The organism is Roseovarius tolerans (genome assembly GCF_028885395.1).
GTDB lineage: Bacteria > Pseudomonadota > Alphaproteobacteria > Rhodobacterales > Rhodobacteraceae > Roseovarius > Roseovarius tolerans.
In genome coordinates this window covers 2,248,476-2,361,624 of record NZ_CP118494.1, presented here as the reverse complement: position 1 = coordinate 2,361,624, position 113,149 = coordinate 2,248,476, and the positions used below count along the sequence as shown (strand labels likewise).

General features: G+C 65.0%; 107 protein-coding genes (2 of these 107 only partly in view). 57 read left to right on the top strand and 50 right to left on the bottom strand.

From position 1 onward, the window contains the following. From PVU19_RS11635 to PVU19_RS11580, 12 genes are all read left to right on the top strand, one after another. Positions 1-665, top strand: the 3' portion of a protein-coding gene (locus PVU19_RS11635) for a phage major capsid protein (RefSeq protein ID WP_050661256.1). Its footprint begins 514 nt before the window's first position; 665 of the gene's 1,179 nt are visible here — the last part of the coding sequence; the start codon falls outside the window, past its left edge; it ends in the stop codon at positions 663-665. Positions 666-818: 153 nt separating this feature from the next. Beyond that, on the top strand, positions 819-1,418 hold the full coding sequence (locus PVU19_RS11630) for a head-tail connector protein (RefSeq protein WP_050661255.1): 600 nt from the start codon (positions 819-821) through the stop codon (positions 1,416-1,418). Beyond that, the gene (locus tag PVU19_RS11625) at positions 1,418-1,753 is read left to right on the top strand and encodes a head-tail adaptor protein (RefSeq protein WP_050661254.1); all 336 of its coding nucleotides are present in this window, start codon (positions 1,418-1,420) and stop codon (positions 1,751-1,753) included. The genes PVU19_RS11630 and PVU19_RS11625 overlap by 1 nt, the downstream gene beginning before the upstream one ends. Further along, positions 1,750-2,163, top strand: coding sequence for a DUF3168 domain-containing protein (locus PVU19_RS11620; protein ID WP_050661253.1), 414 nt, complete (start codon positions 1,750-1,752; stop codon positions 2,161-2,163). The genes PVU19_RS11625 and PVU19_RS11620 overlap by 4 nt, the downstream gene beginning before the upstream one ends. 23 nt (positions 2,164-2,186) lie before the next feature. After that, positions 2,187-2,600 (top strand): phage major tail protein, TP901-1 family, encoded by a 414-nt coding sequence (locus tag PVU19_RS11615; protein ID WP_050661252.1) that lies wholly within the window; start codon positions 2,187-2,189, stop codon positions 2,598-2,600. A 2-nt stretch (positions 2,601-2,602) separates the two neighbouring features. Continuing rightward, positions 2,603-2,926, top strand: coding sequence for a gene transfer agent family protein (locus PVU19_RS11610; RefSeq protein WP_050661251.1), 324 nt, complete (start codon positions 2,603-2,605; stop codon positions 2,924-2,926). Next, positions 2,923-3,129, top strand: coding sequence for a rcc01693 family protein (locus PVU19_RS11605; protein ID WP_050661250.1), 207 nt, complete (start codon positions 2,923-2,925; stop codon positions 3,127-3,129). Before PVU19_RS11610 ends, PVU19_RS11605 begins: the two co-directional genes overlap by 4 nt. After that, the gene (locus tag PVU19_RS11600) at positions 3,122-3,781 is read left to right on the top strand and encodes a phage tail tape measure protein (protein WP_050661249.1); all 660 of its coding nucleotides are present in this window, start codon (positions 3,122-3,124) and stop codon (positions 3,779-3,781) included. The genes PVU19_RS11605 and PVU19_RS11600 overlap by 8 nt, the downstream gene beginning before the upstream one ends. Positions 3,782-3,794: 13 nt before the next feature. Next, the gene (locus tag PVU19_RS11595) at positions 3,795-4,427 is read left to right on the top strand and encodes a DUF2460 domain-containing protein (RefSeq protein WP_050661248.1); all 633 of its coding nucleotides are present in this window, start codon (positions 3,795-3,797) and stop codon (positions 4,425-4,427) included. Continuing rightward, positions 4,424-5,299 carry a DUF2163 domain-containing protein gene (locus PVU19_RS11590; protein WP_050661247.1) on the top strand — a complete coding sequence of 292 codons (876 nt, stop codon included), beginning with the start codon at positions 4,424-4,426 and terminating at the stop codon, positions 5,297-5,299. Before PVU19_RS11595 ends, PVU19_RS11590 begins: the two co-directional genes overlap by 4 nt. Next, a complete protein-coding gene (locus PVU19_RS11585; RefSeq protein ID WP_050661246.1) occupies positions 5,296-5,739 on the top strand; it encodes an NlpC/P60 family protein in 444 nt (147 codons plus the stop codon). The genes PVU19_RS11590 and PVU19_RS11585 overlap by 4 nt, the downstream gene beginning before the upstream one ends. Before the next feature lie 3 nt (positions 5,740-5,742). Beyond that, positions 5,743-9,744, top strand: coding sequence for a baseplate multidomain protein megatron (locus PVU19_RS11580; protein WP_050661245.1), 4,002 nt, complete (start codon positions 5,743-5,745; stop codon positions 9,742-9,744). Positions 9,745-10,040: 296 nt separating this feature from the next. On the opposite strand, the gene PVU19_RS11575 is transcribed toward PVU19_RS11580, so the two are convergent. The 3 genes from PVU19_RS11575 to PVU19_RS11565 form a co-directional block, all read right to left on the bottom strand. Further along, complete coding sequence (locus PVU19_RS11575; RefSeq protein WP_050661244.1) at positions 10,041-10,973, bottom strand: ABC transporter permease; 933 nt, start codon at positions 10,971-10,973, stop codon at positions 10,041-10,043. Beyond that, positions 10,966-11,973 carry an ABC transporter permease gene (locus PVU19_RS11570; RefSeq protein WP_050661243.1) on the bottom strand — a complete coding sequence of 336 codons (1,008 nt, stop codon included), beginning with the start codon at positions 11,971-11,973 and terminating at the stop codon, positions 10,966-10,968. The genes PVU19_RS11575 and PVU19_RS11570 overlap by 8 nt, the downstream gene beginning before the upstream one ends. Positions 11,974-12,049: 76 nt before the next feature. After that, positions 12,050-13,756 (bottom strand): peptide ABC transporter substrate-binding protein, encoded by a 1,707-nt coding sequence (locus PVU19_RS11565; RefSeq protein WP_050661242.1) that lies wholly within the window; start codon positions 13,754-13,756, stop codon positions 12,050-12,052. A gap of 292 nt (positions 13,757-14,048) precedes the next feature. Between PVU19_RS11565 and PVU19_RS11560 the strand changes: the two genes are divergently transcribed. Next, the gene (locus PVU19_RS11560; RefSeq protein ID WP_050661291.1) at positions 14,049-15,869 is read left to right on the top strand and encodes an ABC transporter ATP-binding protein; all 1,821 of its coding nucleotides are present in this window, start codon (positions 14,049-14,051) and stop codon (positions 15,867-15,869) included. Positions 15,870-15,871: 2 nt separating this feature from the next. Further along, positions 15,872-17,035: an acetylornithine deacetylase gene (argE, locus tag PVU19_RS11555; protein ID WP_050661241.1), complete on the top strand. Its 1,164-nt coding sequence runs from the start codon at positions 15,872-15,874 to the stop codon at positions 17,033-17,035. Positions 17,036-17,100: 65 nt separating this feature from the next. Here argE and PVU19_RS11550 read toward each other — a convergent pair whose 3' ends face one another. Beyond that, complete coding sequence (locus tag PVU19_RS11550) at positions 17,101-18,003, bottom strand: pirin family protein (RefSeq protein WP_050661240.1); 903 nt, start codon at positions 18,001-18,003, stop codon at positions 17,101-17,103. A 155-nt stretch (positions 18,004-18,158) separates the two neighbouring features. Here PVU19_RS11550 and PVU19_RS11545 point away from each other — a divergent pair, with 155 nt between their 5' ends. Then, positions 18,159-18,641 carry a hypothetical protein gene (locus PVU19_RS11545; protein WP_050661239.1) on the top strand — a complete coding sequence of 161 codons (483 nt, stop codon included), beginning with the start codon at positions 18,159-18,161 and terminating at the stop codon, positions 18,639-18,641. A 12-nt stretch (positions 18,642-18,653) separates the two neighbouring features. Here PVU19_RS11545 and PVU19_RS11540 read toward each other — a convergent pair whose 3' ends face one another. From PVU19_RS11540 to PVU19_RS11530, 3 genes are read right to left on the bottom strand one after another with little or no spacing between them, the layout of a single operon-like run. Continuing rightward, positions 18,654-19,262, bottom strand: coding sequence for a TadE/TadG family type IV pilus assembly protein (locus PVU19_RS11540; RefSeq protein ID WP_050661238.1), 609 nt, complete (start codon positions 19,260-19,262; stop codon positions 18,654-18,656). A gap of 1 nt (position 19,263) precedes the next feature. Further along, complete coding sequence (locus PVU19_RS11535; RefSeq protein WP_050661237.1) at positions 19,264-19,800, bottom strand: TadE/TadG family type IV pilus assembly protein; 537 nt, start codon at positions 19,798-19,800, stop codon at positions 19,264-19,266. Beyond that, entirely contained in the window at positions 19,797-21,599 is a 1,803-nt protein-coding gene (locus PVU19_RS11530) for a Tad domain-containing protein (protein WP_082237317.1), read from the bottom strand. Before PVU19_RS11530 ends, PVU19_RS11535 begins: the two co-directional genes overlap by 4 nt. 367 nt (positions 21,600-21,966) lie before the next feature. On the opposite strand from PVU19_RS11530, the gene PVU19_RS11525 reads away from it, so the two are divergent. From PVU19_RS11525 to PVU19_RS11490, 8 genes are all read left to right on the top strand, one after another. Then, positions 21,967-23,397 (top strand): Glu/Leu/Phe/Val family dehydrogenase, encoded by a 1,431-nt coding sequence (locus PVU19_RS11525; RefSeq protein WP_050661235.1) that lies wholly within the window; start codon positions 21,967-21,969, stop codon positions 23,395-23,397. Between the two features lie 132 nt (positions 23,398-23,529). Continuing rightward, positions 23,530-24,783: a sarcosine oxidase subunit beta family protein gene (locus tag PVU19_RS11520; protein ID WP_050661234.1), complete on the top strand. Its 1,254-nt coding sequence runs from the start codon at positions 23,530-23,532 to the stop codon at positions 24,781-24,783. 57 nt (positions 24,784-24,840) lie between these two features. After that, entirely contained in the window at positions 24,841-25,098 is a 258-nt protein-coding gene (locus PVU19_RS11515; protein WP_050661233.1) for a sarcosine oxidase subunit delta, read from the top strand. Further along, entirely contained in the window at positions 25,095-28,025 is a 2,931-nt protein-coding gene (locus PVU19_RS11510; RefSeq protein ID WP_050661232.1) for a sarcosine oxidase subunit alpha family protein, read from the top strand. Before PVU19_RS11515 ends, PVU19_RS11510 begins: the two co-directional genes overlap by 4 nt. Next, entirely contained in the window at positions 28,018-28,923 is a 906-nt protein-coding gene (locus PVU19_RS19345) for a sarcosine oxidase subunit gamma (protein ID WP_321164579.1), read from the top strand. Before PVU19_RS11510 ends, PVU19_RS19345 begins: the two co-directional genes overlap by 8 nt. Before the next feature lie 39 nt (positions 28,924-28,962). After that, positions 28,963-30,915, top strand: a complete 1,953-nt coding sequence (gene dnaG, locus PVU19_RS11500; protein WP_050661231.1) for a DNA primase — start codon at positions 28,963-28,965, stop codon at positions 30,913-30,915. Positions 30,916-31,035: 120 nt separating this feature from the next. After that, the gene (gene rpoD, locus PVU19_RS11495; protein ID WP_050661230.1) at positions 31,036-33,021 is read left to right on the top strand and encodes an RNA polymerase sigma factor RpoD; all 1,986 of its coding nucleotides are present in this window, start codon (positions 31,036-31,038) and stop codon (positions 33,019-33,021) included. A 9-nt stretch (positions 33,022-33,030) separates the two neighbouring features. Next, positions 33,031-33,309 carry an HlyU family transcriptional regulator gene (locus PVU19_RS11490; RefSeq protein ID WP_050661229.1) on the top strand — a complete coding sequence of 93 codons (279 nt, stop codon included), beginning with the start codon at positions 33,031-33,033 and terminating at the stop codon, positions 33,307-33,309. A 51-nt stretch (positions 33,310-33,360) separates the two neighbouring features. Here PVU19_RS11490 and PVU19_RS11485 read toward each other — a convergent pair whose 3' ends face one another. The 4 genes from PVU19_RS11485 to PVU19_RS11470 all read right to left on the bottom strand — a co-directional run bounded on the left by PVU19_RS11485 (position 33,361) and on the right by PVU19_RS11470 (position 37,748). Further along, positions 33,361-34,695, bottom strand: a complete 1,335-nt coding sequence (locus PVU19_RS11485) for a pyruvate dehydrogenase complex dihydrolipoamide acetyltransferase (protein WP_050661228.1) — start codon at positions 34,693-34,695, stop codon at positions 33,361-33,363. Positions 34,696-34,708: 13 nt separating this feature from the next. Then, the gene (locus tag PVU19_RS11480; RefSeq protein WP_050661227.1) at positions 34,709-36,085 is read right to left on the bottom strand and encodes a pyruvate dehydrogenase complex E1 component subunit beta; all 1,377 of its coding nucleotides are present in this window, start codon (positions 36,083-36,085) and stop codon (positions 34,709-34,711) included. 15 nt (positions 36,086-36,100) lie between these two features. Next, positions 36,101-37,111, bottom strand: a complete 1,011-nt coding sequence (pdhA, locus tag PVU19_RS11475) for a pyruvate dehydrogenase (acetyl-transferring) E1 component subunit alpha (RefSeq protein ID WP_050661226.1) — start codon at positions 37,109-37,111, stop codon at positions 36,101-36,103. Positions 37,112-37,451: 340 nt separating this feature from the next. Next, positions 37,452-37,748, bottom strand: coding sequence for an FtsB family cell division protein (locus PVU19_RS11470; protein WP_050661225.1), 297 nt, complete (start codon positions 37,746-37,748; stop codon positions 37,452-37,454). 129 nt (positions 37,749-37,877) lie between these two features. Between PVU19_RS11470 and PVU19_RS11465 the strand changes: the two genes are divergently transcribed. Next, a complete protein-coding gene (locus tag PVU19_RS11465) occupies positions 37,878-39,509 on the top strand; it encodes an acyl-CoA dehydrogenase family protein (protein WP_050661224.1) in 1,632 nt (543 codons plus the stop codon). Between the two features lie 115 nt (positions 39,510-39,624). Continuing rightward, on the top strand, positions 39,625-40,062 hold the full coding sequence (locus tag PVU19_RS11460; protein ID WP_050661223.1) for a DsrE family protein: 438 nt from the start codon (positions 39,625-39,627) through the stop codon (positions 40,060-40,062). A 211-nt stretch (positions 40,063-40,273) separates the two neighbouring features. Here PVU19_RS11460 and PVU19_RS11455 read toward each other — a convergent pair whose 3' ends face one another. After that, complete coding sequence (locus tag PVU19_RS11455) at positions 40,274-41,962, bottom strand: chloride channel protein (protein WP_050661222.1); 1,689 nt, start codon at positions 41,960-41,962, stop codon at positions 40,274-40,276. A gap of 87 nt (positions 41,963-42,049) precedes the next feature. Between PVU19_RS11455 and PVU19_RS11450 the strand changes: the two genes are divergently transcribed. After that, complete coding sequence (locus tag PVU19_RS11450) at positions 42,050-43,426, top strand: FAD-binding oxidoreductase (RefSeq protein ID WP_050661221.1); 1,377 nt, start codon at positions 42,050-42,052, stop codon at positions 43,424-43,426. A 241-nt stretch (positions 43,427-43,667) separates the two neighbouring features. Here PVU19_RS11450 and PVU19_RS11445 read toward each other — a convergent pair whose 3' ends face one another. Both PVU19_RS11445 and PVU19_RS11440 read right to left on the bottom strand, forming a co-directional pair. Continuing rightward, complete coding sequence (locus PVU19_RS11445; RefSeq protein WP_050661220.1) at positions 43,668-44,012, bottom strand: DUF427 domain-containing protein; 345 nt, start codon at positions 44,010-44,012, stop codon at positions 43,668-43,670. Positions 44,013-44,069: 57 nt separating this feature from the next. Then, on the bottom strand, positions 44,070-45,872 hold the full coding sequence (locus PVU19_RS11440; RefSeq protein ID WP_050661290.1) for a M24 family metallopeptidase: 1,803 nt from the start codon (positions 45,870-45,872) through the stop codon (positions 44,070-44,072). A 185-nt stretch (positions 45,873-46,057) separates the two neighbouring features. Here PVU19_RS11440 and PVU19_RS11435 point away from each other — a divergent pair, with 185 nt between their 5' ends. Next, positions 46,058-47,023: an NAD(P)H-binding protein gene (locus PVU19_RS11435; protein WP_050661289.1), complete on the top strand. Its 966-nt coding sequence runs from the start codon at positions 46,058-46,060 to the stop codon at positions 47,021-47,023. An 11-nt stretch (positions 47,024-47,034) separates the two neighbouring features. Here PVU19_RS11435 and PVU19_RS11430 read toward each other — a convergent pair whose 3' ends face one another. Together PVU19_RS11430 and PVU19_RS11425 are read right to left on the bottom strand one after the other, a co-directional pair. Continuing rightward, positions 47,035-47,643: a cytochrome b/b6 domain-containing protein gene (locus tag PVU19_RS11430; RefSeq protein ID WP_050661219.1), complete on the bottom strand. Its 609-nt coding sequence runs from the start codon at positions 47,641-47,643 to the stop codon at positions 47,035-47,037. Beyond that, the gene (locus PVU19_RS11425; protein WP_050661218.1) at positions 47,643-47,936 is read right to left on the bottom strand and encodes a PepSY domain-containing protein; all 294 of its coding nucleotides are present in this window, start codon (positions 47,934-47,936) and stop codon (positions 47,643-47,645) included. The genes PVU19_RS11430 and PVU19_RS11425 overlap by 1 nt, the downstream gene beginning before the upstream one ends. A 133-nt stretch (positions 47,937-48,069) precedes the next feature. Here PVU19_RS11425 and PVU19_RS11420 point away from each other — a divergent pair, with 133 nt between their 5' ends. The 10 genes from PVU19_RS11420 to PVU19_RS11375 all read left to right on the top strand — a co-directional run bounded on the left by PVU19_RS11420 (position 48,070) and on the right by PVU19_RS11375 (position 58,480). After that, the gene (locus PVU19_RS11420; RefSeq protein WP_050661217.1) at positions 48,070-48,363 is read left to right on the top strand and encodes a PepSY domain-containing protein; all 294 of its coding nucleotides are present in this window, start codon (positions 48,070-48,072) and stop codon (positions 48,361-48,363) included. Next, positions 48,363-49,028 (top strand): response regulator transcription factor, encoded by a 666-nt coding sequence (locus PVU19_RS11415; RefSeq protein WP_050661216.1) that lies wholly within the window; start codon positions 48,363-48,365, stop codon positions 49,026-49,028. Before PVU19_RS11420 ends, PVU19_RS11415 begins: the two co-directional genes overlap by 1 nt. Continuing rightward, the gene (locus tag PVU19_RS11410) at positions 49,025-50,368 is read left to right on the top strand and encodes a sensor histidine kinase (RefSeq protein ID WP_050661215.1); all 1,344 of its coding nucleotides are present in this window, start codon (positions 49,025-49,027) and stop codon (positions 50,366-50,368) included. Before PVU19_RS11415 ends, PVU19_RS11410 begins: the two co-directional genes overlap by 4 nt. Before the next feature lie 197 nt (positions 50,369-50,565). After that, entirely contained in the window at positions 50,566-51,639 is a 1,074-nt protein-coding gene (locus PVU19_RS11405; RefSeq protein ID WP_050661288.1) for an MHYT domain-containing protein, read from the top strand. A 135-nt stretch (positions 51,640-51,774) separates the two neighbouring features. Next, a complete protein-coding gene (locus tag PVU19_RS11400) occupies positions 51,775-52,608 on the top strand; it encodes an FAD binding domain-containing protein (protein WP_050661214.1) in 834 nt (277 codons plus the stop codon). 8 nt (positions 52,609-52,616) lie between these two features. After that, positions 52,617-53,147, top strand: coding sequence for a (2Fe-2S)-binding protein (locus PVU19_RS11395; protein ID WP_050661213.1), 531 nt, complete (start codon positions 52,617-52,619; stop codon positions 53,145-53,147). Further along, the gene (locus PVU19_RS11390; RefSeq protein ID WP_050661212.1) at positions 53,144-55,564 is read left to right on the top strand and encodes an aerobic carbon-monoxide dehydrogenase large subunit; all 2,421 of its coding nucleotides are present in this window, start codon (positions 53,144-53,146) and stop codon (positions 55,562-55,564) included. Before PVU19_RS11395 ends, PVU19_RS11390 begins: the two co-directional genes overlap by 4 nt. A gap of 45 nt (positions 55,565-55,609) precedes the next feature. Next, positions 55,610-56,479: an AAA family ATPase gene (locus PVU19_RS11385; protein WP_050661211.1), complete on the top strand. Its 870-nt coding sequence runs from the start codon at positions 55,610-55,612 to the stop codon at positions 56,477-56,479. After that, complete coding sequence (locus PVU19_RS11380; RefSeq protein WP_050661210.1) at positions 56,479-57,666, top strand: vWA domain-containing protein; 1,188 nt, start codon at positions 56,479-56,481, stop codon at positions 57,664-57,666. The genes PVU19_RS11385 and PVU19_RS11380 overlap by 1 nt, the downstream gene beginning before the upstream one ends. 10 nt (positions 57,667-57,676) lie before the next feature. Further along, a complete protein-coding gene (locus PVU19_RS11375; protein ID WP_050661209.1) occupies positions 57,677-58,480 on the top strand; it encodes an XdhC family protein in 804 nt (267 codons plus the stop codon). A 12-nt stretch (positions 58,481-58,492) separates the two neighbouring features. Here PVU19_RS11375 and PVU19_RS11370 read toward each other — a convergent pair whose 3' ends face one another. Further along, positions 58,493-59,428, bottom strand: a complete 936-nt coding sequence (locus tag PVU19_RS11370) for a LysR family transcriptional regulator (protein ID WP_050661208.1) — start codon at positions 59,426-59,428, stop codon at positions 58,493-58,495. A gap of 116 nt (positions 59,429-59,544) precedes the next feature. Here PVU19_RS11370 and PVU19_RS11365 point away from each other — a divergent pair, with 116 nt between their 5' ends. The 6 genes from PVU19_RS11365 to PVU19_RS11340 are packed head-to-tail and all read left to right on the top strand — an operon-like array spanning position 59,545 to position 65,191. Beyond that, positions 59,545-60,015 (top strand): TRAP transporter small permease, encoded by a 471-nt coding sequence (locus PVU19_RS11365; RefSeq protein WP_050661207.1) that lies wholly within the window; start codon positions 59,545-59,547, stop codon positions 60,013-60,015. Then, positions 60,012-61,322: a TRAP transporter large permease gene (locus PVU19_RS11360; RefSeq protein WP_050661206.1), complete on the top strand. Its 1,311-nt coding sequence runs from the start codon at positions 60,012-60,014 to the stop codon at positions 61,320-61,322. The genes PVU19_RS11365 and PVU19_RS11360 overlap by 4 nt, the downstream gene beginning before the upstream one ends. 41 nt (positions 61,323-61,363) lie before the next feature. Beyond that, positions 61,364-62,362, top strand: a complete 999-nt coding sequence (gene dctP, locus PVU19_RS11355; RefSeq protein ID WP_050661205.1) for a TRAP transporter substrate-binding protein DctP — start codon at positions 61,364-61,366, stop codon at positions 62,360-62,362. Positions 62,363-62,420: 58 nt separating this feature from the next. Then, entirely contained in the window at positions 62,421-63,515 is a 1,095-nt protein-coding gene (locus tag PVU19_RS11350) for an NAD(P)/FAD-dependent oxidoreductase (protein WP_050661204.1), read from the top strand. Continuing rightward, on the top strand, positions 63,496-63,798 hold the full coding sequence (locus PVU19_RS11345; protein ID WP_235575655.1) for a 2Fe-2S iron-sulfur cluster-binding protein: 303 nt from the start codon (positions 63,496-63,498) through the stop codon (positions 63,796-63,798). Before PVU19_RS11350 ends, PVU19_RS11345 begins: the two co-directional genes overlap by 20 nt. Then, positions 63,785-65,191, top strand: coding sequence for an FAD/NAD(P)-dependent oxidoreductase (locus tag PVU19_RS11340; protein WP_050661202.1), 1,407 nt, complete (start codon positions 63,785-63,787; stop codon positions 65,189-65,191). Before PVU19_RS11345 ends, PVU19_RS11340 begins: the two co-directional genes overlap by 14 nt. A 10-nt stretch (positions 65,192-65,201) precedes the next feature. On the opposite strand, the gene PVU19_RS11335 is transcribed toward PVU19_RS11340, so the two are convergent. Together PVU19_RS11335 and PVU19_RS11330 are read right to left on the bottom strand one after the other, a co-directional pair. Continuing rightward, positions 65,202-66,680: an ABC transporter substrate-binding protein gene (locus PVU19_RS11335; RefSeq protein ID WP_050661201.1), complete on the bottom strand. Its 1,479-nt coding sequence runs from the start codon at positions 66,678-66,680 to the stop codon at positions 65,202-65,204. 80 nt (positions 66,681-66,760) lie between these two features. After that, positions 66,761-67,546, bottom strand: coding sequence for an IclR family transcriptional regulator (locus tag PVU19_RS11330; protein ID WP_050661200.1), 786 nt, complete (start codon positions 67,544-67,546; stop codon positions 66,761-66,763). Positions 67,547-67,644: 98 nt separating this feature from the next. On the opposite strand from PVU19_RS11330, the gene PVU19_RS11325 reads away from it, so the two are divergent. After that, complete coding sequence (locus tag PVU19_RS11325) at positions 67,645-69,777, top strand: malate synthase G (protein ID WP_050661199.1); 2,133 nt, start codon at positions 67,645-67,647, stop codon at positions 69,775-69,777. A gap of 14 nt (positions 69,778-69,791) precedes the next feature. Beyond that, complete coding sequence (locus PVU19_RS11320; protein WP_050661198.1) at positions 69,792-70,217, top strand: GlcG/HbpS family heme-binding protein; 426 nt, start codon at positions 69,792-69,794, stop codon at positions 70,215-70,217. Positions 70,218-70,364: 147 nt separating this feature from the next. Here PVU19_RS11320 and PVU19_RS11315 read toward each other — a convergent pair whose 3' ends face one another. The 15 genes from PVU19_RS11315 to bchF form a co-directional block, all read right to left on the bottom strand. Beyond that, complete coding sequence (locus PVU19_RS11315; protein ID WP_050661197.1) at positions 70,365-70,745, bottom strand: carboxymuconolactone decarboxylase family protein; 381 nt, start codon at positions 70,743-70,745, stop codon at positions 70,365-70,367. A 374-nt stretch (positions 70,746-71,119) separates the two neighbouring features. Further along, the gene (hemA, locus tag PVU19_RS11310; RefSeq protein WP_050661196.1) at positions 71,120-72,334 is read right to left on the bottom strand and encodes a 5-aminolevulinate synthase; all 1,215 of its coding nucleotides are present in this window, start codon (positions 72,332-72,334) and stop codon (positions 71,120-71,122) included. Next, positions 72,324-73,136: a putative photosynthetic complex assembly protein PuhE gene (gene puhE / locus PVU19_RS11305; protein WP_082237311.1), complete on the bottom strand. Its 813-nt coding sequence runs from the start codon at positions 73,134-73,136 to the stop codon at positions 72,324-72,326. Before puhE ends, hemA begins: the two co-directional genes overlap by 11 nt. Positions 73,137-73,198: 62 nt before the next feature. Then, complete coding sequence (gene acsF / locus PVU19_RS11300; RefSeq protein WP_050661195.1) at positions 73,199-74,323, bottom strand: magnesium-protoporphyrin IX monomethyl ester (oxidative) cyclase; 1,125 nt, start codon at positions 74,321-74,323, stop codon at positions 73,199-73,201. Next, positions 74,320-74,616, bottom strand: a complete 297-nt coding sequence (locus PVU19_RS11295) for a hypothetical protein (protein WP_050661194.1) — start codon at positions 74,614-74,616, stop codon at positions 74,320-74,322. The genes acsF and PVU19_RS11295 overlap by 4 nt, the downstream gene beginning before the upstream one ends. 15 nt (positions 74,617-74,631) lie before the next feature. After that, the gene (puhC, locus tag PVU19_RS11290; RefSeq protein ID WP_050661193.1) at positions 74,632-75,099 is read right to left on the bottom strand and encodes a photosynthetic complex assembly protein PuhC; all 468 of its coding nucleotides are present in this window, start codon (positions 75,097-75,099) and stop codon (positions 74,632-74,634) included. Between the two features lie 17 nt (positions 75,100-75,116). Continuing rightward, entirely contained in the window at positions 75,117-75,749 is a 633-nt protein-coding gene (puhB, locus tag PVU19_RS11285) for a photosynthetic complex putative assembly protein PuhB (RefSeq protein WP_050661192.1), read from the bottom strand. Between the two features lie 11 nt (positions 75,750-75,760). After that, positions 75,761-76,534 (bottom strand): photosynthetic reaction center subunit H, encoded by a 774-nt coding sequence (puhA, locus tag PVU19_RS11280; RefSeq protein ID WP_050661191.1) that lies wholly within the window; start codon positions 76,532-76,534, stop codon positions 75,761-75,763. Positions 76,535-76,561: 27 nt separating this feature from the next. Continuing rightward, on the bottom strand, positions 76,562-78,016 hold the full coding sequence (locus PVU19_RS11275) for a PucC family protein (protein ID WP_050661190.1): 1,455 nt from the start codon (positions 78,014-78,016) through the stop codon (positions 76,562-76,564). Beyond that, entirely contained in the window at positions 78,013-78,693 is a 681-nt protein-coding gene (gene bchM, locus PVU19_RS11270) for a magnesium protoporphyrin IX methyltransferase (RefSeq protein WP_050661189.1), read from the bottom strand. Before bchM ends, PVU19_RS11275 begins: the two co-directional genes overlap by 4 nt. Continuing rightward, complete coding sequence (gene bchL / locus PVU19_RS11265; protein ID WP_050661188.1) at positions 78,693-79,589, bottom strand: ferredoxin:protochlorophyllide reductase (ATP-dependent) iron-sulfur ATP-binding protein; 897 nt, start codon at positions 79,587-79,589, stop codon at positions 78,693-78,695. The genes bchM and bchL overlap by 1 nt, the downstream gene beginning before the upstream one ends. Positions 79,590-79,698: 109 nt before the next feature. Then, positions 79,699-83,268 carry a magnesium chelatase subunit H gene (locus PVU19_RS11260; protein WP_050661187.1) on the bottom strand — a complete coding sequence of 1,190 codons (3,570 nt, stop codon included), beginning with the start codon at positions 83,266-83,268 and terminating at the stop codon, positions 79,699-79,701. After that, positions 83,258-84,787: a ferredoxin:protochlorophyllide reductase (ATP-dependent) subunit B gene (bchB, locus tag PVU19_RS11255; protein WP_050661186.1), complete on the bottom strand. Its 1,530-nt coding sequence runs from the start codon at positions 84,785-84,787 to the stop codon at positions 83,258-83,260. The genes PVU19_RS11260 and bchB overlap by 11 nt, the downstream gene beginning before the upstream one ends. Next, entirely contained in the window at positions 84,784-86,070 is a 1,287-nt protein-coding gene (locus PVU19_RS11250; protein ID WP_050661185.1) for a ferredoxin:protochlorophyllide reductase (ATP-dependent) subunit N, read from the bottom strand. The genes bchB and PVU19_RS11250 overlap by 4 nt, the downstream gene beginning before the upstream one ends. Next, complete coding sequence (bchF, locus tag PVU19_RS11245; RefSeq protein ID WP_050661184.1) at positions 86,067-86,555, bottom strand: 2-vinyl bacteriochlorophyllide hydratase; 489 nt, start codon at positions 86,553-86,555, stop codon at positions 86,067-86,069. Before bchF ends, PVU19_RS11250 begins: the two co-directional genes overlap by 4 nt. Before the next feature lie 337 nt (positions 86,556-86,892). Here bchF and PVU19_RS11240 point away from each other — a divergent pair, with 337 nt between their 5' ends. From PVU19_RS11240 to idi, 7 genes are all read left to right on the top strand, one after another. Beyond that, on the top strand, positions 86,893-87,171 hold the full coding sequence (locus tag PVU19_RS11240) for a hypothetical protein (RefSeq protein WP_235575653.1): 279 nt from the start codon (positions 86,893-86,895) through the stop codon (positions 87,169-87,171). Next, positions 87,161-87,697, top strand: a complete 537-nt coding sequence (locus tag PVU19_RS11235; protein WP_235575652.1) for a cobalamin B12-binding domain-containing protein — start codon at positions 87,161-87,163, stop codon at positions 87,695-87,697. Before PVU19_RS11240 ends, PVU19_RS11235 begins: the two co-directional genes overlap by 11 nt. Positions 87,698-87,730: 33 nt before the next feature. After that, entirely contained in the window at positions 87,731-89,155 is a 1,425-nt protein-coding gene (gene ppsR / locus PVU19_RS11230; RefSeq protein WP_050661183.1) for a transcriptional regulator PpsR, read from the top strand. Between the two features lie 333 nt (positions 89,156-89,488). Further along, positions 89,489-90,400, top strand: a complete 912-nt coding sequence (chlG, locus tag PVU19_RS11225) for a chlorophyll synthase ChlG (RefSeq protein WP_050661182.1) — start codon at positions 89,489-89,491, stop codon at positions 90,398-90,400. Further along, the gene (locus PVU19_RS11220) at positions 90,397-91,692 is read left to right on the top strand and encodes a BCD family MFS transporter (protein WP_050661181.1); all 1,296 of its coding nucleotides are present in this window, start codon (positions 90,397-90,399) and stop codon (positions 91,690-91,692) included. Before chlG ends, PVU19_RS11220 begins: the two co-directional genes overlap by 4 nt. 2 nt (positions 91,693-91,694) lie before the next feature. Next, entirely contained in the window at positions 91,695-92,873 is a 1,179-nt protein-coding gene (locus tag PVU19_RS11215) for a geranylgeranyl diphosphate reductase (protein WP_050661180.1), read from the top strand. After that, positions 92,870-93,385, top strand: a complete 516-nt coding sequence (idi, locus tag PVU19_RS11210; protein ID WP_050661179.1) for an isopentenyl-diphosphate Delta-isomerase — start codon at positions 92,870-92,872, stop codon at positions 93,383-93,385. Before PVU19_RS11215 ends, idi begins: the two co-directional genes overlap by 4 nt. Before the next feature lie 12 nt (positions 93,386-93,397). Here idi and PVU19_RS11205 read toward each other — a convergent pair whose 3' ends face one another. From PVU19_RS11205 to yajC, 9 genes are read right to left on the bottom strand one after another with little or no spacing between them, the layout of a single operon-like run. After that, on the bottom strand, positions 93,398-93,934 hold the full coding sequence (locus tag PVU19_RS11205; RefSeq protein ID WP_050661178.1) for a DsbE family thiol:disulfide interchange protein: 537 nt from the start codon (positions 93,932-93,934) through the stop codon (positions 93,398-93,400). After that, positions 93,927-94,085, bottom strand: coding sequence for a heme exporter protein CcmD (gene ccmD, locus PVU19_RS11200; protein ID WP_050661177.1), 159 nt, complete (start codon positions 94,083-94,085; stop codon positions 93,927-93,929). Before ccmD ends, PVU19_RS11205 begins: the two co-directional genes overlap by 8 nt. Then, positions 94,082-94,822: a heme ABC transporter permease gene (locus PVU19_RS11195; RefSeq protein WP_050661286.1), complete on the bottom strand. Its 741-nt coding sequence runs from the start codon at positions 94,820-94,822 to the stop codon at positions 94,082-94,084. Before PVU19_RS11195 ends, ccmD begins: the two co-directional genes overlap by 4 nt. Before the next feature lie 14 nt (positions 94,823-94,836). Beyond that, positions 94,837-95,493 (bottom strand): heme exporter protein CcmB, encoded by a 657-nt coding sequence (gene ccmB / locus PVU19_RS11190; protein ID WP_050661176.1) that lies wholly within the window; start codon positions 95,491-95,493, stop codon positions 94,837-94,839. Beyond that, positions 95,490-96,107, bottom strand: coding sequence for a heme ABC exporter ATP-binding protein CcmA (gene ccmA, locus PVU19_RS11185; RefSeq protein ID WP_050661175.1), 618 nt, complete (start codon positions 96,105-96,107; stop codon positions 95,490-95,492). The genes ccmB and ccmA overlap by 4 nt, the downstream gene beginning before the upstream one ends. 56 nt (positions 96,108-96,163) lie before the next feature. Continuing rightward, positions 96,164-96,517: an Mth938-like domain-containing protein gene (locus tag PVU19_RS11180; protein WP_050661174.1), complete on the bottom strand. Its 354-nt coding sequence runs from the start codon at positions 96,515-96,517 to the stop codon at positions 96,164-96,166. Between the two features lie 13 nt (positions 96,518-96,530). Then, the gene (locus tag PVU19_RS11175; protein WP_050661173.1) at positions 96,531-97,283 is read right to left on the bottom strand and encodes a sulfite exporter TauE/SafE family protein; all 753 of its coding nucleotides are present in this window, start codon (positions 97,281-97,283) and stop codon (positions 96,531-96,533) included. Further along, positions 97,276-99,909 carry a protein translocase subunit SecD gene (gene secD / locus PVU19_RS11170; RefSeq protein ID WP_050661172.1) on the bottom strand — a complete coding sequence of 878 codons (2,634 nt, stop codon included), beginning with the start codon at positions 99,907-99,909 and terminating at the stop codon, positions 97,276-97,278. The genes PVU19_RS11175 and secD overlap by 8 nt, the downstream gene beginning before the upstream one ends. Positions 99,910-99,954: 45 nt before the next feature. Then, positions 99,955-100,236, bottom strand: a complete 282-nt coding sequence (yajC, locus tag PVU19_RS11165) for a preprotein translocase subunit YajC (RefSeq protein WP_050661171.1) — start codon at positions 100,234-100,236, stop codon at positions 99,955-99,957. A 231-nt stretch (positions 100,237-100,467) separates the two neighbouring features. Here yajC and PVU19_RS11160 point away from each other — a divergent pair, with 231 nt between their 5' ends. After that, a complete protein-coding gene (locus PVU19_RS11160; protein WP_160316341.1) occupies positions 100,468-102,057 on the top strand; it encodes a pentapeptide repeat-containing protein in 1,590 nt (529 codons plus the stop codon). An 18-nt stretch (positions 102,058-102,075) separates the two neighbouring features. Here the strand turns inward: PVU19_RS11160 and PVU19_RS11155 are convergent, their stop codons facing one another. Together PVU19_RS11155 and acnA are read right to left on the bottom strand one after the other, a co-directional pair. Further along, on the bottom strand, positions 102,076-102,219 hold the full coding sequence (locus tag PVU19_RS11155; protein WP_160316340.1) for a hypothetical protein: 144 nt from the start codon (positions 102,217-102,219) through the stop codon (positions 102,076-102,078). A 555-nt stretch (positions 102,220-102,774) separates the two neighbouring features. Continuing rightward, positions 102,775-105,525, bottom strand: coding sequence for an aconitate hydratase AcnA (gene acnA / locus PVU19_RS11150; RefSeq protein ID WP_050664404.1), 2,751 nt, complete (start codon positions 105,523-105,525; stop codon positions 102,775-102,777). A gap of 229 nt (positions 105,526-105,754) precedes the next feature. Between acnA and PVU19_RS11145 the strand changes: the two genes are divergently transcribed. Then, positions 105,755-106,462: a DUF1223 domain-containing protein gene (locus tag PVU19_RS11145; protein ID WP_050664403.1), complete on the top strand. Its 708-nt coding sequence runs from the start codon at positions 105,755-105,757 to the stop codon at positions 106,460-106,462. Positions 106,463-106,494: 32 nt separating this feature from the next. Here PVU19_RS11145 and PVU19_RS11140 read toward each other — a convergent pair whose 3' ends face one another. Next, a complete protein-coding gene (locus tag PVU19_RS11140; RefSeq protein ID WP_200901898.1) occupies positions 106,495-107,133 on the bottom strand; it encodes a DUF1638 domain-containing protein in 639 nt (212 codons plus the stop codon). Positions 107,134-107,263: 130 nt separating this feature from the next. Here PVU19_RS11140 and PVU19_RS11135 point away from each other — a divergent pair, with 130 nt between their 5' ends. Next, positions 107,264-107,761, top strand: a complete 498-nt coding sequence (locus tag PVU19_RS11135) for a hypothetical protein (RefSeq protein WP_050664401.1) — start codon at positions 107,264-107,266, stop codon at positions 107,759-107,761. Positions 107,762-107,849: 88 nt separating this feature from the next. On the opposite strand, the gene PVU19_RS11130 is transcribed toward PVU19_RS11135, so the two are convergent. Beyond that, a complete protein-coding gene (locus PVU19_RS11130) occupies positions 107,850-108,554 on the bottom strand; it encodes a corrinoid protein (protein ID WP_050664400.1) in 705 nt (234 codons plus the stop codon). Between the two features lie 211 nt (positions 108,555-108,765). Between PVU19_RS11130 and PVU19_RS11125 the strand changes: the two genes are divergently transcribed. Continuing rightward, complete coding sequence (locus PVU19_RS11125) at positions 108,766-109,851, top strand: PA0069 family radical SAM protein (protein ID WP_050664399.1); 1,086 nt, start codon at positions 108,766-108,768, stop codon at positions 109,849-109,851. A 245-nt stretch (positions 109,852-110,096) separates the two neighbouring features. On the opposite strand, the gene bmt is transcribed toward PVU19_RS11125, so the two are convergent. From bmt to PVU19_RS11110, 3 genes are all read right to left on the bottom strand, one after another. Beyond that, the gene (gene bmt / locus PVU19_RS11120) at positions 110,097-111,107 is read right to left on the bottom strand and encodes a betaine--homocysteine S-methyltransferase (RefSeq protein WP_050663270.1); all 1,011 of its coding nucleotides are present in this window, start codon (positions 111,105-111,107) and stop codon (positions 110,097-110,099) included. Positions 111,108-111,268: 161 nt separating this feature from the next. Beyond that, positions 111,269-111,583 carry a DUF1476 domain-containing protein gene (locus tag PVU19_RS11115; RefSeq protein ID WP_050663233.1) on the bottom strand — a complete coding sequence of 105 codons (315 nt, stop codon included), beginning with the start codon at positions 111,581-111,583 and terminating at the stop codon, positions 111,269-111,271. Positions 111,584-111,709: 126 nt separating this feature from the next. Then, positions 111,710-112,534: a quinoprotein dehydrogenase-associated SoxYZ-like carrier gene (locus PVU19_RS11110; RefSeq protein WP_050663232.1), complete on the bottom strand. Its 825-nt coding sequence runs from the start codon at positions 112,532-112,534 to the stop codon at positions 111,710-111,712. A 135-nt stretch (positions 112,535-112,669) separates the two neighbouring features. Between PVU19_RS11110 and PVU19_RS11105 the strand changes: the two genes are divergently transcribed. After that, on the top strand, positions 112,670-113,149 hold the beginning of the coding sequence (locus PVU19_RS11105; RefSeq protein ID WP_050663231.1) for a quinoprotein relay system zinc metallohydrolase 2. Its footprint extends 564 nt past the window's final position; only the first 480 of its 1,044 coding nucleotides appear in the window; it begins with the start codon at positions 112,670-112,672; its stop codon lies beyond the right edge, outside the window.

Genomic DNA, 113,149 nt, shown 5'->3' with positions numbered 1-113,149 from the left:
ACCGCATCAGTATCCCGCTGCACGAGTTGAGCGCGCTGCCCAAGGCGTCGCAGCGGCTGCTCGATGACAGTGCCTTTGATGTCGAGGGCTGGCTGGCGGGGCGCATCGCCGACAAGTTCGCGCGCGCCGAGGCGGCGGCGTTCATCGCGGGCGACGGGGTGGACAAGCCGCGCGGGTTCCTGACGCATCCGGCGGTCGATAACGAGGTCTGGGCCTGGGGCAATCTGGGCTATGTGCCCACGGGCGCGGACGGTGATATCGGCGGGCCCGATCCGATCATCGACCTGGTTTATGCGCTGGGGGCGCAATACCGCGCGTATGCCACTTTTGTGATGAATTCGCGCACCGCCGGGGCCGTGCGCAAGATGAAGGATGCCGATGGGCGGTTCCTGTGGTCGGACGGTCTGGCGGCCGGAGAGCCTGCGCGGCTCTTGGGCTATCCGGTGCTGATCGCCGAGGACATGCCGGATATTGCGAGCGGGGCGGATGCCATTGCCTTCGGTGATTTCGGCGCGGGCTATACGGTGGCCGAGCGCCCCGATCTGCGGGTGTTGCGCGATCCCTACAGCGCCAAGCCGCATGTGCTGTTTTACGCGACCAAGCGCGTGGGCGGCGATGTCAGCGATTTCAAGGCGATCAAGCTGTTGCGGTTCGCCGTCTCGTAAGGGGCGGTGATCGGGGCGGGGGCGGCTTGGCCCCCGTCCGGGGCGCGCGTGGCCTTTGATACGGCGTTGTTCAGTCACCCCCCTCCGTCCGTGCAACGCCGGGCGGCGCGCGCCTCACTCACCGGAGGGGTCCGGGATATATGGAGTAGGTCCATGATGTTGATGGAAGAGACCGCGGTGCCCCTGGCCGCGCTGCCGCTGGCGGAATTCAAGGCGCATCTGCGGCTGGGGACGGGGTTTTCGGATGGCGATATCCAGGACCCCGTATTGGAGAGTTTCCTGCGGGCCGCGCTGGCGGCGATCGAGGCGCGCACCGGCAAGGTGTTGCTGGAGCGCGACTTTTCCTGGGTGCTGAGCGGCTGGCGCGATGCCGAGGGGCAGGCGCTGCCGGTGGCCCCGGTGAGTGCGATCCTGCGGCTGGCGTTGCGCAATCGCGACGACGAGGAAGAGGTGATCGCGCCTGCGCTCTACCGGTTGGAGCGGGATGCGCATCGCCCGGTGTTGCGCCCGGCGGGCCGGTTTCTGCCGTCGATCGCGCCGGGGGGCGTGGCCGAGATCGTGTTCCGCGCGGGCTATGGCGCGGGCTGGGCCGATATGCCGTCGGATCTGGCGCAGGCGGTGCTGATGCTGGCGGCGCATTACTACGAGTATCGCCACGAGACCGGGCTGAGCGGCGGCTGCATGCCGTTCGGTGTGTCGAGCCTGATCGAGCGCTATCGCACGGTGCGTTTGCTTGGTGGGGGCGCGCGGTGATGGCGGTGCGGCTCAACCGGCCCCTCGTGCTGGAGGCGGCGGTGCGCAGCCCCGACGGGGCTGGCGGGTTCAATGAGACCTGGCAGCCGCGCGGCACGCTTTGGGCGGAAGTGCGTGCGCGCACGGGCCGTGAGACCGAGGGCGAGGGGGTGAGCGTCGCGCGGGCGGCGTTTCGGATCACCGTGCGCGCCACGCCGCAAGGCAGCCCGCAGCGCCCCGAACCGGGGCAGCGGCTGCGCGATGGCGCGCGGATTTTCACCATCCTGTCGGTGACCGAGCAGGACGCAGGGGGGCGGTTTCTCACGCTCTGGGCCGAAGAGGAGGTGGTGACATGAGTTACGGCGTGGCGGCGGCGTTGCAACAGGCGGTGTTCGAGCGGTTGCGCGGGGATGCGGCTTTGGCCGCTTTGCTGGGTGACGCGATTTATGACGCGGTGCCCAATGGCGCTGTGCCGCCGCTTTACGTGACGCTTGGCCCCGAGGATGCGCGGGCGCGCGGCGATGGCACTGCGGCGGGCGCGTGGCACCGGCTGACGGTGACGGTGGTCAGCGAGGCGGCGGGGTTTCTCGAGGCAAAACAGGTGGCGGGTGCCGTGAGCGACGCGCTGGAGGGGGCGGAGATGACGCTCAACCGAGGGCGCGCCGTGGCGGTGCAGTTCTGGCGTGCGCGGGCCCGACGCGAGACCCGTGGGAGCCGTCGCCGGATCGACCTGACTTTTCGTGCGCGTGTCGATGACGGCGCCTAACCCAAGATGATGGAGTAAGACCAATGGCAGTGCAGAACGGCAAGGACCTGCTGATCAAGATCGACCTCAACGGCAGCGGTAATTTCCAGACGGTGGCGGGGCTGCGGGCCACGCGGGTGAGTTTCAACGCCGAGAGCGTCGATGTGACAAGCCTCGAGTCGGCCGGGGGCTGGCGCGAATTGCTGGCCGGGGCCGGTGTGAAATCGGCCAGCATCAGTGGCTCCGGTGTTTTTCGGGATGCGGCGAGCGATGAGCGCGCGCGGCAGCTCTTCTTTGACGGGGAGATGCCGGATTTTCAGGTGGTGATCCCGGATTTCGGCACCATCGAGGGGCCGTTTCAGGTGACGGCGATCGAATATGGCGGCACCCATGACGGCGAGGCGACCTATGAGCTGGGCCTCGCCTCGGCGGGGCGGCTGAGCTTTACGGTGCTCTGAGCATGGCGAACCCCTGGGCAGGCGAGGTGGCGCTGGTGATCGGCGGCGAGCGGCATGTGATGCGGCTCACGCTGGGGGCGCTGGCCGAGTTGGAGGCGGCGCTGGACCAAGGCTCGCTCGTCGATCTGGTGGCGCGGTTCGAGGAGGGGGCGTTTTCCAGCCGCGATGTGCTGGCGCTGATCGTCGCGGGGCTGCGCGGCGGCGGTTGGCACGGTGCTGCGGCGGATTTGCTGAGTGCCGAGATCGAGGGCGGGCCGCTGGCGGCGGCGCGGGCTGCGGCGGAGTTGCTGGCGCGGGCCTTTGCCCTGCCCGGGGCGGACGGGTGAGGGACCGGTTCGACTGGCCTGCGCTGATGCGGGCGGGGATGCAGGGGCTTGGCCTGAAGCCCGCCGAATTCTGGGCGCTTACGCCGGTGGAGTTGCGGCTGATGCTGGGCGAGCGCGAGGGCGTGCGCCCGATGGCGCGGGACGGGCTGGAGGCGCTGCTCAGCGCCTTTCCCGATGAGCAAGGAGAGATGAGCGATGGATGAGCTGGAGCGCGCCGACGATCTGGAGGCGCAGATCACCGCACTCGACGATGCACTGGGGCAGGCCACCGGCATGGCGGCGGCGTTCAATGCGGAACTGGGCCGGGTGCGGGGCGGTTTCGCGAGCGCGGGCCAGGATGTGCAGACGCTCGACCGGGGGCTGAGCCGGGGCCTGCGCTCGGCCCTGCGGGGTGCGGTGGTGGAGGGGGACAGCCTGTCGGACAGCCTGCGCAGGCTGGCGACGATCATGGTCAATACCGCCTTCAATGACGCGACGCGCCCCGTCACGGACCAATTGGGCGGGCTGATCGCGCAAGGGGTTGGGGGCCTCGTGCAGGGGCTGTTTCCGTTCGCCAAGGGGGCGAGTTTCTCGCAGGGGCGGGTGCAGCCCTTTGCCACTGGCGGGATTGTGAGCGGGCCGGTGACGTTTCCGATGCGCGGTGGCACCGGGCTGATGGGTGAGGCAGGGCCGGAGGCGATCATGCCGCTGAGCCGTGGTCCTGACGGGCGTTTGGGCGTGCGCGCGCAGGGCGGCGGGGGTGTCAGCGTGGTGATGAATATCCAGACGCCGGATGTGGACGGGTTTCGCCGCAGCCAGGGGCAGATCGCGGCGCAGCTGGGCCGCGTGATCGGGCGCGGCGGGCGTAATCGCTGAAAGGGAGCGGGACATGGGATTTCACGAGGTCAGATTTCCGGCGAGCCTGAGTTTCGGCTCGCTTGGCGGGCCGGAGCGGTTGACGGATATCGTCACGCTCGCCAACGGGTTCGAGGAGCGCAACACGCCCTGGGCACAGGCGCGCAGGCGCTATGATGCGGGGGTGGCGCTGCGCTCGCTCGACGATGTCGAGGCGCTGATCGCGTTCTTTGAGGCGCGGCGCGGGCAGCTTTTTGGCTTTCGCTGGAAAGACTGGACCGATTTCAAATCGGGGAAGGCCAAGGCCACGCCGGATTACCGCGATCAGGAGATCGGGTTTGGCGATGATGCGACGGTGGCGTTTCAACTGGTCAAGACCTACCGCTCGGGCGAGCAGGTGGCGGTGCGGCCCATCGTCAAGCCGGTGCAGGGCAGCGTGCGCATGGGGCTCTCGAATGTCGAGATGCGCGAGGGGGTGCATTACGAGGTGGATACGGCCACCGGCATTGTCACGTTTTCCGAGCCGCCCAATCGTGATGTGGCGATCACCGCGGGCTATGAGTTCGACGTGCCGGTGCGGTTCGATACCGACCGCATCCAGACCAGCCTTGCCAGTTTTCAGGCAGGAGAAGTGCCCAATGTGCCGGTGGTGGAGATCCGGGTATGAGCGGGCTGTTGGCGCATATGGGAACGGGCGTGACGACCACCTGCCGCTGTTGGGCGCTGACACGGCGCGACGGGGTGGTGATGGGGTTCACCGATCACGACCGGGCGTTGGCGTTCGAGGGGGTCGCGTTTCGCCCCGATACCGGGCTGAGCGCGCTGGCGGTGCAGCAGTCGACCGGGCTGTCGGTGGACAATACCGAGGCGCTGGGCGCGCTGAGCGACGCGGCCATTCGCGAGGCCGATATCGAGGCCGGGCGCTATGACGGGGCGGAGTTGCGCGCCTGGCTGGTGAATTGGCAGGACGTGGCGGCGCGGGCGCTGATCTTTGCCGGCACGATTGGCGAGTTGCGACGCGCAGGCGGGGCCTTTGAGGCGGAATTGCGCGGGTTGACGGATGCGCTCAACGTGTCTTTGGGGCGGGTCTATCAGAAGAGTTGCAGTGCTGTTCTGGGGGATCGCGATTGCACGTTTGATCTGGATACGCCGGGGTATGTTTCTGAGCGTCCTGCCGAGGTGGTGGAGGAGACCCGCGTGTTTCGCTTTGGCGAGGTGGGTGGGTTCGAGGAGGATTGGTTTCGGCACGGGGTGATCCGGGTGTTGAGCGGTGCCGCCACGGGGCTGATTGGGTTGATCAAGCGCGACCGTGTGGAGGGCATGGGCCGGGTGATCGAGCTATGGCAGCCTTTGGGCGCGCAGGTGGTGGCGGGCGATGCGCTGCGGATCGAGGCGGGGTGTGACAAGCGGATGTCCACCTGTCAGTTCAAGTTCGACAACCTGCTGAATTTTCAGGGGTTCCCGGATATTCCCGGTGATGACTGGACGATCACCGATCCAACAAAGAGCCCGGCACTGGATGGCGGGAGTCGCAGGTGAGCGGGCAGGGGGCGCGGATCGTGGCGGCGGCGCGGGGCTGGATCGGCACGCCTTACCGGCATCAGGCGGCCTGTCGTGGGGCGGGTTGCGATTGCCTCGGCTTGGTGCGGGGGATCTGGCGTGAGGTCAGGGGCGATGAGCCCGAGCGCCCGCCGGCCTATTCGATGGACTGGGCGGAACCGGCCCGGCAGGAGGCGCTGTGGCAGGCCGCCGCGCGGCATCTGCGGGCCAAGGCATTGCGCGAAGAGGGACCGGGTGACGTGATCCTCTTTCGTATGCGCGAAGGGTCGGTTGCCAAGCATCTGGGCATCGTGGCCGAGACCGGCGCGCGGGCCACGTTCATCCACGCCTATTCGGGGCATGGCGTGGTCGAGACCGCGCTGAGCGCGCCCTGGCGGCGGCGCATCGTGGCGCGATTTCAATTTCCCGAGGAGGGCTGAGCCATGGCAACCATTCTGTTATCCGCTGCCGGGGCGGCGATTGGTGGGGCCGTGGGTGGCTCTGTCTTGGGGCTGTCGTCGGTGGCGATCGGGCGGTTTGCGGGGGCCGTCATCGGGCGGTCGATCGATCAGCGGCTGCTGGGGCAGGGGTCGGAGGTGGTCGAGACCGGCCGCGTCAGCCGGTTGCGCCTGACCGGCGCGGGCGAGGGCGACGCGATCAGCCAAGTTTACGGGCGCATGCGCGTGGGTGGTCAGGTGATCTGGGCCACCGAGTTTCGCCAGAATGTCACCGTGACGCAAGGCAACCGGGGCGGCGGCAAGGGCAGCCCGCGCCCCGCCACGCCCGACACGCGACAGGTTGGCTATTCGGTGAGCCTCGCACTCGCGCTCTGCGAGGGAGAGATTTCCCGCGTGGCGCGGGTCTGGGCGGATGGCACCGAGGTGTCCTTTTCGGGGCTGAACATGCGCGCCTATCCCGGCTCGCGCGACCAACTGCCCGACCCCAAGATCGAGGCGGTGGAGGGGGCGGGCAACGTGCCTGCCTATCGCGGCACCGCCTATGTGGTGATCGAGGATCTGGATATCTCGCAATTTGGCAACCGCGTGCCGCAGTTCAGTTTCGAGGTCTGCCGCCCGTCGCAGGCCGAGACGCCGGGCGCGGATCTTGACCCGGTGCGCGCGGTGCGCGGCGTGGCGCTGTTGCCGGGCAGCGGGGAATATGTGCTGGCGACGACCCCGGTCACGATGGATTTCGGGTTCGGGTCGTCGGGCGTCGCCAACGTGAACACGCCCTCGGAGCAGTCCGATTTCGTGACCGCCCTCGAAGGGCTGACCGGGGAGTTGCCCGCCTGTCATGCGGCGTCGCTGGTGGTGAGTTGGTTCGGGGATGATCTGCGCTGTGGCGCGTGCCGGATTCGCCCGCGTGTGGAGCAAAAGCAGTTCGATGCCTCCAACATGCCGTGGGAGGTGTCGGGGCTGCGCCGTGCGCAGGCGGGGGAGGTGCCGAAGGATGGCGACGGTCGCGAGGTTTATGGCGGCACACCCACCGATCAGGCGGTGATCGAGGCCATTCTCGCCCTGCAACAGGCGGGGCAGGAGGTGCTTTATTACCCGTTCATCCTGATGGAGCAGATGCCGGGCAATGGGCTGCCCGATCCGTGGAGCGATGCAGGCGATCAGCCGGTGCTGCCTTGGCGCGGGCGGATCACCACCTCGAAGGCACCGGGACAGGACGGCAGCCCGGATCAGACGGCAGCGGCGGAGGCCGAGGTGGCGGCGTTTTTCGGCACCGCGCGGGCGGCGGATTTTACCGTGACGCCAATTGCGGCGCAGCCGGTGGAGCAGGCGGGGGCAGGGGTGCTCGACCTGCTGAGTTTCGGCGGCGCGGTAAAGCGCAGCCCGGTGGCCTATCATGGACCGGATGAGTGGTCTTACCGGCGGTTCATCCTGCATCAGGCGGCGCTCTGTGCCGCCGTGGGCGGTGTCGAAAGCTTTTGCATCGGCTCGGAAATGCGCAGTCTCACGCAGATCCGGGGTGAGGGGAACAGCTTTCCGGCGGTGGCGCAGTTGATTGATCTGGCGGCGGAGGTGCGCAGCCTGCTGGGACCAGAGGTCAAGATCAGCTATGCCGCCGACTGGTCGGAATATTTCGGCTATCAGCCGGGGGACGGCGACCGGTTCTTTCATCTTGATCCGCTCTGGTCGAATGAGAATATCGACTTTCTCGGGATCGACAATTACATGCCGCTCAGCGATTGGCGTGAGGGGGATGCGCATCTGGATGCGGATGCCTGGCCGTCGATCTACGATCTGGATTATCTGCACGCCAATATCGAGGGCGGCGAGGGCTATGACTGGTTCTATCCCAGCCCCGAGGCGCGTGCGGCACAGCGCCGGGTGCCGATCACCGATGAGGCCTATGGCGAGCCGTGGATCTGGCGGTTCAAGGATCTGCGAAGCTGGTGGGAGAACCGGCATTTCGAGCGGGTTGGGGCGGCGCGGCGCGCCACGCCCACCGCATGGGAGCCGCAGTCCAAGCCGATCCGCTTTACCGAATATGGCTGCGCGGCGGTGGACAAGGGCACGAATGAGCCCAACAAGTTTCTCGATCCGAAATCGTCGGAGTCGCGCCTGCCGCGTCATTCCACCGGGCAACGGGATGAGTTGATCCAACTGCAATATCTGCGGGCGATGGCGGGGTATTGGGCCGATCCCGTGCGCAACCCTGCGTCAGAGGACTTCGAGGGGCGGATGATCGACATGGATCACGCCTATGTCTGGGCCTGGGACGCGCGGCCCTATCCCTATTTTCCCGCCAATCTCGAGTTGTGGTCGGATGGCGGGAACTATGCGCGGGGGCATTGGATTTCGGGGCGGGTGAGCGGGCGCAGGCTGGCCGATGTGATCGCGGAACTCAGTGGGCGTGCGGGTGTCACGGCGCTTGAGGCACCGGCAAATCTGGGTTTCGTGCGGGGCTATCTGGTCGATCAGGTGAGCGAGGCGCGCGCGGCGCTGCAACCGCTGATGCTGGCGCATGGGGTGGATGCGATCGAGCGCGGCGGCGTTTTGCAATTCCGCCGCCGCGACGGGCGGGCCGATCACATGGTCGATCTGGCGCGCGTGGTGCGCGACCCGGAACTGGGCGGTGTGATCGAGCAGACGCGCGGCAGTGATCTGGAACTGGCGGGCCGGGTGCGGCTGCGCTTTTTGGAGGCGGATGGCGATTTCGAGGCGATCTCGGAAGAGGCGATCTTGCCGGATGAGGTGACCCATGCGGTGGCGATGTCGGAAATGCCGCTGGCGCTGACGCGGGCCGAGGGGCGGCAGGTGGTGGAACGGTGGCTCTCGGAGGCGCGGGTGTCGGTGGACACGTTGCGCCTGACGCTGCCGCCCTCGCAATTAGCCACTGGGGCGGGGGATGTGATCGAGTTGCCCGAGGGCGAGGGCGGCGCGCGGTTCCGCATCGACCGGGTGGAGCAAATGGGCAACGCGCAGCGCGTCGATGCGGTGCGGATCGAGCCTGAGAGTTTCCGCCCCATATTGATCGGGGATGCTCCGGCCCGCTTGCGCCCGTTCAGCGCGCCGGGGCCGGTGACGCCGCTTTTTCTGGATTTGCCGCTGCTCACGGGGGAGGAGGTGCCGCATGCGCCGCATCTCGCGGTCACCGCCAATCCCTGGCCGGGCACGGCGGCGGTCTATGCCTCGGACGAGGATGCCAATTACCGGCTCAATACGCTGATCGCGGCGCGCAGCACGGTGGGGCTGACCGAGACGCCGCTTTTCCCGGCGCGCAGCGGGCTGGTGGACCGGGGCGAGGGGCTGTTCGTGCGGATGCGCTTTGGGACGCTGGAGAGCGTGAGCGAGGCGGCGCTGCTGAACGGGGCCAATCTGTGCGCCATCGGGGATGGCACGCCGGGGGGATGGGAGTTGTTCCAGTTCCGCGATGCCGAACTGGTGGCACCTGAGACCTATATCCTGCGGCACCGGTTGCGCGGGCAGTTGGGGACCGAAGGGGCCGGGGTGTGGCCGGTGGGCGCGATCCTCGTGCGGTTGGATGGCGTGCCGCAGCAGATCGAGCTTGCCGAGGCGCAGCGCGGGCAGGCGCGGCATTACCGGATCGGGCCGGGGGGGCGGCCGGTGGATGATCCGAGTTTCGGCCATGCGGTGATCGCCTTTGACGGGGTGGGTCTGCGGCCCTATGCGCCGGTGCATCTGCGGGCGGTGGAGGCGGGCGGTGATCTGCGGGTGACGTGGATCAGGCGGACGCGGGTTGGCGGCGATCGGTGGGACACGCCCGAGGTGCCGCTTGGCGAGGAGAGTGAGGGCTATCTGCTGCGGGTGCGGCGCGGGGTTGAGGTGTTGCGCGAGGTAGTGGTGGAGGCCCCGGTGTGGACCTACCCGGCGGCTGCGAGGGTAGCCGATGGACCGGATGCGGGTAAGCGGATCGAAGTGGCGCAGGTTTCGGCCAGTTTCGGGCCGGGGCGGTTCGCGGGGTTGGAGCTGTGATTTAGGGGGCCGGATTGGAGGCAAGTTTGGGCTGTTGCTACCATTGCCGTTTCAGGGACAAGCCGCGCGGTGCCCGACCGCGGGTGGGCGTTGCAACCTCAGTGGGGCGCGCTTTATGGCAGCAAAATACTGCAACGATTACGCGGGTTTGCGACGTTGAAAAAGCGCCCGCCCGGGGGGGCGGTCGGGCGCTGCGCGGCGGCGCGTTCCGCGCCTTGGGTTGAACTTCAACGGCAGCACCAGGCCATAACCGGCCCGCGCCGGCCACCTTTTACCCTGTGCCTGGCAGCAAGGCCCTAGCGCCCCCGGATGCGCGGATCGAGCGCGTCGCGCAGGCCGTCGCCCATGTAGTTGATCGAAAGCACCGTGAGCGAGATCGCGAGGCCGGGCCAGAACACCCGTTCGGGGTAGTCCTGCAGGTATTGCGTGGCGTCGTTCAGCAGCCGCCCCCAGGTCGGGAAATCGGGTGGAAAGCCGAGGCCGAGAAACGACAGTGCGCTTTCGGTGATGATCGCATTGGCGATGCCAAGCGTGGCCGAGACCATGATCGGCGACATCACGTTGGGCAAGATATGACGGGTGATGAGGTTGAAATTCGTGGTCCCGATGGAGCGGGCGGCGAGGATGAATTCGCGCTCTTTCAGGGCCAGCACGTCGCCGCGCACGATCCGCGCCGTGGGCATCCAGCTGGTCACGCCGATGGCCACCACGATCAGGATGAAGATGCCCATTTCAGGGCCGAACATGCCGTTCAGCGCCTCGCGGAACAGAAGCACCATCACCAAGAGCAGCGGCAGCAGCGGCAGCGACAAGAAGAGGTCGGTAAAGCGCATGAGCGGTCCGTCGAGGCGACGGAAGAACCCGGCCAGAACCCCGATCAGCGAGCCCAGCACCAGCGCCAGCAGCATCGCCGTCAGTCCCACGGCAATCGAGGTGCGCCCGCCTTCCAGCATCCGCGCCAGCGTATCGCGGCCCAACTGATCGGTGCCGAACGGATGCGCGAGAGTGGGCCCCTGATTGCGCGAGCGGATGTCGATATAGGTGGCGTCATAGGGCCAGATATAGGGTCCGAGGAACACCGCGAGGATGATGAACAACAAAACCAGCCCACCGGCGAGCGCGCCGCGGTGGCTTTTGAACTGGTCCCAGACATCGCGCCAATGGCTGCGCGGCGGGGCGGTCGGGCCCTCATCCGCGAGGGCGGTGATCGGTTTGGGGGTGTCAGTCATAGCGGATCCTCGGGTCGAGCACGCCATAGAGCACGTCTGCGACGATATTGAAGAACACGATGAGCACCGCGATCATGAAGGTCACGGTCTGCACCATCGGCAGGTCATTGGCCTGAATGGCGGTGATCAGCAGTTGGCCAAGGCCGTTCACCTTGAAGATCTGCTCGGTGATGATCGCGCCGCCGAAGATGTAAGGAACCCCGAGGGCGATCACGGTCACCACCGGGATCATCGAGTTGCGGAGCACATGCACCATGACGACCGCCCATTCCGACAGCCCCTTGGCGCGGGCGGTGCGCACATAATCCTGGTTGAGATTGTCGAGCATCGAGGCGCGCATGAAACGGCTGATCTGCGCCGTGGTCTGCAGGGCCAGCACCATCACCGGCATGACCATTTGCAGGATCTGTTTCTTGAATGTCTCCCAATCCACCACCTCGAGCGTGGTGTCGTAGATCGAGGGCAGCCAACCAAGCTGCACCGAGAAGATCACGATCACCAGCACGCCCGAGAAGAACGGCGGCACCGAGTAGCCCACCATGGTGATGAACGTGCCCGCCTGATCGAAGAGCGAATATTGCCGGTAGGCGGAGTAGATGCCGATGGGGAGCGCAATGAGGATGCCCACCACATAGGACATCGCCACAACCCACAAGGTCTGCGGCATGCGCTGCACGATCACGTCCATGACCGGCGAGCGGAACTGCCAGCTGAGCACGCGCTGCTGGCCTTCGGCGAAGGCGGTGCCGAAGATGTGGTCGAAGAGCAGCATCGGCTCGACCACGAAGAACTGATACATCCATTTGAAAAAGCGCACATGGGTCGGCTCGCCCAGGCCCAGTGCCTCGCGCATGCGTTCCTTGACCTCGGGCGGCACGGTCAGCGGCACCTGCGCCATCGGGTCGCCGGGGGCGAGTTCGAGCAGCAGGAAGATCACGAGGCTGATGAATAGCAGCGTGGGGATCGAGAGCACGAGCCGTCGGATCGTAAAAGTCAGCATGTGCGGCGCCTCTGCGGGGTATTCAATGAAAAGAGGGGCCGGGCATGCGCCCGGCCCTTATCCGGCACGGGCCGGATCACTCCTTGATGCGGTACCAGTCAGCCGCGTTCCACAGCTCGGTATCCCACACGTTTAGCACCACGCCGCCCAGGGTGTTGGACTTGGCCGAGACTCGGCCACGGTGAACGAGGGGAATGATCACGTTGGCGTCTCTGGTGATCATGTTGTTGAGCTTGATGGCGATCTCGGCCCGCTCGTTCAGGTCCGCCGTGCGGCCCAGCTCCTTGACCAGTTCGTCATATTCCGGGTCGCAGAAGCGGTTGATGTTCTCGCCCTGCCACTGGCTCTCGGGGCGCGGGGCCTTGCCGCAGGTGCGCGAGGCGAGATAGTTCTGCGGGTCGGTGCCATCGAAGAGGTTGGCGTACATCTCCACATCGGCATAGAACTTCTGGAAGGTGTCCGGGCTACCCGGATCGCCGCCGAAGAACACCGAGGCCGAGATGTTGCGCAGTTCCGTCTCGACGCCGATCTCCGACCACCACTGCTTGATCAGCGCCTGAAAATCCTGGCGCACGGCATTGGTCGAGGTCTGGAACAGCAGCGAGAGTTCCACGCCGTCCTTGTCGCGCACGCCGTTGCCGTTGCTGTCGGTCCAGCCGGCCTCGTCGAGCAGCGCCTTGGCCCCTTCGATATCATGCGTCAGGCATTCGGTATTGTCGGAGGCGTAGATATCCGGGCCGGGGACCCAGTTGCAGGTCGGCTTGCCCGCCTGACCATATCCGATCTCCGTGAGCAATTCTCGGTCGATCGCCATCGAGAGCGCCTGACGCACTGCCGGGTCGGTGAGGAACGGGTGCGGATGCGCCGCCGTGGCGCGTTCGCCCTCGGGCAGGTCGGGCGAGGGATCGGTCAGGTTGACCTCGATCCGCTCCACGAGCGTGCCGAAAGCGGCAAGCGCCTCGCCCTGGCCTGCCTCTTCCATGTTGGCGATCACGTCGGGCGCAAGCTGCAGATTCCAGGCATAGTCGAATTCGCCGGTTTCCAGCACCGCGCGGCCCGCCGCCGTGGCATCGCCGCCGCCCTTGAAGGTCATGGTGGCAAAGGCGGGCTTCTCGGGGTCGCGATACTCGGGATTGGCCGAGAGCGAGATCACGTCATTGGGGCGGAATTCGTCCACCTTGAACGGTCCGGTGCCGATGGGGGCAAAGTTTTCCTCGGCGCATTCCGAGGCGCGTGCGCCGGTGCATTCGGCATATTGCGCGGCCTGGATAATCGGGGATTGGCCGCCCATGAAGGGGCCGTAGGGGTTGGGTTGGGCGTCGGCGAAATTGACCTTCACGGTCAGGTCGTCGATCACCTCGACCGACTCCACGCCCTCGAACTTGGCAAGCTGCGCGCAGCCGCCTTCGGGGTTCATGCAGTAATCGGCGGTGAATTTCACGTCCGTGGCGGTGAAGGCCGTGCCGTCGGACCATGTCAGCCCCGGCTTGATCTTCCAGGTGATCGACTTGAGGTCCTCGGCGACGCCGCCGTTCTCGACGGTGGGGATTTCCTCGACGAGATACGGAACCATCTCGCCTTTCTCGTTGTAGCGCCCGAGCGGTTCGATCACGAGGCTCGCCGCCTCGATCTCCTTGGTGCCGCCGGACAGGTAGGGGTTCATGATCGACGGCGCCTGCCAGTAGATCACGTTGACATGGCCGTCGGCACCGCGTTCGGCATGGGCCGCAAGGCCAAGGCACGACGCAGCGGTTGCCCCGAGAAGCAGGGATTTCAGGGTCATGGGGTTTACTTCCTCCGGTGTTGGACAGCTCTGGTTCGGCCATCTCGTTTTCGGTTTTGCCGACTGTTTGCCGGGCTTGGCGTGGCGGAAAAGAGGACCGGGGCACACGCTTGTACCCGCACCGCATCCCCGCCGGTTCGTGCATCACAGACCGGATTCCGGCAAAAAGCAAGGGGCGCGTTCTGCGATTCAGGCAATCTGACGTGATCGGATGCACATGGTTTGACACTGAACCCAGAAAGTGAGTAGCGTTTCGGCATTGCCCTTCATGGATGAGAAAAGGCCGCGCCGCATGCTGGATACCCCGATTGCCCGGATCGAGAATCTTCGGGTCACCTTCGAGACCAAGGATGGCCCGGTGGTGGGGGTCGAGGATGTGTCCTTTGAGGTCAATCCCGGCGAGACCGTCTGCATCGTGGGCGAATCGGGATCGGGCAAGTCGGTGTCGTCGCTGTCGCTGATGCGGCTTATCGAATATGGCGGCGGCACCATCGCGGGCGGGCGGATGCTATTTGATCGCCGCGAGGGGGGCGAGGTCGATCTTGTGCAGACCGAACAGGGGCTGATGCGCACGATCCGGGGCAATGAGATCGGGATGATCTTTCAGGAGCCTATGACCGCGCTCAACCCTGTGTTCACCGTGGGGCGGCAGCTGTCCGAGGGGCTGCGCGTGCATCGCGGTATGGACAAGCGGCAGGCCCGTGCGCGGGCGCTGGAGCTTTTGAAGGAGGTGCGCATCCCCGAGCCGGAGCGCCGTCTCGATCAGTATCCGCATGAGCTGTCGGGGGGGATGCGGCAGCGGGTGGTGATCGCCATGGCGCTCGCCTGCAAGCCGCGCCTTCTGATCGCGGACGAGCCGACGACGGCGCTTGATGTGACCATTCAGGCCGAGATCCTGGCGCTGATGGACCGCTTGAAGCGCGACACCGGGACGGCGGTGATCTTTATCACGCATGATATGGCGGTGGTTGCGCAGATGGCCGACCGGGTTGTCGTGATGTTCCGCGGCAACAAGGTCGAGGAGGGCACCGTCGAGCAGATCTTTGAGGCGCCTCAGCATGATTATACCAAGGCGCTGCTGGCCGCCGTGCCGAAGCTGGGCGAGATGCGCGGCAAAGCCTATCCCGAACCGATGAAGCTGGTGGGCGCGGATGCGCAGGATATCAAGCCGATCGAGGGCAGTGACGAGGAGCTGTTGCACGTCAAGGGGCTGACCACGCGGTTCGCCGTGAAGGGCGGGTTTTTTCGCCGGACGGTGGCGAATGTGCATGCGGTCGAGGATCTGTCCTTTTCGCTCGCCAAGGGCCGCACGCTGAGCCTTGTGGGCGAGAGCGGGTGCGGGAAATCCACCGCCGGGCGGTCGATCCTGCGGCTGGTGGAGCCGATGGCGGGCGAGGTGGTGCTGGATGGCACCGATATCATCGCGCTCGACCCCGGGGATTTGCGAAAAGCCCGGGTCGATATGCAAATGGTCTTTCAGGACCCGTTCGCGAGCCTCAACCCGCAGATGAAGCTGGCCGATCAGGTAGCCGAGCCGATGCGCAATTACGGCCTTGTGAGCCGGTCGGAAATGGATGACCGGGTGGCGATGCTGTTTGATCGGGTGGAGTTGCCGCGCTCGTTTTTGCGGCGCTTTCCGCATGAGTTGTCGGGCGGGCAGCGGCAGCGCGTGGCGATTGCCCGCGCGCTGGCGCTGAACCCCAAGCTGATCGTGGCCGATGAGGCGGTGAGCGCGCTTGACGTGAGCGTGCAGGCGCAGGTGCTGAACCTGATGATGGAATTGCAGGCCGAACTGGGGCTGAGTTATCTCTTCATCAGCCATGACATGGCGGTGGTCGAGCGGGTGAGCCACGATGTCGGCGTGATGTATCTGGGCCGGATCGTCGAGCGGGGGCCACGCGCCGCCGTCTTCGAAAACCCGCAGCACCCCTATACGCAGGCGTTGATGAAGGCCGTGCCGGTCGCCGATCCGCGCCGCCGCAAATCCGAGAAGGATTTGAATTTCAAGCCAATCCCTTCGCCGATCCATCCGGTGGGATACGAGCCGGGGCCGTCGGAGTATAAAGAGGTGGACCCGGGCCATTTCGTGCTGACCTCGGAAAGCGGCTATTGATCATGACCCAAAGACTGACGCCGGTCGAGCTGATGAGCAAGCTCGTGAGCTTTCCCACCGTGAGCCGTGACAGCAATCTGCCGCTGGTGGATTGGGTCGAGGACTATCTGCGCGAGCATGGCATCACCGCGCATCGCCATTATGACGAGACCGGGGAGAAGGCCGCGCTGTTCGCCCATGTCGGACCGGAGGTCGAGGGCGGTGTGGTTCTGTCGGGGCATACCGACGTGGTGCCGGTGGATGGCCAGCCGTGGACCTCTGACCCGTTTACCGTGGAGGAGCGGGACGGCAAGTATTTCGGGCGCGGTTGTGTCGATATGAAGGGCTTTGACGCGCTCGCCATCTGGGCGCTGGTCGAGGCGCATCTGCTGGGTGTGGCGCGGCCCCTTCAACTGGCGCTGAGCTATGACGAGGAGGTGGGCTGCGTCGGTGCGCCGCCGATGATCGAGCGGATGCTGGAGGTCTTGCCACGCGCGGAGCTTGCGATCATCGGAGAGCCGTCGACCCTGCAGGCGGTGACCGGCCACAAGGGTGGTCTGGGCTACGACGTGCATGTGGTGGGCTTCGAGGTCCACAGCTCGATCATGCACCGGGGCGTCAACGCGATCATGGCTGCCGCGCCGCTGATCGACTGGGCCAATCAGCAAAACGCCGAAGACCGGGCGCGCACGCCGTCGGAACTGGGGTCAATGTTCGAGCCGCCCTGGACGACGCTGCATGTCGGCCAGATCTCGGGCGGGACGGCGCATAACATCACCGCAAAGGACTGCCGCTTCGGCATGGATTTCCGCGTCGTGCCGGGTGAGGACCCCGAGGAGTGGGGCGCGCGGTTCGAGGCGCGGGTCGCGGAGGCCGAGGCCGAGATGCAGGCGGTGCATCCCGACACGCGGATCGAGCTGCGCCGCAAGTTCCGCGTGCCGGGGTTGCAGCCGGAAGAGGGCGGCGCGGCGGAGGGGCTGGCGCGGCAGATCACCGGCGACAATGGCCGCCACGTGGTCAGCTATGGCACCGAAGCCGGTCAATTTCAGGAGCGCGGCTATTCGGCGGTGATCTGCGGGCCGGGCGACATCGCGCAGGCGCATCAGCCGGACGAGTTCATCACCGTGGCGCAGTTCGACGCGGGGCATGATTTCATGCGACGGCTGGTCGAGAAATTGCGGGGCTGAGGCCAGCCCCGGCCGATGCGCGAATGGCCCGGAAATCCCGGGACCGATTCGCCGCATCAAACGCGTTATTTGATGAAACTGCCATCGCGCAACTCTCTCATGGCCTGACGCAATTCATCTTGTGTGTTCATCACGATCGGGCCGTGCCACGCCACTGGCTCTTGCAGGGGCGCGCCCGAGATCAGCAGAAAGCGCACGCCATCCTCGCCCGCCTGCACGGTGACCTCGTCGCCGGTGCCGAAGCGCACCAGCGTCCGGTCCCCTGACGGGTCGCGCAGATGGAGCTCCTGTCCCGCCACCTCTTTTTCCAGCAGCACGCCGGTTGGCTGCGAGGCATCGGCAAAGGCCCCGGACCCGGCGAAGACATAAGCAAAGCTGCGCCGGTAGGTGTCGACGCGGAAGGTTTTCCGCACTCCCGGAGGCACCGATATATCGAGATATTGCGGGTCGGCGGCAATGCCGTCCACCGGGCCGCGCCTGCCCCAGAATTCGCCTACGATCACCCGCACGCGGGTGCCGTCATCGTCGATGATCTCAGGGATATCGGGAGATGTCACATCCTGATAGCGCGGCGCGGTCATCTTGAGCGAGGCGGGCAGGTTGGCCCAAAGCTGAAAGCCGTGCATCTGGCCCTGCGCGTTACCGCGCGGCATTTCCTGATGCAGGATGCCCGACCCGGCGGTCATCCATTGCACATCGCCCGCGCCCAAAGTGCCCGTGTTGCCGAGGCTGTCGCCATGCGCCACCGCGCCTTCGAGGACATAGGTGATCGTCTCGATGCCGCGATGCGGGTGCCACGGGAAGCCCTTGGCATAGCGCGCCGGATCATCGTTGCGGAAATCGTCAAACAGCAAGAACGGGTCAAGCTCTGACGGGTCGTGAAAGCCGAAGGCGCGGTGCAGGTGCACGCCTGCGCCCTCCATCGTGGGCTGCGCGGGGCGGGTCTCGAGAACGGGTCTGATCGACATGGGTGTCTCCTTTCAGACCCATAGATAAGCATGCGTGCCGCGCGGCGGCAGGGGGCGGTCTGTTCGCAGGCAAAGGGCGGCTGTGCGTTTTTGACGATCCCCCTCGCCAAGCCGGGGCAGGCGGGGTAAACGCGCGGGTTAAAGGGAGACGCGCGATGATTGACGATGAAGACGTGCAGGTGGTGCTGACCGCTTCGGCGGGGCGGCGGGTGATCGGCGTGGGGTCCGTGGCGGGGCTGGGCCTGATCCTGCTCTATCTCGCGCTGGTGCAATCCCCAAGCGTGGGTTGGCAGGTCTTCATGGTGGGGTTCGGCACCGGGGCGCTGTGGCTGGCGCAACGGATGTGGCAAGCGACCACGTTGCGGCTGGTGCTGTCGCCTGCGGGTCTGACATGCAGCGACGGGCGCGTGGTGGCGGACATGGAAGAGATTATCGGGGTGGACCGGGGGGCGTTCGCCTTCAAGCCGTCTAACGGCTTCATGCTCAAGCTCAGCCGCAAGGGTCCGTTTGCCTGGGAGCCGGGAATCTGGTGGCGGATCGGGCGGCGCGTAGGTGTGGGCGGCGTGACGCCCGGCACCCCGGCCAAGGTCATGGCCGAGATGATTCAGGAACGCATCACGCAGCGCGGGACCGATTGATCGAGGGCTGTCTTAGCTGGTCGTGTTGCTGGTGTTGCAGACGTCGATGTGGCACAGTTGCGGTGCGAAACGCAGCGTCATGAACATCCGCGCCTCGATCGGAAATTCACGGAACACACCGCCAAGCGTGACGGACGGCCGGTAAGGCGACAGGCTTTCGACGAGGATCATTTCCTGACCGTTGAGCATGGCCGGAAAGAAATCATCGGCATCCTGGACCATCGCCTGAGTCATTTCCTGGAACGCCCCGTCACCGCGGAGTTCCGACCAGCGCAATTCGAAGAAATCCACATTGTTGTCAGGGTCGAGGTGACGGCGGACGACGGTGATCCGCAACTGGCCGATGTCGGAGCGCGTCAGGTCGTTGAAAAGCGTTTTCGCGTTGTCGACATAGGTGTCGTCAATCGGCGTGCCGTTGTTCTGCTCGCGCGAAAGGATGTCGGCGATCGTGTAGGTCGCTTTCTCGGTCAGGCTTTGCTGGCGGAAGGCGCCATAGGCCTCGTAGGAAAAGAACAGGCCGATCGTCAGGAACGGGGCCATGATCACGGTCTCGAGGGCGGCGGTGCCGCGTTCGTCCGACCAGAATGATCCGAACAGTCGCTTCAAAAGGGAAGGTTTCATATCAAATCGGCTCCTGCACAAAGGCACTGGTGGCAACGATAAGCGCCTCGCCATTGGGATCCTTGAACACCGCGCGGCCCAGCCATTGCGACGGGTAGATGGGGGTATACTTGGCGCAGGCGCGCAGCATCATAAGCTGGTTTTCCCCGCCGGGGGTAAATTCACGCAGCGGCTTGGATTCATCGGCGGCATCGGTGCAATCCGGAGACGGATCAAGCTGGGTAAAGTTGCGTAGGTCGGTCGGGACCATTTCGAGGCGCAGCTTGTTTGCGCAATCGGGGATGATCAGCGAATTGTCGCAGATGATATCCTTGATGTCGTCATGTTGCGGCGCACTGCCTGTGCCGAGGCGGATTTCGCGGACCGCGATGTCGAGACCGCGTTCCAGCATGGTTGCGCGCAGCGTCACGAAACCCAGTTCGATCGAAAAGAACATGAACGAGAAGAAGAGCGGGGCCACCATCACGAATTCGAGCGAGGCGGTGCCCTTTTCGTCCCGCAGGTATCGGCGTACGCGCCGTGCGAAGGACCGTGTCATTGGGTCAGCCTCAACTGCTTGACGTTGACCGCGATGGTGTTGAACACGGTCTTGATGTTGAACGTGGTCGCGTTGAAATGGTGCGAGGTGGTCGAGGCGCAGTCGCGCAGTTTGTTCGCCGCGCTGGCCTGACTGCCCATTTCGAACGCCACCGTGTAGATCGTGATCCCCGCAGCATTGGCGGCGTCGCAGATGTCCTCCATCTGCGCGTCCTTCTTGCCCGGGGTGATCGCTTTGCTCCCGGAGGACCCGAATTCGTTGTAAGGGCCCCAGCTGCCTGTCTTGTTCTTGTAGTATTCGGGCGTCATCAGGCCCCACGCAATATCCCAGTCAATGCGCTCATGCGATATGTAGCCAGGTATGTTGGTAATGTCGCTGTTCTGGAAAGTCGCGCCGGTTTCCGTGTTGTAAAAGTCATCATAGTGCGGGCTGTAGAGAAAGAAGGAGGTGGTTTGACCGCCAGATGCGCGATACTTGCAATCGTAACGTGACCAGCTGCAGTATTGCTCGTACTGGCTGCCGTACCAGCGGCGGCTGGTGTCGTAACGATCATAAAGGTAGTGAAACTCCTGCTCTTGGTAGGTCACCTCATAGAGGTTGGAGTTTTCGCCACGATACTGAGCCGGCAGCCGGTAGCTATAGTCGTTCTTGCCGTCGCTCATGACCAGCATCACCTTGAGCGTGTCGCCGGTATCATAGGTGGCGGGCATGTTGCTCAGCAGCGGATCAACATCGTGATACGTCACCGTATTTCCGTTTCCGTCGATCTTGGTCTTGGTCACCTGCAAGGCGGTCACGACCGGTGCGAAAGCGGGGTCGAGCAGGGCTGCGCCCCACTTGATGCCCTCGTTGGTGCTGGTACTGCCGGCGGCCTGCAGGGAGTTGATCTTACCCTCGATCACGGATTGCTTGGTGGCGTAGGGCAGGATCTGAAAGAAGTCCTCGGGATAGCAGGTCTGGTTGTAAGTGTCGCCTGACCCCCACGCGAACGAATCGTTGGACAGATCCCCGAACGTGGTGCCGCGCTTGGAGGTGTAGAGCATCTGCTGATAGACTGTGGCCGGGTTCATTGCGGCGCTGTCGTAATCCGCGTCGCTGAATTCGAGGCACCGCGAATATTGATGGGTCGTGCTGACGTTGAGCGCCTCGAAAAGGCTCTTCGGGGGGGACACGGACCAGCTATAGGGCACGATGGAGATAACCGCGTCGCGTTCCTCGGTGTTTTCCATCACCGTCTGGACGAATTCGACCGCTGCGGGGCGCAGTGCGGTCATGCGTGAGCCCTGCATCGAGCCGGAGTTGTCGAGCACCATGGCGACTTCGAGTTTCGGGATCGTGACCTCGGCGGTGGCACCGGCGGAGGATTGGAGTTGATCCACAGCGGCGAATTTCATCAGGTAGGTATCGACGATGCGCACAGCGCGGGCGCTGACCTTGGCGGAATTGAGCTTGATGTCGATTTCGTCTTCCTGTTCGGCCAGCAGGTAGGCGCCGAGCCCGGCCTTGTCGAAGTAATCCTCGATCACGTCGCGCGCCTGGGCGCTGGTGCTGGCCTGTGCGCCGGCTAGGACTGCGCGGTCGAGCGTGGCCTGGAGGCTGGCACGGGCGGTTTCCTGACGCATCGTATCAAGGGCGATCCCGCCCATGACGAGCATCATGACGAACACGACGAACGAGAAGGCCGTGACGGAGCCATCCTCTTTGTTCAGAAACTTGTGAATGGGCCGCGAGGCGAGCGCGGTCCCATTTTTCAACAGGGCGGTCAGGCCCGGTTTCCTCGGAGCTTGCTCTACACGCATTCTGATCACCTCTTAATGACCTCAAAGGCCCCCGAAACCATAAGCTGGCACACATTATGCACCATTGGTCTCTATCCCAGTTCATTATGGTCGAATTATGGCCGAAAGGGGACAGAAATCGAAAGTTAACTCATTTAAATCAACAATATAGAAAAGCGGGGTTTATCGTTGCCTCTGGCGCGACAAACCGGGCGTTTCGGGATTGTGCAAGACCACGGAGGCCGTGGATCAGGTTACGGGTGGACAATCGTGGCACAGCCCTTAACCATCCCAGCAGCCACATGCCGGAGACTCGGCCGGAGACTCGGCCGGAGACTTGGAACGTGTAGTGTTCGCGTGACTGTGGCACAACAGGGAGGGAGTTGTAATGACCGCCAAGAGAGAACCGACATTCCGCGAAAGCGTGGATCTGATGTTCAACCGCGCCGTGGCACTGATGGAATTGCCGCCGGGGCTTGAGGAAAAGATCCGCGTCTGTAACGCCACCTACACCGTGCGGTTCGGCGTGCGTCTGCGCGGGCAGATCCACACTTTCACCGGCTATCGCAGCGTCCACTCCGAGCATATGGAGCCCGTCAAGGGCGGCATCCGCTATGCAATGGGTGTCAATCAGGACGAGGTCGAGGCGCTGGCGGCGCTGATGACCTATAAATGCGCGCTGGTCGAGGCCCCGTTCGGTGGCTCCAAGGGGGGGCTGCGCCTCGATCCGCGCGAGTGGGAAGAGCATGAGCTTGAGATGATCACGCGGCGCTTTGCCTATGAGCTGATCAAGCGCGACCTGATCCATCCCGCCCAGAACGTGCCGGCCCCCGACATGGGCACAGGCGAGCGCGAGATGGCCTGGATCGCGGATCAGTACAAGCGCATGGCCACCACCGATATCAATTACCGCGCCTGTGTCACCGGCAAGCCGATCCATGGCGGCGGCATTCAGGGCCGGACCGAGGCGACGGGGCGCGGCGTGCAATATGCGCTGCGCGAGTTCTTCCGTCATCCCGAGGATGTCGCGGCGGCGGGCATGTCGGGCAAGCTCGACGGCAAGCGTGTGGTCGTGCAGGGCCTTGGCAACGTGGGCTATCACGCGGCGAAGTTCCTGAGCGAGGAGGATGGCTGCAAGGTCACCGCGATCATCGAGCGCGACGGTGCGCTGATCGACGAGACCGGCCTCGATGTGGAGGCGGTGCGCAACTGGATCGCGCGTCATGGCGGCGTTGATGGCTATCCGGACGGCAAATATATCGCCGACGGGACAAAGGCGTTGGAAAACGAGTGTGAGATCCTCATTCCGGCGGCGATGGAAGGGGTGATCAACCTCGAGAATGCCGCGCGGATCAAGGCACCGCTGATCATCGAGGCGGCAAATGGCCCGGTCACGGCCGGGGCTGACGATATCCTGCGCCAGAAAGGCACGGTGATCATTCCCGACATGTATGCCAATGCGGGCGGCGTGACGGTGTCCTATTTCGAATGGGTCAAGAACCTCAGCCATATCCGCTTTGGTCGGATCGGGCGGCGTCAGGAAGAGGCGCGGCACCAGTTGATCATCGACGAATTGGAGCGGCTTGACGCGCATCTGGGCGATAACTGGCAGATGAGCCCGCATTTCAAGCAGCAATATCTGCGCGGTGCGGGTGAGCTGGAGCTGGTGCGCTCGGGGCTCGACGATACGATGCGCAGCGCATACCAGTCGATGCGCGAGGTCTGGCACAACCGACAGGACGTGACCGATCTGCGCACGGCAGCCTATCTGGTGTCCATCGCCAAGGTCGCGGCTAGCTATCGCGCCATGGGTCTGTAACAGGGCTCTGAGGCGGGCAGGTCGCGCATGGGCCGGGAAATGGCGGGAAAGATGGCAGAGCTTCGGCTCTGCCGTTGCTATTGAAGATGAGACTCTGTTCAGTCGCGTCGGATCACGGAGAAGGGGGCGGGCATGCGGTTTTCGGGGCTGCGGGTTCTGAAGGAAGGGCTGACCGGCAACAGGGGCTGGCAGGCGCATTGGCGCGATGCGATGCCCAAATCCGACTATGACGTGGTGATCATCGGCGGCGGCGGGCATGGCCTCTCGACCGCCTATTACCTGGCCAAGGAACACGGCATTACCAATGTCGCGGTTCTGGAAAAGGGCTATCTCGGCGGCGGCAACGTGGGCCGCAACACCACCATCGTGCGGGCCAACTATTTCCTGCCGGGCAATTCTGAATTCTACAGCCATTCGCTGAAACTGTGGGAGGGGTTGGAAGAGGATCTGAATTACAACGTGATGCACAGTCAGCGCGGGCAGATCGTGCTGTTTCACTCCGACGGGCAGCGCGATGCGGCGGCACGGCGCGGCAACGCGATGCGCAATCAGGGCGACGATGCGGAACTCTTGAGCGTGGCGGAGCTCAAACGCATGGTGCCCTATCTCGATTACGAGCAGGCGCGGTTTCCGATCTATGGCGGCCTCTTGCAGCGGCGCGCGGGCACCGCGCGGCATGACGCGGTGGCCTGGGGCTATGCGAGGGGGGCGAGCGACCGGGGCGTGGACCTCATCCAGAATTGCGAGGTGACGGGCATCGACATCGAGAATGGCCGGGTGCGCGGCGTGCAGACCACGCGCGGGGCCATTCGCGCCAGGAAACTGGCCATTGTCGTGGCCGGGCGCTCGTCTCAGGTGGCGGCGATGGCGGGGATGCGCCTGCCGATCGAGAGCCATGTGTTGCAGGCCTTTGTCACCGAGGGGCTGAAACCCTGCATCGACCATGTGATCAGCTTTGGCATGGGGCATTTCTATATCAGCCAGTCCGACAAGGGCGGGCTGGTCTTTGGCGGCGATCTGGACATGTACGCGTCGTATGCCGCGCGCGGCAACCTGCCGCTGGCCGAGCATGTGATGGAGGCAGGCATGACGCTGATGCCGATGATCGGCAACGCAAGCGTGTTGCGTAGCTGGGGCGGGATCATGGACATGTCGCCCGACGGCTCGCCGATCATCGACCATGCCGGGATCGACGGGCTCTATCTCAATTGCGGCTGGTGCTATGGCGGCTTCAAGGCGGTGCCGGGGTCGGGGCATGCGATGGCGCATCTGATCGCCACCGAGCGACCGCATCCGGCGGCCACGGGGTTTCGGTTGGACCGGTTCCGCACGGGGAGTGGGCTGATGGACGAGGAAGGCACCGGTACACAGCATAACCTGCATTGAGCCGGGCGGAGAGGGCGGAGTTTTGAGTATTTTTGGCAAGATGAAAGCGCAAGTGAGATGAGACTCGTCTGTCCGGTCTGTGGCGAGCGGGATCGCCGCGAGTTCTACTATCAGGGCGCGGCACTGGCGCGGCCCGAGGGGGACGCGTGGGCGCCGGACTGGGACGACTATCTGCATAATCGCGACAACCCGGCGGGGGTGACGCGCGATCTGTGGCAGCATGAGCAGGGCTGCGGGGCCTGGCTGATCGTGACCCGCGACACGGTCACGCATGAGGTTCTGGCCGTGGCGCTGGCGGCGGAGGCGGGCGCATGAGGGTTGAGGGCAAGGGGTTGATCGACCGTGACCGTCCGGTTTCGTTTCGTTTCGACGGGCGGGACTATCAGGGGTTTGCGGGCGACACGCTGGCCTCGGCGCTGCTGGCGAACGATGTGCGGATGGTGGCGCGGTCGTTCAAGTATCACCGCCCGCGCGGCGTGATGACCGCAGGTAGCGAGGAGCCGAATGCGCTGGTCACGCTGGGGCAGGGGGCGGCGCAGGAACCCAACCTGCGCGCGACCACGGTCGAGTTGCACGAAGGGCTCTGGGCACGCAGCCAGAATCGCTGGCCGACGCTCGGGTTCGATCTGCTGGCGGTGAATGATCTTCTCGCGCCCTTTCTTGGGGCGGGGTTCTACTACAAGACCTTCATGTGGCCGCGTGCGTTCTGGGAGCGGGTCTATGAGCCGGTGATCCGCCGGGCCGCCGGTCTTGGTGGGCTCTCGGGCGCGGCGGCGCTGGACCGGTATGAGCGCGCCTTTGCCCATTGCGACCTGCTGGTGATCGGCGGCGGGCCCGCCGGGCTGATGGCTGCGCGCGCCGCCGCAGAGGCGGGCGCGGATGTGATCCTCGCCGAGGAGGACACGCGGCTTGGCGGGCGGCTGCTGGCCGAGAGCGAGGAGGTCGACGGTGTGCCTGCCGTGGCGTGGGTGGAGGAGATCGCGGCGGAGCTCGCCGCGATGCCCAACGTGCGCATCATGACGCGCATGGCCGTGACGGGGGCCTATGATCAGGGCACGTATGGAGCGCTGGAACGGTTGGCCCCGGATGTGGCGGATCGCGCCCACGCGCCAAAGGGATGTTTCTGGCGGATCGTGGCAAAGCGCACGGTGCTTGCGGCGGTGGCGCTGGAGCGGCCGGTGGCCTTTGCGGGCAACGACCGGCCCGGCGTGATGATGGCGGGCGCGGTGCGGGCCTATCTCAATCGTTGGGGCGTGGCCCCGGGACGCAGCACAGTGGTCTTCGGCAACAATGACAGCGCGCATCGCACGGTGGCCGACTTGCAGGAGGCGGGGGTGCATGTGGCGGCGCTGGTCGACTCGCGGCATTATGCGCGCTGCGAACTCGATGTGCCGTTCTACCCCGGTGCGCAGGTCTGCGGTACAGCCGGGCGGCGCGGGCTGGAGGCGGTTACGATTGCCACGGCCAAGGGCGAAACCCGTATTGCCGTCGAGTGTCTGGCGATGTCGGGCGGGTGGAACCCGTCGGTGCATCTGGCCTGTCACATGGGGGCGCGACCGGTGTGGGACGCGGATCGGCTGGCCTTTCTGCCGCCCGAGGATGCGGTGCCGGGGCAGCGCGCGGCGGGGGCGGCTGCGGGGGAGTTTTCGACCCGCGCCTGTCTGGAGAGCGGATTGGCCGAGGGGCTGCGCGCGGCAAGCGATCTGGGGTTGAAGGTGCCGGACATGAGCGTGCCGTCGGCGGGCCATGCCGCCTATGACATCTTTCCGCTTTGGCAGGTGCCGGGCAAGGGGCGCGCCTGGCTCGATTTTCAGAACGATGTGACGGTCAAGGATGTGGATCTTGCCGCGCGGGAAAACTTTCGCTCGGTCGAGCATATGAAGCGCTACACGACGCAAGGAATGGCCCCCGATCAGGGCAAGAATTCGAACGTCAACGCGCTCGCCGTGTTGGCGGATGCGACCGGGCGCGGCATTCCTGAGACCGGCACGACCACCTTTCGCCCGCCTTATGTGCCGGTGCCGATTGCGGCGATGGGGGCGGGGGCCAAGGGCAAGGGCTTTGCGCCCGAACGGCTGACCACCTCGCATGCCGAGAGCGTGGCGCGGGGTGCGCCGATGATCGAGGTGGGGCTGTGGTATCGGCCCAGCTACTTCCCGCGCAAGGGCGAGAGCCATTGGCGGCAGTCCTGCGACCGGGAGGTGGAAATGGTGCGCGGGTGCGTGGGGGTCTGTGATGTCTCGACCCTCGGCAAGATCGACATTCAGGGCCCGGATGCGGCGCGGTTTCTGGATTTCGTCTATACCAATACGTTTTCCACGCTGAAGGAGGGCCGCGTGCGCTACGGCCTGATGCTGCGCGAGGATGGGCATGTCATGGATGACGGGACCTGTGCGCGGCTGGGGGAGAGCCATTACCTGATGACCACCACCACGGCGGCGGCGGGGCAGGTGATGCGGCATCTGGAGTTTGTGGTGCAGGTGCTGCGGCCCGGCTGGGATGTGCGGATGGTGTCGGTGACGGAAGAGTGGGCGCAGTTTGCCGTGGCGGGGCCGCAGGCGCGCGATCTGCTCAATGGTCTTTTGGATGCGCCGATTGACGACGCGGGGTTTCCCTTCATGGCCTGCGGCGCGGTGCGCGTGGGCGGAGTGGCGGGGCGGCTGTTCCGGATATCCTTCTCGGGCGAGCATGCCTATGAGATTGCGGTGCCCGCGCGCTATGGGGCGGCGCTGTTCTGTGAGTTGGTGGCGCGTGCCGAGGCCATGGGCGGCGGGGCCTACGGGATGGAGGCGCTCAATGTGCTGCGGATCGAGAAGGGCTTTATCACCCATGCCGAGATCCACGGGCGGGTGACGGCCTATGATATCGGCATGCAGGGGATGATGAGCGGCAAGAAGGATTTCATCGGAAAGGCGGCGTCGTCGCGGGTCGGGTTGATGGACCCGGTGCGGGAGCGTCTGGTGGGGCTCAAACCCGTGGGCGCGGTGAAGGAACTTCTGCCCGGCGCGCATCTGTTTGATGAAAGCGCCGAGGCGGTGAGCGCCAACGATCAGGGCTATATCACCAGCGCGTGCTATTCGCCGACGCTGGGCCATGTGATCGGGCAGGCGTTTCTGCGGCGCGGGCCGGAGCGGATTGGCGAGCGGGTGCGGATGGTCGATCACCTGCGCGGCTCGGAGACGCTGTGCGAGGTGACGGGCGTGGTGCAGTACGACCCGGACGGAGGGCGGTTGCGTGGTTGAGTTGCAAGCGGAGAGCCCCGGCGAGGGGCGGTTGCCGGTGACGGCGGGCGATATGACCTTGAGCGTGGCTGTGCCGGAGCGGATGACGTCGCTCGCGCCCTACAACGGGCAGGCCGCCGCGCTGTCGGAGGCGATGCAGGGGGCGCATGACATAGGCTGGCCCAAGGCCGGGCGGATGACCGGGCGCAAGGGCGCGCGGGCGATGTGGTTCGGGCGCGAGATGGCGCTCTTGATCGGGCCAGAGCCTGATCCGGGTCTGGCCGCGCATGCCGCCCTTGCCGATCAGTCCGATGCCTGGGCGGTGCTGACTCTGGAGGGGCCGGGGGCGGTGGAGGTGCTGGCGCGGCTCTGCCCGCTCGACCTGCGCGATCAGGTGTTCAAGCGCGGCCATGTCGCCCGCACCGAGGTGGCGCATATGGCCGGGGCGATCGCGCGCATGGGGGATCAGAGCTGGCGGATCATGGTCTTTCGCTCGATGGCCGGGACGTTGATCCACGAGGTCGAGACGGCGATGCGACGGGTCGCGGCGCGGCGAAATTCCCCGGGCGAGGGCGCTGACAGGGCCGGCGATTTGTCCCAGAACGTGACAAAGATCGAAGGAGAGACCGCCATGCGCCTGATGTTGATTGCCGCCCTGAGCACCCTGCCGCTGAGCGCCACGGCGCAGAATCCGATCTGTGCCCCTACCGGCGAGATTGTTTCGCGGGCCGTCGAGGCGCGCAAGGACGGGCAAGAGGCCCCGCAGGCAATCAAGACGATTAGCGCCGACATGACCGGCGAGATGGCCGCCTATGAGCCTGCCGTGCAGCCGCTGGTGGATTGGGTGTATACGCTCGACGAGGCGGAACTGAGCAAGGACGTGGCGGGCAGCTATGTCACGCAATGCGAGGCGCAGTAGAGCACTGGACTCTGAGCGCCACGCGCCCAATATAGGGGTATGAGCCTGCCCCCCGGATTCCTTGACGAGTTGCAAAGCCGCCTGTCGCTGTCTCAGGTCGTCGGGCGCAAGGTCATGTGGGATACGCGCAAGTCCAATCAGGCCAAGGGCGACATGTGGGCCCCGTGCCCGTTTCACCAGGAAAAAACCGCGTCTTTTCACGTAGATGACCGCAAGGGGTTTTACTACTGCTTTGGCTGTCACGCCAAGGGTGACGCGATCTCATTCGTGCGCGAGACCGAGAATGTCGATTTCATCGAGGCGGTGAAGATCCTCGCTACCGAGGCGGGCATGAGCGTGCCCGAACGCGACCCGCAGGCGCAGCAAAAGGCCGACCGGCGTGGTCAACTGGTCGAGGTGATGGAGCAGGCGGTCAAGTATTTCGGCCTGCAATTGCGCAGCGGGGCCGGGGCTGCGGCGCGCGACTATCTCAAGGGGCGCAGGCTGGATGAGGCGACGCAGGCGCGGTTTGATCTGGGCTTTGCCCCCGACGGCTGGCAGGGGCTGTGGGATCACCTGACGAGCAAGGGCGTGGCGCCTGAGATGATCCTTGCCTGCGGTCTGGCCAAGGAGAGCCAAAAGGGTGGCAAGCCCTATGACACGTTCCGCAACCGCATCATGTTCCCGATTCGCGATGCGCGCGGGCGGTGCATCGCCTTTGGCGGTCGGGCGATGGACCCCGATAACAGCGCCAAATATCTCAACTCGCCCGAGACCGAGATTTTCGACAAGTCGCACACCCTCTATAATCACGCGCCTGCGCGCGAGGCGGCGGGCAAGGGCCAGCCGCTGATCGTGGCAGAGGGCTATATGGATGTGATCGCTCTGGTGGCGGCGGGCTTTGGCGCGGCGGTGGCCCCGCTGGGCACGGCGGTGACCGAGCATCAGATGCAGCTCTTGTGGCGGGTAGCGCCCGAGCCGGTGATCATGCTCGACGGCGACCGGGCCGGGCTTCAGGCCGCCTACCGGGTGATCGACCTTGCCCTGCCGCTGCTGGAGGCGGGCAAATCGCTGCGTTTCGCGCTGATGCCCGAGGGGCAGGACCCCGATGACCTGCTGAGGGCCGAAGGAGCGGGGGCGGTGCAAACGCGGGTTGAGGCGGCGATGCCGATGGTGCGCCTGTTGTGGCAGCGCGAGACCGAGGGGCGCGACTTTGACAGCCCCGAGCGCAAGGCGGCGCTGGAGCGCGTCTGCCGCGAGAAGACCGGGCTAATCCGCGATCCGTCGCTGCGCAGTTATTACGATCAGGAACTCAAGGATCTGCGCTGGCAGCTTTTCAATCCGCGCCGTGCGGCGGGGGGCGGCACGTTCACGCCTCGTCCGCGTGGCGGCAAGTGGCCCCCGCCAGAGCCTGCCCGCGCGACCACCAAATCCTCGCTTCTGGTCACCGCGGCGGGGGATACGCATCTGCGCGAGGCGGTGATTCTGGCGACGCTGATCTGCTGCCCCGAGGTGATGGAGAGTTTCGAGAGCCAGATCGAGCGGATGGAATGTCAGGACCCGGATCACGCGCGGCTGCGCGCGCTGATCCTGCGCCACGCGTCCGCCGGGGCCGACACCCTGCGCGCGCAGATCGAGGATGAGATGGGGACCGCGCCCCTTGAAAAGCTGCTGGCACTGCCCCATGTCGCGCTTGCCCCGCCGGTGCGGTATCCGGGCGACACCGAGCTTGCCAGCCTGACCCTGAGCGAGGAACTGGCCAAGCTGATGGCACAGCGGGGCGTGCAAGCCGAGATGCACGAGGCCGCCGAGGACATGGCCGGACTGGCCGACGAGGCGATCACATGGCGGCTTGCACAGGCGGCGGAGGCGCGCAACAAGGCGCTGCGCAGCCAGCAGGAGGACAAGGCCGAATACGAGCTGGGTGAGAACGGAGCGGCGATCAAACGTGACGAGAAAGAGCAGTTTGCCGCGCTCCTGGGTAAGATAAGCTTTTCCAAACAGAGGCGATAACCGCATTTTGGGGAAGAATGGACAATAAAATCGGGGTAAACGGGTGTGCGAATCACCTGATCGCGCTATTGATTCGGGTTAATCGAATCACCTGCACCGTCCCTAACTGAGGAGTCTTTCATGGCCGCCAAGGATACCGAGGACCAAAAGCCCGACGACGCCGAGACCGAGGTCTCGCTCGACATGTCTCAGGCGGCGGTCAAGAGGATGATTGCCGAGGCGCGTGAGAAGGGGTTCATCACCTACGATCAGCTCAACGAGGTGCTGCCGCCCGATCAGGTCAGTTCCGAGCAGATCGAGGACGTGATGTCGATGCTGTCGGAGATGGGCATCAACATCATCGAGGCCGAGGACGCCGAAGAAGAAGAGAACCGGACTACCGCCGTCGCCGAAGTGGGCAAGCGCGGCGAGATCACGCTTGGCTCGGGCAAGGAAGAAAAGCTCGACCGCACGGATGATCCGGTGCGCATGTATCTGCGCGAGATGGGCTCGGTCGAACTGCTGAGCCGCGAGGGCGAGATCGCCATCGCCAAGCGGATCGAGGCCGGGCGCAACACGATGATCGCGGGCCTTTGCGAGAGCCCGCTGACCTTTCAGGCGATCACCATCTGGCGCGACGAACTTCTGGGCGAAGACATTCTGCTGCGCGACGTGATCGACCTTGAGGCCACGTTCGGCAATCAGCCGGGCGAGGAGGGGGCCGAACCGGTCGTCGAGGCGGCCAACGTCACCAGCCCGCCGGCCAATCGCAGCGAGAGCAGCGACGAGCCGGAACTCGATGCCGACGGCAACCCGATCCAGAGCGAGGATGACGAGGACGAGGACGAGCAGGCCAACATGAGCCTTGCGGCGATGGAAGCCGCGCTCAAGCCGCGCGTGCTCGAAACGCTCGACCGGATCGCCGAGGATTTCGCGCAGCTGAGCGAAATGCAGGACAGCCGGATTTCTGCGACGCTCAACGAGGACGGGTCGTTCTCGGCCGATCAGGAAGCGAAATACCAAAAGTTGCGGTCCGAAATCGTCAAGCTCGTCAACGAGTTGCACCTGCACAACAACCGCATCGAGGCGCTGATCGACCAGCTTTACGGGATCAACCGCCGGATCATGCAGATCGACACGGCGATGGTCAAACTCGCCGATCAGGCGCGGATCAACCGCAAGGAATTCGTTGAGGAGTATCGCGGGCGCGAACTCGATCCAAACTGGCTCGACGACATGGCGGCGAAATCCGGGCGCGGCTGGCAGATGTTCATGGAGCGCAGCCCCGAGAAAGTGGCCGAATTGCGCGCCGACATGGCGCAGGTGGGCCAGTATGTGGGCCTTGATATCTCCGAGTTCCGCCGCATCGTCGGGCAGGTCCAGAAGGGTGAGAAAGAGGCGCGTCAGGCCAAGAAGGAAATGGTCGAGGCAAACCTGCGGCTGGTCATCTCGATTGCCAAGAAATACACCAACCGTGGCCTGCAATTCCTTGATCTCATTCAGGAAGGTAATATCGGCCTGATGAAGGCGGTGGACAAGTTCGAGTATCGTCGGGGCTACAAGTTCTCGACCTATGCGACATGGTGGATCCGTCAGGCGATCACGCGTAGCATCGCCGATCAGGCGCGCACCATCCGCATTCCGGTGCACATGATCGAGACGATCAACAAACTGGTGCGCACGGGCCGTCAGATGCTGCACGAGATCGGACGGGAACCGACACCGGAAGAGCTGGCCGAAAAGCTGCAAATGCCGCTCGAAAAGGTCCGCAAGGTGATGAAGATCGCCAAGGAGCCGATTTCTCTGGAGACGCCGATTGGCGACGAGGAAGACAGCCAGCTTGGCGATTTCATCGAGGACAAGAACGTCATCCTGCCGCTTGATTCAGCTATTCAGGACAACCTGAAAGAGACCACGACACGGGTGCTGTCGTCGCTCACCCCGCGAGAGGAGCGGGTGCTGCGGATGCGGTTTGGCATCGGGATGAACACCGATCACACGCTAGAAGAGGTGGGGCAGCAGTTCTCGGTCACCCGCGAACGCATCCGTCAGATCGAGGCCAAGGCGCTTCGGAAGCTGAAGCATCCCAGCCGGTCGCGGAAGCTGCGGAGTTTCCTGGATCAGTAAGGAGGCCTAATGTCGATCCTGTCACGCCTGTTCGGAGGAGGGGGCAAGTCCGAGACGCGGGCGGAGGTGTCTGAAACCTACAAGGATTTTCGGATCATCGCCGCGCCGCAGAGTGACGATGAGGGGTATCGCGTCGGTGCGCGGATCGAGAAAGAGGTCGGCGGCGAGGTGAAGGTGCATCATCTGCTGCGCGCCGACACGCTGCGCAGCCTCGATGAGGCCGAGACGTTTTCGATCCGCAAGGCGAAACAGGTCATCGACGAGCAGGGCGAACGGATTTTCCGCTGAGATCCGCGCCACGTAAGGCGCGCGCCCCGGCCCGGAGGCCGGGGCGTTTTGTCATGCCAGCATGACCATCGGGTTTTCGAGGTTCTCGACGATCTGCTGCAGGAGTTCCGCCCCCATTGCGCCGTCGATCACCCGGTGATCGACCGAGAGCGTCACCGACATGACCGTGGCAACGGTCAGTTCGCCATCAGAACCCACCACCGGCTTTTTCTGGCCCGCGCCGACGGCGAGGATCGCGCCATGCGGCGGGTTGATGACGGCGTCGAAATTCTGGATCCCGAACATGCCGAGGTTGGAGATCGCGAAGGTGCCGCCCTGATATTCATGGGGGGCAAGCTTGCGGTCGCGGGCGCGGGTGGCGAGGTCTTTCATCTCCGCCGATAGCGCCGAGAGCGATTTCATCTCGGCATCCTTGAGGACAGGCGTGAACAGCCCGCCCTCGATGGCGACGGCGACGGCCACGTCCGAGGGTTTCAGCTTGAGCACCTTGTCGCCGGCCCAGACGGCATTGGCATCGGGCACGGCCTGCAACGCCAGGGCACAGGCCTTGATGATGAAGTCGTTGACCGACAGTTTCACGCCGCGCGATTCAAGCTGCTTGTTGAGGTCGCTGCGGAATTTCATCAGCGCGTCGAGCCTGATCTCGCGGCGCAGGTAGAAATGCGGAACGGTCTGCTTGGCCTCGGTCAGGCGCGCGGCGATGGTCTTGCGCATCCCGTCGAGCTTGACCTCCTCGAACTCGCGGCCCTCGTACATGGCGATGACGGCATCGGCGGAGGGGCCGGAGGCGGGGGCCGGGGCCTTGTCCGCTGGTTTGGCGGCCTCCTTGGCGGCGGCGGCGGCGGGTTTGGCATCCTCGACATCGGCGCGCACGATGCGGCCATGCGGGCCGGAGCCCTTGATCTGGCGGAGATCCAGCCCTTTTTCCGCAGCGATCCGGCGGGCGAGGGGCGAAGCGAAGATACGCTCGCCGCTGTCGTCCTTGGGGGCCGCCGGGGCGGGGGTGTCGGATTTGGCGACTGGCTCTGCGGATTTGCCTTTGCCGGAGCCTTCGCCGCCTGCTTTCTCGTCCTTGGCGGGCTCTTTCGCGTCTGCCGATTTCGGGGCACTGGACTCGCCGGACTTGATATCGTCGGCGCTTTCGCCTTCCTCCAGCAAGACGGCGATGGGGGTGTTGACCTTCACCCCTTCGGTGCCATCCTCAATCAGGATCTTGCCGATGGTGCCTTCGTCGACGGCCTCGAATTCCATCGTGGCCTTGTCGGTCTCGATCTCGGCCAGAAGGTCACCGGCGTTGACGGTGTCCCCCTCCTTGACCAGCCATTTGGCGAGCGTGCCCTCTTCCATGGTGGGCGAGAGGGCGGGCATGAGTATTTCGGTTGGCATCGCGTCGCTCTCCTTACCGGTAGGTCACTTGGCGCACGGCGTCGATCACCTCGGAGGTCGAGGTCAGCGCCAGCTTTTCGAGATTGGCCGCGTAGGGCATCGGCACGTCCTTGCCGGTGCAGTTGATCACCGGCGCGTCGAGATAGTCGAACGCCTTTTGCATCAGCACCGAGGAGATGTAGCTACCGATGGAGGGCACGGGCCAGCCTTCCTCGACGGTGACGCAGCGGTTGGTTTTCATCACCGACTTGATCACCGTGTCGGTGTCCATTGGGCGCAGGGTGCGCAGGTCGATCACCTCGGCGTCGATGCCGTCCTCGGCGAGTTTCTCGGCGGCCTCAAGCGCGTAGGTCATGCCGATGCCGAAGCTGACGATGGTCACGTCAGAGCCGTCGCGCCAGATCTTGGCCTTGCCGAAGGGGATGGTGAAATCATCCATCTTGGGCACCTCGAAGGACTTGCCGTAGAGGATCTCGTTTTCGAGGAAGACCACCGGGTTGGGGTCGCGGATGGCGCTTTTCAGCAGGCCCTTGGCGCAGGCGGCTGAGTATGGCTGGACCACGCGCAGGCCGGGCACCTGGGCATACCAGGCGGCGTAGTCCTGGCTGTGCTGGGCACCGACGCGGGCGGCGGCGCCGTTGGGGCCACGGAAGACGATCGGGCTGCCCATCTGACCGCCGGACATGTAGAGCGTCTTGGCGGCGGAGTTGATGATCTGGTCGATCGCCTGCATGGCGAAGTTCCAGGTCATGAATTCGACGATGGGACGCAAGCCGCCCCAGGATGCTCCCACCCCGATGCCGGCAAAGCCGTGTTCGGTGATCGGCGTGTCGATCACGCGCTTGCCGCCGAATTCATCCAACAGGTTCTGGGTGATCTTGTAGGCGCCCTCGTATTCGGCGACCTCTTCGCCCATGATGAAGACCGTGTCGTCGCGACGCATTTCCTCGGCCATGGCGGCGTTGAGGGCCTCGCGGACGGTCTTGTTCTCCATCTCGGTGCCCTCGGGCCAGTCGGGGCTGGTGTCGGATTTGGGGGCGGCGGGGGCCTTGGTCTCGGCGGATTTCGGGGCTTCCGCGTCATCGCTGTCGTCCTTGGCCTTGGGGGTCGGTGCGCTTGATGCGGTGTCGATATCGTCGGCGCTTTCGCCTTCTTCCAGCAGGACGGCGATAGGGGTGTTGACCTTGACGCCTTCGGTGCCGTCTTGAATCAGGATCTTGCCGATGGTGCCTTCGTCCACCGCCTCGAATTCCATCGTGGCCTTGTCGGTTTCGATCTCGGCCATGATGTCACCGGCATTGACGGTGTCGCCTTCCTTGACCAGCCATTTGGCGAGTGTGCCTTCCTCCATCGTGGGGGAGAGGGCGGGCATGAGAATTTCGGTAGCCATTGTCGTCTCTCCTCCTCAGGCGTTCTGCGGTGCCACGTCGGCGATGATGTCGGTCCAGAGTTCGTCGGTTGCGGGCTCCGGGCTTTCCTTGGCGAAATCGGCGCTGGCGTTGACCACTTCCTTGATTTCCTTGTCGATGGCCTTGAGATCCTCCTCGGAGGCGTGGCCGCCGGAGATCAGCAGCTCGCGGACATGTTCAATGGCGTCTTTCTCCTCGCGCATTTTCTGCACCTCTTCGCGGGTGCGATACTTGGCGGGGTCGGACATCGAATGGCCACGGTAGCGGTAGGTCTTGATTTCAAGGATGTACGGCCCCTTGCCGGAGCGGCAGTGCGCGACGGCCTTGTCGCCCGCTTCTTTCACCGCGAGCACGTCCATGCCGTCGACCGCCTCGCCGGGAATGCCGAAGGCTTCGCCCCGGGTGTAGATGTCAGGGGTGGAGGTGGAGCGCTTCTGCGAGGTGCCCATGGCGTATTGGTTGTTTTCGATCACGAAGATCACCGGCAGGTCCCAGAGCGCGGCCATGTTGAAGGTCTCGTAGACCTGCCCCTGATTGGCCGCGCCATCGCCGAAATAGGTGAAGGTGACGCGATTGTTTTCAAGGTACTTGTCGGCGAAGGCGAGCCCCGCGCCAAGCGGCACATTGGCCCCGACGATGCCGTGGCCGCCGTAGAACTGCTTTTCGGTCGAGAACATGTGCATCGACCCGCCCTTGCCCCGGCTGTAGCCACCCTCGCGCCCGGTGAGTTCGGCCATGACGCCCTTGGGGTCCATCCCGCAGGCGAGCATGTGGCCGTGATCGCGATAGGTGGTGACGCGCTTGTCGCCGTCCTCGGCGGCGGCCTCGAGACCCACGACGACGGCCTCTTGCCCGATATAGAGATGGCAGAAGCCGCCGATCAGGCCCATGCCATAAAGCTGGCCTGCCTTCTCCTCGAATCGGCGGATAAGCAGCATGTCACGGTAATACTGGGTGAGTTCGTCGGCGGAAACGTTTGGTTTCTTGGCGCTTTTCCGGGTGGCCATGGGCGGGCAACTCCTTGTTGGCGTATATAGTTTAGCATTAAACTATTTCATACACCAATCATTGTGGCGTTGCGAGAGTGAATTTGGTGGAGGTGACAGCGGGGTTGGTTGGCCTGGAGCAGACCGTGGCGTAAGCCGCGCCATCGCATGTCCGCGGGCAGGCGATCCGACGGTGTTTCAGAGCACTTTATTTCTGCCGTGCTGCAAAAGGTTCAATCGACGCGCTGACTTGACCAAATCGCCTGTCCGGGGGGCGGACATGCGATGGCGCGGCGGCCTTCGGCCTTGATTCCGCGCCGGGTCTGCCAATCGAATGTCCCCTCCAGGCCACTGCCGGGGCTTAACGAATGACGATCTCGTCGCCGCGCATCAGGCCCAGAACCTCGCGGGCCTGCTGGTCGAGCAGATCGAGATCGAGAAAGCCGTCCGACAGCCGGTGCGTCAGATTTTCCATCCGCGCCACCTGTGTCTCCAGTGTCTGGAGCTGTGCACGCAACTCAGCGCTTTGCGCCTCGATCTCGGCACGGCGGAACAGCCCGTAATCCCCCTGCACGGCGGCGAAGGTGAAATAGGCGCCCAGAAAGAACGCCACGGTGAAAAAGATCAGCGTGCCCCAGGGGCGGCTGCGGGGGGTCATGATGTGCTCTGCCTCGTTCTGCCGCCTCTTGTCGGGCGATCAAATGCACCATGCCACAGGTGATTCGCTTTGTGAATCCCCTTTCGCCGCGAATTTCCGCGCTCTAGCATGACTGAAAGGAGGCCCGCCATGTCCCAGACCCCTGCGCATGAGACGCTTGCCACCCACGAGGTCATGAACCAGCCTGCGGCGCGTGGCGATCTGGATCTGTGGGGGGATGATCCGGCCCTGCAGACCCATGCCGGGGCGTCGGGGGCGGATGGCGATCATCTGGCGGATTACGGCGCAAAGATGGGAACGCAGGCGATGCGCGCGGCGGGGCGCGACGCGAACCGGCATCCCCCCGAGCTGGTGCTGTTCGACGCGGGCGGGCGCAGGCTCGATGAGGTGCGCTTTCAGCCCGCCTATCACGCGTTGATGCAGGCCGGGGTCGGCGCGGGCTATGCCGCCCTGCCGTGGGAGGGGGCGGCGGGCGGCCATGCCAGCCATGCGGCGATGGTCTACCTGACCAGCCAGGTGGAGCCGGGCGTGTGCTGCCCGATGACCATGACCTATGCCGCGATCCCGGCGCTGCGGGCCGACACCGCGCTGCTGGGCGAGTGGGTGCCCAAGCTGACGGCGCGCGCCTATGACCTGGAGGCAAAGGTGCTGGCGCGCAAGGCAGGCGCGACACTGGGCATGGCGATGACCGAAAAGCAGGGCGGGTCGGACATTCGCTCCAATGCGACACGGGCCGTGCCGGAGGGAGATCACTACCGGCTGACCGGGCATAAATGGTTCTGTTCCGCGCCGATGTCGGATGGGTTCCTGACGCTGGCGCAGGCCGAGGGCGGGCTGACCTGTTTTCTGGTGCCGCGCTGGCTGGAGGGCGGGCGCAACGGCATTCACATTCAAAGGCTCAAGGACAAGCTGGGCAACCGCGCCAATGCCTCGGCCGAGATCGAGTACCACGGGGCGCTGGCGCATCGGCTGGGCGAGGAGGGCGCGGGCGTGCGCACGATCCTCGAGATGGTGCATCACACCCGGCTGGATACCGCGATGGCGCCTGCGGGGCTGATGCGGGCCGCACTCGATCACGCCAGCCATTGGGCGCGGCATCGCAGCGCGTTTCAGAAACAGTTGATCGACCAGCCGCTGATGCGGTCGGTGCTAGCCGATCTGGCGCTCGATTGGGAGGGGACGCTGGCCTTGGGTCTGCATGTGGCACGCGCCTTTGATGGCACATCCCCGCGCGACCGCGCCTTTGCCCGCCTGGGCGTGGCGCTGGCAAAGTTTCTCGGCAACAAGCTCTGCCCCGGGCTGGTCTATGAGGCGATGGAGGTGATGGGCGGCATGGGCTATGTCGAGGACACGCCCCTGCCGCTGCTCTACCGCGAGGCGCCGCTCAATTCGATCTGGGAGGGGTCGGGTAACGTGATCTGCCTCGATATCCTGCGCACGCTGGCGCGCGAGCCGCTGGCGGGCGAGGCACTCTCGGAGGAGTTGGCGCAGGTGGCGGGGCAGGATGCGCGGTTCGACGCGGCGCTGCGCGCGCATATGCAGACCTTTCCCAAGCCACCCGGGGAGGCACAGGCGCGCTGGTATGCCGAGAGCCTCGCCACGCTGCTCACCGCCTCGGTGCTGCTGCGCCATGCACCCGATGCGGTGGCCGGGGCCTATATCGCCACCCGTCTGAGCGAGCCGCGCGGGCGCGTCGCCGGGGCCATTGGCCGGATAGACACCGGGGCGGTTCTGGCGCGGCTGGGCGGTTTCAGTCAATAAATTCCGAAAGCCGAATGTGTTTGACCCAGATCAAGGCCGGGATCGCAACCGGTCGCATAGGGTGCGGGTGTGAAAGAGAGATTCTGAAATCACCTTAACCCGGAGAGAGGTTCTCATGCGTAAAGTCCTGACCGCCGCCGCCCTTGGCCTTGCCACGCTGGCTGCACCCGCAACGCAGGCTGAGGAGGCCACGAAAATGGTCACCATCCTGACCAGCGAAGAGCCGCAGACACAGCTCATGTCGATGGTGCTGACCATGCAGTCCATGCAGGCGGGGGCAGCGGCCTATGTGCTTTTGTGCGGCCCGGCGGGCGACCTGGCGCTCAAGGATGCCCCGGAGGCGGCCACCGCACCGCAACCGCCCAAGGGGATGAGCCCGCAACTGCTGATGCAGAAGATCATGGAGCAGGGTGCCACGGTCGAGGTCTGTGCGATCTACCTGCCCGGTAAGGGCGTTGCGCAGGAGGCGCTGCTTGATGGGATCGGCGCGGCCAAGCCGCCTGCGGTGGCCAAGCGATTGCTGGCTGATGGAACGCGGATCATGTCCTTCTGACGGGCTGATCCGCAGGGCCGCCTCACACCGTCGCCCAAGGGTATGAGTGTCTGTGTTTCTTGTAAGGGGACGAGACTGCGAGGCGGCCCGCCTTTTGGTAAGAGTGGATGGGGTGGGGCTGCCCTTGAAGCCGTCGATGAGTGCTGCCGCGCATCGCGCGGGGGCTCAATCCGATATCCGCGACACGCTAGGAACATGCCGGTTCATGGGTTTAGCTGTGCTCTTCCTCGGACACGGCCGCCAAGGCGCGGTTATAGGCCTTGAGCGCGTCCACGTGAAAGAGCGCACCCTGCAATTCGGGCGGCTGATCGCCCCCGGCCAGCGTCACCACGGGCAGGAACCGCACGCCCGCGCGCTCGAACATCGGCATCGCGGCCTCGAGCGTGGTGGTGACGTCGATATAGACGCCCTGTTCGATCAGCGACCAGCATTGCGTCTCGTCCGCCGCGCGTTCGTGATCGGGAGGGCGCATCAGTGCGCGAACCCGGAACATCGCCAGAAGGTAATCCTGCGGGCCCGCCGCAAGGCGGATGCCGCGCCGCATCAACTGCGTCAGGAAGAATGAGCGCCGCACCAGCTTGGAGCCGAGCGCGGTGGACATCGATACCGCCACCATCACCGCAAGGCCGGTCTGCCAGTCGCCGGTCAACTCGAAGACGATGAGCGTGGTTGATATCGGCGCGCCCAGTACCGCCGCGGCGACCGCCCCCATCCCCGCCAGTGCATAGAGCGTGTAGGCCCCCGACACGTCGGGAAAGACCGCCGTCGCCATGTGACCAAAGGCCAATCCCGTCAGCGCGCCGACCATCAGCGATGGCGAGAATACCCCGCCGCCCATGCGCCCACCGATGGTGATCGCCACCGCCGCGACCTTGAGCACGGCAAAGACCACCGCCTCATGCCACAAAAGCGCGCCGGTGAGGGCTGCCGAGGTGGTCTCGTATCCGACGCCGATGATATGCGGAAACCAGATTGCGATTGCGCCCAGCAACAGCCCCGCCCCGGCAGGGCGCAGCCAGCGCGGCAGGCGCAGTTTCAGTTGCACATGGCTCGCCACGTCCTCGGCCAGAAAGATTGCGCGCATCAGCGCCGCTGCCACCACGCCGCAGACCAGCCCGAGGATCAGGAAGGCGGGCAGTTCGGCGTAGAATTCCAGCGCGCTGGCCTGCGGCAGGGCAAATTCGGTGACATCGCCGAATTCGAGCCGGTTGATCACCGTGCCGGCCACGCTCGCGATCACGATGGGTGCAAAGGCGTGCACCGCGAAATGCCGCAGCACGACCTCGAGCGCGAAGAGCGCCCCGGCGATAGGGGCGTTGAACGAGGCCGAGACGGCGGCGGCTACCGCACAGCCCAGAAGGTCGCGCCCGGTGACCCCGTCGGCGTGAATGCGGTCGCTGACCCAGCTGGAGATCACGCCCGCGAGGTGGACCACCGGCCCTTCGCGCCCCGACGAGCCACCCGTGCCCAGTGTAATCAGCGACGCGGCGGCCGAGGCCAGCCCCTCGCGGCGCTCGACGCGGCCTTCGGCCATCGCCGCGCCCTCGATCACGTCAGCGACCGAGCGTACGCGCGCGTCGGGCGTGAAATGGTGCAGGATCAGCCCCACCACCAGCCCGCCCGCCACCGGTAGCATCAAGATCCAGTACCACGGTAGTTGTTCGGCAAGGCTGTGCAGGCGGGTCACGTCGTCGGTTCCGTAAACGAGGCCTTGAAGTGCAGTGATCCCCTTGCGGAAGAACAGCGCGGCAAAACCCGCCGCGACGCCGATCATCAGGGCGATCAGCCAGAACTGGAACTGGCTCGGCCCGCGTTTGCGCAGCACCTGCCAGCCATCGCGCAGGCCCTGTGCCGCCGCGCGGCACAATTGACGGATAAACGACGCGTCCTCTGCCTGCATCTCCACCTCTTGACCGTCCGGACCGCGCTTTCGTCTCGGGCTCGCATCGCCTAGTGTGGGGTCACACTCACGAATGAAAGCCACGACATGGACACACTTGACGCAATCGCCGAACTCCAATCCTGTCTAGGACAACGGGTGACGCGGTCCAAGTCCGATCTTGACCTGCACGGGCGCAGCGAGTCGTATTTTCCCGAAGCCCCGCCCGATGCGGTGGCTTATCCCGAGACAACCGAGGAGGTGGCGCAGATCGTCAGCGTCTGCGCGCGGCATGGCCTGCCGGTGATCGGCTGGGGCACGGGCACCTCGCTGGAGGGTCAGGCACAAGCGTCTTCGGGCGGCATCGCGGTGGATTTCAGCCGCATGAACCGGGTTTTGGAAATCGCGCAGGAGGACATGACCGTGCGGGTGCAGCCCGGCGTTACGCGCGAGGCGCTGAACGAGGAACTGCGCGCCACGGGGCTGATGTTCCCGGTCGATCCCGGGGCCAATGCCTCGATCGGCGGGATGGCCGCGACGCGTGCCAGCGGCACCACCGCCGTGCGCTATGGCACGATGCGTGACAATGTGCTGGCCCTCGAGGTGGTGACGGCGGCGGGCGGGATCCTGCGCACCGGGACGGGGGCGCGCAAATCTTCGTCCGGGTATGATCTGACGGGGCTTTTCGTCGGCTCCGAGGGCACGCTGGGGCTGATGACGGAACTGACTCTGCGGCTCTATGGCCAGCCCGAGGCGATATCGGCTGCCGTTTGCGGCTTCGAGACGGTGGAGCAGGCGGTGCAGACCGTGATCGACACGATCCAGTGCGGGTTGCCGATGGCGCGGATCGAGTTGATGGACACCGACAGCGTGCGCGCGGTGAATGCCTACGCGCGCATGGACCTGCCGGAAAAGCCGCACCTGTTGCTGGAGTTTCACGGCAGCCCCGGTGGCGTGACCGAACAGGCCGAGAGTTTCGGGGCGCTGGCCGCCGATCATGGCGGATCGGGCTTTGACTGGGCGACCCGGACTGAGGCGCGCACGGCGCTCTGGACGATGCGGCACAATGCCTATTACGCGATCCTTGCCGCACGACCGGGCGCGCGGGCGGTGGTCACCGATATCTGCGTGCCGATCTCGAAGCTGGCGCAGGCCATAGAGGAGACCCGCGCCGACCTGCAGGAAGCAGGTGTTCCGGGGCCGATCCTGGGGCATGTCGGGGATGGCAATTTTCACGCGGTGCTGCTGGTGAATGAGAGCGATCCTGGGGAACTCGCCCGAGCCAAGGCGGCCGCCGCGCGCATGGTCGAGCGCAGTCTCGCGCTCGGTGGGACGGCCACCGGCGAGCATGGCATCGGTGTGGGCAAGCTCGATTACATGGCGCGCGAGCACGGGACGGGCTGGGCGATGATGGGCGCGATCAAGGCGGCGCTTGACCCCGGGGGCATCATGAACCCCGGTAAGTTGGTGCCGCCGGCGGGGTAGGTGGGCGTTTGGGCCTGTTGCTGCCGTTGACCGCTTCACTCATGCGCGGAATCAAGGCCGAAGGCCGCCGCGCATCGCCGGGCCGCCCCCCGGCACGGCGATTTGGCTGCAACCTGCTCTGCGCTCGGATGTTTTTCGGGCTTGGCTGAGATAAAGCGCTACAAAACTGACGTTAGATCGACGCACCGCGGCCCGTCGATGCGCGGCTCACGACAACGGCAGCAACAGGCCAGAACCTACCTCAGATCTGTTCCACCGCGACGCGATCGCTGGAGTAGAACGCCACGTGATCCTTGATCTCGGCCACCTCGGGCTTGGGGTCTTCGTAGCTCCAGGCCGCGTTTTCCAGCGTCTGGCTCTTGGTGACAATGGAATAATAGCGCGCGTCACCCTTGTGCGGGCAATGGCTGGTCTGTTCGCTCTCGTCCAGAAAGGCCATGGCGATGTCGTCGCGCGGGAAATAGATCACCAAGGGATAGTCGCCCTCGGTCAGTTCGAGGGCATTGCGGCTCTCGGCCAGAACGGCGCCCCCGGCGCGCACGGTCCATGTTCCTGTCGCCTTGCGTATCGTGATCTTCGGCATCATCCATCCCTCTCGTTTCGTCTTTTCATTGCTTTGACGCAGGAACCTAACAGGAATATGTCAGCATGTCTGCGTCACTTTTTCCAGCCATAGCCGCGTGGAGGGCGAAAGCAGAGGCCCCAACTTGTCGCGGCAGGTGGCATGATAGGTCTTCAGCCAGTCGCGCTCAGACGTGCTGAGCAGGGCTGTGTCGATCAGGCGATGGTCGATCGGCGCGAATGTCAGCGTCTCGAAGCCGAGATGCGTGGCCCCGTCGCCATGGGGCAGGGGGGCTATCTCCTCGACCACGATCAGGTTCTCGATACGGATGCCAAAGGCGCCTTCGCGGTAATAGCCCGGTTCGTTCGACAGGATCATGCCCAGCTCCAGCGGCACGGTCCCGGTGCGCGACAGGCGCTGCGGCCCTTCGTGGACGCAGGAATAGACGCCGACGCCGTGCCCGGTGCCGTGGCCATAATCGAGATCGGCGAGCCACAGGTGATAGCGGGCGAGCGCGTCGAGATCGCGCCCCGCGAGGCCGCGCGGAAAGCGCAGCCGCGAGATGGCGATCATGCCCTGCAACACGCGGGTGAAGGCGGCGCGCTCGGCCTCGCGGGGCGAGCCCACGGGCAGGGTGCGGGTGATGTCGGTGGTGCCGTCGATATATTGCCCGCCGCTGTCGAGCACCAGCAGATCGCCGTCGAGGAGGCGGCGGTTGCTGGCCTCGCTGACCCGGTAATGCGGCAGCGCACCATTGGGGCCGGAGCCCGCGATTGTGTCGAAACTGATATCGAGCAATGCGCCGGTGGCGGCACGGCAGGTCTCAAGCTGGCGCACCACGTCGATTTCCGTGAGCGTGCCGGTGGGCTGGTCGTCGAACCACGCCAGGAATTCGCAGACCGCCGCGCCGTCGCGCAGATGAGCGGCGCGGGTGGCGGCGATCTCGGCTGCGGTCTTGCGGGCCTTGGGCAGGATGCAGGGATCACTGCCCCATGCGGTCTCCACGCCCGCTGCCTCCAGCCGATGCACCACCCAGAGCGGCACGCTCTCACGATCCAGTCGCACGGGGCCCGTGAGCGCGTCGAGCGCCGGGCCGAAATCCTTGGGCGGGGCGGGCGCAACAGTGTCGCCCAGATGCGCGCTGGCGGTGTCGTCGAGCTTGGCTGGGTCGGTGAAGAGCGCCACGCGCCCGTCCTCGTGCAGGATGGCAAAGCCCTGCGGCACCGGGTTGCGTGGGATGTCGGCCCCGCGAATGTTCAACAGCCAGGCCAGCGAATCCGCCAATGTGAGAACGGCTGAGGTCTGGCCCGCGTCGCGCAAACCCTGGCCAAGGGTTGCGCGTTTGTCGGCATGGCTCTGACCCGCATAGTGCTCGGGCCAGGGTGTGATCGCGCCTTGCGGCGGCGCCGGACGGTCTGGCCAGATGGTGTCAATGAGGTTGTCGCAGGGCACCAGCCGGACCCCGGTTTGACCTAGTGCGGCGCGCGCGGTCTCGATCTGCTCGGGCGTATAGAGCCACGGGTCGAACCCGACATCGCCGCCCTCGGGCAGATGTGCTATCAGCCAGTCGGCAAGCCGTGTTTCGGGCCAGTCGATGGGGGTGAAATGCGCGGTGTCGACCTGCGCGCGGGCCTGCACGCGGTAGCGGCTGTCGACGAAAACGCCCGCCGCATCGGCCAGTACCGCGCAGAACCCCGCCGAGCCGCTGAAGCCGGTCAGCCATTGCAGGCGAGCGTCGCAGGGGGCCACGTATTCGCCCTGATGTGCATCGGCGCGCGGCACCAGAAAGCCCGCGAGCCCGGCCGTCTGCATCGCGGCGCGCAGGCGCGCGAGGCGGGGCGGGCCCTGCTCGGGGCGTGCGGTCTCGGTGAAGCTCTGGAACATGGCCGGGCCTTTCGCAGGGATGGTCTCGGGCATCTTGCTAGAGAACGGCGGGCCGAATGGCAATCACCGGGGCGTGAGAGGGGGGCGCTGCCCCCGTCGCCTGACGGCGACTCCCCCGGAATATTTTTGGCAAGATGAAGCCGAGGCGGGTTGATTTATTTGTGGGGACGGTGCCCCATCAGGTGATGACGGGGACGGATCAGGCAGAGACGCGTGTGCTGGTGCTGGGGCCGACCGGTACCATCGGGCACGCGGTGGTGATGGCGGCGCTGGAGGGTGGCCACGCGGTGGACTGCGCGCTGCGCCCGCATCACGCGCGGGGCGGGCATGGTCTGCCCGGTGATGCGGGGTTACATTTCGGCACGGTGGCGCAGGCGCTGGAGGCAGGCGGCGCGGATGTGGTGATCTGCTGCATGGCCTCGCGCAATGGCGCACCCGCCGATGCCTGGGCGGTCGATCACGCCGCCACCGTGGCGGCGGTGGAGGCGGCGCGGGCGGCGGGCGTGGGGCATTTCGTGCTGTTGTCGGCGATCTGCGTGCAGCGCCCGTTGCTGGAGTTTCAGCGCGCCAAGCTGGCGGCGGAGGCGGCGCTGATGGCGTCGGGGCTGCGCTATTCGATCGTGCGCCCGACGGCGTTTTTCAAGTCCCTTTCGGGCCAGTTGGAGCGGCTGCGTTCGGGCAAGCCGTTTTTGCTGTTCGGGGACGGGCGGGGCACCGCCTGCAAGCCGATCAGCGACGGCGATCTGGCGCGCTACATGCTGGGCTGTGCGGACGATCCGGCATGCCGGGACCGGATCTTGCCGATCGGGGGACCCGGCCCCGCGATCACCCCGCTGGAGCAGGGTGGGATGCTGTTTCGCGCGCTGGGGATGGAGCCGGAGTTTCGCCATGTGCCGGTGCGGCTGATGGATGCGATCGTCGCGGGGCTGAGCCTTGGCGGGCGGGTGTCGGCCCGGCTCGCGGCGAAGGCGGAGCTGGCGCGGATCGGGCGGTATTATGCGACGCAATCGATGCTGGTTCTTGACCCGGTGACCGGGCGCTATGATGCGCAGGCCACGCCCGAGACCGGGCAGGAGACGCTGGAGGCGTTTTACGGCAGGCTCGCGCGAGGTGAGGCAGAGGCACCGCGTGGCGCGCACGCGGTGTTCTGAGGGGCCTGCCGTCAGGCCCGTTTGCGCCCGGTGACCATCGCGCGGGCGAGGTTTTCGCGATGTGCGTAGCTGGCCAGAGCCACGCCTACCAGATGCAGGACGATCAGAATCAGCGTGAGGTTGGCGGCAACCTCGTGGGTCTCTTCCCAGAGCTCCGCGCCCTCGTTCTCGTCGTGATCGTCAAGCCCCGCACCGTGTTCGGAGGCCTGCGCCACGATCCCCGCGAGCGGCCCGCGCCCTTCTTCGGCGGCAAGATTGCCCATGCCGGTGAGCGCCGTGGCGGCAAGCGCCACGAGAAGCGCCACGGTCATCGCGCCGCCCGCCGGGCTATGGCCGAGATGACGTTCGGACTGCCCGGTCAGCAGCCCCTTGAGATAGGCCAGAACGTGGCCCGGCCCGGTGACGAAATCGGAGAACCGCGCGCGGCGCGGGCCGGCAAAGCCCCAGATCACGCGTAGCCCCACGATCCCGGCGATGGCATAGCCTGCGTAGGTATGGAGCCATTCAGGCTCGCCCTCGGTGAGGTAGGCGGTGGCAAACGCCACCACCAATCCCCAATGCCCGAGGCGCACCAGCGGGTCCCAGACCGTGACGGTCTTGGGTTCGGATGGTCGTTCCATCAGTCGTCATACCCGCGATACTTGACGCGCTCGCCGGTGACGAGGTCGAAATAACCCTCGACCTTGTAGCCTTTGTCGTCGAACATTTCGACATCGTAGACGCCGTGTTCGACCTCGATTTCGCGGATCTTGTAGCCCTCGGCTTCGAGCCGCGAGGCGAGGTCTGCGATGCTCATCCATTCGGCGCGCGGGGGCAGGTCGGCGCTGCGGCGATAGTTGTCGTCGCTGGCGAGGGCCGCGCCCGCTCCGATGCTGAGGGCGGTGGCGGTGATCAAGATGTGCTTGAAGGTCATGTCGTGTCTCCTTGGTTGATATGAGCGGCGGATGTGCCGCGGTAACATCTGGGGTATGATCGATTCGCCCTGACGCGAACCTGACGGCGATTGTCAGCTTGCTGTCAGGTCGGTCCGGGTAGAGAGTGATCCCATGATGCGCATGTTTCTTGCCCTTCTCGTGCTTCTGGCCGCCCCGGTGCAGGCCAACGATGACGATGATCACGACCGCGCCCGTGCTGCATTCGAGCGCGGCGCGATCCTGCCGCTGTCGCAGATCACCGCGATTGCCACCGGCCGATTCGGGGGCCACGTGATCGAGGTGGAATTCGACGAGGATGACGGGCGCTACCTCTATGAGTTGGAGATGATCACCGGGTCGGGTCGGGTGATCGAGGTCGAGATAGACGCCACCAGTGGCCGAATACTCGAAGTCGAGAAGGACTGATGCGCGCGCTGGTGGTCGAGGATGACCCGCGCATTGCTGCCGATCTCGGAACGGCGCTTGGACAGGCCGGGTTTCGGGTGGAATCCTGTGGCGACGGCGAAGAGGCGTGGTTTCTGGGCGATACCGAAGACTATGATCTCGCGGTTCTGGATCTGGGTCTGCCGGGTCTGGACGGGCTGTCGGTGCTGCGCCGCTGGCGGGCGGCGGGGCGGGTGATGCCGGTGCTGGTGTTGACCGCGCGCGGCGCGTGGCAGGACCGGGTCGAGGGGATCGAGAGCGGCGCCGATGATTACCTGCCCAAGCCGTTCCGCATGGAGGAACTGGTCGCGCGCGCCCGGGCGCTGGTGCGCCGAGCGGCGGGCCACGCGGGGGCGATGATGGAGGTGGGCGCGCTGGCGCTCGATACCAACCGGATGCGGGTCGCGGTGCGCGGTGCCCCTGTGCAGGTGACGGCGCTGGAATACCGGCTGTTGTCCTATCTCGCGCTGCACCGTGCGCGGGTGGTGCCGCCCACCGAATTGCTCGAACATCTCTACGGCGACGAGGACGCGCGCGAGGCCAACGCGCTCGAGGCGGTGATCGCGCGGCTGCGGCGCAAGCTGGGGGCGGGGGTGATCGGTACCCGGCGCGGTTTTGGGTATTTCATCGAAGGGACGGAGGCGTGACGCGGCTCTCGCTCCGACTGCGGCTGGCGGTTGCGGGGGCGGTGGCGACAGCGCTGGCGCTCGGGCTGGCCGGGGTTGGCCTGGTGGCATTGTTCGGCACCCATGTGGAGCGGCGGGCGCTGGCTGAACTCTCGGTGCATCTTGATCAGGTGATCGCGGGGCTCGAACGGCGCGGCGATGCGCTGGTCTTGGTGACGCCGCCCGCCGATCCGCGCTTTGCGCGGCCGTATGGCGGGCTCTATTGGCAGGTCGAGGCGGGTGCGACCGACCTGCGCGCGCGGTCGCTGTGGGATTACGCGCTGCCCCTGCCCGAGGATACGTCGCAGGATGGTGCGCCGCATGTCCATCAGGTGCCGGGGCCGCAGGGTGGTGCGGTGCTGGTGCTGGAGCGGCGCGTCAGCCTTCCGGACAGTCTGGGTGGCGGAGCGGCCCGTGCGGCGGTGGCGATGGAGGCGGCAGAGCTGGTGCAGGCGCGGCGCGATTTTGCCCGCGACATGGCCCCCTATCTGGCGCTGCTGGCGCTGGTGCTGGTGGCGGCGGGCTGGGCGCAGCTTGTGGTGGGGCTGCGCCCGTTGCGGCGGTTGGGTGCGCGTCTGGGCGATCTGCGCCGGGGCGAGAGCGCGCGCATGGGCACAGACTGGCCCGGTGAGGTGCAGCCGCTGGCCGCCGGGATGGACGCCCTTCTGGCCGAGCGCGAGGCGGATATCGAGCGGGCGCGGGCGCGGGCGGGCGATCTGGCACATGGACTCAAGACCCCGTTGCAAGCGCTGATGGGCGAGACGGCACGGCTGCGCGATGCGGGGCAAGGTACGGCTGCGGACGCGATCGAAAGCGTGGCGGACGCGATGCAGCGCCACGTCACGCGCGAGTTGGCGCGCACCCGAAGCGCGGCGCGCGCGCGCCACGCCCGGGCCGATGTCGGGCAGGTTGTGGAGCGGGTCATCTCGGTCTTGCGGCGCACGCCCGAGGGCGGGCGGCTTGACTGGCAGGTGAGCGGCGCGCGCGGCCTGATGGCGGTGATCGACGAGAGCGATCTGGCCGAGGCCTTGGGGGCGCTGGCCGAAAATGCCGCGCGCCACGCGGTGACGCGGGTGACGGTGCTGGTGTCGAAAAGCGATGATGGCGGCGTGCATCTTGAACTGGCCGATGACGGGCCGGGCATTCCCGAGGCGCGGCTGGCCGATCTGATGCGGCGCGGGGCGCGGCTTGATGAGAGCGGGCCGGGCGAGGGGCTCGGCCTTGCGATTGCGCGTGACATCGTGGAAGGCGCGGGCGGGAGCTTGCGGCTGGAGAACGGCGCACGGGGGCTGCGGGCGACGGTGGTTCTGGGCGCGGGGTAGGAGGGCCGGCATGGCGATGCGCGGCGGTTTTCGACCGCGTTGCGCGCGGGTGGCAATCAAACGTCCGCTTCAGGCCGCTTATCGCCCCATTGGGTTCATTCGCGCACCCCTCACATTCCCGCGCCTCATGCGTGATAAAATTGCGTGTGCCGCCGCGCCTTGCTAGGCTTTGCCTGCAGGGCCGGGGGATCACGCAGGTGCTGGACTATTCGCATAATCCGTGGCTGGTGGCCGCGTCGCTCGCCGTGGCGCTGATGGCCGGGTTCACCGGGCTGTCGCTGACACGCGGCGCGTCGCATCTCGACGACGGACGGCGCAAGCTGGTGGTGGCGCTGGCGGCCGTGGTGCTGGGCGGCGGCATCTGGTCGATGCATTTCGTGGCCATGCTTGGGCTGCAACTGCCGATTCTTTATTATTACGATGCGCTGATAACGCTGATTTCGGCCTTGGTGGCGATCCTGATGGTCGGTCTGGCGCTGCTGCTGTTGCATTTCCGCAGGCGCACGCCGCGCGTGATCCTCGGAGCGGGGGTGATCGTGGGGCTTGGCATCGTGGTCATGCATTACATCGGCATGGCGGGGATGCAGATGTGCCGCGCGGTGTCGGGGCCGGTGCAGGTGATGAGCGCGACGCTGGCCTCGGTGATCCTGTCATCATTGGCGATCTGGGTGGCCTATGACGCGCGCACGCATCGCAACATCCTGCTGGGCACGGCCTGCTTTGGCAGCGCGGTCTTTGCGGTGCACTTCGTGGCCATCGCGCTCACCGGCTTTGTTGCAACGGATCAGGCGGGCGGGGCAGGGCCGGTGCTTGACAATCGCATTCTCGCCATGGGCGTCACGGTGTCGGTGTTCCTGATTTGCGCTGCGTTCCTATTGACCGGGGTGACGTTCCTGAAACCCGCCGAGGCGCCCCCCGTGCCGGTGCCTGCGTCGCGGCCCGCGCGCCTGCCCTATGAGCGCGAGGGGCAGACCCATTTCGCCGATGCCGCCGCCGTGGCCGCGATCCGCGCGGAGGGGCATTACACGGTGCTCTATCAGGGCGAGGACAAGCTCTTTTGCCCCTGGTCGATCACCGAGGCCGAGGCGCGGCTGGTCCCGTCAGGGTTCCTGCGCGTGCATCGCAGTTACCTGGTCAATCCGGCGCATGTCTCGCGGTTCGAGCGGCACAAGGATAACGGCACGTGCTATTTTGAGGCTGTGCCCGCGCTCTCCAAGGTGCCGGTCAGCCGCTCGCGCCTGACGGCGATCCGCGAGGCATTGAGCCTCTGATCGCAGTTCGTGCGGGTAATTCGCATTTCGTGAAATGAACAGCGCGGATTGTTCCGCGTGATTTGAGCGTGAGCAGAAGGCGGCGCTTGATGCCCATGGCCAGTCGGGGAGGACGGGTCGCAGGGAGGACAACACATGATACCAGCCGGGTTCGAGTATCACCGGCCGACCGATATCGCGTCGGCCATCGGGATTTTGCAGCAGCATGGTGACGAGGCGCGGGTGATTGCGGGCGGTCACAGCCTCATTCCGATGATGAAGCTGCGCATGGCCGATCTGGCGCATCTGGTGGATTTGCAGGCCATCGACGATCTGCGCGGCATCGAGATCGCCGGGGGAGAGGTGCGCATCGCCGCGATGGTCACGCAGCATGAGATGATCACCCATGAGGGGCTGGGCACGGCGCTGCCGATCCTGCGCGAAGCGGCGTTGCAGATCGCCGATCCGCAGGTGCGCTATCTGGGCACGGTCGGCGGCAATGTCGCCAATGGCGATCCGGGCAATGACATGCCGGGGCTGATGCAATGCGTGGATGCGCGGTTCGAGTTGGTGGGGCCGGAGGGCACCCGCGAGGTGGCCGCGCGCGCGTTCTATGAGGCGGCCTATTTCACCGCGCGGGGGGACGAGGAGATTCTCACGCAAATCCGTATCCCGCTGCCCGCACCGGGCAACGGCTATGCCTATGAAAAACAGAAACGCAAGATCGGCGACTATGCCACGGCGGCGGCGGCGGTGCTGATCGGCCATGGCACGGCCTCGGTTGCGATGACCAATCTGGCGGATACCCCGATCTGGTCCGAGGACGCGGGCACCGCATTGGCTGACGGCGATGTCGAGGGAGCGGTCGCCGCCATGCTGGGCGCGATCGACCCGATGGCCGACAATCGCGGCCCGGTGGCATTCAAGAAACACGTGGCGGGCGTGATCCTGCGGCGTGCCATCGCGCGGGCGCAACAGCGCGCCGGTTGAGGGAGGGGATGATGACGAAAATGCATGTGAAACTGAACGTCAACGGGCGCGCGGTCGAGGGGCTGTCGGAGCCGCGCACGCTGCTCATCCATTTTCTGCGCGAAAACCTGCGCATCACCGGCCCGCATATCGGCTGCGAGACCAGCCATTGCGGGGCCTGCACCGTGGACATGAATGGCAGGTCGGTCAAATCCTGCACCGTCTTCGTGGCGCAGGCCGACGGGGCCGAGATCACCACAGTCGAGGGGTTGGTGAACGAGGATGGCAGCCTTGGTGTGATACAGGAGATGTTCCGCGAGCATCACGGGCTGCAATGCGGCTTTTGCACGCCGGGGATGATTACCCGCGCGCATCGCCTGTTGCAGGAGAACCCGACGCCGACCGAGGAGGAGGTGCGGTTCGGCATGGCAGGGAACCTGTGCCGCTGCACCGGCTATCAGAACATCGTCAAGGCGATCCTTGCCTCGGCCGGGAAATTGAATGCCCCGCCATCAAGCAGCGAAGCGGTAGGGCATGAAAAAGTGAAGGCCGCGGAATGAAGGACGACGTCGCAACCCCCGAAGACCGCAGCGCAAGTCTCAAGGGTATGGGCACCTCGCGCAAGCGCGTCGAGGACGTCCGGTTTACCCAAGGCAGGGGCAATTACGTGGACGATATCCGGATGGACGGTATGCTGTTCGGTGATTTCGTCCGCTCGCCCTATGCCCATGCGCGCGTCACCCGGATTGATGCCGAGGCTGCGAAGGCCGTGCCGGGCGTGATCGCTGTGCTGACCGCCGCCGATCTGGAGCCGTTGGGCCTGCATTGGATGCCGACGCTGGCGGGCGACAAGCAGATGGTTCTCGCGGATGGCAAGGTGCTCTACCAGGGGCAGGAGGTGGCCTTTGTCGTGGCCGAAGACCGCTATATTGCCGCCGATGCGGTGGAACTGGTCGAGGTCGAATACGAAGAACTGCCCGTCGTGGTCGACCCGTTCAAGGCGCTGGAGCCGGACGCGCCGGTGCTGCGCGAGGATCTGGAGGGTCAGACCGAGGGCGCGCATGGGCCGCGCCGCCATCACAACCATATCTTCACATGGGAACAGGGCGACAAGGACGCCACCGAGGCGGTGCTGTCGGAGGCCGATGTGGTTGCCGAGGAGATGGTCTATTACCACCGCACCCATCCTTGCCCGCTGGAGACCTGCGGCTGTGTCGCGAGCATGGACAAGGTCACCGGCAAGCTGACCGTCTGGGGTACATTTCAGGCGCCGCATGCGATCCGCACGGTGGTGTCGCTGATCTCGGGCATCGCCGAGCATAATATCCGCATCATCTCGCCCGATATCGGCGGCGGATTCGGCAATAAGGTGGGTGTCTATCCGGGCTATGTCTGTTCGGTCGTGGCCTCGATCGTGACCGGCAAGCCGGTCAAATGGGTCGAGGACCGGATGGACAACCTGATGACCACCGCCTTTGCCCGCGACTACTGGATGCAGGGCAAGATCGCGGCGACGAAAGAGGGCCGGATCACCGGGCTCTGGTGTCACACCACCGCCGATCACGGCGGCTTCGATGCCTGTGCCGATCCGACCAAGTTTCCGGCGGGGTTCATGAATATCTGCACCGGCAGCTATGACATTCCGGTGGCCTATCTGGCGGTCGATGGCGTTTATACCAACAAAGCACCGGGGGGCGTGGCCTACCGCTGTTCGTTCCGCGTGACCGAGGCCGCCTATTTCATCGAACGGATGATCGAGGTTCTGGCGATCAAGCTGGGGATGGATGCCGCCGAGTTGCGGCGGATCAACTTCATCCGTGCCGATCAGTTCCCCTATCAGTCGGCCCTTGGCTGGGAATATGACAGCGGCGATTATCACACGGCGTGGGAAAAGGCGCTGAAGGCTGTGAATTACGACGGTCTGCGCGCCGAACAGGCGCAGCGGCTGGAGGATTTCAAGGCCGGGAAAACTCGCAAGCTGATCGGCATCGGCCTCACGCATTTTACCGAGATCGTCGGCGCGGGGCCGGTGAAGAACTGCGATATCCTCGGGCTCGGCATGTTCGACAGTTGCGAGATCCGTATTCACCCCACCGGCAGCGCCATCGCACGCCTTGGTACGATCAGTCAGGGGCAGGGCCATGCCACGACCTTTGCGCAGATCATCGCCTCGGAGATCGGCATTCCGGCGGATGACATCACGCTGGAGGAGGGCGATACCGACACGGCACCTTATGGCCTTGGGACCTATGGCTCGCGCTCGACGCCCGTTGCGGGGGCGGCGACGGCCATGGCCGCGCGCAAGATCCGCGCCAAGGCGCAGATGATCGCGGCCTATCTGCTCGAAGTCCACGACGATGACGTGGAATTCGACGTCGACCGTTTCGTGGTCAAGGGCGCGCCGGAGCGGTTCAAGAGCATGAAGGAGATCGCCTTTGCCGCCTATAATCAGGCGATACCGGGGCTGGAGCCGGGGCTGGAGGCGGTGAGCTACTACGATCCGCCCAACATGACCTACCCGTTCGGCGCCTATATCTGCGTGATGGAGTTCGACGTCGATACCGGAGAGCACGAGGTGCGGCAGTTCTATGCGCTCGACGATTGCGGCACCCGGATCAATCCGATGATCATCGAGGGTCAGGTGCATGGCGGTGCCACTGAGGGCTATGCCATCGCCATGGGACAGGAGATTGCCTATGACGAGATGGGCAACGTGATGACCGGCACGCTGATGGATTTCTTCCTGCCCACGTCGTGGGAGACACCGCATTACACCACCGATCACACCGTGACCCCATCGCCGCATCATCCCATCGGTGCCAAGGGCGTGGGCGAGAGCCCAAATGTCGGTTCGGTGCCGTGCTTTTCCAACGCGGTGCATGATGCGTTCCGGCCCTTCGGCCTGACGCAGAGCCATATGCCGCATGACCATTGGCGGATCTGGCGCATCGCGAATGAGCTGGGTCTGCATGGCTGAGCGCGGGATCTGAGTATTTCGGGAAAGGTGAAAGAGCGGGACGGCATGCAGGACTGGCGCGAGGTGCAGGAGGCGATGGCGGGGCAGGGCTATGTCGCGGGTGAGCGGCTGGCCATGGCGCTGCATCTGGCCGAGCGCATGGGGCGTCCGCTGCTGCTGGAGGGTCCGGCGGGCGTGGGCAAGACCGAGGTGGCAAAGGCCTTGGCGGGCATGCGCGCAGCACGGCTCATCCGGTTGCAATGCTACGAGGGGCTGGATGCCGCGCAGGCGATCTATGAATGGAATTACCAGCGGCAATTGCTGGCCATTCGGGCGGCGGATGCGCGCGGCGGCGTCGACGAGGCGGCGCTTTTCTCGGAGACCTACCTGCTCAAGCGGCCCCTGCTGGAGGCGATTTCTCAAGAGCAGGCACCGGTGCTGCTGATCGATGAGATTGACCGCGCCGACGAGGAATTCGAGGCCTATCTGCTGGAGGTGCTGTCGGATTTTCAGATCACCATCCCGGAACTGGGCACGATTTCCGCGCGCGCCCGCCCGGTGGTGATCCTGACGGCCAATGGCACGCGCGATCTGTCGGATGCGCTCAGGCGGCGGTGTCTTTATTCCTATCTCGATTTTCCTGAGCGTGAGACGGAGCTGGCGATCCTACGCGCGCGCATGCCGGGGCTGGAGGCGCGGCTGGCGGCGCAGATCGTCGGCGTCGTGCAGGCGCTGCGGCGCGAAGAGTTGGAGAAGGTACCGGGGGTTGCCGAGATGCTCGACTGGGCGGCGGCGCTGTCGGGGCTGGGGGTGAACGACCTTGCGCAATCGCCCGAGGCGGTGCAGGCGACGCTTGTGTGCCTGCTCAAAACCGCCGCCGATCACGATGCCGCGCCGCCCGAGGTGATGGACCGGCTGATTGGCCGGGTGGCGTGATGCGCGTCACCCGCTTTGCGGCGCGGGCGGGCGGCATGGCCGACCGGATGGCGGATTTCGTGGCGCATCTGCGGGGTAACGGGATGAAGGTGGGCGCGCCCGATACTGCGGCGGCGCTGGAGGCTTTGACGCAGGTGCAGGCAAGCGTGCCTGATGAGGCACGCGCGGCGCTCGCCGCCGTGTTGGCACGCGATGCCGAGGAGTGGCGGCGGTTCGACGATCTGTTCGATGCGTTCTGGTTCAATGCCGGGCGCACCCGGCAGGACCGTGCCGACAACACCCATGTGCGGGTGCAATCGGCGCGCCCAGTCCTGTGGCACAGCCATCTGGAGGAGCAGGGCGGCGCTGTGCCGGATCAGACCGAGGCCGATGTGCCCGACGCGGGTGAGGACGAGGCCGAGGGCCGCGACGGGCGGCTGATGGCGACGCGGACCGACGCATTGGGCCGCCGTGACCTGCGCGAGGTGATGGACGAGAGCACCCTGCGCGAGGCCGAGCGTGTGGCGGCCAGCCTCGCCCGTGCGATCCGGGACCGCACCTCGCGCCGACGCAAGCGCGCGCGGCGCAGTGGCCCGCTCGACCTGCGCCGGGTGCAGCGTGCGAGCCTTGCGAGGGGTGGCGAGCCGATGGAGCTCTATCACCGCCGCCGCCCGCCGCGCCCGATGCGGATCGTGGCACTTTGCGATGTCAGCGGCTCGATGAGCGTGCATGCGCGGGTGTTCCTGGCCTTTTTGCGCGGGTTGGTGGGGCAGGATATGCGCACCGATGCCTATCTCTTTCACACAAGGCTGATGCGGGTGACCGATGCGCTGCGCGACCACGATAGCTTGCGTGCCGTGAGCCGGCTGTCGCTGATGGCCGAGGGGTTTGGCGGCGGCACGGATATCTCGGGCGCGCTGGAGCGGTTTCTGGACGGGTACGGCGCGCGGGCCTTGGGCGGGCGCACCGTGGTGCTGATCCTGTCGGATGGCTATTGCACGAGGTCGCCCGAGGCGCTGGCGGCAGTGCTGGCGCGGCTGAGGCGCAAGGCGCGGCGGATTGTCTGGCTCAATCCTTTGGGTGGCTGGCAGGAGCATGAACCGGTGACGCGGGCGATGGCGGCGGCGCGGCCCCATCTCGATGCGCATCTGCCTGCTGGAAGCCTTGCGGCACTGGCGGAGCTGGAGGCGGAATTCGCGCGAATTTGAGGAGAGGCCGATGGCCGGGTTCGATATCTATGACGAGATCGAGACGCTGCGCCGGGCGGGCGCGCCTTTTTGCGTGGCGACGGTCATTCGCACCGCCGACGCGACCTCGGCCAAGGCCGGGGCCAAGGCGGCGGTCACCGGTGCGGGCAAGATCATCGGCCATCTGGGCGGGGCCTGCGTGCAGCGCGCGGTGTGTGCAGCCTCAACCGAGGCGTTGAGTGCGGGCGCGCCGCGTCTGATTTCGGTGCGCCCCTCGGAAAACGTGGTTGATTTGGGCTGCGAGGCCGAGATGCAGCTTTACAAGAGCGGCTGCCCCTCGGGCGGCACGGTGGATCTGCTGATCGAGCCGTGGCGCGCTGCCCCTTGCCTGATGATCTATGGCGCGACCCCGATCGCGCGGGCGCTGTCGGAACATGCCGCCCTGATGGGGTTTCGGGTGATGATGGAGGTGGGGGCCGAGGCCGGGCAGGCCGAGGTTGCGCGGCTGGAAGAGGGGGAGATGCCTGCGTTGGAGCCGCGCGATGTCGTGGTCGTCGCATCGCAGGGCAAAGGGGATATGGCGGCGCTGAGCGCGGCGCTCTCCACGCAGGCGGGATGGGTGGCGATGGTCGCGAGCCGCCGCAAGGCCGATGTATTACGAGACAAGCTGACGGTGCAGGGCGTCGATGCGGCGCGGCTCGCGGTGCTCAAATCGCCTGCGGGGCTGAATATCGGGGCGGTCGATCCGCACGAGATCGCGCTGTCGATCCTGGCCGAGATCGTGGCGTGGAAGAACGCACATGCGGTTCATCCGGCGGGGCGGCAATCCGGCTGAGCGATGCATCGCCTAGCTGGTATCGAGCACCGTCTCGACGGCGCGGGCGGCCTGATCCACTGCCATCTGCAGATCGGTGATGAAGGCGCTTGCGGCGAGGGATTGCGTGGCGAACCCCGGTGTCAGGATCGACACGCTGTTCGAGATGCGGGGGCGGAACCGGCGGATCGCAAGGGCGTGATCGGTCGGTGCCTGCAGGAGATGACTATAGGCGGTGATCAGGTCGCAAACCATGGTGCAGGCCCCTGCCGCCACGAATTGCAGGCCCGGCAGGAAGGTGCGTAATTCGAGCCGCTTGTTAAAGCGACACCCGGCCGCGCGGAACGCGGCTTCGGTCTGGAGCGCGGTGTTGTGCGCGTCAAAAAGCACCGCCATGGGCCGCCCGTCAAGATCGGCGGGTGTGATCACAGGGGCGCGTGCGAGCGGATCGTCGGCGCGCAGCACACAGACGCATTCGAGGTCGTAATCCACCTGCGCGATGGAGGCCCGGGGAGCCGGTGTCTCGGCAAAGCCGACATCGTATTGCTGCGAGGCGATCAGGTCCTCGATCACGTCCGAGGAGCGCATGATCAGTGACAGCTCGAGATCGTCGCGGTCCTGAAGGAAGCGCGTCAGCAGGCGCGGCAGGAACACGCTGGAGGCGGCCGGGTGGCTGGCGATCTTGAGCTTGCCCGATTGCAGGGTGCTGATCCGGCTGAGGGTGCGCTCGGTGCGCTCGACCCGCCCGAGGATATCCTCGCATTCCTCCAGAAAGAAATGCGCCTCGGGGGTGGGGGTCAGCTTGCCCTGCATGCGCATGAAGAGGGCGAAACCCAGCTGGTCCTCGAGCGTGCGGATCATGGTCGAGACTGCGGGCTGCGTTCGTCCGACGCTGCGCGCCGCCTGGCTGATCGAGCCGGAGCGCATGACCTCGCGGAAGGTGGTGAGTTGGCGCAGGGAGAGATGCATGTTGCTCCATAACCTGAATTGATGGACTCAAAGATATAATCAAATTGAATTTATATTGCCTGTCCAGTGTAATCGTTTGAAAGCCGGTGCGAAGAGACACGGGCAAGGGGGATGCCATGGACACATTCGCGAAATACCTGCTCACGGCGCTGATCTGCGTGGTGGCGCTTGGCCAGTTCGTGCAGGTGATCACGCGCTATGTCCTGCAGGTGCCGGTGATGGGGCTGGAAGAGACGATGCTCTATCCCACGCTGTGGCTCTATATCCTCGGTTCGGTCAACGCCTCGCGCGAGAACACCCATATCCGTGCGAATGTGCTGGAAATCTTCGTCAAAACCGAGCGCGGGCATACCATCCTTGCCATCGTCGGCGAGGTGATCAGCCTGATTGTTGGGTTGTGGCTGCTCAGCTGGGCCTGGGATTACACGCAATATGCCTGGCGTGTCTGGCGCGAGAGCCCGACGCTTTATATCCCGACTTTCTACTCCGATATCGCGCTCTTGGTGGGGCTGGGGCTGATGATGGCCTACACCGCCGGACATCTCGTGACGCATATCCGCCGTCTGTCCCAGGGAGCACCGTCATGATCGAGATCGCCCTTCTGGCCATTGCCCTGCTGGTGATCACGCTGACGCTCGGAGTGCCTTTGCCCTACTGTTTCGGGGCCGCGCTGATGGTGATGTATTTCCTCGGCGATGTGACGATGAAGGGCATGATGCTCTGGGGGTTCCAGCAAATGGGCAATCCGGTGCTGCTGGCCATTCCGTTATTCGTGCTGGCCGGAACGATCATGTCGGAAAGCGGGATCGCGGCCTCTCTGTTGCGCTTTGTCAACGCGTTCATCGGCCATGTGCGGGGCGGTTTGGGCGTGGTCGCCGCCGTGTCCTGTGCGGTGATCGGGGCGATTTCAGGCTCCGGCCTGACGGGGATTGCCGCCATCGGCCCTCTGCTGATCCCCGAGATGGAAAAGCGCGGCTATCCGCGCGAATACGCGACCGCGCTGATCGCCAATTCCTCGATCCTCGGGCTACTCATTCCGCCCTCGGTCACGATGATCGTCTATGGCTGGGTGACGGATACCTCGATCCTCGCCTGTTTTCTTGCCACGCTTGGCCCCGGTCTGCTGATCATGGTGGCGTTCTCGATCATCAACCTGGTGATGAGCCGCAAGTTCGACCTCGTGCTCGATGACAAACCGTCGTTCTCGGAGTTGTCGGGGGAGGTGGCGCGGCGCGGGTTTCACGCGTTTCCGGCGCTGCTGATGCCGGTGATCATCCTCGGCGGCATCTATGGCGGGATCATGACGCCCACCGAGGCTGCTGCTGTCGCGGTGATCTATGCGGTCCCCGTGGGCTTTCTGATCTACAAGGGGCTGAGATTGTCGAACTTCCTGTCGGCAGGGCGCGAGGCCGCGACCGCCGTGGGCGCGATCATGATGATGATCCTGTTCTCAATGATCCTATCCCAGATGTTCGTCTATGAGAGCATCCCGCAGCAGCTTGTGCAGGGCATCTTCTCGATCACCGAGAACAAGGTGCTGCTGCTGATCATGATCAACATCCTGCTTTTTCTCGTGGGCATGGTGGTCAATGACGTGACCGCGATCATCCTGATCGCCCCGCTGCTGCTGCCCTTGATGAACGCCATCGGGGTGAGCCCGGTGCAGTTCGCCGCGATCATGGGGGTCAACACCGCCATGGGTGGGGTGACCCCGCCTTATGCCTCGATCCTCTATCTCGGGGCGCGGATCGGCAAGGTGAAGGTCACCAAGGTGATCCCGCCCGCGATGAAGCTCATTCTTTTCGGCTATGTGCCGGTGGTGTTTCTCACCTCGCTCTGGCCGGACCTGTCGCTCTTCTTGCCACGTTTCTTTGGATATGACGTGGCCCCTTGAAGCAAACCCTGAACCAGAAACCAACACGGAGGATTACCCCAATGAAACATACCATGCTGGCCACCGCTGCCGCCGCACTCATGGCGCTCACGCCCATGGCCGAGGCGCAGGATCTCAAGATGAGCCATGTCCGCCCGCAGGGCGCGACCATTGACGTCGAACTCAACGCGTTTGCCGATGCTGTCAGCGAGGCGACCGGCGGCGATGTGAGTGTCAACATTTTCGCGGCCTCGGCGCTTGGCGATTACACCACGGTGCAGGAGCGCGTGAGCGTAGGGGCGGTCGATATGGCGACGCAGCCCGCCGCGACCGCCGCAGACCGGCGAATGCAGATCAGCTCTTTCCCCTATCTCGCGGGCAACTGGGCGCAGGCCCGTGCGGTCTATGGCCCCGGTGGCGTGGTGCGCGAGGTGATGGCCGGGCTTTATGCCGAGCAGGACATCACCATGCTTGCCGCCTATCCGGTTTATTTCGGGGGCATCTCGCTTAACGTGGCCGCGCCCGAGAGCGTTGGGACGCCCGAGGCAAAAGGCATCAAGGTGCGGGTGCCGGGCATCAAGAGCTTTCAGCTCACCGGCGAGGCGCTTGGCTACATCCCGTCGCCGATCCCGTTCTCCGAGGCGTTCACCGCCGTGCAGACCGGCGTGGTCGATGGTGTGATCGGGTCGGGGGCCGAGGGCTATTATGCCTCGTTCCGCGACGTGACCAAGACCTACATTCCGGCCAACACCCATTTCGAGGTCTGGTACATGATCATCTCGAACGAGAGCCTTGCAGGGCTGTCCGACGAGGATCAGGCGGCGCTGAAGGAACAGGCGGCGTCGTTCGAGGCGACCCGTTGGGAGGTGGCCGAAGCTGATCAGGCGCGCAACGAGCAGCGGCTGGTCGATGATCTGGGCGCGACCGTCGTTGAATTGAGCGATGATCAGCTTGCCGCCATGGCTGCCAAGGCGCGCGCCGATGTCTGGCCCGCCGTGCTGGAGGATGTGGGCACCGACTGGGGTCAGGCGATCCTCGACAAGGTGGCAGCAAGCAACTGAGCCAAAAGACGACAGGGCGGTTCGCGCCGCCCTGTCACCCCAAGCCGGGAAAGAACCCATGAGCAGCGATTATGTCATCATCGGCGGCGGCGTCGTCGGCCTCTCCGTGGCCTGGGGCCTGCTCAGGCGCGGGCTGCGGGTGACGGTACTGGATGGCGACGATGGATCGTTCCGCGCCAGCCGGGGGAATTTCGGGCTGGTCTGGGTGCAATCCAAGGGCATGAACCAGCCCCGCTATGCGCAATGGTCACAGACATCCGCCGCCGCTTGGGGCGATTTCGCCGCCGAGTTGGGCGAGGCCACCGGTCAGAATCTGGGGCTGGAGCAGAAAGGCGGCTATGATTTTCACTTCTCCGAGGAGAGCCTGCAGGCGACGGTGGAAAAGTACGAGGCGCTCAAGGACAAGCTGGACGGTGACTACCCGTTCGAGGTTCTCGGCCACAACGCCCTACGCAAGGAAGAGCCGCATATCGGCGCATCCGTCGTAGGCGCGATCCTGCATCATCAGGATGGCCATGCCAACCCGCTGCGCCTGTTGCAGGCGCTTGCCGCCGATGTGCGGCGGATGGGGGGCCGCGTGCTGACCGGCAAGACGGTGACAGATCTGGCCAAACCCGACGGTTTTCGCGTGACTTGCACCGATGGGACGGTGGTCGAGGCGGGCAAGCTGGTGCTCTCGGCGGGGCTGGGGGCGGCGCAACTGGGGCCGAAGCTGGGCTTCAAGGCCCCCGTGCGGCCACAGCGCGGGCAGGTGCTGATTACCGAGAAACTGCCCAAGATCATCAACCGGCCCTCGCTGATTGCGCGGCAGGTGGATGAGGGCGGTATTCAGATCGGGGCCACCAACGAGGAGGTGGGGCTTGATGATGGCGTGACGCAGCCGGGGCTTTCCGGTCTCGCCGCCGAGGCGATTGCGGCCTATCCGGTTCTGGGGCGCGCGCAGCTGGTCCGGTCATGGGGGGCCTTGCGTGTGCTCTCGCCCGATGGTCTGCCGATCTACGAGGAAAGCGCCGAGATGCCCGGTGCCTATCTCGTAACATGCCACAGCGGTATCACGCTGGCCGCAGCGCATGCGCGTTTCCTGCCCGACTGGCTTGAGGGAACGGACGATGCGCCTGATCTGGAGGTGTTCGGTGAAGCCCGCTTTTCTTGAACTCGACCCCGAGGCGGTGCGGGTGCCGGTGCGTTTTGCCGGTGAGACGCTGATGCTGCCCGAAGGGGCCAATCTGGCCGCTGCCTTGCTGGCCGCCGGGATGACGGTGCTGCGGCACACGCCGGTCTCGGGCGCGCCGCGTGCGCCCTACTGCATGATGGGGGCCTGTTTCGATTGCTTCATTGAGGTTGAAGGCACCCTGCGCCAGGCCTGCATGATGGAGGTGGTTGAGGGGCTGGAGATCGCCCGCCCGCATGAGGGGGACGCGCATGACACGCTATGATCTGGCCGTGATCGGCGCGGGGCCTGCAGGCATGGCGGCAGCAGCCACTGCGGCGGAGTCGGGGCTGTCGGTCTGCGTGCTGGACGAGCAGCCGCGCGCGGGCGGGCAGATTTACCGCGATGTGGAACGCGCGGCGGGGCGGCGCAGCGGTATTCTGGGTAAAGACTATACCCAGGGTGCGCCGCTGGTGGCGGGGCTGCGTGCGGGCGGCATCACCCATCTGGCGGGGGCGGTGGTCTGGGCCATCGAGGAGGGGTTCCGGATCTCCTACACCCAGGGCGGGGCGGCGGCGCAGATCGGGGCGGGCCGCGTGCTGCTTGCGACCGGCGCGCTGGAACGGCCCATGCCGTTGCAGGGCTGGACCTTGCCGCGGGTGATGACCGCAGGCGCGGGGCAGATCCTGCTCAAGCAATCGGGGGTACTGGCGCGGCGCGCGGTGTTGGTGGGCTCGGGCCCGCTCCTTTACCTCATCGCCGCGCAGATGGTGCGGGCGGGCACGCCGCCGCTGGCGCTGATCGAAACGCAGACGCGCGGCGACTTGATCCGTGCGGCGCGGCATCTGGGCGGTGCGCTGCGCGGCTGGCGCTATCTGCTCAAGGGGCTGGGCCTGATGGCCGAGATCATTCGCGCGCGTGTGCCACGTTATACAGGCGCGCAGGCTATCAAGATCGAGGGCGAGGCGCAGGCCGAAGCGGTCACGTTCACCTGTCGGGGCCGCGCGCATCGCATCGAGTGCGACACGGTGTTCCTGCATCATGGGGTGGTGCCCAACACGCAAGCGGCGCGGTCGCTTAATGTGGCGCATGCCTGGGACGCGGCGCAGCAGTGTTTCGCGCCCACGCTTGATGAGTGGGGGCAGTGCGATGTGGACGGGGTATTGATTGCGGGTGACGGGGGCGGCATCGGCGGGGCCAAGGTGGCCGAGATCGCGGGGCAGTTATCCGCGCTGCATGTGGCCGGGGAGTTGGGTCATATCGACCACGCCACCCGTGACCGGCGCGCGGCACCACTGTTGCGCGCAAGACGACAAGAGATGGCGGCGCGGCCCTTTCTCGACGCGGCTTATCCCCCGGCAGCGCAGGCATTGGCCCCCGAGGACGCCACCGTCATCTGCCGCTGCGAAGAGGTAACGGCGGGGGCGATCCGGGGGTACGCGCGCCTTGGCTGTCTGGGGCCGAACCAGACCAAAGCCTTTGGCCGCCCAGGAATGGGGCCGTGCCAGGGGCGCTATTGCGGATTGACCGTCACCGCCCTGTTGGCCGAGGCGAACGGGCAAACGCCCGACGAGACGGGATATTACCGTATCCGTCCGCCGCTGAAACCGGTGACGCTGGCGGAATTGGCGGCGATGGACGCGGGCGCGCCGGGACAGACGGAGAAGGCGGCGGAGTGAGCGCGCGCGCCTAGTCCACCACCGCCACGAGATGCCAGCGCAGCGCGTCGTTGGGCACGGGATCAAAGTGCGTCACCCGGTTCGACAGCACCACAAGCTGGGTGACGTGAAATGGGATCATCGTGCCCGAGGTCTTGGCGAGATAGTCCTGTGCCTTGATGTAGAGCGCGCGGCGCTTGGCGAAATTCAACTCGGCGCGGGCGGCTTCCAGCAAGTGGTCGAATTCGGGATTTGAATAGTGGCTCTCGTTCCACTTGGCGCTGGAATGGAACGCCTCATTGAGGGCCTGATCGGCGGGGCGTTCGCCCCAGCTTGTGGTGAAGGCGGGCTTTTTCATCCAGACCGTGGACCAGTAGCCATCGGCGGCGGCGTTGACCACGTTGACGCGAATGCCAGCCTCGGCGGCCTGCTCCTGATAGGCGACGCCGATCACCGGCCAGCTGGGATCGAGCGATGAGACGTAGATATCCACGTCGATCCCATCGGGATGGCCCGCCTCAGCCAGCAGCGCGCGGGCGCGTTCGGGATCGGGCGGGCAGCGCATCTCGGCGCGGTATTGGTCATTGGGCGCGACTGGCGTATCGCACGATACCACCCCGCCGCCGTCAAGCGCCAGATCGAGCATCTCGTCGCGATCCACCACGAGGCGCAGGGCGCGGCGCACGCGTGGATCGTCGAACGGGGCCATATCGGTGCGAAAGGCGAGGCCCATCCAGTTGCCGGTGGGAATTTCCAGCAACTGGTAGCGCAAGGACTTGTCGAGCGCCCGGCGCAGGACAGGCGCGATGCCACGCTCCATGTCCAACTGCCCGCTGAGAAACGCCTGAAGCCGCGCTTGCGCGTCGGGCACGCCGATGACCTCGATCCGAGCCAGCGCGGGCGGGCCTTCCCAATAGCCCTCATAGGCGGTCAGCACGGTGATGCCGTCGGGGTCGAATTTCTCAACCTTGAAAGGCCCGGTGCCGATGCCGGTCTGATCCACCGTCTCGCCCGAACCCTCGGGGATGATCCGCAGGCGCGGATCCATCAGTTGCAGGGGCAGGTCGGCGAAGGTGGAGCCGAGCCGCATGCGCACGGTCAGTGGGCCCGTGGCCTCGATATGCTCGATCATCTTGACGGCGGCGCGGGCGGGGCTGCCGTAGTCGGGGTCGATCACGCGCTTTATCGAGTAGACCACGTCGCCTGCATCGAGCGCGCTGCCATCGTGAAAACGCACCCCGTCGCGGATGTGAAAGGTCCAGACGGTGCCGTCGTCGTTGGGTTCCCAAGCGGTCGCGAGATCGGGTTCGGGCTTGCCGCTGCGCCCCGGGCGGACGAGGCGGCTCTGGATTTTCTCGATGATCTGGAGCACGCGGCCCTTGGAGGCTGGATCGAGGCTCGATTGCGCGCCGAAACCGACATTATGGGCATGCCGGAAGGTGCCGGTGGGCGCGGCATGTGTCAGGCTCGCGCAGAGTGCGACGAGGGTGGCAAGGATCAGGCTGCGCATCGGGTGGGCGTCTCCGTGTCGTCGCGGCCATTCTTGGCAGGTGCGCGTGCAAATGCAAACCTTTCGCCAGAGTTGGACGATCACGTTTCCCGCGGTGGCGCGCCGCCGAGACGCGTCGTCAGTTCATCTGCCGCGCGGCATACGGTGCGGCCGACGGCCTCGATCTTGTTGTCGGGCAGGCGGGTGGCCACGCCGGAGATCGAGATCGCGCAGACGGCCTCGCCCTGCGCCGACCAGACCACGGCGGCGACGCAGCGCAGCCCGGCCACATGTTCCTGATCGTCGAGCGCATAGCCGGTTGCGCGAATTCGCGCGATATCGGCCATCGCCGTGTCGAGGCTGCGATGCGAGCGGCCGGTCAGGGGGCGAAACCCGGTGCGCGCGACGAAGGCGGCGATATCGGCATCGCTCCAGGTGGCGAGGATCGCCTTGCCCATGCCCGAGCAGAACGCCGGGACCCGCCCGCCGGGGGCGGAAATGGCGCGCATGATCTCGCGGCTGCCGGCCTGGCTCAGGGTGATCAGCTCGTCGCGGTCGAGCAGCCCGAGATTTGCGGTCTCGCGGGTGGCATCGCGCAGCCGCCGCAGAAGGGGCAGCGCGGGGGCCACGAAATTATGCCGCCGCCCGAATGCCGCACCGACGCTGAACGCCTCGCGGCCCACATGCCAAAGGGCGCGGTCCGGCTCAAACTGCACGAAATCTGAGATTTCGAGCGTGGTCAGCAGCCGGTGCGTGGTCGAGAGCGCCAACCCCGCCGCGCGCGCGATGTCGCTCACCCGCATGCCCTCGTCATGCTGGCTAAGCAGCCGCAACAGGCCAAGCGCCCGCTGCACCGATTGCACGCCGTCGGGTTTCGGATCGGCCATTGCGGTATACCTTTCCATACAATGGAAAACATTTTCCCGCTTGTTACAATTTTCAACCCCTTGCGCTAGCCCTCCGCCCAATCAAATGGAGACCCGATATGACCACCCAATACGTAGACCGCCACGGGCTGTCTGTGGCCGAACCGCTTGCAGCCCTCATCGAGAATGACGTCCTGACTGGGGTTTCGCCGGATCAGTTCTGGTCCGGCTATGCGGCGCTGTTGCGCGATCTGGCCCCGCTGAACGCGGATCTGCTGGCACGGCGCACCGAGTTGCAAGGCAGGATCGACGACTGGCACATCGCGCGCCGGGGCCAGCCGTTCGACGGCGAGGCGTATCGCGCTTTTCTGGCCGAGATCGGGTATTTGGAGCCGGAGCCTGGCCCGTTTGCGATGACCACCCAGAATGTCGATCCCGAGATCGCCAGCATTGCCGGGCCGCAGCTTGTGGTGCCGGTGATGAACGCGCGCTTCGCGCTGAATGCCGCCAATGCGCGGTGGGGGTCGCTCTATGATGCGCTCTACGGCACGGACGCGATCGAGGGTCAGCCGCAAGGTGCGGGCTATGACGCCGCGCGCGGGGCGCAGGTGATCGCCTGGGCGCGCGCCCATCTAGACGATGTGACACCGCTGGCGCAGGCAAGCTGGGCCGATGTGCGCGCACTTGCGGTGCGGTATGGCGGGCTTTGCGTGACCGTAGGCGAGACCGAGACCACCCTTGCAGATGCAGAGCAATTCGCGGGGTATACCGAGGGCGGCAACATCTTCCTGCGGGCGCATGGTCTGCTGATCGAGGTGGTGATCGACCGCGCCTCGGCCATTGGCAAGGACGACCCGGCGGGGATTGCCGATATCCGGCTGGAAAGCGCGCTGACCGCGATTCAGGATTGCGAGGATTCGGTCGCCGCCGTGGATGCCGAGGATAAGTGCGTGGTCTATGCCAACTGGCTGGGCCTGATGCGGGGTGATCTGGAAGAGACGGTCGAGAAAGAGGGCAAGCAGATCATCCGCCGCCTGAACCCGGATGTCAGCTATCTCGACCCGCAGGGACATGCCGTGACGCATCCCGGGCGCGCTCTGATGCTGGTGCGCAATGTGGGGCATCTGATGACCACCGATGCGGTGTTGATGGACGGGGCGGAGACACCCGAGGGCATGCTTGATGCCGCCGTGACCGTCGCCGCCGCGATGCATGATCTGAAGAAAGACGGGCCGCGCAATTCACGCGCCGGATCGGTCTATGTGGTCAAGCCCAAGATGCATGGCCCTGAGGAAGTGGCGTTCGCCGATACGCTCTATGGCCGGGTCGAGGATATGCTTGGTCTGCCGCGCAACACCGTCAAGCTGGGCGTGATGGATGAGGAGCGCCGCACGTCGGCGAACCTGCTGGCCTGCATCAAGGCGGTCAAGGATCGCTGTGTATTCATCAACACCGGTTTCCTGGACCGCACCGGCGACGAGATCCACACCTCGATGCAGGCCGGGCCAGTGGTGCCCAAGGGCGAGATGCAGAAGGAGGCATGGCTGGCCGCCTATGAGGCAGGCAATGTCGATGCCGGGTTGACGGCCGGCATGTCCGGCAAGGGCCAGATCGGCAAGGGGATGTGGGCCAAGCCCGACGCGATGGCTGAGATGCTGAACGTCAAGATCGGCCACCCCAAGGCCGGCGCCAACACCGCATGGGTGCCATCGCCAACGGCGGCGACGCTGCACGCCACGCATTACCACCGCGTCGATGTGGCGGCGGTGCAGGACGAGATGAAGACCCGTGAAACGGCGTCGCGCGACGCACTGCTGACGCCGCCTCTGATGATCGGGCGCAACCTCTCGGGAGAGGACGTACAGCGCGAATTGGACAATTCCTGCCAGTCGATCCTGGGCTATGTGGTCCGGTGGGTCGATCAGGGCGTGGGCTGTTCCAAGGTGCCCGATATCAATGATGTGGCGCTGATGGAGGATCGCGCGACGCTGCGCATTTCCTCGCAATACCTTGCCAACTGGCTGCTGCACGGCATATGCACAGCCGAGGAGGTTGAGGCATCGCTGCGCCGGATGGCCCCCAAGGTGGATGCGCAGAACGCCCATGATCCGGCTTACCGGCCCATGGCCCCCGGTTTCGACGGGGTGGCATTCAAGGCGGCGCATGACCTCATATTCAAGGGTACGGAGCAGCCCTCGGGCTACACCGAGCCGCTGTTGCATGCCGCGCGTTGCCGCGCCAAGGCGGCCTGAGGAGGGTCCAAACGATGATGACAGTGAAACGGCTCGATCTGGCCGATGCGGGTGTCCTTCTGGACGGCGCCCGCGCCAAGGCTGCCGGGATCGGTGTGCCGATGTGCATCGCCATCACCGACGAAGGCGGCAACCTCGTGGCCTTTGAGCGGATGGATGGCGGCAAGGTGACCTCGATCACCATCGCCATCGACAAGGCGTTCACCGCAGCGGGCGCCAAGAAGGCCACGCATGAATATGGCGAGGTCAGCCAGCCCGGCAAGCCGGTCTATGGCATCGCCTCGGCGATCGGCGGACGGCTGATGGTGGTGGGTGGAGGCTTGCCGGTCGTGGTTGACGGCGACGTGGTGGGGGGCATCGGCGTCAGTTCCGGCACCCCCGCGCAGGACCGCGAGGTCGCGCAGGCGGGGATTGACGTGTTCCTTGCGGCGCAGGGCTAAGCGATCCGAATGGGCTGACGATCCGGCGGGCGCAGGGCTCGCCAGTATATGCATTGGTCGGGGTCTGCTGCATCCGGCGGTTGCTCCCGACCATATCTTCAAGGCGTAACTCCTTGAAGGCATTGATGAAGGCGTCGCTACTGCATCTCATTCCGCGTCCAGCACCTTGCGGGCTGCGCGGAAGCATTCCAGCGCCTGCGGCACGCCGCAATAGATGCCGATGACGTGGATGATGGCGCGCAGTTCCTCCTGGGTCACGCCATTGCGCCGCGCGCCGCGGCAGTGGGTTTCCCATTCCTGCATCTTGCCGAGAGCGCCGATCATCGCGAGGTTCATCATGCTGCGGGTCTTGGCGTCGATCACCTCGTCGCCCCAGCCGAAGCCCCAGCACCATGCAGTCATTGCCTGCTGAAAAGGGCGGGTGAAGTCATCCGCTGCGGCGAGGTTTTGCTCCACATACTCGGCCCCGAGCGTGGCCTTGCGCTGCTCCAGTCCCTTGAGGAACAGGTCTTCGTCGAACAGGCTCATCTGTGTCTCCTTGGCTGTCGTCCACCGCCAAAAAGGGCGGGGTCTGACGACGGTGATAGGCGAGATGCGGCGATGGCCAAAGCGATTCCTGTAAGCGAGGCTTGCCGGTCGCGGAACGCCCTTTCGGAGCGTCGGTAAATGGTCGGTATTGCGTCGGTATTCTGTCGGTGCCGCTGACGGGCGAGGGTCTGACCCGTCAGGTGACTGCCAGATGAGCGTGGCGGCACGTCGCTTGTGCCGGACCTGCGGATTTGCGCCGCTGCTCTATACGGTGCCTGAGGCGATAGGTGGCCTGCTTCCGCGCCAGTCTGATACAGGGACGACCCTCGCGCGGGAACGGGCGCCCTGGACACGCCGTTGGTTGGAGGCTCCGTTCAGGCCACCGCATGCGCCAGGGCGCACTGTTTCCAGAGCACCGTCAGCGCCGTCACGAGGTGGTCGATATCGGCCTCCGAATGCAGCGGGCCGGGGGTGAAGCGCAGCCGCTCGGTGCCCTTGGGCACGGTGGGGTAGTTGATCGGCTGCACGTAGATGCCCCAGTCGCGCATCAGGATATCGGCGAGCATCCGGCATTTGACCGGGTCCTTGATCATCACCGGAATGATATGGCTCTCGTTGTCGAGATGCGGGATGCCGCGCGCGTCGAGCTTGGCGCGCAGGTTGGCCACTTGCGCGCGCTGTGCCTGCCGCTCGGTATCCGATTGCTTGAGATGCGCGATGCTTGCCGTCGCGGCGGCGGCCACGGCGGGGGGCAGGGCGGTGGTGAAGATGAAGCCCGAGGCAAACGAGCGGATGAAATCGCACAGGCTGGCCGAGCCGGTGACGTAGCCGCCCATGCAGCCATAGGCCTTGCCCAATGTGCCCTCGATCAGGGTGATCCTGTGGGCGAGGCCGCGTTCCTCGGAGACGCCACCACCGCGCGGCCCATAGAGGCCCACGGCATGCACCTCGTCGAGATAGGTCAGCGCGCCGTGTTTCTCGGCGACTTCGACGATTTCCTCCATCGGGCAGATGTCGCCATCCATCGAATAGACGCTCTCAAAGGCGACGATCTTGGGTGCGTTGGCGGGCAGGCGGGCCAGCTTGCGGTCGAGATCCTCGGGGTCGTTATGTTTCCAGATCACCTTTTGCGCGCGGCTGTGGCGGATGCCTTCGATCATGCTGGCATGGTTCAATTCATCCGACAGGATCACCGCATCGGGCAACCGGCTGCCGAGGGTCGAGAGGGCGGCCCAGTTCGACACGTAGCCGGAGGTGAAGAGCAGCGCGTCCTCCTTGCCATGCAGGTCGGCCAGTTCGCGCTCGAGCAGCAGGTGGTGGTGATTGGTGCCCGAGATGTTGCGGGTGCCGCCAGCACCTGTCCCGCATTGGTCGATGGTGTCCTTCATCGCCTGCCGCACGACCGGGTGCTGGCCCATCCCGAGATAGTCGTTGGAGCACCAGACTGTCACCTCGTCGGGGGCGTCGGCATCATGGCTCTTGGCCTTGGGAAACTCGCCGCAGCGCCGCTCCAGCTCGGCGAAAACGCGGTAATTTCCCTCTTCGCGCAGGGTGTCCAGTTGCGCGTCGAACATGGCGTCAAAATCCATGATGTCCCTCCGGTCTTGTCTTTTTTGTTGCGTGTTTGGGCGCTGGTAGCATCCAGCGCCAGAGTTTTGCGTCAGGCACCGGTAGCACCATCAGCCAGTGTTCGAGAAGCGCCAGCGCGGTGATCGCCGACAAGAGCGCAAAGCCCACCACTTCGCCGGGCTGGCCCGCGGAATAGAGCCGCTCCAGCCAGCAGGCCACGGCGAGGCTGAGCGCGGTGACCGAGCCGGGGAAGAACCAGCCCACGGGCGCGATGCGGAAATGGCTGCCCAGATGCGAGAGCGCGCGCGGGATGAATTCGGTGTTGATGCGCGGCACGCCGAAATAAAGGTTCAGCTTGGCGGTGACGCGGGCGAAGTAGAGCACGGTGAAGGTCCAGAGGCCGACGGAATTGGCGGCCTCATGGCCGAAGACCCAGACAAGGATCAGCACGCCGGTGAGCAGCATCTCGTGATAGGCGACGGTGCCCCAGGCGCGCAGGAACCGCTCCCATTCCGGCAGATGCGCGGGGCAGGGGCGGCGGTTCGGCCCGGTGATCGCGCCGGTCAGAAAGCTGAGCTCGATCCAGCCCCAGATCGCCAGTGCCGAGAGGAACGCGCCATAGGCGGCCCCCACGCCAGTCAGGCCCAGAGTCGCCTCGTATCCCCAGATGCCTGCGCCCAGCACCGGCAGCGCCAGAAGCACCGCGCGGCGGCCCGCCGCATCGCCGCGCCGCTCGCAGAGCCGCACGACAATCAGGATCGCCCCGGTGGCGAACCACCAGAGAAAAAGCGCCATCAGGGCTGCGATCCAGGGGCTATGCACGTCTATTCCTTCATCTTGCCGGAAATACTCCGGGGGGTGTGGGGGGCTGGCCCCCCACGTGTTTAGTACGCCGGTTCAAGCCGGGTGCTGGCGGGCACCGTGTGTTTCTTGGCCGGGATGGTGTAGAGCCCGACAAAGGCCGCCGCCGCGCGTGTCTGCGCGCCGACGCTGCGCAACCATGCGCCGACGCCTTTTTCCGCCTTGGCGCGGGCCAGATCGGCATTGGCCTTTTGCAGCCGCACCAGACCTGCCTGCCAGCGCGGGTTGTCGATATCGAGCGTGATCGGGAAGATCTGCTTGGTCAGCTCAGAGGTCTTGGTGAAGACCTCGTTGGCGTACCAGTCGGGTTCGACGCCGAGCGCCTCGTGGAATTTGGGCCGCTGGTGGTCGCGCACATACATCGTGGCGTAAACGGCGGTCAGGAAGAACTTGATCCAGAGCACGTTCTTGCCGGAGGTCAGCTTGGGGTCGGTCTTCATCAGGAGGGCAAAGGCCTCGCCGTGGCTGAACTCGTCATTGCACCACTCGTGGAACCACTTGAAAATCGGGTGAAAGCGGTGTTCGGGGTGCTGTTCGAGGTGGCGGAAGATCGTGATGTAGCGGGCATAGCCGATCTTTTCGCTGAGATAGGTGGCGTAGTAGATGAACTTGGGCCGGAAATAGGTGTATTTCTTCTTCTGCGTCAGAAAGCCCAGGTTGACCGCCACGCCCGCCTCGCGCAGGGCGTCGTTGATGAAGCCGGCATGGCGGGCCTCGTCGCGCGCCATCAGTTGAAAGAGCTGCGTGATGTCCTTGTTGTTGCCGCGCCGCTTCATTTCCTTGTAGAGGACGCAGCCCGAGAACTCGGCGGTGCAGGAGGAGATCAGGAAGTCGATGAATTCCTTCTTCAGCCCCGGCTCCATGTTCTCCCAATCGACATGGTCCCAGTCTTCGTTCTTCTTGAAATGGCCCTTGTTGGGGTCGGCCTCCATCTGGTCGATGAGCTTGTCCCAATCTTCGCGAACGGAAGAGACGTCGATCGCGTCAAGCTCGTCGAAATCGGTGGTGTAAAAGCGCGGCGTCAGCAGGGTGTTCTGCATCGCCACCTCGGTCGCGGCCTTGCTGTCGAACTTGGCCTGCTCTTCCTGGATGGCGAGACCTTCTTCGACGGTGGTCGCGTCGGCGGAATGTTTCACGAGGGCGTTCATAGCGTCACCTCCTCGGAGAACGAGAATTCGCAAAGCTCCATCACCTCGAAATCCCCGGTCATCCGGGTCCAGAGACGCTCCAGCCCGCTGGCGCGCACGATGGTGGCGTCGCGATCCTCGATCACGATCTCGCCGAAGGGCGCCATGATCTCGGGGCCGTGCACCTTCACCTCGTCGCCCGGATAGACCGTGGCACCGTTGTTGAAGCGCACATGCGCGTGGAGCGATTCGAACTTGTGACTGATTTCAACCGTACAGGGCGCGTGTTCGATTTCCTTGGTAAGCCATCCCATTATTGGCCTCCTTTCTCAGTTTGCCAGCAGCTTTGCGAAGGCTGCGGCGTTATCCGCGCCGAACCCCATGAGGTCAGCGCGCCAGCCTGTGCTGGGGTCGTGGATCGAGAGGCGGCCGTTTTCGTGCTGCCTCACGGTGACCGGCCCGGTGCGGGCCACGTCGTGTTTGATGCGTTCGCGGTTGATCACCCGTTCGACGCCGGCGATGAAGCCGCCCTCTTCGGGGGAGAGTTTCGCGATGACACTGCCATTGGCGTCGAGCACGGTGGCGCGTCCGCCCATGTCGCCCGAGAGGAACATCTGCCGTTCAAGCACCACCGCGCTTTCGGGCGGGGTGGAGACGAGCGGCGCGTCGGTGAAGCGTGCGTAGCTGACGATGGCCAGCACCGACAGCACCAGCACCAGCATCGCGCGGACCATCATCCGGGGGACAAGGTCGCGGTCCTGCGGGGTCTTGTATCTCGGGGCGCTTGCGTCGCTCATCGTCTGGGCCTCCTTGCTTATTCCGCCGCCATCGCGGGCTGCGATGGGGCGCGTTCGACGCGCGGTGTCGCGATCCGCGTCTCGGCGGTCTCGGCGATCAGTGCTGCGATCTTTTCGGCCTCGGGGATGCAGCGCAGCGCGGGCTGCGTGCGGCGCATCACCCAGGGGCGCACATGTGGCCAGCACACCAGATAGCTGAGGCGCGTGTCGCCCATCAGATCAAAGGTGATCGTGCCGGTGCCGTGCTTGCCGGGTTTGAAATCGGCGCGTCCGATCTGGGTGTAGGGCAGGTTCAGCGTCACCGTGAGCGCCGCCCCGATCCGCATCGCCACGCGGCGATTGGTGATCGTGTAGAGGGTGGCGCGGGCCTGAACGTAGCCCACGACCATCAGGATCGCGCAGACCACGGCCCCCATGATCAGCAGGGGCGCGGAGGCGGCGAAGGCCGCCATCAGCGTCATCTGATCGACCAGCGTGACAAAGCGCCAGGCCGCGAGAAAGACGAAGTAGCCCGCGACCCAATTGAGGCTCAGCGACTCGACGCTGAGCCGCCACCAATCGGGTTTGCCCTGCCACAGGATGTGTTCGCCCTCGGGCGGTCTCTCGGGCAGGCCGGGGACGGGTTCAACGGCAAAGTCGTCATGGCTCATGGTCTTGGTCCTTATCCCAGTTGCGGCTCAAGCCGCGCCTCAGAAGCATAGAGCGTGCCGCCGCCGTAATAGCCCGCGATCTTGTCCTCTTCGAGCAAGGTCACCTGACGCGGCGAGGCATGCACCGGCACGCCCGCGAAATGCTTGCCGAAGATCGAGCGGATCTGTACCCGGTCGGAGCGGATGCGCACGAAGGTCATCGGCACCAGCCGCTTGCCCTCGCCCCAGGGGGCCTGCAATTCGATCTCGAGATAGCGCACCAGCTGCTCGGGTTCGTCGATCCACATGTCGCTGATGGTGCCCACGACCTCGTGATCGCCGCCCTGCACCTCGAGCCCGCGCGGGTCACGGCCTGCGGCCACCACGAAATGCTCGGTCGCCGACATCGGCACGATCTTGGGGTGGCCGTGGCCGTCCAGTTCGGGGATGTCGCGGCGCGGGGCCCAGGAGGCGGGGCCGACGCCATCGGCCATCGGATCGCCGGTCGGCACGAAGGGAAAGCCGTTGCCATGGGCGGTTTTCTCAAGCGCGATATTGGTGCGCTCGGGGTTCTGGCCCGAGGGCACGGTCACCTCGCCGCGGCCATGCGGCAGTTTGAAGGTCTTGTCGCTTGGCACCGGGAACAGCCCCTGATTGGCCGACGGGTTGCCGTCGTCATCCTCGAGCGGGTAGCCCTCGCGCATGTTCTCGCGCTGAATGTAGAAGATCAGCACGGCGAAGAAGCCGTAGAACAGCCAGAGCGAGAGGCTCGCGAGGTCGAAATTTCCAAAGAATGGCTCGGTCATGTCAGACTCCTTTCGAGCGAACATTGGTCATGAGGGGAACTCGGCCAGCCCGATGCGGCCGCCCTCCGATTGCGATATGCTGCCGCGCGGGGTGAGCCGCACGAGCGGCCCCAGCACGACGAGGGTGAGAAAGAGAAGCGCGATTTCCGCGTGATAGACGAGCGAATAACCGGTGGCGTTGGTCGCGAGCGCCTCGCCCCAGGCGCCCGAGAGGGCCACGTGATTGACCACGTCGCGCACACCGCCGCCGATGGCGATCGACAGCCCCGCCGCCGTGGCCTGTGCCGCGCCCCATGCGCCGAGGGCGAGGCCGTGGCCGCTGCCGCCCTCCTTGGCCAGAGACATGGCCGCTGTGAGGGTCGAGACCGCGAAGAGCCCGCCGCCGAAGCCGATGAGCCCGGCCCCGGCGAAGAACAGCACCGGCGATTGCATGGGGGCGGCAAAGATCACCGTGGCAAAGGCCACGATGCCCACCAGCAGACCGGTGCCCGCCATGCGGTAGGTATTCGCGCCCTTGAGCAGCGCGCGCCCGGCAAGGGCGAAGCCCGCGAGCGCGCCTGCGGCCCAGATCGCGGTCAGCAGCGTGGTGGCCGAGACCGAGAGGCCCAGCACCTCGCCGCCGTAAGGCTCCAGCAGCACGTCCTGCATGTTGAAGGCCATGGTGCCGAGGAAGACCACCGCCAGCAGCCGCCCCGCCGTGCCACCCTTCATCAGGTCAGCCCAGGCATCGCGGAATTGCGGGCGCGGGGCCTCGCGTTCGGCGCGGGTCATGGGGCTGAGCTTTTCCTGCTTCCAGAGCGCGATCAGGTTGAGGATGATGCCCACCGAGGCCGCGCCCTGCACCACGCGCACCAGCGTGAAGGGGGCGAAATCGCGCAGGAGCCAGCCGATCACGATGGCCGAGAGCGCCATGCCCAGCAGGAACATCACGTAGAGGAGGGCCACGACGCGGGGGCGGGTTTCATCGGTGGCGCGGTCGGAGGCGAGCGCCAGACCGGCGGTCTGTGTCATGTGCAGGCCGAGGCCGGTCATCAAAAAGGCAATGGCGGCCAGCACCTCGCCCGCCCATGTCGGGCCGACCTGTTGCTGCCCGCTCAGCACCAGAAGGGCGAAGGGCATGACCGCGAGGCCGCCCATCTGCCAAAGCGAGCCGAACCAGAGATAGGGGATGCGCTTCCAACCGAGGGCGGAGCGGTAGGTGTCCGACCGGAACCCCAGAAGCGCGCGGAAGGGGGCAATGAGGACGGGCAGGGCGATCATCACCGCGACGATCACGGCAGGCACCGAAAGCTCCACGATCATCACGCGGTTGAGCGTGCCCAGAAGCAGCACCGTCGCCATGCCGACCGAGACCTGAAAGAGCGACAGACGCAGGAGTTGGCTGAGCGGCAGGCCCTCGCTTGCCGCATCGGCAAACGGCAGCCAGCGGGTGGTGACCGCCATCAACTGCGCGTTTGTGCGTTTCCAGGCCTGCCCGATCATCCCCGCACCTCCATCGCCTGAGAGATGTAGAAGCCGCGCGCGATCCGGTCGAGCGGGGTGAGGCGGGCGCTGCTGCCCGCCGCGCGCAGGCCCTGTGCCAGCCGGGCCGCCGAATGCGGCACCATCACCGGAGAGCGGTCGGCGCGCGGAAAGAGCTTGCCAACCCGCCACATCGCCATCAGCAGCGGGGTGCGCGGAGCGACGGTAAAGATGATCCCGCCGCGTGTGCGTGCGGCCAATTCGGTAAGCGCGCGCGCCAGATCGGGGGCGGTGTAATAGATCAGGCTGTCCATCGCGAGGACATGATCGAAGCGCCCAAGATTTTTGGCCAGCATATCGCCTGAGTGAAAGGAAACATGTCTTTGAAGGCGGGTATCAAGGCGTTTTTGTGCGATTTCGACAAGGGCGGGGGAGATATCCACCGCCACCACATCAGCCCCGCGCGCCGCCAGTTCCGCCGTCATCTGCCCCGCACCGCAGCCCGCATCGAGGATGCGCGCGCCACGCAGATCGTCGGGCAGTCGCGCCAGCATCTGCGCGCGCATGGTATCGCGCCCCTCGCGCACCGTCTGGCGGATCTTTGACACCGGCGCATCGCTGGTCAGCGCCTCCCAGGCCCGGGTGGCGGTGCGGTCGAAATAGGTCTCGACCCGCGCGAGTGTCTGGTCATAGGACATCAATCGAACCCCAGAAGCTCAAAGATATCGCGGTCTTCCATCGGCGAGGGGGCCAGCGGATCGGTGCCGTTCCAGAGGTGCTGTGCAAGGCCGGTGTAGATATCACGGACCATCTGCACCTCGTCGTCGGTGTCCATCTCGAACAGCGTCTTTTTCTTGAGGCGCGAGCGGCGGATGGCGTCGATATCGGGCATATGCGCGATCCGGTTGAAGCCCACGACATCGCAGTAGCGGTCGACCTCGTCGGTGTCCTTGGAGCGGTTCGCCACGCAGCCCGCAAGCCGCACCTTGTAATTGGCCGATTTCGCCTGCACGGCGGCGATAATCCGGTTCATCGCGTAGATGCTGTCGAAATCATTGGCGGTGACGATCAGGGCCCGGTCGGCATGCTGCAAGGGAGCGGCAAAGCCGCCGCAGACCACATCGCCCAGCACGTCGAAGATCACCACATCGGCATCATCCAGCATGTGGTGCTGTTTCAAGAGCTTCACCGTCTGGCCGACAACGTAGCCGCCGCAGCCGGTTCCGGCGGGCGGGCCACCGGCCTCGACGCATTGCACGCCGCCCCAGCCTTCGGTCACGAAATCCTCGGGGCGCAGTTCTTCGGAGTGGAAATCGACATCCTTGAGAATGTCGATCACCGTGGGCTGCAGTTGCCCTGTCAGGGTGAAGGTGCTGTCATGCTTGGGGTCGCAGCCGATCTGCAATACCCGCTTGCCCATGGCGGCAAAGGCCGCCGAGAGGTTTGACGAGGTGGTCGATTTGCCGATCCCGCCCTTGCCATAGACCGAAAACACCTTGGCGCCCTCGATCTTCATCGAGGCATCCTGATGCACCTGCACCGATCCCTCGCCGTCCTGTCCCCGAAGGTTCGGGATATCGTCGCGCGGGCTCATATAGTCCTCCAATCGGCTTGCGCCGTGTTTGCGTGGTTCTTCTTGGTCGAAATACTCCGGGGTCCGGGGCAGCGCCCCGGAGTGCCACGGCAATATGCATGAACAGCTTTCATTCTGCGGCCACCCCTTCCATCCGGTCCTCGATCGCGTCGGCGGCGGCGCGCAGGGCGTCGAGCGTGGCGGCATCGGGGGTCCAATAGGCGCGCTCATGCGCCTCGATCAGCCGGTTCGCCATCCGCGAGGAGGCGGCGGGGTTGAGCGCGCTCATCCGCTCGCGCATCGCCTCGTCGAGCACGAAGGTCTCCGAAAGGCGCTGATAGACCCACGGTTCCACCTGACCGGTGGTGGCGGACCAGCCCATCGTGTTGGTCACATGCGCCTCGATCTGGCGCACGCCCTCGGCGCCGTGCCCCAAGAGGGCCTCGTGGAATTTCGGGTTGAGCGAGCGCGAGCGGGTTTCGAGCGCCACCTGATCGGCCAGCGTGCGCACCTTGCCCGCGCCGCGCGTTGTGTCGGAGATATAGAGCGCCGCCTCCTGCCCGCCGCGGGCGCGTTTCACTGCGCGGGCGATGCCGCCGAGCGTGTCGAAATAGTGGTCAACTGTGGTGACGCCGAGTTCGATTGATTCGAGGTTCTGATAGGCGAGATCGACGGTGCGCAGCGTTTCCTGCAAAAGCGCGCTTTGCTGCTGCGCCTTGCCGTTGACGCCGTAGGCAAAGCTCTTGCGTGCCTCGTAGGCGTCTGCCAGCTCGTCTTCTTCGCCGAAGGCGGAGCTGTCGACCATTTGATTGACGTTCGAGCCGTAGGCGCCTTCGGCGTTGGAAAAGACGCGCAGGGCGGCCTCGTCCATGGTGCAGCCGGTGCGCTCGATATGGGCCAGCGCATGGGCGCGGATGAAGTTCATCTCGACCGGCTCGTCGGCTGAAGCGGCCTTGAGTGCCGCCTCGGCCAGAAGCCGGGTTTGCAGGGGCAGCAGGTCGCGGAAGATGCCCGAGAGCGTCATCACCACGTCGATGCGGGGTCGGCCCAGGGTTTCCAGCGGGATCAGATCCGCACCGCAGAGCCGACCGAAGGCGTCGAACCGCGGCGTCGCGCCGATCAGGGCGAGCGCCTGTGCCAGTGGCGCGCCGTCGGATTTGATATTGTCCGATCCCCAGAGCACCAGCGCCACGCTGCGCGGCAGGCTGTGATGGGTGTCGAGCAGGAGCTGCGCCTGTTTTGCGCCCTCCCGGCAGGCGAATTCCGAGGGCATGCGGAACGGATCGAACGCATGGATATTGCGTCCGGTGGGCAGGATATCGGGCGAGCGGATCAGGTCGCCGCCATGCACCGGTGCCGTAAAGCGGCCCTCGAGTGCGTTGAGGAGCGCGGGGATCTCGGTGTCTTTTTGCAGATGTGCGTCGGCCTGAGCGCGGGTCGCGTCATCGGCGTCGGCCATCAGGTCGAGATAGTCGGCGCGGGCCGTGGCGGTCATCGGGCGGCCCAGAACGTGCAGGCCTTCGGGGATCAGCGCCGCTTCGGTCTCCAGCAGGCGCAGCCAGAGTGCCGCGATATCGCTGCCATCGAGATCGACCGCTGCGGCCTGTTCGGCGATCAGCGCCTCAAGCTCTGTGCGCTCGGGGGCATCATCGGCCATTTCGCGCCAGCGGGTCAGGCTGTCTTTCAGTTCCGTCAGCCCCTTGTAGAGCCCGGCCACCGCCAGCGGCGGGGTGAGATGCGTGACCGTCACCGCGCCTGTGCGCCGCTTGGCCAAGGTCGCCTCGGAGGGGTTGTTGGCGGCATAGAGATAGATGTTGGGCATGTCGCCGATCAGGCGGTCGGGCCAGCAGGCATTGCCTGGCCCCGCCTGTTTGCCGGGCATGAATTCGAGTGCGCCATGCATGCCGAAATGCAGGAGCGCATCGGCGCGGAAGGCGTTCTTGAGCCACAGATAGAATTGCGTGAAGGCGTGGGTTGGGGCAAAGCCGCCCTCGAACAAAAGGCGCATCGGGTCGCCCTCATAGCCAAACGCCGGTTGCAGCCCGACAAAGACATTGCCGAACTGACGGCCAAGGATATAGACGCCGCGCCCGTCCGATTGCACCTTGCCGGGGGCCGCACCCCATTGCGCCTCGATCTCGTTCAGCCAGGGCGTGCCGCGCACGATCTCGTCGGCGCCGACATGGGCGGCGATATTGGCCTCTTGCCCGTATTGCGCGGCATTGCCACCCAGCACCTCGGCGCGCAGATCCTCGACCGTTTCCGGCGGGGTGAGGTCATAGCCGCGCGCGGCCATGGCGTGCAAGGTGTTGTGCAGCGATTGGAAGACGTCGAGATAGGCCGCCGTGCCCGCCGCGCCCGCATTGGGCGGAAAGCCGAAAAGGACAATGCCCACACGACGCTCGGCCACGCGCGAGCGGCGGAGGGCAACCTGCTTTTCGACGCGGGCTGCCAGCACCTCTATGCGCTCGGGGCAGGGGGCCATTTCCTTGACCGTGGACTGCGCCGCGCAGTTGCGCGCGCAGCCCCGGCAGCCCTTTGCGCCATGGCGACCGGCAAAGACGGTGGGATTGGTCGCGCCGTCGAGTTCTGGCAGGGCGATGAGCATGGTGGTCTCAATCGGGCCGAGACCCTGCTTGGACCCCGCCCATTGATCGAGCGTTTGAAACTCCAGCGGATGGGCGGCGATATAGGGCAGGTCGAGCGCGCCAAGCGTCTTGAGCGCGGCGGCGTTGTCATTATAAGCGGGGCCGCCCACGAGGCTGAAGCCGGTCAGCGACAAGAGCGTGTCGATCTTCGGCCCGGTCTCATCGGTGAAGAACGCCTCGATTGCCGGGCGTCCGTCGAGACCGCCTGCAAAGGCGGGCAAGACGCGCAGCCCGCGCGCCTCGAGCGTGCGGATGACGGTGTCGTAATGGGCGGTATCGCCCGCCAGCACGTAGCTGCGCATCATCAGGAGGCCCACGGTGCCCTTGGCCGCCGTTGGCGTGGGCAGGTCGGCGGGGTCGGTGGTGATGCGCTCGGGCAGGTCGGGGTGATAGAGGCCGGTGTCGGGATATTCGATCGGGGCGGGGGCTGTGACACCGCGCCAATCGGCGCGGCGGCAGTAGCGCGACAGCAGGAACCGCACCATCGCCTCGATATTGTCGTCCGAGCCGCCGAGCCAGTATTGCATGATCAGGAACCAGGCGCGCAGGTCCTGGCTTTTGCCTGGGATGAGGCGCAGGATCTTGGGCAGGCGGCGCAGCATGCGCATCTTCTTGGCGCCGGATTCGGTCGAGGGTTTGCCGGAGCCGCGCAGTTTCTTGAGCAGCTTCATCGCGCCAGAGGCAGGCGCACCCATGTCGAGCGTGCCCATGCGGGTGAGTTTCACGATCTGCGCATCGGCGATGACGCCCGCCATCGCGTCGCAATCGGCGCGGCGAGCCTTGAGGTCGGGGAGGATGGCGTTGATGTGCTCTTCGAGGAACAGCAGGTTGGCGATCACGATATCGCCTTGGGCAATCGCTGTCCTCGCCTCGGCCAGGGCCTCGGGGCATTCGCCCCATTCGGCGGCGGCGTGGACGCTGAGTTCCAGCCCCGGGAAATCACCCGCCAGCCGTTCGGCGACACGTGCGCAGGGGCCTGCCGCATGGGCATCGAGCGTGAGGATCACCACGCGGTAGGGCTTGGGTGCCGTCATGTCGCGATCAACGTGCATAATGCGCCTTTGCCTCGTATAGCGTGTCGATGCCGATTTCGTGGACGCCCTGATTGGCGGCGAAGGTTTCGGTGTTGCGCCGCGCCTTGCCGCGCACGAAGAAGGGGATCTTCTTCAATTCACGCTCGGCCTCGTCGAGCCAGATGACGGTGCCTGTCGTCGCCGCGTCCGCCGTTTCCGGCTGCTTCGTCTCTGACGCGGGCGTGCTGTGGTGGCCGCCGTGATGGCTGGCCCCGGCGGCGTCGTTGAATTCGAAATCGTCGCGGAACATGTGCAGCAAGTGCTCTTCCAGCCCCATGACCAGCGGATGCACCCATGTGTCGAAGATCACGTTCGCGCCCTCGATCCCCATCTGCGGGGAGTAGCGGGCGGGATAGTCCTGCACATGGACGGGGGCGGAGATCACGGCGCAGGGGATGTTGAGACGCTTGCCGATCATCCGCTCCATCTGGGTGCCGAGGATCATTTCGGGGGCGAGTGCTTCGATGGCGGCCTCGACCTCGAGATAGTCGTCGGTGATGAGCGCCTCGACACCGTAGTCCTTGGCCAGCTTGCGGATGGGGCGGGCCATTTCGCGGTTGTAGCAGCCCATGCCCACCACCTCGAACCCCATCTCGTCGCGAGCGATGCGGGCGGCAGCCGCGACATGGGTGCCGTCGCCGAAGAGGAAGACGCGCTTGCCGGTCAGATAAGTGCTGTCGACGCTGGCGGAATACCATGGCAGGCGCAGGCGGCTCTCGTCGATCTGCGAGGTGAGACCGGTAATGGAGGCCACTTCGGCCATGAAATCGCGGGTTGCGCCGACGCCGATGGGGACGGTCTTGGTGAAGGGCAGGTCAAGCTCGCGCTCCATCCAGCGGCAGGCGGCCTCGCCGGTTTCGGGATACATCAGCACGTTGAAATGTGCGGCCCCCAGACGGGCGATATCCGAAGGAGATGCACCATAGGGGGCGCTGACATTCACTGCGACGCCCATATCGGCGAGCATGCCGGTCAGTTCGGTGATGTCGTCGCGGTGGCGGAAGCCGAGGGCCGTCGGCCCGATCAGGTTGCAGCTGACATGGGCGGTCTTCTCGACCGGTTTGGCCAGCGCACGGGTGATCTGAAAGAACGTCTCATCTGCGCCGAAATTTTCCTTGCGCTGATAGCTGGGCAGTTCGAGCGCGATCACCGGGACGGGCAGGCCCATCGTTTCGGCCATGCCGCCGGGGTCATCCTGAATGAGTTCGGCGGTGCAGGAGGCACCGACGATCATCGCCTCGGGCTTGAACCGCTCGTAGGCGTTCTGGCAGGCGGTCTTGAAGAGATTGGCGGTGTCGGAGCCAAGATCTCGGGCCTGAAAGGTGGTATAGGTCACCGGCGGGCGGTGGTTGCGGCGCTCGATCATGGTAAAGAGCAGATCGGCATAGGTGTCGCCCTGCGGGGCGTGGAGCACGTAATGCAGGCCGGTCATGGCGGTGGCGACGCGCATCGCGCCGACATGCGGCGGGCCTTCATATGTCCAGAGCGTCAGCTTCATTCCGCCGCCTCCAGATGCAGGGCCGCGCGGCGGCGCAGGGGGCGTGAGAAGAGCCCGGCAAGATCGCCCGCCTGTTCATAGAAATGCACCGGGGTGAAGACCAGCTCGATCGCCCATTTGGTGGTCAGACCTTCGGCCTCGAGCGGGTTGGCCAGGCCGAGGCCGCAGACCGTGAGATCGGGCCGCGCGGCGCGGCAGCGTTCCAGTTGCAGGTCCACGTCCTGACCTTCGGCGATCTGCGGGCCCTCGGCCAGCAGGTCGAGATCGGGGCCGAGAATGGCCTTGTGCAGGTAGGGGGTGCCGACTTCGAGGGCCTGCATGCCGCATTCGCGGGTGAGAAAGCGCGCCAGAGGGATCTCAAGCTGGCTGTCGGGGAAGAAGAAGACGGTCTTGCCTGCGAGCGTTTCGGCGGCTTGCTTGACCGCACGGCGGGCGCGGGCACGGGGCGCGTCAGTGACGGCATCAAAACGCGCCCGTTCGACACCGAATTCCTGCGCGAGAGCGGCCAACCAAGCGGTCGTGCCCTCCTCGCCAAAGGGTAGCGGTGCAGGAACATGACGCGCCCCGCGCCGTTCAAGGGCGGCATGGGTGCCCCCCAGGAACGGCTGGGTGAGGGCGAACACGGTGTTCGGGCCCACAGCAACCGGGTCATCTGCATGGCGCGCAGGCAGGACCGACACCTTGTCGATTCCCATCTGCGCCAGAAGGTCAAGCGCCTGATCCTCGACAACGTCGGGCAGCGCGCCCACCAGCATCAGCTGGCGTTCATTGGTCTTGGGAAGAGCGGGGACCATCGAGGCGAGGCAGGCATCCTCGCCTTCGGTGAAGGTCGTCTCAATCCCTGAGCCGGAATAGTTGAGCACCCGCACCTTGGGCGCATGGCGCAGGGTCAGCCGTTCGGCAGCGCGCGCCAGATCGAGCTTGATCACCTCGGAGGGGCAGGAGCCGACGAGGAAAAGCTGGCGGATATCGGGGCGGCGGGCGAGCAGGCGCTCGACCTCGCGCTCGAGTTCTTCCTGCGCGTCCTTGAGGCCCGCGAGATCGGTCTCTTCGAGGATCGCGGTGCCGAATCGGGGCTCGGCGAAGATCATCACGCCAGCCGCGGACTGCAGCAAATGTGCGCAGGTGCGCGATCCGACGACCAAAAAGAAGGCATCCTGCATTTTGCGGTGAAGCCAGATGATGCCGGTGAGACCACAAAACACCTCGTGTTGTCCGCGCTGTTTGAGGACCGGTGCGTCGCGGCAGCCACGGGTTGGCGGGGGGGCGTCATGGCGGGTCATACGGCGCCCTCCATCTGCCGCCGGGCGGCGCGCAGCTTGAGCAGGAACTGACCGGCATTGATGACGTAGGTGGTATAGGCGGCGAGCGCGAGGGCCATCAGTTCCACGGGCGGGAGCGCGCCTGTGTAGAGCGCCCAGACATAGGCGGTGTGCAGCGCGATTACCGCGAAGCTGAACACGTCCTCCCAGAAAAAGGCGGGGGCGAAGAGGTATTGCCCGAACACCACCTTTTCCCAGATCGCGCCGGTCACCATGATGAGCAAGAGCAAGCCGGTCTTGGCGAGGATCGACAATGTTGCGGCCTCGTAGCCGGTTCCCGTCAGCAGGTAGCGGATAACCAGCACAAGCGACACGAGAAACACCAGGAATTGCAGCGGGGCAAGAATCCCCTGGACCAGTGTCCAGACACTCGCGTCACGACGCGCGCGCTGTTCCTCTGTGTAGAGCGCGCCTGAAGCGTTGGTGGTCTGCGCTTGCTGCGCCATTTGTCCCCCTCACAGGCAAGTTTGTCTTGGTTCATGCTAAGTGCGGGACGGGCAAAGTGTCAATTATAATTTACACCTGTCATTTCGCGAATGTCACCTGTTCTGGACGTCCTTTCAAGAATCGACCAGCCACCGCGATCAATCAAAATAGCCTTGCTGCACGGCAGAAAATGAAAATAATGAAGCGGGAATTCAGCGTGCTAGCAGGTTTGACATCAAACATGTCAGAAAATTTTGACATTTGACCTTCGCGCGCGCAGACTAAATCAATCTCAGTTGCTTAGATGCGTGCCATTGCATGCGAGGTCGCTGCGACGGGCTTGGAGGAGGGGACAACATGCAAGACGAGGGACAAGAGGGACAGCCCGGAATATCCGGCGGGCAGGGCAAGGGAATTCGCTTTTTGGTTGAGTCCGCGCTGCGATCCGTCGCCTCGGCGAGCCACAACACCGAACCCAAGACGCGCGACGAATGGATCACGCAGCTTTGCGCGGCGCTGGTGTCGGAATCGGAGACCAGCCACAAGGCAGTGATCTCGTCGCTGATCGCCAAGGGTGTGACGCAGCGCGAGGTGTTCCAGTCCTATATCCCCGAATGCCGCCCGCGTGTTGGGTGAGATGTGGGTGCAGGACCGCGCCAGTTTCGTCGATGTGACGCTTGGCGCGTCGCGGCTTCAGGCGCTGTTTCGCAGCTATGGCGAGGACGGATTCGATCGCTGGATGGACCGCAGCATCCCGCTTGGCCAGTCGGTTCTGATGATCATTCCCGAGTTCGAGCACCACTCGCTTGGGGCGTTTGTCGCGGCGGATCAATTCCGTCGGCACGGGCTCTGGGTTCACATGGGGATCGGGCTCAATCGCGAGGAATTGACCAAGCTTATCTCGAGTGGCCGCTTTTCCATGCTGGGCTTGAGTGTGGCGACGCGGAAAACGGTTGAAAAGGTGACGGAATTAATAGATTACATCCGGGCTAACAATCCTGACTGCCCGCCGATCGTCATTGGTGGCCGCGTCGTGGACGACGCGCGGATGATAGAGCGCCGCACCGGGGCAGATCATGCCGTGACGTCGATCCGCGAAGCGATCGAACGATGCGGTCTGGCTGCGGTCGGACAAGAACTGCCGTTCGACTCGGCTCTGTAAGAGCGGGAGGGCGCGTAAAACCGGAGTATTGGTGTGACCAAGCAGGAACGGACATCGGAACGACTGTGCGCTGGTGCTCTTCCTGATCCGGGGGCCGTCGACAATATCATAGAGCAGGCCTCGGATATCGCCGTGATGGTGGACGAGGCCGGTGTCGTGTCGGGGATTTCGGTCAGTCCGGAATGCCCGTCCTTGGGCTGTCTTGATCATTGGGTCGGGCGAGAGTTCATCAGTTTCCTGACGTCTGAGAGCGAAGAGAAGTTCACCGCGCGCCGACGCGAGATGCTGGGTGACCCCAAGGCCGTGCCGCGTCCGGTCGAGCTCAATCACATCGACAACGCCACCTGGGAATTTCCGGTGCGCTACACGCTGCACCGGGTCACCGGACAGGGCGTTCTATTGTTGGGGCGCGACATGCAGCCCGTCGCCGAGGTGCAGCAGCGTCTGTTGCGCGAACAGCAGGCCCGCGAGCGCGACCAGCAGCGCCTGCGCGGCGGCGAGACCTATTACCGCGTCGTGCTGGAGGCGTCCGAGACGCCGATGGCACTGGTCGATCCCGAGAGCGGGCGTATTCGTGACATCAACAGTGCGGCGGCGCATCTGCTTGGCTCCGAGCCCGACACGTTGGCAGGCACCGCGTTTGCGCAGGCGTTCGAGGGTCGTCGTCGTGGTGAGTTCATGGAGGCGGTGCATGGCGCGGCGCAGGCCAGCGAGACCAAGGGGGTCGAGGTGGTGGCGCGGCGCAACGGGCGCGTCGTCATGGTGTTTCCGGAGTTTTTCCGTGCCTCCGGCGATCTGGTGCTGTTGTGCCGGATCAACCTGGTCGATGAGAAGGATGCCAGCGGACCGGAGTTTACCCAGGCGCTTGCGGCGCTCTTTGCGGCCTCCAGTGATGCCATCGTTCTGACCGACTCCAAGGGCATGATCCGCGACGCCAACGAAGCGTTCCTGATCATGGCGGATGCCGCACAGCTGCGGGACGTCAAGGAGCAGTCGCTTTCGGAATTCCTGTCACGGGGTGCGGTCGATCTCAAGCTGATCCTCGAGACGGCGGCCAAGTCGGGGCGCATGCGCAGTTACGCCGCGCAGGTCAAGAGCATCGTCGGCACCCGTGCGCCGGTGGCGATCTCCGCCGCCCGGCTGCGTCATCGCGGGGGCGATCTGGGCTTTGGCCTGATCCTGCGCGAACAGACGCCGAGCGATTACCCGGCCGCCGAGGGTGCCGTCGCGGTGAGCGACGAGGCGATGAAGAACGTGATGGATCTGGTTGGCACGGCGTCGTTGAAGGAACTGGTCTCGGCCACCTCAGATGTGGTCGAGAAGATGTGCATCGAGACGGCGGTGCAACTGACCGGCAACAACCGGGTTGCGGCGGCGGAAATGCTCGGCCTGTCGCGGCAGAGCCTTTATGTGAAGCTGCGCAAATACGGGATCCTGAACTCCGACAGCGAGGGGTGAGGTTTAGCTCTGGGGGGTGCTCAGGGCGGGGTTTTGCTTGTTGCTGCCGTTCTTGGATCAAAGCACCTGCGCGATACGCGGTCGAAGACCGCCGCGCATCGACGGGCCGCCCCGACGGCACGGCGATTTGGCTGCAACCTGCGCATCACATGGATGTTTTCCTGACTTGGCGGAGATAAAGGTGTGACGAACAGGCGTTGGATCGCCGTACCGCGGCCCGTCGATGCGCGGCTCACGGCAAAGTGCCCTTAAGTCCAAAACTGACAGACCATATCCCCCGTCACCTCAATAAAACCCTTTATCCGACTCGCAATGTATAGTTTAGTTGACACTATGAGTGTCACTTATTCATTACGCGACGCGCGTCGTCTGCCGAAACCGCGCGCCATGCTCACGCTGATCAAGCCGATCACGTGGTTCCCCCCCATTTGGGCCTATCTTTGCGGCGTCGTCTCGTCGGGCGTGCCGCTGACATCCGCGCCTTGGCTGGTGCTGATCGGGATGGTGCTGGCGGGGCCGGTGGTCTGCGGGATGAGCCAGGCGGCGAATGACTGGTGCGACCGGCATGTGGATGCAATCAACGAGCCCGACCGTCCAATCCCATCGGGGGCCATTCCGGGCCGGTGGGGGCTGTGGATCGCGCTGGCGATGAGTGGCCTCGCGCTGGTGCTTGGCTCGACGCTGGGGCCGTGGGGCTTTGGTGCGACCGTCTTTGGCGTGCTCGCGGCATGGGCCTATTCGGCGGAGCCGGTGCGGCTCAAGCGGTCGGGCGTCTGGGGGCCAGGCCTTGTGGGGCTGTGTTATGAGGGGCTGCCGTGGTTCACGGGGGCCGCCGTTCTGGCCGCCGGTGCGCCTGCGGGCGAGGTGGTGATCATTGCCGCGCTCTATGCGCTTGGCGCGCATGGCATCATGACGCTCAACGATTTCAAGGCGCTGGAGGGCGACCGGCAGACCGGGGTCAACTCGCTGCCGGTGACGCTTGGGCCTGAGCGCGCGGCGCGGGTGGCCTGCGTGGTCATGGCGCTGCCGCAGCTGGCGGTGATCGGGCTTTTGCTGGCCTGGGACCGTCCGTTTCATGCCGCTGCCATCGGTTTGCTTGTTCTGGCGCAACTCTGGGCGATGCGCATTCTGCTATCCGATCCCAAGGGCCGCGCGCCCTGGTATAACGGCACAGGCGTCACCGCATATGTCACCGGCATGATGATCGCCGCCTTTGCCATTCGCACGATCGGAGGGGCGGGATGAACCTGAGCTGGCTGCAAATTTTTCGCATGGGGCTGGTGCAGATGTGCCTTGGCGCGGTGGTGGTCTTGACCACCTCGACGCTGAACCGGCTGATGGTGGTGGAACTGGCGCTGCCTGCGGTGCTGCCGGGGCTGCTGGTGGGGCTGCACTACGGGATTCAGATCACCCGGCCGAATTGGGGCTTTCTGTCGGACACGAGCGGCAACCGTACCCGCTGGATCATCGGCGGCATGGCGGTGCTGGCGGCGGGCGGCTGGATGGCCGCGCTTGGCGTGGTGATGATGGAGACGCAGTTCGGCGCGGGGCTGGCGCTGTCGATCCTGGCCTATGCGCTGATCGGTTTGGGGGCAGGGGCCTCGGGCACCTCGCTTCTGGCGCTGCTGGCCACGGCCTGTGCGGCGCGCAGGCGCGCAGCGGCGGCGACGATCACCTGGCTGATGATGATCGCGGGGATCGCCATAACGGCGGGCACCGTGGGTGCGTTTCTCGATCCCTATACACCTGCGCTGCTGCTGCGGATCGTGGGTATCGTGAGCCTTGGCGCGGTGGTGCTGACCACGCTGGCGATCTGGGGCATCGAGGCGCGCACGGGCGCGCAACCGCTCAAGGCCGACGGGCCTATGCGGTTCCGCGAGGGGCTGGCCGAGATCTGGGCCGAACCCGAGGCGCGCAACTTCACCATTTTCGTGTTCCTGTCGATGACCGCCTATTTCATGCAGGAACTGATCCTTGAACCCTATGCCGGGCTGGTCTTCGGGATGACGCCGGGGCAATCCACGCAGCTTTCGGGCGCGCAGAACGGGGGCGTGTTTCTGGGCATGCTGACGGTCGGTATCGCGGCCACGGGGCTGCGGCTCGGCTCCATCCGGCATTGGGTGGTGGCGGGCTGTCTTGGCTCGGCGATGTCTTTGGGGGTGATCACGGCACTCGGGGCGTCGGGCGTGGCCTCGGCGCTGGTGCCGGCGGTTGTCTTGCTGGGGTTCTTCAACGGCATGTTCGCGGTCGCCGCCATCGGCGCGATGATGGCGCTTGCGGGGCAGGGGCGCGGATCGCGCGAGGGCACGCGCATGGGGCTCTGGGGGGCGGCGCAGGCGATGGCGGCGGGCTTTGGCGGGCTGGTCGGTGCCGCAGCGGTTGATGTGATGCGCCGAGTGATGGTGGCGGATGCCCCCGCCTTTGGCGCGGTCTTTGCTTTTGAGGCTGCTTTATTCGTGCTCTCGGCGCTTCTGGCGCTGAGGGTGATTGATCACGGTCGTGACCGCGGTGCTGCGACCCTCGTTCCGGGAGAATGAGCATGTATGATGTTGTTATCGTAGGCGGCGGCCCGTCCGGGGCCACGGCGGCCGAGGATCTGGCGCGCTCGGGTCATAGCGTGGCGCTCTTGGACCGGGACGGGCGGATCAAGCCTTGCGGCGGGGCGATACCGCCGCGCCTGATTGCGGATTTCGATCTGCCGGATGAGCAGTTGGTCGCCAAGATATCGACCGCGCGGATGATTTCGCCGACGGGACGGCATGTGGATATTCCCATCGAGAACGGCTTTGTCGGGATGGTGGATCGCGAGCATTTCGACGAGTTCCTGCGCGTCCGCGCGGCATCGGCCGGGGCCAAGCGGGTCACTGGCACCTATCTGCGGATCGACCGCGCGGGCGATGCGCCCGCCGTGATCTACCGCGACAAGGCGAGCGGCGAAGAGCGCCGTCTCGAGACCCGTTTGATCATCGGTGCGGATGGTGCGCGCTCCAACGTGGCGCGGGACGAGGTGCCGGGCGGCGACAAGATACCCTATGTCATCGCCTATCATGAGATCATCGAGGCCCCGCAGGCCACCGGGGCCTATGACCCGGCGCGCTGTGACGTGATCTATGACGGCGCGATCTCGCCCGATTTTTACGGCTGGGTGTTCCCGCATGGCAAATCGGCGAGCGTCGGCATGGGGTCGATGGTCAAGGGGGTGGATCTGAAACAGGCGACGGCGGCGCTGCGCGTTTCCAGCGGGCTGGCCGATTGCCCGACCATTCGCCGCGAGGGCGCGCCGATCCCGCTGAAGCCGCTCGATTGCTGGGACAATGGCCGCGACGTGGTGCTGGCGGGCGATGCGGCGGGGGTGGTTGCGCCGTCCTCGGGTGAAGGCATCTACTATGCCATGGTTGGCGGACGGGTGGCGGCGACGGCGGCGGTGGCGTGCCTTGCGTCGGGGCGGGTGAAGGACCTGCGGCTGGCACGGCAGCTCTTCATGCGCGAGCATAAAACTGTGTTCCGGGTGCTGGCCTCGATGCAAAATGCCTATTACAAGTCGGATGAGCGGCGTGAGCGGTTTGTCTCGCTCTGCCATGACATTGATGTGCAGCGCCTCACCTTCGAGGCCTATATGAACAAGAAACTGGTGAAGGCCCGCCCGATGGCGCATCTCAGGATCGGATTGAAGAACCTCGCGCATCTGACCCGGCTGGTCCCGGCGGCCTATACATGAGCGTGATGATCCCGACATGGGTGGGCGGCGATCTGGTCGCTGTCGAGAAGCTGGAGGTGCATCGGCGCGGGCTGCGGCACAAGGCGGTGTCGGTCTTCGTGATGTGTGGCGAGCGGGTGCTGTTGCAGCGGCGCGCCTTGGGCAAATACCACACGCCGGGCCTGTGGGCGAATACCTGCTGCACGCATCCGCATTGGGGCGAAGAGCCTGCGGAGTGCGCGCGCCGTCGGCTGGATGAAGAACTGGGAATAACCGGGCTGGACCTGGGGTATCGCGACCGCGTGGAATACCGCGCCGATGTGGGCGGCGGTCTGATCGAACATGAGGTGGTCGATATTTTCACTGCCGACGTTGCGTCGCCCATTCCCGTCACCCCCAATCCCGACGAGGTGATGGAGGTGGAATGGTGCGCCATGGACGATCTGCGCGCGCGGATCGCGGATGATCCGTCGCGATTTACCCCGTGGTTGCGGATCTATCTCGAAGAGCACCGGGCGCAGATTTTCGCGTGACGTCGGGCCGGTTTACTGCCGCGCCGCCTCAATCGCGGGTAGAAGGGTTTTTTCCATCACCCGGTCGGTGATCGGCCCGGCGAAACGCAGCACGATCTGCCCGTCGCCGTCGATCACATAGGTTTCCGGCACGCCGTAGACGCCCCAATCAAGCGCCATGCGGCCCTGTGCATCGGCACCGAGCGCCGTGTAGGGATTGCCCAACTCTTCCAGAAACCCGAGCGCATTGCTGGGCTTGTCCTTGTAGTTCACGCCGTAAATCGTCACGCCGCTTTCGGCCAGTTCTTCGAGGTTGGGGTGTTCGACCCGGCAGGGCGCACACCAGCTGGCCCAGTAGTTGACGAGGGTGACATCGCCCGCGCGCAGATCGGCATCGGTGAAGGGCGCACCGTCGCCCAACGACGTGACCGCGACCGCGGGCGCGGTCTTGCCTTGCAAGGCAGAGGGTAATTCATTCGGGTTGTCGCGCCCCAGCCCGACGAGGGCCAGCCCCGCGAAACCAGCGAAGATGACCAGTGGGGCAATCATCAGCGGTGACAGCTTAGCCATTGGATTTCACCTTGCGTTCAACCTCTTCTAGGTCACTCTTGATGCGTTTGGAGCGGCGCAGGCTGAGCCAGACGATCAGTGCCAACAGCACCAATGAGACGGCATAGGACGACAGCACCGCGTCGGCGTATTTTCCCAGATCCGGCATCATGCGCCCATCCTCTCGCGGGCCAGCAGCGCGCGCATGCGCCGCGCGCGGATCTCGGTGCGGGTGCGCATCAGCACAAGAGCGATGAACAGCAGGACAAACCCGGCCATCGCCACCAGCAGCGGGTACCAAAACACATCGGCCACGTTTTCCTCCTTGTCGAGGCTGAGCGACGCGCCCTGATGCAGCCCCTGATTCCAGAAATTCACCGCGTAGCGGCTGAGCAGGGCAAAAACCGACCCCACCAGACACAGGATCGAGGTGAGATCGGCGGCGGTGTCGTCATTCTCGATCGCTTCCCACAGGGCGATATAGCCGAGATAAAAGAGGAACAGGATCAAAAAGCTTGTGAGGCGCGGATCCCAGGCCCACCAGGTGCCCCACATCGGCTGGCCCCAGATCGCCCCGGTCAACAGCGCGATCACCGTCATGATCATCCCCACGGGCGCGGCGGCGCGGGCGGCGAGGGCGCTGACGTGATGGCGGCGCACGATCCAGACCAGCGAGGTGACGAGCATCATCATCCAGGCATTGATCGCCATCAGCGCCGCAGGCACGTGCAGGTAGATGATCTTGACGGTGGAGCCTTGCCGGTAGTCATCCGGCGTGAAGAAAAACCCCCAGACCAGCCCCACCACAAGCGTCAGCGCAGCCGACCACGCGACCCACGGCAAGACGCGGTCGGTGGTCTGAATGAATTTCTTGGGATTGGCATATTCCCAGAGCGAATTCAGGCTCATCCCGTTTCCTTTGTTCATCGCAGGTTGACCCTCAATACCGCAGCCGAGGCGAAAGGCAAAAGCGCGATGGTGCCGCAGGTAATCCCCGCGAGTAGCAGCAGCGGCGTGGTGATATCAAACCCTTCCGCGCCGCGCCGCGCCATCTCGGCTCCGAAAATCAATGTAGGCACGTAGAGCGGCAGCACAAGCAGGCTGAGGAGCAATCCGCCGCGTTTGAGGCCGACGGTCAGCGCCGCGCCGAACGTGCCGATCACGCTGAGTGCGGGGGTGCCGAGGGCGAGCGAGAGGGTGAGCCACAAAAAGCCCGCCTCGGGCAGGTTCAGCAGCACGCCCAGAACCGGGGCCACTAGCACCAGCGGCAGGCCCGTGGTCAGCCAGTGGGCGAGCGCCTTGACGCTGACGATCCCCTCCATCGGCAGGGGCGAGGTGGCGAGCAGATCGAGGCTGCCATCCTCCCAGTCGAGGGCGAAGATCCGGTCGAGCGACAGTAGGCAGGCGAGCAGCGCGCCCAGCCACAGGATGCCCGGGGCTATCTTCGAGAGAAGCGCGCTTTGCGGGCCGACGCCGAAGGGCACCAGCACCACGACGATCAGGAAGAACGACAGGCCGAGGCCAAAGCCGCCCCCGGCGCGCATCGCCAGCCGGATATCGCGCATCAGCAGCGCGATCACAGGAAGGCCCCGTCGAAATCTTCGATATCGAGCGGCTTGGCCCGGAAGGGGCCGACATCGAGCAGCTGCGCCTCCGAGAGGCCAAGGTCGATATGCGTGGCGATGAGCGCGGCCCCGCCGTGGGCCAGATGGGCGCGCACGGCGGCGGCGAACATCGCCACGGCGTCCGTGTCGAGCGAGACGGTCGGCTCGTCCAGCACCCAGATCGCGCGGCCGGTCACCAGAAGCCGCGCAAGGCCGAGCCTGCGTTTCTGCCCGGCCGAGAGCGCACCTGCGGGACGCGCGGCCAAGGGGCCGAGGGCGAAGGCGCCCATTGCGACGGAAATATCATTATTTCCAAACGTTTGCGCCCAGAAGTTGAGGTTCTCGGTGACCGTGAGCGTCGGCTTGATCCCGTCGGCATGGCCCGCGTAGACGAGGCTTTCGGGTGTCACATCAACCTGTCCCGACAGCGGCGGCTGCAACCCTGCGATGGTGCGCAAAAGCGTGGTCTTGCCGATGCCATTGGGCCCGCGCAGGACCATCGCCTGACCGGCCCCGAGTGTCAGGTTCAGCCCTTCGAGGACGGGTATTCCGCCGCGTGCTATGCTCAGATCGGTTACGGTCAGCATCATGCGCCTGCTTTAGCCCGAAACCGCGCGCGCGAAAAGCGCGAACGCTGCGCGCATCCTCACACGGGCAATGCCGCCACCGCCACGCGCCGCCCCTCAGAGAGGAGCACGTTATAGGTGCGGCAGGCGGCGGGGGAACTCATTGTCTCGACACCCACATTGGCCTCTTCCAGCGCGTGGCGCAGATCGGCGGGGATATGCGCCACCTCGGCGCCGGTGCCGATGAAGATCACGTCGACCTCTTGGGCGAGGTCCAACAGGGGCTTTCTATCATCAAAACCGCCCCAGCCACGCGCTGATTTCACGGTCACGAGGATCGCGCCCTCCATCACCTCACCTGCGACGCGGAAGAATCCGGGCCCATAGCCGTCAATTGGCGTGGCCCCGTCAAAGCTGATTTCGGTCATCTGCATGGCAGTGTCTCCTTCACGTCCAGAGTGGCAGGCCGCTCAGCACGGCAAGGCCGATCACGGCATAGGCCGCCCAACGGTAGAGCCGCTCGTGGCGCGGGTCAAACAGCGCCTGTCCGATCAGTGAGGTGATGAGGTAAGGCACGGCCAGCACCAGCGCGAGCGTTACGAGACCAGCCGTTACGGTGCCGCGCACCAGCAGGTTGGCCACGATCACCACGTCGAGGGCGGCCAGAAACAGGATCGTGTTGGCCCGCACTCGCTGCGCCACCGACTGCCCGGCAAGGTAGAACAGGATCACCGCAGGCCCGGTGAGCCCGGTCAGCCCGCCGATGCCCCCCGCTGCGGCCCCGATGCCCGCCAGTTGCGGGCGATTGACCCGGCCCGAGAAGCGCCAGCCAGAGATCAGTGCGGCCAGCGTGATGGCGGCGATCACCGCCACGCACCAGCGGATCAGCACCGGATCGAGCCGTGTCATCAGCCACAGACCAAGCGGTACGGTCAGCACTGCGGCAAGCGCCAGCAACCCGACCTCGCGCCGGTCTGCCTGTCCCCAGGCGCGCGGCAGGAGTGCCGCCGAACTGACCAGCCCGGTGAGCATCATCACCCCGACCACGACCTGCGGCGCGAGGAATATCCCCGCCACGGGCACGAAAATCAGCGCCGTTCCAAAACCGGTAAAGCCGCGCACGATCCCCGCCACGCCAATCGCCAGCAAGAGCCAGGGCAGCCCCGGCGTGGCAAGGGCTGTGCCGAGTGCCTCAGGCATCTACATTGGCGAATTGCGTCCCGGCATTGGCGTCGGGCTTGGACCAGTCGCGCTTGACCCCGAGCCACATCAGCACCGTCGAGGCCACGAAGATCGACGAGTAGGTGCCGACGATCACGCCCCAGATCATCGCGAAGACAAAGCCGCGGATCACGTCACCGCCCAAGAAGTAGAGCGCGAAGAGCGCCAGCAGGGTGGTGACGGAGGTCATCATCGTGCGGCTCAGGGTTTCGTTGATCGAGATATTGAGCACTTCGCGCAGCGGCTTCTGCTTGTATTTGCGCAGGTTCTCGCGGACCCGGTCAAAGACCACCACCGTGTCGTTGAGCGAATAGCCCACAATGGTAAGAAGGGCGGCGATGATCGCCAGATCGAACTGGATCTGCAATTCCGAGAACACGCCCACGGTGAGCGCCACGTCATGCACAAGGGCGATCACCGCGCCGACGGCGAACTGCCACTCGAAGCGCAGCCAGATATAGACCAGCACCGCCCCGATGGCGAGGGCGACGGCTATGATCGCGGCCTGAATAAGCTCTCCCGAGACCTTGGGCCCGACGCTCTCGACCGAGGTGAATTCGATATCCGGCACCGCCGATTGCAGGGCTGCCTCGACGTCGGCGATCACTTCCGGTGTCACGCTCTCGGTGTCGTCCTGCGCCTGAATGCGGACCATGGCGACGTTTTCATCGGGGCCGAACGTGGGGTCGAACACCTCGGTGATGGAGATATCGCCCAAGCCCAGAGAGCCGACCGCGTCGCGGTATTGGCCGACATCCACCGGCTCGGTGCTTTGGGTGCGGATCGTGGTGCCGCCCTTGAAATCAATCCCGAAGTTCAGCCCCTGCAAGCCAAAAGATCCAAGTGCGACGAGGATCATCACGCCGGAAATGCCCAGCCACAGCTTCCACCGGCTGAAGAAATCGAGCGAGGTCACTTCCGGCACGAGACGCAGCGCGCGGCCCGTGAGCACGGTCTTTGGGCGCTTGCGTTCGAACCACATTACCGCGATCAGGCGGGTGACGAAGAGCGCGGTGAAGACCGAGGTGATGATGCCAAGGCCGAGCGTGATCGCAAATCCGCGCACCGGGCCGGAGCCCATGGCATAGAGGATCAGGGCCGTGAGAAACGTTGTGATGTTGGCGTCGACAATGGCGCTCATCGCCTTTTCATAGCCCAGTTCGATGGCGCGGGCGGCCCCCTTGGCGGTCTTCATCTCTTCCTTGATGCGCTCGAAGACCAGCACGTTGGCATCTACCGCCATGCCGATGGTGAGCACGATCCCGGCGATGCCGGGCAATGTCAGCGTCGCGCCGATCAGGCTGAGCAGGCCGAAGATCAGCCCGACATTGATGATGAGCGCGATATTGGCGAAGATGCCGAAACGCCCGTAGGAGGCCACCATATAGGCCAGCACGAGGACGAAGGCGACGATACAGGCGAGCTTGCCGGCCTCGATGCTGTCTGCGCCGAGTTCCGGGCCGACGGTGCGTTCCTCAAGAAATTCAAGCCCTGCGGGAAGCGCGCCCGCGCGCAGGAGAACGGCCAGTTGGGTGCTTTCCTCGACGCTGAAATTGCCGGTGATGATGCCCGAGCCGCCGGGGATATGGCTCTGGATCACCGGGGCGCTGATCACCTCGCCATCGAGCACGATGGCAAAGGGATTGCCGATATTGTCGGCGGTGTAATCGCCGAATTTGCGCGCCCCGGTCGGGTTGAAGCGGAAGGATACTGCAGGCCGTCCGTTCTGGTCGAAATCGGGCTGCGCATCGACCAGTTCCTCGCCGGTCACGACGGGGGTGCGTTCGAGGATGTAAAAGACGCCGTCCTCGTCGAGCGAGGGCAGGATTTCATTGCCGACGCCGGGGTTTTCATCGGCGCTGGAGGAGCGGCTGACCACGGGCTGGAAGGTGAGTTGCGCGGTGGTGCCGATCAATTCCTTGAGTTCGGCGGCGGAGCCGATGCCGGGCACCTGGATCAGGACGCGGTCGGAGCCCTGACGCATGATCGTCGGCTCACGGGTACCGGTCTCGTCGATGCGGCGGCGGATGATTTCCAGCGCCTGACGCACGGTACGCTCATCGGTGGCGCGCTGTTCGGCCTCGCTGAGGCGGATGATCACCTCGGCCCCGTCGGTGGTGACGTCGATATCGGTGGAGCCCGCGCCGGTCAGGCTGGTGACCGGACGGGCGAGGCCGCGCACGAGGCTCGCGGCCTCGTCTGCCATCTCGGAGCGCTCGACCAGACGGACACGAAGTTCAGCGTTTTCATAGTCTTGCAAGCGGATCGGGCCGACACGGTCACGCTCTTCGCGCAGGAGATCGCGGACCTCGGGCCACATCCCCTCGACCCGTGCGGCATAGACATCCTCGACCTGAACCTCGGCCAGGAGGTGGGCGCCGCCGCGCAGGTCGAGGCCGAGATTGACGAGGCTCGACGGCATCCAGTCGGGCCAGAGGGCCAGCTCGTCCTGCAGGGCGGCGGGGTCGGCGCCGGCCTCGATGGCGGCGGCTGCGTCATTATGCGTCTCGACCCGGGAGTAGAAACCATTGGGCAGGGCGAGCAGCAGCCCGAGCGCGACAAGGCCCATTATGGCAAGGCGTTTCCACAGGTCGATTTGCAACATGATATTGCCTTTTCAATGGGTTAGGCGCGCAAGTGAAAGTGGGGCTCAGCCCTCGGCGGGCTCGGTCTTGGAGAGGACCTGCGCGATGGTGGAGCGCACGACGCGGACCTTGACGCCCTCGGACAATTCGACCTCGATCTCGTTGTCGTCCTTGACCTTGGCCACCTTGCCGATCAGCCCGCCTTGGGTCACGATCTGATCGCCACGGCGCAGCGCATCGACCATCGCCTTGTGTTCCTTGAGTTTTTTCTGCTGCGGACGGATCAGCAGGAAATACATGATCACGAAAATCAGGATGAGGGGAATGAACTGGCCGAAGGCTTCCATTGGGTCTTGTCCTTGTCTGAGGTGCCGGGGCGGAGGCCCCGCGAATTGAGCCGGAACCTAAGGTCGGGGCGGGGCATTTGCAAGGCGGGAAAGGCAGGCTGTATCGCGTCGGTATCACGTCGGTATTGCGTCGGTGCGGCGGCGCTCCCCTGACCGCAATCAATCGTTCCCCGCAGGCCCAGTTTCGGCTATGCCTAGAGTTGAATGTTGGGTCATGTCCGGACGGTACCATTGCTTGAGAGTTTTCTGACCATCGCGACCCACCCGCTGCTGTGGATTTTCATCGGCCTGACGGTGGTGTTCTACGGGGTGCAGTGGGTGGTTGGACAATCCGCCGAGGCCCCGACCGCGCCGGATGACCGGATCAGGCGGCTGGCGGAGAAGGTGGGCATGACGGGATTGCATCCGGTTCTGTTCCTGATCCTTCTTCTGACATGGGGCATCGTCGCGGGTACGCTGTTTGTCGGGCTCTATGCGATCCTGTGGCAGGTCATCTTTCACGCCCCGCCGGAGGGGGCGGAGAATATCTGGAACTGGCGGTTCACGCTGGCGCAGCTTGTGGCGCTGACCACGGTGCTGGGGGCGGTGATCGCTCTGCCCATCACGATCAACCGGCTGATCCTGACCCGGCGGCAGACCGATACGGTCGAGCAGGGGCATATCACCGACCGGATCAACAAGGCGGTTGAGGGATTGGGGGCGGTAAAGGAAGTTAATCGACTGGGGCGAAATAGGTATTACGTGATTCAGCACGAGACGGGCGCGAAACTCCGCGAAACTGACTTTGAATGGCGAGGCGAGCCATTCGCTTGGCCCGAAGGCTCGCTCGTAGCATCTGATATTACCGATCAACAGCTAGAAGAATGGAAACATGTTAGCCTCACGGAACCTAATATTGAGGTTCGGATCGGGGCTATCTATGCGCTGGAGCGGATTTCGCAGGACAGTGCGCGGGATCATATCCAGATTATGGAAATCCTCTGTGCCTATGTACGGCAGAATGCGCCGAAAAGCACAGCAATACCGTTTGATATAAGTGGCCTAGAGTATCGTCCCGAAATTTATAAAAGGCTCCCGGGAGCCAGTGAGCCAAGAGTTGATATTCAGGCTGCGATTTCGGTTGTTTCGCGGCGGAAGAACAAACGAATAGAACGTGAGAAACGAAGAAAATACAGAATAGATCTGCGTGGCTGTAATCTACAGAATGCGGATTTTGGGGCTGGAAACTGGCGTGACGCAATTTTCGATGGGTCGGTTCTTGATCAAGCGAACTTGGCATCGTCTGATTTCGAAAACGCGTCCTTTGCACAGTGCAGTTTTGAGAATACGCACTTCACATCGGCATCACTAGACGATGTCTCTGCCAGCGGGGCGAAGTTCAGGTTTATTCAGATATCGGAGAAAGCTGAGAACTTCCAAGTCCTGAACAATATTGACCTTATGGCAGCTACGTTTGACCAATGTGAATTCAGCTTAATAAACGTAAGAAATCAATTCCATGTTGCAGAGTTGAAAAACTCGAGATTTATCGGGTGTGAGTTCGGTAGTTCGTGGTTCTTTGTTCATGTACCCATAACGGATTTGAAAAGCTGCACCTTTCAACGCTGTGCCGTTAGAAAATGTGAAGTTTCATCTGAAAGAGCCGTGGATGTTGGAATAAATGGTTTCTTCGGTGATGGAAGTGTCAAAATCGCGTTAGACCAAAGACCAAGTTTTTGGCCAAGACAAGAACTGTCAGAGGCTCAGTTCCAATACGAATGGCGCAAGTGGCAGGACGAGGGGCCTGACTACACGCCGCCCGAGGCGCCCGAGGAGGGGTGAGGCGTCTGCCTCTGCCGCCTACCGCGCCACCTCGCAATGCTGTGCGGCCTCGGCGGCGGCGGGGAGGGGGCAGGGGGCTTTGTGGTCGCTGTCGCCATAGGCGCCGATCACGGCGATCATGCTGATGAAGACGGCCTGTGCCAGAATGACGATGGTTCTCATTGCTCTATCCGTTTCTCTGCTCTTTCCGCCAAGATGGGCGGGGCGGCGGAGAAAGTAAGGGGGAAGCGGCGCGCAAACGCGTCACGCGTGCGTGATCGGCGGAAATCCGTGCAAAACCGGCAGGGGGTGGCCAAAACTTGCGCATGTCATGAAAGAGGGGGGGCGGCGGGAGATCGTCCGGTCGAGCCGGACGATGACGGGGTTGAGAGGGTGCCGGGGAAGCGGGGGACGTGAGGTGAGAGGTCGTCCGGTCAAGCCGGACGATGACGGGTTGAGGGGAGCCGGACGATGACGGGTTGAGGGGGTGACGGGTTAAGGGGAGGACGATGACGGGTTGAGGGGCGTGACGGGGGAGCGAGGGACGTGTGGTGAGAAGTCGTCCGGTCGAGCCGGACGATGACGGGTTAGGGACGCCGGACGATGACGGGTTAGGGACGCCGGACGATGACGAGTTCAGGGGGCCGGGCGTGGCGAGGCTGGGTGAGAGATCGTCCGGTCAGGCCGGACGATGACGGATCGAGGGGGGCCGGGGATGTCCCGGCCCCGCCTTGTCGCTCAGGCGGCGGATTTGGCGAGGTCGCGCAGCACGTAATGCAGCACGCCGCCGTGTTCGACATATTCCTTCTCGATGGCGGTATCGATCCGGCATTTGAGCGTGATTTCTTTCTCGGTGCCATCGGCGTAGGTGATCACGCAGGGCACTTCCTGCTGCGGTTTCACAGCATCGAGGCCGTGGATCGAGACGCTTTCATCGCCGGTGAGGTTCAGCGTCTTGCGGGTGTCGCCGCCGGTGAACTCGAACGGGATGACGCCCATGCCGACGAGGTTGGAGCGGTGGATGCGCTCGAAGTTTTCGGCGATCACGGCCTTGACGCCGAGAAGGGCGGTGCCCTTGGCGGCCCAATCGCGGCTTGAGCCTGCGCCATACTGCTCACCGCCGAAGACGACGAGGGGCGTGCCCTGCTCCTGGTAGGCCATGGAGGCATCGAAGATCGAGGTCTGCTCGCCGTCCGGCCCCTTGGTGTAGCCGCCTTCGACCCCGTCCAGCATCTCGTTGCGGATGCGGATATTGGCGAAGGTGCCGCGCATCATCACCTCGTGATTGCCGCGCCGCGAGCCGTAGGAGTTGAACTCGCGCACCGGCACTTGCCGTTCGCGGAGGTATTGCCCGGCGGGGGTGGTCTCCTTGAAGGAGCCTGCGGGCGAGATGTGGTCGGTGGTGACCATGTCGCCCAGAAGGGCCAGAATGCGCGCGCCCTCGATATTGCTGATCGTGCCGGGGTCGCGGGACATGCCCTTGAAATAGGGCGGGTTCTGGACGTAGGTCGATTGCGCGGGCCAGTCATAGGTCTCGCCCTCGGAGGTCTCGACCTCCTGCCATTTCTCGTCGCCCTTGAAGACATCGGCATATTTCGACTGGAACGCCTCGCGGGTGACCGTGCGCTCGACCAGTTCGGCGATCTCGGCCTGGGAGGGCCAGATATCCTTGAGATAGACCGGGTTGCCGTCCTTGTCATGGGCGAGCGGATCGCTGCTGATGTCGATGTTCATGTCCCCGGCGAGCGCGTAGGCCACCACGAGCGGCGGCGAGGCCAGGTAGTTGGCGCGCACATCCGGGCTGATGCGCCCCTCGAAGTTGCGATTGCCGGAGAGCACGGAGGTGGCGATGAGATCGGCCTCGGCAATGGCCTCGGAGATTTCCTTTTGCAGGGGGCCCGAGTTGCCGATGCAGGTGGTGCAGCCATAGCCCACGAGGTTGAAGCCGATGGCGTCGAGATCCTCTTGCAGGCCGGCGGCCTCGAGGTAGTGCGAGACCACCTGAGAGCCGGGGGCGAGGGAGGTCTTGACCCAGGGCTTGCGGGTGATGCCCAGTTCGCGCGCCTTGCGGGCCACGAGGCCTGCACCGATCATCACGTAGGGGTTGGAGGTGTTGGTGCAGGACGTGATCGAGGCGATCACCACCGAGCCGTCGTGAAGCTCATACTCCTCGCCCGCGACCTTGACCGACTTGCGCGGGTCGATGAGCGCGTCGGGGGCGGGGCCTTCGGCGGCCATGTCGGTGGCGTCGGCGCCTTCATCCTCGCCGCGATACTCGGACACCACGTCGAAGAATTTCGAGGCTGCCTGATCGAGCGCGACGTAATCCTGCGGGCGTTTGGGGCCGGAGATGGCGGGCACGATAGTGCCCATGTCGAGGCTGAGCGTGTCGGTATAGACCGGCGCGTAATCGGCGGTGCGCCAGAAGCCGTTTTCCTTGGCATAGGCCTCGACCAGTTCGACGCGGGCCTCGTCGCGGCCGGTGTTGCGCAGGTAGCGCAGGGTTTCGTCGTCGATCGGGAAGAAGCCGCAGGTGGCACCGTATTCGGGGGCCATGTTGGCGATGGTGGCGCGGTCGGCGAGCGGCAGGTGATCGAGGCCGGAGCCGTAGAATTCCACGAACTTGCCGACGACGCCCTTGGCGCGCAGCATTTCGACGACCTTGAGCACCAGATCGGTGCCGGTGGTGCCTTCCATCATCGCGCCGGTGAGCTCGAAGCCCACGACTTCGGGGATCAGCATGGAAATCGGCTGGCCGAGCATCGCGGCCTCGGCCTCGATGCCGCCGACGCCCCAGCCGAGCACGGCCACGCCGTTGATCATGGTGGTGTGGCTGTCGGTGCCGACGAGCGTGTCGGGGTAGGCCACCGTTTCGCCGTTCTGGTCCTCGTCGGTCCAGACGGTCTGAGCCAGGTATTCGAGATTGACCTGATGGCAGATGCCGGTGCCCGGCGGCACGACGCGGAAGTTGTTGAATGCGCCCTGACCCCATTTGAGGAACTGGTAGCGCTCCATGTTGCGCTCATACTCGCGGTCCACGTTCATCTGGAAGGCGCGGGGATTGCCGAATTCGTCGATCATCACCGAGTGGTCGATGACCAGATCCACGGGGTTGAGCGGGTTGATCTTTTGCGCGTCACCGCCGAGGGCCTGAATGCCGTCGCGCATCGCGGCGAGGTCGACCACGGCGGGCACGCCGGTGAAATCCTGCATCAGCACGCGGGCCGGGCGGTAAGCCAGTTCGCGGTTGGCGCGGCCGCCATTCGCGGCCCACTCGGAGAACGCCTTGATATCGTCGACGGTGACGGTCTTGCCGTCCTCGAAGCGCAGCATGTTCTCGAGCACCACCTTGAGGGCGGCGGGCAGGCGCGAGAAATCGCCGAGACCGGCGGCCTCGGCGGCGGGGATCGAGTAATAGGCGACACTTTGGTCGCCGACGGTGAGGGTCTTGCGGGTCTTGGAGCTGTCTTGTCCGACACTGATGGGCATGGTGGCCGTCCTTTCATGGTCGAGGCTGGATCACTTGCCCTGCTTCTGACCGATTTGGCGATGCCGATCAAGAGGGCTGGGGCTCTTTTTGTATACTATTGCACACAATTGGGTGTCATTTCAAGATTTCACTGCTGTCTCTCGAAACCTTGATTGGTTATCATGAGAAGATCGGACTACATTTGGGATACGCCGATACCGAGACGATCCGCCGGGGACGACACACGCGATGCGACATATTTTGATGACCGCCCTTGCCGGGCTTCTGGTCCTTGGGGCGCTGCCCGGGACGGCAGGTGAACGCCCGGTGGTTGTGGAATTGTTCACCTCGCAGGGGTGTTCGTCTTGTCCGCCTGCCGATGCGTTTCTCGAAGACCTCGTGGCGCGCGACGATGTGCTCGCGCTGTCGCTGCATGTGGATTACTGGGATTACATCGGCTGGAAGGACACGTTCGCCAGCCCCGATCACACCGCCCGGCAGCGCGGCTATGCCAAGGCCGACGGTCGCAAGATGGTCTACACGCCCCAGATGATCATCAACGGGGCCGATCACGCGGTGGGCACACGGCTCAAGGATGTGGGCGATCTGATCGACAAGCATCTTGCGCGGTCGGGGGGCGATCTGTCGGTGGATGTGCGCGAGGAGGGCGGAATGGTCCACCTCACCGCGCGCACGCCGAGCCCCCGCACGATGCCGCTGGCGGTGTATCTCGTGCGCTACCTGCCGGAAGAGACGGTGGAGATCGAGCGCGGCGAGAATGCGGGCAAGACGATCACCTATGTCAATATCGTGACCGAGATGCAGACGCTTGCGCGGTGGGATACGGTCGAGCCGCTTGAGCTGAGCTTTGAGCGGCCGAACGACGCGGCGGCCAGCGCGATCCTGCTGCAATACGAGGGCCACGGCACGATCGAGGCGGTGGCACGCCTGCCGTGAGCGGGGCAAGCGCTTTGCAAGGGCGTTCCCGGCTACGCCCCTGTCGCCTGGGCCTTGAGCACGGTTTCCAGATCGCCGTAGCCGGTCCAGCGATATTCGAAGTCGAGGCCGAGGCGTTCTGCGCAGTCGCGGGCGCGGGCGGTGAGCGCCGGGTCGTCGGTCTGGGCCTGGTAGACCAGCTTGGTGTAATGCCCGAAGATCATGTCGCGCAGTTCGGGGTGCTTGTCGAGGCCCATGGGTTTCCAGACGAAGGCGTCGAATTGCCGGACCAGAAAATCGGTGAGATAGAAGGCGGTGATCTCGTCGTCATGCGCGGCAAAGCGGTCATTGCCTTCGAAGAAGGAATAGCAATGCGGACCGGCCACCATCTCGACGCCGAGCTCTGCGCATTTCGCCTGAAGCTGCCCGCCGGTGCCGCAATCGGCGTAGACCACGAAGAGGCGGTCATAGGCGTCGCGGTGTTCCGCCACCGCCTTTTCCACCTCTTCGGTGATCTGGTCGGGGTAGAGGTGCAGCTTGGCGGGCAGGCATTGCAGGTCCATGTGGTCCCACCCGTTGAGCCGCTTCAGCGCCAGGATTTCACGGGCAAGCGCGCCGCAGGCGATGAGCAGGATGGTGCCGTGCCCCTCGGGCGCGAGCCCCTGCGTGGTCAGCGTGGCCGTGGCGGGCATGCTCTGGTCGTTATCAGTCACGTGTTTTGACCTTTTCGTGTCATGCTTGCAGCATTCATTGCGCATTCGGCGAAGAGACGACACCTGCGTCTCACGTTCCCCGTTTTGCCCCAAACAAGGACATAGCCGAATGACCACGTCAACCGACCATCCCCCCGCACTCGCCCCCGGATTTGCCCAGACCCTTGGTCTGATGTTCCTCTCCGGGTTTTTCGCAACCGCCGCCTTTGATCTCTGGGGCCAGATCCTGAGCCCCGCGCTCGGCTTTGTCAACCTGTCGCCGCATGGTCTGGCGAAAAGCCTGCTGGGCACGTTCGGCCTGCCCAACGGCGATTTCGCCGGGTATTTCGTGCATTTCTATCTCGTCGGCCTGATCGGGTATCCGGTCGGCTGGCTTTTTGTCTTTCGCCCGGTGTGGACCCGGATCCTGGGGCACTCGACCGGTTGGTTCATCCCGTCTGCCGTCTACGGGTTTGGCCTCTGGGTCTTTGCGATCGGCGGGATCACTGCGATTGCGGGGCTGCCGTTCTTTCTGAACTTCACCGGCATCACCTGGGTCGCGCTGGTTGGACATGTGCTTTACGGCATCGTCATGGTGGCCGTCATGCGTCTGGTGTCGGCGCGCTGATCGCAGCTGTGGCTGAAACGCAAACGTGCTTGCCGAGCGGATCGGCAAGCACGTCGCGCCTCAGGCCTGAGGGCCGGGTGGCTCGGGCTTACCCGGCGGCCAGCTTGTTGTGCTTGCGCGACATGAAATCCTTGGCGGTTTCCACTGCAACGGCGGCGTCGCGGCAATAGGCGTCGGCACCGATGGCGCGACCGAATTCTTCGTTCAGTGGCGCGCCACCGACGAGAACGACGTAGTCATCGCGCTTGCCCTGTTCAATCAGCGTGTCGATCACGACTTTCATATAGGGCATCGTCGTGGTCAGCAGGGCGGACATGCCGAGGATGTCGGGCTCTTCGGTTTCGAGCGCCTCGAGATAATTCTCGACCGGGTTGTTGATGCCGAGATCGACCACTTCGAAACCTGCGCCCTCCATCATCATCGACACAAGGTTCTTGCCGATGTCGTGGATGTCGCCCTTGACCGTGCCGATCACCATCTTGCCGACGCGCGGCGCGCCGGTTTCGGCCAAGAGCGGCTTGAGGATAGCCATGCCGCCCTTCATCGCGTTGGCCGCCAGCAGCACCTCGGGGACGAAGAGGATGCCGTCACGGAAATCCTTGCCGACGATTGTCATGCCGCCCACCAGTGCCTCGGTCAGGACCTGGTAGGGCTGCCAGCCCCGCTCCAGAAGGATGTTGACGCCTTCCTCGATCTCTTCCTTGAGGCCGTCGTAAAGGTCGTCGAACATCTGCTGGACAAGTTCTTCGTCGTCCAGTTCCGACAGGATGATGTCGTCTTCTTCGTCAGACATGGGGGGAATCCTTGCTTGCTCTGCGCGCGCGCATCTTTGTTAAGTCTGGCGCAGCTTTCGTCAATTTGTCGCATCGCCACTTTCCGAATTGCGACGCTGGTCGCGCCGCAACCGACCTATAGCCGGGATTTGCGCGGGATGTGACTGAATTATCGGCATGATCATTATCGGATTGTTGCAAGTGTTCGCGTTATGTTCCATATTTCCGACCATGACCGAGGATGCGACCTTGCCCCATGATCTGCGCCTGAGGGCGCGCGGTGCCGTGAGCAACGCGGTGGGCCGGTTCGAGGCGCATGGCGTGAACTACGAGGCAGATGGCTGGGACCGCGACGAGGAGGAGCGGGTGCTGCGCACGCAGGTCTCGGAGGAGCGGCCGCGCCGGATCATCAGTTATAACCGCTCGCCCGATCTGCCGTTTGATCGCTCGATCAACCCCTATCGCGGCTGTGAGCATGGCTGTGTCTATTGTTTCGCGCGGCCGAGCCATGCCTATCTGGGGCTGTCGCCCGGCCTCGATTTCGAGACCCGGCTGATCGCGCGGCCCGAGGCCCCTTTGCGACTGGAGGCGGAGTTGCGCGCGCCCAGCTACCGGGTGGCGCCGATCGCCATCGGCACCAACACCGATCCCTATCAGCCGGTGGAGCGGGAATATGCGATCACCCGCCGCTGTCTGGAGGTGCTGTCGCGGTTCAACCATCCGGTGGCGGTCGTGACCAAGGGCACGCTGATCGAGCGCGATCTGGATATCCTGTCGGAGATGGCGGCGCGGGGGCTGGCGCGGGTGGGGGTGTCTGTCACCACGCTTGATGACCGACTGGCGCGGCTGTTGGAGCCGCGCGCGCCGTCGCCTGCGCGGCGTCTGGCGGTGATCCGGCGGCTGAGCGACGCCGGGGTGCCGGTGCGGGTGATGGTGTCGCCGGTTGTTCCGGGGCTGAGCGATCACGAGATCGAGGCGATTCTGGAGGCCGCTCGGGAGGCCGGGGCCGGGGCTGCAAGCTGGATCATGCTGCGGCTGCCGCGCGAGGTATCGGGGCTGTTTCAGGAGTGGCTGGCCGCGCATTACCCGGACCGCGCGGGGCGGGTGATGAACCGGCTGCGCGAGATGCATGGCGGCAAGAACTATTCCGCCGACTGGCATCGGCGGATGCGCGGCGAGGGGGTGTTTGCCCGGATGATCGCGCGGCGGTTCGATCTGGCTGCGCGGCGGATGGGGCTGGATGCGGGGCAGGGTGATCTGCGCTGCGATCTCTTCGAGGTGCCGCTGGCGCGGGGGGATCAGATGGCGTTGTTTTGAGGGGGGGTGCCATCGCCGAAAACGGCAGAAGGTGCCGCGTGATCGCAGGGCCGGGGACTGGCGAAGCAACGGCTGATGCCCGCACTTTATCCCAGCCAAGTCATTCTAAACTCAACACGTTGCGCGCCCTATCAAATCGCCAGGCCGCGGGACGGCGTCATGCCGCAGGCATGCCTCTGGCATGGCGATCGCGCGGCACCTTCGGTGCGTTTCGCGCGGGAGGTGCGTTAGCCCCCCCCGACCCATCATGCGCGTCTGCGGCGCGTCCGTCGGGGGGCGGGGACGTCGTCGCCGGTGCCGTCGGCCGCCGAGGAGAACGCGCCGAGCGCGTCGGTGATCTGGTCGAGCGTCGGGCGCGGGCCCTTGGGGCGCTCTTCCAGCGCGGCGCGCATTTTCGACAGGTGCTCGGGCATGGTGCCGCAGCAGCCGCCGATGATGGTGGCGCCTGCGTCGCGCGCCAGCACCGCGTAATCCGCCATCAGTTCGGGCGTGCCATCATAGTGGATGTGGCCATCGTGATATTTGGGGATGCCGGCATTGCCCTTGGCGATGATCGGGCGTTCGGAGCCTTGGGCGACAAACCCCAGCACGGTGCGCAGAAGGTCGGAGGCGCCGACGCCGCAATTGGCCCCGAACGCGAGCGGCGGGTTGCCCAGTTTCTCGACCATCGTCGCCATGTCGGCGGAGGTCAGGCCCATCATCGTGCGGCCCGCCGTGTCGAAACTCATCGTGCCGCACCATGGCATGTCGGCGAGTTTGAAGGCCTCGGCGGCGGCCTTGTATTCTTCTTGTGCGGAGATCGTCTCCAGCCAGAGCACGTCGGCGCCGCCTTCCTTGAGGCCCTCGGCCTGTTCGTGGAAGATCTCGACGGCCAGCTCATGGGTGAGCGCGCCCATTGGGGCCATGATCTCACCGGTCGGGCCGACCGAGCCTGCCACGATCACCGGGCGGTCATAGCGGTCGGCCACCGAGCGGCCGATCTCGGCGGAGATGCGCGACAGCTCGCGGGCGCGTTTCTGCGCGCCGTGCAGTTTGAGCCGCGCCGCGTTGCCACCGAAAGAGTTGGTGAGAAAGAGGTCGCTGCCCGCATCCACCGCCTGTTTGTACAGCAGTTCGATCCGGTCGGGATGCTCATCGTTCCACATTTCCGGCGCGTCACCGGATTCGAGCCCCATGTTGAACAGGTTGGTTCCCGTGGCCCCGTCGGCGAGAATCCAGTCGCGCGTGGCCAGCAGTTTGGTGAGGGCGTTGGTCATGATGATATTCCGCTTTTGAGGCTGGGCAGCTTTGGCACCGGAAGCGGTGCTGCGCAAACTCATATTTCTCATGTAAATGGTGAGGCGCGTTTGAACTTAACGCGCAGCACGACAAAACGGCGCGCCGGGCGTGGCGCGCCGCTGTGAAAAACGTACCGGTGTCAGGTTTCCTTGACCAGCTGGCCCTTGGCGATCTTGAGCAACTCGTCCATCTTGGCGCGGATCGTGTCGGCATCGGCGATATCGCCGAGATCGCCCGCGACCTTGCGCACCACGTCTTCGTGGCCGGCCTCTTCGAAATCGGCCTTCACGACCTCGCGGGCATAGGCGTCGGCGTCGTCGCCGGTCTTGCCCAGAAGTTCTGCGGCCCAGAGGCCCAGAAGCTTGTTGCGCCGAGCCACGGCACGGAAGGCCATTTCCTCGTCATGGGCGAACTTGTTCTCGAATGCGCTTTCGCGATCGTCGAAGGTGGTCATCGGGCCGGTCCCCTTGCACTGCGTTGCGGTTGCCCCCGATATGCCGCCTGTCGCGACAAAGAGCAAGAGGCGCGCCGGGGTTTCGGCGCGTCTATACGTCTTGGTCGCACCCTGATGCGCGTCGGATCAGCTATCGGCGCCCTTGGGCAGCACCCGCTCAAAGCGGTTGCCCTCGGTATCGGTGGCCATCACGCGCAGGTCGGTCGATCCGTTGTCGTTGTAGGAGAAGCGGAAGACCGGGTTTTCCGAGATCGAGATGCCGCCATCCATGGTGAAGAGCAACTCGTCGCCCTGCCAGACCTCCATATGGTCGATGAAATGGGCGGGGATGAACAATTGGGTGACCTGATCGCGTTGCAGGCCGGAATAGTTCGGGTGGCGCACCATGATCTGCGCCTCGCGGCGCGGGGTGGAAATCTGGGTGGCAGGCAGGAAACTCTTGAGTTTCATCTTGCCCATCGCGGCGAGCGCCACCTCGGGGTCGCGGCTGGCGGGGGCGGAACAGCCGCCCGACGCCTTGACGAAGCGGCCGGTCATGTGCAGGCCATCCTCGGTTTCGGCGATGACGCGGACGTTGGAATACTGGTTCACGCGCACGCGCAATTCAAAGTCGATCGGGGCCATCGCATCCGAAAAGCCGAGTTCCGCCGCCACTGGCGCGGGGTTTTCGTCGATCACCACGGTTGCCTTGCGGATGCGGGCGCTGGTGTCGGTCTGCTTGAGCAGGATCGGCACGGTCGCCGCATCATGGGCGCGGTAGGGGGCGTCGAGCGTGAGCAGCGCACTGCCGTCGTGGATCGGGGCGGTGCCCACCACATCCTCGCGCAGCATGTCCCACATCTCGCTCTCGGTGAGCGGGTTTTCGACCTGGTCACCGGCCTGTGCCGTAAAGGCCAGTGAGGCGGCGAGTGCCGCGACGGCCAGGAATTTTCCGGTACGTTTTCCGGCCATGGTCTTTCCTCCTCCCATGGGTGCGCGTGAAATGTAGCATAAACCCGCGTTGACGCGAAGTCATACCAAAGTTGGCGTGGATCACGGCCCTGTGTAGGAGGAGGCTGGGCGTGTTCATAACGCAGTGGTGGTGCGATGTTCGAAGCGATCCTGACCGTGTGTCTGATGGGGGCCGAGCCGGTGTGCCGGGATCGGCTGGTGCCGGGATATGCGGCGGCGAGCGAGGCCGGGTGCCGCGCGGCGCTGGCGGAGACGCCGCCCGATCTGGCGGGGCTGGCGGAGGGGGTGGACGCGTCGGGCCCGGTATGCCGGGCGGCGGGTGAGGCGCTGGAGGTGGCCGAGGTCGCGCCGGGGGTATTCGCGCATCTGGGGCGGGTGGCGGAGCCGGATGCGGCGAACCGGGGCGATGTCAGCAATCTGGGGTTCATCATCGGCGGGGCGGGGGTGGCGGTGATCGACACCGGCAGCGCGCCCTGGATGGGTGAGGCGCTGTGGCGGGCGATCCGCGCGCGCACGGACTTGCCTGTCACGCACGTCATCCTGACCCATATGCACCCCGACCATGTCTTCGGCGCGGGCGTCCTCATGGAGAGGGGTGCGCGGGTCTGGGGGCAT

Coding starts and splice junctions, on each gene's coding strand:
- PVU19_RS11630 (WP_050661255.1), top strand. CDS start 819: ATGATGTTGATGGAAGAGACCGCGGTGCCCCTGGCCGCGCTGCCGCTG.
- PVU19_RS11625 (WP_050661254.1), top strand. CDS start 1,418: ATGGCGGTGCGGCTCAACCGGCCCCTCGTGCTGGAGGCGGCGGTGCGC.
- PVU19_RS11620 (WP_050661253.1), top strand. CDS start 1,750: ATGAGTTACGGCGTGGCGGCGGCGTTGCAACAGGCGGTGTTCGAGCGG.
- PVU19_RS11615 (WP_050661252.1), top strand. CDS start 2,187: ATGGCAGTGCAGAACGGCAAGGACCTGCTGATCAAGATCGACCTCAAC.
- PVU19_RS11610 (WP_050661251.1), top strand. CDS start 2,603: ATGGCGAACCCCTGGGCAGGCGAGGTGGCGCTGGTGATCGGCGGCGAG.
- PVU19_RS11600 (WP_050661249.1), top strand. CDS start 3,122: ATGGATGAGCTGGAGCGCGCCGACGATCTGGAGGCGCAGATCACCGCA.
- PVU19_RS11595 (WP_050661248.1), top strand. CDS start 3,795: ATGGGATTTCACGAGGTCAGATTTCCGGCGAGCCTGAGTTTCGGCTCG.
- PVU19_RS11590 (WP_050661247.1), top strand. CDS start 4,424: ATGAGCGGGCTGTTGGCGCATATGGGAACGGGCGTGACGACCACCTGC.
- PVU19_RS11580 (WP_050661245.1), top strand. CDS start 5,743: ATGGCAACCATTCTGTTATCCGCTGCCGGGGCGGCGATTGGTGGGGCC.
- PVU19_RS11575 (WP_050661244.1), bottom strand. CDS start 10,973: ATGACTGACACCCCCAAACCGATCACCGCCCTCGCGGATGAGGGCCCG.
- PVU19_RS11570 (WP_050661243.1), bottom strand. CDS start 11,973: ATGCTGACTTTTACGATCCGACGGCTCGTGCTCTCGATCCCCACGCTG.
- PVU19_RS11565 (WP_050661242.1), bottom strand. CDS start 13,756: ATGACCCTGAAATCCCTGCTTCTCGGGGCAACCGCTGCGTCGTGCCTT.
- PVU19_RS11560 (WP_050661291.1), top strand. CDS start 14,049: ATGCTGGATACCCCGATTGCCCGGATCGAGAATCTTCGGGTCACCTTC.
- argE (WP_050661241.1), top strand. CDS start 15,872: ATGACCCAAAGACTGACGCCGGTCGAGCTGATGAGCAAGCTCGTGAGC.
- PVU19_RS11550 (WP_050661240.1), bottom strand. CDS start 18,003: ATGTCGATCAGACCCGTTCTCGAGACCCGCCCCGCGCAGCCCACGATG.
- PVU19_RS11545 (WP_050661239.1), top strand. CDS start 18,159: ATGATTGACGATGAAGACGTGCAGGTGGTGCTGACCGCTTCGGCGGGG.
- PVU19_RS11540 (WP_050661238.1), bottom strand. CDS start 19,262: ATGAAACCTTCCCTTTTGAAGCGACTGTTCGGATCATTCTGGTCGGAC.
- PVU19_RS11535 (WP_050661237.1), bottom strand. CDS start 19,800: ATGACACGGTCCTTCGCACGGCGCGTACGCCGATACCTGCGGGACGAA.
- PVU19_RS11530 (WP_082237317.1), bottom strand. CDS start 21,599: ATGCGTGTAGAGCAAGCTCCGAGGAAACCGGGCCTGACCGCCCTGTTG.
- PVU19_RS11525 (WP_050661235.1), top strand. CDS start 21,967: ATGACCGCCAAGAGAGAACCGACATTCCGCGAAAGCGTGGATCTGATG.
- PVU19_RS11520 (WP_050661234.1), top strand. CDS start 23,530: ATGCGGTTTTCGGGGCTGCGGGTTCTGAAGGAAGGGCTGACCGGCAAC.
- PVU19_RS11515 (WP_050661233.1), top strand. CDS start 24,841: ATGAGACTCGTCTGTCCGGTCTGTGGCGAGCGGGATCGCCGCGAGTTC.
- PVU19_RS11510 (WP_050661232.1), top strand. CDS start 25,095: ATGAGGGTTGAGGGCAAGGGGTTGATCGACCGTGACCGTCCGGTTTCG.
- dnaG (WP_050661231.1), top strand. CDS start 28,963: ATGAGCCTGCCCCCCGGATTCCTTGACGAGTTGCAAAGCCGCCTGTCG.
- rpoD (WP_050661230.1), top strand. CDS start 31,036: ATGGCCGCCAAGGATACCGAGGACCAAAAGCCCGACGACGCCGAGACC.
- PVU19_RS11490 (WP_050661229.1), top strand. CDS start 33,031: ATGTCGATCCTGTCACGCCTGTTCGGAGGAGGGGGCAAGTCCGAGACG.
- PVU19_RS11485 (WP_050661228.1), bottom strand. CDS start 34,695: ATGCCAACCGAAATACTCATGCCCGCCCTCTCGCCCACCATGGAAGAG.
- PVU19_RS11480 (WP_050661227.1), bottom strand. CDS start 36,085: ATGGCTACCGAAATTCTCATGCCCGCCCTCTCCCCCACGATGGAGGAA.
- pdhA (WP_050661226.1), bottom strand. CDS start 37,111: ATGGCCACCCGGAAAAGCGCCAAGAAACCAAACGTTTCCGCCGACGAA.
- PVU19_RS11470 (WP_050661225.1), bottom strand. CDS start 37,748: ATGACCCCCCGCAGCCGCCCCTGGGGCACGCTGATCTTTTTCACCGTG.
- PVU19_RS11465 (WP_050661224.1), top strand. CDS start 37,878: ATGTCCCAGACCCCTGCGCATGAGACGCTTGCCACCCACGAGGTCATG.
- PVU19_RS11460 (WP_050661223.1), top strand. CDS start 39,625: ATGCGTAAAGTCCTGACCGCCGCCGCCCTTGGCCTTGCCACGCTGGCT.
- PVU19_RS11455 (WP_050661222.1), bottom strand. CDS start 41,962: ATGCAGGCAGAGGACGCGTCGTTTATCCGTCAATTGTGCCGCGCGGCG.
- PVU19_RS11450 (WP_050661221.1), top strand. CDS start 42,050: ATGGACACACTTGACGCAATCGCCGAACTCCAATCCTGTCTAGGACAA.
- PVU19_RS11445 (WP_050661220.1), bottom strand. CDS start 44,012: ATGATGCCGAAGATCACGATACGCAAGGCGACAGGAACATGGACCGTG.
- PVU19_RS11440 (WP_050661290.1), bottom strand. CDS start 45,872: ATGTTCCAGAGCTTCACCGAGACCGCACGCCCCGAGCAGGGCCCGCCC.
- PVU19_RS11435 (WP_050661289.1), top strand. CDS start 46,058: ATGACGGGGACGGATCAGGCAGAGACGCGTGTGCTGGTGCTGGGGCCG.
- PVU19_RS11430 (WP_050661219.1), bottom strand. CDS start 47,643: ATGGAACGACCATCCGAACCCAAGACCGTCACGGTCTGGGACCCGCTG.
- PVU19_RS11425 (WP_050661218.1), bottom strand. CDS start 47,936: ATGACCTTCAAGCACATCTTGATCACCGCCACCGCCCTCAGCATCGGA.
- PVU19_RS11420 (WP_050661217.1), top strand. CDS start 48,070: ATGATGCGCATGTTTCTTGCCCTTCTCGTGCTTCTGGCCGCCCCGGTG.
- PVU19_RS11415 (WP_050661216.1), top strand. CDS start 48,363: ATGCGCGCGCTGGTGGTCGAGGATGACCCGCGCATTGCTGCCGATCTC.
- PVU19_RS11400 (WP_050661214.1), top strand. CDS start 51,775: ATGATACCAGCCGGGTTCGAGTATCACCGGCCGACCGATATCGCGTCG.
- PVU19_RS11395 (WP_050661213.1), top strand. CDS start 52,617: ATGATGACGAAAATGCATGTGAAACTGAACGTCAACGGGCGCGCGGTC.
- PVU19_RS11390 (WP_050661212.1), top strand. CDS start 53,144: ATGAAGGACGACGTCGCAACCCCCGAAGACCGCAGCGCAAGTCTCAAG.
- PVU19_RS11385 (WP_050661211.1), top strand. CDS start 55,610: ATGCAGGACTGGCGCGAGGTGCAGGAGGCGATGGCGGGGCAGGGCTAT.
- PVU19_RS11380 (WP_050661210.1), top strand. CDS start 56,479: ATGCGCGTCACCCGCTTTGCGGCGCGGGCGGGCGGCATGGCCGACCGG.
- PVU19_RS11375 (WP_050661209.1), top strand. CDS start 57,677: ATGGCCGGGTTCGATATCTATGACGAGATCGAGACGCTGCGCCGGGCG.
- PVU19_RS11370 (WP_050661208.1), bottom strand. CDS start 59,428: ATGCATCTCTCCCTGCGCCAACTCACCACCTTCCGCGAGGTCATGCGC.
- PVU19_RS11365 (WP_050661207.1), top strand. CDS start 59,545: ATGGACACATTCGCGAAATACCTGCTCACGGCGCTGATCTGCGTGGTG.
- PVU19_RS11360 (WP_050661206.1), top strand. CDS start 60,012: ATGATCGAGATCGCCCTTCTGGCCATTGCCCTGCTGGTGATCACGCTG.
- dctP (WP_050661205.1), top strand. CDS start 61,364: ATGAAACATACCATGCTGGCCACCGCTGCCGCCGCACTCATGGCGCTC.
- PVU19_RS11350 (WP_050661204.1), top strand. CDS start 62,421: ATGAGCAGCGATTATGTCATCATCGGCGGCGGCGTCGTCGGCCTCTCC.
- PVU19_RS11340 (WP_050661202.1), top strand. CDS start 63,785: ATGACACGCTATGATCTGGCCGTGATCGGCGCGGGGCCTGCAGGCATG.
- PVU19_RS11335 (WP_050661201.1), bottom strand. CDS start 66,680: ATGCGCAGCCTGATCCTTGCCACCCTCGTCGCACTCTGCGCGAGCCTG.
- PVU19_RS11330 (WP_050661200.1), bottom strand. CDS start 67,546: ATGGCCGATCCGAAACCCGACGGCGTGCAATCGGTGCAGCGGGCGCTT.
- PVU19_RS11325 (WP_050661199.1), top strand. CDS start 67,645: ATGACCACCCAATACGTAGACCGCCACGGGCTGTCTGTGGCCGAACCG.
- PVU19_RS11320 (WP_050661198.1), top strand. CDS start 69,792: ATGATGACAGTGAAACGGCTCGATCTGGCCGATGCGGGTGTCCTTCTG.
- PVU19_RS11315 (WP_050661197.1), bottom strand. CDS start 70,745: ATGAGCCTGTTCGACGAAGACCTGTTCCTCAAGGGACTGGAGCAGCGC.
- hemA (WP_050661196.1), bottom strand. CDS start 72,334: ATGGATTTTGACGCCATGTTCGACGCGCAACTGGACACCCTGCGCGAA.
- acsF (WP_050661195.1), bottom strand. CDS start 74,323: ATGAACGCCCTCGTGAAACATTCCGCCGACGCGACCACCGTCGAAGAA.
- PVU19_RS11295 (WP_050661194.1), bottom strand. CDS start 74,616: ATGGGATGGCTTACCAAGGAAATCGAACACGCGCCCTGTACGGTTGAA.
- puhC (WP_050661193.1), bottom strand. CDS start 75,099: ATGAGCGACGCAAGCGCCCCGAGATACAAGACCCCGCAGGACCGCGAC.
- puhB (WP_050661192.1), bottom strand. CDS start 75,749: ATGAGCCATGACGACTTTGCCGTTGAACCCGTCCCCGGCCTGCCCGAG.
- puhA (WP_050661191.1), bottom strand. CDS start 76,534: ATGACCGAGCCATTCTTTGGAAATTTCGACCTCGCGAGCCTCTCGCTC.
- PVU19_RS11275 (WP_050661190.1), bottom strand. CDS start 78,016: ATGATCGGGCAGGCCTGGAAACGCACAAACGCGCAGTTGATGGCGGTC.
- bchM (WP_050661189.1), bottom strand. CDS start 78,693: ATGTCCTATGACCAGACACTCGCGCGGGTCGAGACCTATTTCGACCGC.
- bchL (WP_050661188.1), bottom strand. CDS start 79,589: ATGAGCCCGCGCGACGATATCCCGAACCTTCGGGGACAGGACGGCGAG.
- PVU19_RS11260 (WP_050661187.1), bottom strand. CDS start 83,268: ATGCACGTTGATCGCGACATGACGGCACCCAAGCCCTACCGCGTGGTG.
- bchB (WP_050661186.1), bottom strand. CDS start 84,787: ATGAAGCTGACGCTCTGGACATATGAAGGCCCGCCGCATGTCGGCGCG.
- PVU19_RS11250 (WP_050661185.1), bottom strand. CDS start 86,070: ATGACCCGCCATGACGCCCCCCCGCCAACCCGTGGCTGCCGCGACGCA.
- bchF (WP_050661184.1), bottom strand. CDS start 86,555: ATGGCGCAGCAAGCGCAGACCACCAACGCTTCAGGCGCGCTCTACACA.
- PVU19_RS11240 (WP_235575653.1), top strand. CDS start 86,893: ATGCAAGACGAGGGACAAGAGGGACAGCCCGGAATATCCGGCGGGCAG.
- chlG (WP_050661182.1), top strand. CDS start 89,489: ATGAGTGTCACTTATTCATTACGCGACGCGCGTCGTCTGCCGAAACCG.
- PVU19_RS11220 (WP_050661181.1), top strand. CDS start 90,397: ATGAACCTGAGCTGGCTGCAAATTTTTCGCATGGGGCTGGTGCAGATG.
- PVU19_RS11215 (WP_050661180.1), top strand. CDS start 91,695: ATGTATGATGTTGTTATCGTAGGCGGCGGCCCGTCCGGGGCCACGGCG.
- idi (WP_050661179.1), top strand. CDS start 92,870: ATGAGCGTGATGATCCCGACATGGGTGGGCGGCGATCTGGTCGCTGTC.
- PVU19_RS11205 (WP_050661178.1), bottom strand. CDS start 93,934: ATGGCTAAGCTGTCACCGCTGATGATTGCCCCACTGGTCATCTTCGCT.
- ccmD (WP_050661177.1), bottom strand. CDS start 94,085: ATGATGCCGGATCTGGGAAAATACGCCGACGCGGTGCTGTCGTCCTAT.
- PVU19_RS11195 (WP_050661286.1), bottom strand. CDS start 94,822: ATGAGCCTGAATTCGCTCTGGGAATATGCCAATCCCAAGAAATTCATT.
- ccmA (WP_050661175.1), bottom strand. CDS start 96,107: ATGATGCTGACCGTAACCGATCTGAGCATAGCACGCGGCGGAATACCC.
- PVU19_RS11180 (WP_050661174.1), bottom strand. CDS start 96,517: ATGCAGATGACCGAAATCAGCTTTGACGGGGCCACGCCAATTGACGGC.
- PVU19_RS11175 (WP_050661173.1), bottom strand. CDS start 97,283: ATGCCTGAGGCACTCGGCACAGCCCTTGCCACGCCGGGGCTGCCCTGG.
- secD (WP_050661172.1), bottom strand. CDS start 99,909: ATGTTGCAAATCGACCTGTGGAAACGCCTTGCCATAATGGGCCTTGTC.
- yajC (WP_050661171.1), bottom strand. CDS start 100,236: ATGGAAGCCTTCGGCCAGTTCATTCCCCTCATCCTGATTTTCGTGATC.
- PVU19_RS11155 (WP_160316340.1), bottom strand. CDS start 102,219: ATGAGAACCATCGTCATTCTGGCACAGGCCGTCTTCATCAGCATGATC.
- acnA (WP_050664404.1), bottom strand. CDS start 105,525: ATGCCCATCAGTGTCGGACAAGACAGCTCCAAGACCCGCAAGACCCTC.
- PVU19_RS11145 (WP_050664403.1), top strand. CDS start 105,755: ATGCGACATATTTTGATGACCGCCCTTGCCGGGCTTCTGGTCCTTGGG.
- PVU19_RS11140 (WP_200901898.1), bottom strand. CDS start 107,133: ATGCCCGCCACGGCCACGCTGACCACGCAGGGGCTCGCGCCCGAGGGG.
- PVU19_RS11135 (WP_050664401.1), top strand. CDS start 107,264: ATGACCACGTCAACCGACCATCCCCCCGCACTCGCCCCCGGATTTGCC.
- PVU19_RS11130 (WP_050664400.1), bottom strand. CDS start 108,554: ATGTCTGACGAAGAAGACGACATCATCCTGTCGGAACTGGACGACGAA.
- PVU19_RS11125 (WP_050664399.1), top strand. CDS start 108,766: ATGACCGAGGATGCGACCTTGCCCCATGATCTGCGCCTGAGGGCGCGC.
- bmt (WP_050663270.1), bottom strand. CDS start 111,107: ATGACCAACGCCCTCACCAAACTGCTGGCCACGCGCGACTGGATTCTC.
- PVU19_RS11115 (WP_050663233.1), bottom strand. CDS start 111,583: ATGACCACCTTCGACGATCGCGAAAGCGCATTCGAGAACAAGTTCGCC.
- PVU19_RS11110 (WP_050663232.1), bottom strand. CDS start 112,534: ATGGCCGGAAAACGTACCGGAAAATTCCTGGCCGTCGCGGCACTCGCC.